Genomic DNA, 114,610 nt, shown 5'->3' with positions numbered 1-114,610 from the left:
ACCAGGTGGTCGGCGACGGCGTACGCGTCGAGGTGGTCGCGGACCTTCTCGTACACGCGGATCAGCGCGTGCGTCATGAGGGTGTCGTCGGTGACGTGCCCGTCGCCCTTGTGGTACGGGGCGATGGGCCGGGCCGTCTTCCAGTCGTCCTTGTAGAACGGCTCGACGATGCCGCGCACCCGGCCGTTGTGCCGCTCCGCGATCGCCTCGGGGGTCCAGCCCTCGACGGGGCCGCCGAGCGCGTCGCCCACGGCCGCGCCGACCAGGGCGCCGGTGGTGCGGTCTTCCAGGGAGGGGAGGGAGGGGACGTTGCTCATGCCGGGGTTCCTTCTGCGGTGAGGGAGGTGGAGTGATGCGCGGGAGGCACGGTGTCGGCCAGGCGGGCGGCCAGGTCGGTGAGGTCGGTGCCGGCCAGGTTCGGCAGGGCGCAGCCGGCGAGGGTCCGGCAGGCGTCGCGCCAGGTGTCCGGGAGTGCGGCGGCGCCGCCGACCGCGCCGGTCAGCGCGCCGGCCAGGGCGGGGGCGCTGTCCGCGACGCGGGAGAGGCAGGCCGCGGTGGGCACCGCCTCGGACACCGCGCCCGCGGCGGCCGTCGCCACGGCGAGGGCGACCGGGACGGTCTCCGCGGCCGCGATGCCGTAGCTGTAGACGTGGTCGACGATCTCGTGCTCCAGGACCGGGACCAGCGCGAACGCGTTGCCGGGCAGGCCCGGGCGGGCGGCCGCCGCGGCGCGGCCGAGCTCGACCGCCCGGTGTGCGTTGCGGTGGATCTCGGTGCCGTCGGGGAGCTGGGCGAGGGCCGCGTCCACGCAGGCGTCGACAAGGGCGCCGCCGAGCGCCGCGGAGACGGCCGCCGCCATCGCCCGGGCGCCGTGCACGCCGTCGCCGTCCTGGGTGTAGCGGGCGTCGAACTCGGCCAGATCCGCGGCCAGTTCGGGTGAGCCCGGGTGGACGACGGCGAGGACCGCCGCGCGGACGCAGGCCGCGTCGTCGAAGTAGTGCGGGTTGTCGTGGCCGGTCGCGGGCGGGCGCAGGCCCGCCGCGAGGTTGCCGAGGCCCGCCCGCACCGAGATGCGGGCACGCAGCGGGATCTTCGCCGACTCGATCTCGTCGGCGCGGGCCGCGGCCGCCGCGATCTCGTCCGCGAGGGTGTTCCAGGCCAGGGAGAGCGCGGAGCGGACGCGGTGGTCGGGGGGCAGGTCGCCCAGGCCGTCGGCGTGGGCCGCGAGGACGGCCTGGGCCGTGAACGCCGCCCATTCGGCGTCGTCGGAGGGGCCGAGGCGGAGGGGTTCGGGGGGCTGGTTCAGGGCGATCGGGACCGGGAGCGTCGTGGTGGCGTTCTGCTCCGCGAAGGTGTCCAGTTCGCGGGTGAGACGGCGGGTCCAGTCGGGGAGGCGGGCCGCGCGGTGTCGTCCCGACGGCCAGCCTGCCGCGTCGCCGGCTGCGATGCCGAGGAGGAGGCCCTCGATGCGGTCGGGGGTTGTCATGGGTGGGCCTTTCCGGTGGTGCGGGGTGAGGCGGGTGGTTCTCCGGGTGCGGGCCGGTGGCCGCTTCTCGCGCAGTTCCCCGCGCCCCTGTGGGGTTGTCGGTCGGGTGCGCGACCAGCCCCCACCGGGCGGCACCGTGGCGGACGGCGGGGCATCAGGCCACCGCCCCGGCGCGGTCGGGTGGCGGCGGAGACAGTTCGTCGGCCACGTCCAGGATGTGGCGGCCCGCCATCGACGGGAGGCAGCTGCCGCGGACGGGGCCGATCGCCGAGGACCAGGCGGCCGGGATCGAGGCCTCGCCGCGCAGGGCGCCGGCCAGCGCCCCGGCCACCGCCGCCGTGGTGTCGGCGTCGCGGCCCATGTTCACCGCGGTCAGCACCGATTCGCGGAAATCACCGCGGGCCACCGCGAACGCCCCGAAGGCGAGCCCGACGGCCTCGGGCGCGAGGTCCGTCCACGGGTAGCCGCCGATGACGACCGCCTTGCGCACGGCCCGTTCCATGGACAGCTGCGTGCCGTCGGGGTCGCGCCGGGCCCGGCGGGCCGCCTGGACCGCGCGGTGCAGGGAACGGGCGGTCCAGGAGTCGTCCGGAACCACGGAGAGCGCGGCCTGCACCACGGCGTCGGGGCTGTGGCTGACCATGGCGGCGGCCACCCCGGCCGCGACCGCCCGGCCCCCGTGGATGCCCTCGCCGTCGTGCGACACCGTGCCGTCGATCGCCACGAGCCGGGCCGCTTCGGCGGGGCGCCCGGCCGCGTACACCCCGAAGGGCGCGGCGCGCATGGCGAGGCCGTCGCTCCACGCGTGCCGGTGCTGGGCGGAGATGGGCGCGGCGAGTCCGCGGCGCAGGTTCTCCAGGGTGCCGCGCTCACTGAAGCCCGCGCCCCGGAACGGTCCCTCGTCCCGGTCCGCGATCCAGGTGTGCCAGGCCCGCTCGACGTGCTCGACGGTCAGCCGGGCGCCGTGCTCGGCGAGCAGCAGGCCGGAGAAGATCGCGTACTCGGTGTCGTCCGTGCCGGCCGGGTTCTCCGACACGAACCCCTCGATGCGGCCCCAGCGTTCGCGGATCTGGGACGGCTTCATGTTCTCCGCGGGGGCGCCGAGCGCGTCCCCGACGGCGAGTCCGAGCAGCGCGCCGCGGGCGCGGTCGCGCAGCGAGATCGGGGCCGGGGGAGGGGGCTGCGGGACCGTGCGCAGCCTGCGGGCCGACGGGTCCGGGTCGACGCTGACGCTCATGGTGTGTTCGTGCTCATTTCTGGGGTCGTGCGGGTCGTGCGGGTCTTACGTGTGGTGCGGGCCGTGCCTAGCGCTGGTAGCGGTCGAGGATGCGGTTGCCGTCCCCGGCCAGGCGCCTGCGGAGACCGGCGATGCCGATCGCGCCGTTGTAGTACTCCTGGTAGGCGGGAGTGGCGATCTTGTCCTTCCACTCGGCGTAGCCGCGCACCCCGAGGACGGGGGAGGGGCGCAGGGACGCCGCTATGTCGGCGCCGGTCCTCCAGCCGTACGCCGTCGTGGTGAGCGCGGGATCCTTGAGGGCCTCGGTGCTGGTGGGCAACAGCCAGTCACCGCGCGCCAGTTGGACCTGGTGCCGGGCCTGCGTGAGGTACGCGACGAAGGCCGCGGCCGCTTTCTTGTGCCTGCTGTCGGCGGAGACCGAGAGGGTCTGCGGCGCCGTGCCCTGGGCCAGGCCGCCGTCGCCCGCCGGCATCGGCAGCACCGTCCAGTCGAAGCCCTTCGGGGCCTGCTGCTTCACCTGCTGGCGGTAGGAGAAGTTGAGCGGCAGCATCGCGTAGCGGCCCGCGAAGAAGCCGGGCAGGGTGTCCGAGCCCGACATGCCGAGGCCCGAGCTGGGGGCCGTGCGGTCCTGGTTGACCTGGCGGTTGATCAGCTGGGCGATCGCCGAGTCGGGGCCGTCGTAGCGGATCTCGTTCTTGCCGTCCTTGTCCTTGTAGAAGATCCGGCCGTCGGTGGACAGGGACAGGTTCACCGACTGGCTGACCGGCTCCTTCATGGACCAGGCGACGCCGTAGCGGTCGCGGCCGTGGGTGAGACGCTTGGTGACGGCCTCGAACTCGTCCCAGGTCCACGGGCGGTCGGCGGTCGGGACCCGGACGCCGGACTCCTTCAGGAGCTTGGCGTTGGCGATGAGCACGCGCGGTTCCTGGAGGAACGGGACGCCGTAGATCTTGTCGTCGTACGTCGTCGTCGCCCAGGCGGCCTTCGGGATGTCCCGCTTCAGGGACTCCGGGAGGTACGGGGTCAGGTCGGCGAGGTAGCCGCCGTAGCCGAAGTCGGTGAGGTCGGAGGCGTCGTCGTGGAAGATGTCCGGCGCCTCGCCGCCCTCGAAGGAGGTGAGGAGCTGGTCGTGGATGTTGTCCCAGCTGCCCTGGACGTACTTGACCCGGGTCTTCGGGTGGGCCTTGTTCCACTGCGCGACCAGCGCCTTGTTGGCGTCGACCGACTCCTTCTGCCAGGCCAGGCTGAGGAATTCGAGGGTGACCGTGCCGTCGGCGGATTCGGAGTCCGAGCCGCCGCAGCCCGCGACGGCGGTGGTGGCCAGACCCGCGGCGGCCGCGGTGAGGAGGGTGCGCCTGCGCATCAGCCCTTCACCGCCCCGCTGAGCATGCCGCCCACGAGCCGCCGCTGGAGCAGCGCGAAGAAGACGAGGCTGGGGATGGTGGCCAGGACCGAGGCGGCGGCCAGCGGGCCGAGGTCCGCGACGCCCTCGGCACCGAGGAAGCGGGTGAGGATGACCGACATCGTCTGGTTCTCCGGGGACTTGAGGAGCACGAGGGCGAAGAAGAACTCGTTCCAGGCGGTGACGAAGGAGAACATCAGCGTCGCCACCAGGCCGGGCGCGAGGAGCGGCAGGACCACGCTGACGAGCGTGCGCAGCCGGCTGGCGCCGTCCATCGCCGCCGCCTCCTCCAGGGAGGCCGGCACCGACTTGACGTAGCCCTGGAGCATCCACAGGGAGAAGGGCAGGTTCCAGACGACGTACACGATGATCAGGCCGAAGAGGCTGTCGATCATGTGCAGGTTCTTCAGGACCAGGAACAGCGGGATGATCACCAGGACGAACGGGAACATCTGGCTGACCAGGATCCAGGCCGTGCCCGCCTGGCTCACCCGCGTCTTGTAGCGCACCATCACGTACGCCGCCGGGACCGCGATCGCGACCGAGATCAGCGAGGCGCTGACCGCGACGACCAGGCTGTTGAGCGCCGAGCGCAGCAGCGGCTGCGCGTCGAAGGCGGCCCGGTAGTTGTCGAGGCTCGGATGCTTCGGGATCCACGTGGGATCGATCGAGCCCAGTTCCTGCGCGGACTTGAAGGACGTGGAGAGCAGCCAGAGGAAGGGGAAGGCCAGGAAGACCATGTAGCAGAGCAGAGCCAGGTACTGGCCCGTGCGGCCCGTGGTCCGGCGGAGCGTGCGGGAGGTGCTCATGCCGCGTCCTCCTTCAGCTTCTTGCGCAGGAACACGGTGAGCAGCACCGCGATCACCGCGACCATGACCAGGCCCATCGCGGCGGCGTAGCCGAACTGCCCGTACTTGAAGGCCTCTTCGTACGCGAAGAGCATCGGCAGCCGGGTCTTGCCGCCCGGTCCTCCTTGCGTCAGCACGTAGACCAGGCCGAAGGAGTTGAAGTTCCAGATGAAGTTGAGCGCGGTGACGGCCAGGACGACGGGCTTCAGGGCCGGCCAGGTGACCGTGGTGAAGCGGCGCCACAGACCCGCGCCGTCGAGCTGGGCGGCCTCGCGCAGTTCGTGCGGCACGTTCTGCAACCCGGCCAGGAGCACGACCGTCGTCTGCGGCATGCCCGCCCAGACGCCCACGACGATGACCGCGGGCAGGGCGTAGGACAGGTCGGAGAGCCAGTCGACGTTCTCGTGGATGAGCCCGAACTGGGTCAGCGTCTTGTTGAGCACGCCCGCGTCCGAGTGGTAGACGAGCCGCCACATGATGCCGACGACGACCTCGGGCATCGCCCAGGGGACGAGCGCGAGGGTGCGGGCCAGCCAGCGGAACCGCAGGTTCTGGTTGAGCAGCAGCGCCAGCCCGAGGGCCAGCACGAACTGCAGCGCCGTGACGCAGACCGCCCAGGTCAGGCCGATGCGGAACGACTCCCAGAACAGCCCGTCGTGGCGCAGGTCCAGGAAGTTGTCCACGCCGACGAACTGGGTGGGCGCGGTGCGGCCCGCCTGCGAGTCCGTGAACGCGAGCGAGATGCCGTACAGAAGGGGGCCCACGCTGAGTATCAGGATCGGGATCAGCGCGGGGAGCAGCAGGAACCAGGCGCCCCGGTCCAGACCCAGCGCGCGTTTGCGCTGGTCCGGAGTGCGGGGCGGCGGTGTGCCGCGGCTGCCCGGGACGGCGCTGTCCCGGGAGGCGGTGAGACTCATGGTGCGAACCTCGTGACTCTCAACTGTCGGGCGCCGCCCGGCCCGTGGAGGCACGGACGACGAGGCGGGGCGGGGCGGTGGTGGAGCGTGGAGTGGCGGAATCGGCCACCGGCTCGGCGGTGTCGAGACGGTGGAGGAGAAGTTCGGCGGCGCGCCGGCCGCGTTCGGTGGAACCCAGGTCGACGCTGGTCAGCGGCGGCCAGCCCGCCTGCGCGAGCATGCTGTCGTCCATCCCGGCGACGGCGACGTCCTCGGGTATCCGCAGCCCGCGGGCGTGCAGGGCGCGGGCCGCGCCGAGCGCGAGCTGGTCGTTGGCGCAGAAGACCGCGTCGGGGCGGCCCTCCGCGAGCAGCCGGTCGGCGGCCTCGGCGCCCGACTCGATGCCGAAGTCCGTGTGCACGACGAGCTCCGGGTCGTATACGAGTCCGCAGTCGGCCAGCGCCGCCCGGTAGCCCTCGTCGCGGTTGCGGCCGGGGACCGTGTCCGCGGGGCCGTTGACGAAGGCGATCCGGCGGCGGCCCGTGTCGTGCAGATGGCGCACGGCGAGCGCGGCGCCCGCGACGGAGTCGGCACGCACACTGTCCACGGGCACTCCGTCGGGCAGCGAACCTATGACCACGACCGGGCCCGCGGCGGTGCGCAGCGCCTCGATGTGGGCGTCCGTGATGCGGATGGGACAGATGATGAGGCCGTCGCTGGTGCGGTCGCCGAGGCTGCGCAGCACCGCGAGCTCGTCGTCGACGACGGCGTCCGTGGAGTGCAGGAGCAGCCGGTACCCGGCGGCCTTGGCGACGGTCTGGATGGCGCGGACCATCGCCACGTACACCGGGTTGCCGATGTCGGGCATGGCGAAGGTGAGCTGGCGGGTGCGGCCGCCCTTGAGGGAGCGGGCCACCGCGTTCGGCACATAGCCCAGTTCGGCGGCGGCGCGCTCGACCTTGAGGACGGTGTCGCGGCGGGCCCCGACGCCGTTCAGGACGCGGGAGACGGAGGCGATGGAGACGCCGGCGCGCTCCGCGATCGACACGATCGTCGGCTGACCCGTGCTGGTACTCATCGCGCTACCCCCATATGCCTGCGCCGCACGTCGCTTCTGCCAGGTGTGCCCGGGAGTTCCCGGTTCCTGTAAACGTTTCCCGCATCTGGAAACGTTTACAGATGTTGCGGTGATGTTTCCCCCGCGGTCAACGGAACGATCGCGTGATCCATCTCACGGGTGAGTCCCCGACCTCGTTGCGCAGGGCGCAAAAGTGCAGGTAAGTACGGCCTTCCTTGCTAGCGGAGGCGATTTTTCGCGCGTACTTTCGAGCTCGTAGAGAGCAGTGAACGCAGGCGATACAGGGGACGGGGATCAGCGGCATGGCCATCATCGAGACCGAGGCGACGCTCCACGACGCGCACCGGGACAACCACACGCACCGCGATGTGAACGGCGGCTGGCTGCGCCCCGCGGTGTTCGGCGCGATGGACGGCCTGGTCTCCAACTTCGCGCTGATGGCCGGTGTCGCGGGCGGCGCCGTCGCGCAGCAGACGATCATCATCACCGGCCTGTCGGGCCTCGCCGCGGGCGCCTTCTCCATGGCGGCCGGCGAGTACACCTCCGTCGCCTCCCAGCGTGAGCTGGTCGAGGCCGAACTCGACGTCGAGCGGCGCGAGTTGAGGAAGCACCCGGCCGACGAGGAGCGGGAGCTGGCCGAGCTGTACATCTCGCGCGGTGTCGAGCCGGACCTCGCCCGCAAGGTCGCCGAGCAGCTGTCCAAGGACCCCGAGCAGGCCCTGGAGATCCACGCCCGCGAGGAGCTGGGCATCGACCCCGGCGATCTGCCCTCGCCGACGGTGGCCGCGGTCTCCTCCTTCGGGGCGTTCGCGCTGGGCGCCCTGATCCCCGTACTGCCCTATCTGCTCGGTGCGAGCGACCTGTGGCCGGCCGTGGTGCTCGCGCTCGTCGGGCTTTTCGCGTGCGGCGCGGTCGTGGCCAAGGTGACCGCCCGCTCGTGGTGGTTCAGCGGATTGCGGCAGTTGGCCCTGGGCGGCGCCGCGGCGGGTGTGACCTATCTCCTGGGCAGCCTTTTCGGTACGGCGATAGGTTGACGCCCGCCAGGTCACGGCCGGATGATGGCTATACAGGGCCTTGCATAAGTAGTCGTTACTGGACGGTTTCGAGTACTTGACCACGGGGCATGAGCCGTAAGCGCTGTGGGCAATGAGGCCCGCGGCGCACTGTCGGCTCTCTCGGTCATCGATCTGCCCGCCGGGCCGACTCCCGCCGCCACCCGCGGCGTCCGCATGCTGGAACGAAGTATCCACTTCTCGGGAATCGCTCCATCATGTAACCTGCACGAAATTTTGCAGCAGCATGAACTTCGCAGTACTTCAGCAGTACTCAGCAGAGGGCCAACGTCGTCCCTCGGCACTTGCAAATGCCACGACGACGACGGGAGAGCCGATGCGTACGCCGCGCCAGCCGTCCCAGCATTCCACCGGCCAGAACTGGTCGCACATGGATGCTCGCCCTGCGGCCCAGGGCATGTACGACCCGCGCAACGAGCACGACGCCTGCGGCGTCGGCTTCGTGGCCACCCTCACCGGTGAGGCGAGCCACACGCTGGTCGAGCAGGCGCTCACCGTTCTGCGCAACCTGGAGCACCGCGGTGCCACCGGCTCCGAGCCCGACTCGGGCGACGGCGCGGGCATCCTGTCCCAGGTTCCGGACGCCTTCCTGCGCGAGTCGGTCGACTTCGACCTGCCCGAGGCCGGAGCGTACGCCGTAGGTATCGCCTTCCTGCCGGAGACCGACACCGACTCCTTCGTCTCGCAGATCGAGACGATCGCCGCCGAAGAGGGCCTGAACGTCCTCGGCTGGCGCGAGGTCCCGGTCGCCCCGCAGCTGCTCGGCTCCATGGCCCGCTCGACGATGCCCGCCTTCCGTCAGGTGTTCGTCGCGGACGGCTCTTCTGCCGCTGTTCGGGGCATCGCGCTCGACCGCAAGGCCTTCGTCCTGCGCAAGCGCGCCGAGCGCGAGGCCGGTGTCTACTTCCCGTCGCTCTCCGCCCGGACCATCGTCTACAAGGGCATGCTGACCACCGGCCAGCTGGAGCCCTTCTTCCCCGACCTGTCCGACCGCCGCTTCGCATCGGCGATCGCCCTGGTCCACTCGCGCTTCTCGACGAACACCTTCCCGTCGTGGCCGCTCGCGCACCCGTACCGGTTCGTCGCCCACAACGGTGAGATCAACACCGTCAAGGGCAACCGCAACTGGATGCGCGCCCGTGAGTCGCAGCTCGCCTCGGAGCTGTTCGGCTCCTCGCAGGCGACGCTGGACCGGATCTTCCCGATCTGTACGCCGGACGCGTCGGACTCGGCGTCGTTCGACGAGGTCCTGGAGCTGCTGCACCTCGGCGGCCGTTCGCTTCCGCACAGCGTCCTGATGATGATCCCGGAGGCGTGGGAGAACCACGACTCCATGGACCCGGCCCGGCGCGCCTTCTACCAGTACCACTCCACGATGATGGAGCCCTGGGACGGCCCGGCCTGTGTCACCTTCACCGACGGCGTCCAGGTCGGTGCCGTTCTCGACCGCAACGGTCTGCGTCCCGGCCGCTACTGGGTGACCGACGACGGCCTCGTCGTCCTCGGCTCCGAGGTCGGCGTCCTCGACATCGACCCGGCGAAGGTCGTCCGCAAGGGCCGCCTCCAGCCCGGCCGCATGTTCCTCGTGGACACCGCCGAGCACCGCATCATCGAGGACGACGAGATCAAGGCCGGCCTCGCCGCCGAGCAGCCCTACGCGGAGTGGCTGGAGGCCGGCGAGATCGAGCTCTCCGATCTGCCCGAGCGCGAGCACATCGTGCACACGCACGCCTCCGTCACGCGCCGCCAGCAGACCTTCGGCTACACCGAGGAAGAGCTGCGCATCCTCCTCGCGCCGATGGCCAAGGCCGCCGCCGAGCCGATCGGCTCGATGGGCACGGACACCCCGATCGCGGCCCTCTCGTCGCGCCCGCGGCTGCTCTTCGACTACTTCACCCAGCTCTTCGCGCAGGTCACGAACCCGCCGCTGGACGCCATCCGCGAGGAGCTCGTCACCTCGCTGCGCTCCTCCCTCGGCCCGGGCAGCAACCTCCTGGAGCCCACGGCCGCCTCCTGCCGCTCGGTCACCCTGCCCTTCCCGGTGATCGACAACGACGAGCTGGCCAAGCTCATCCACATCAACGCCGACGGCGACATGCCCGGCATGAAGGCCGCGACGCTCTCCGGCCTCTACCGGGTCTCCGGCGGCGGCGACGCGCTGGCCGCCCGCCTCGACGAGATCTGCACCGAGGCCGACGCCGCCCTCGAGGCCGGCGCCCGCCTGATCGTGCTCTCCGACCGGCACTCCGACGCCGAGCACGCGCCGATCCCGTCGCTGCTGCTCACCGCCGCCGTCCACCACCACCTCATCCGCACCAAGCAGCGCACCCAGGTGGGTCTGCTGGTCGAGGCCGGTGACGTCCGCGAGGTCCACCACGTCGCCCTGCTCATCGGCTTCGGCGCCGCGGCGGTCAACCCGTACCTGGCGATGGAGTCGGTCGAGGACCTGGTCCGCGCCGGCACCTTCCTCAACGGCATAGAGGCCGAGCAGGCCATCCGGAACCTGATCTACGCGCTCGGCAAGGGCGTCCTCAAGGTCATGTCCAAGATGGGCATCTCCACCGTCGCCTCCTACCGCGGCGCCCAGGTCTTCGAGGCCGTCGGTCTCGACGAGGCCTTCGTGGAGAAGTACTTCAGCGGCACGACCACCAAGATCGGCGGCGCCGGTCTCGACGTCGTCGCCGGTGAGGTCGCCGCCCGCCACTCCAAGGCGTACCCGGCCTCCGGTATCGCCCCGGCGCACCGCGCCCTGGAGATCGGCGGCGAGTACCAGTGGCGCCGCGAGGGCGAGCCGCACCTGTTCGACCCCGAGACTGTCTTCCGCCTCCAGCACGCGACCCGCTCGCGCCGCTACGACATCTTCAAGAAGTACACGGGCCGGGTGAACGAGCAGTCGGAGCGCCTGATGACGCTGCGCGGCCTGTTCGGCTTCAAGGGCGACGACCGGCAGCCGATCTCCATCGACGAGGTCGAGCCGGCCTCCGAGATCGTCAAGCGGTTCTCGACCGGTGCCATGTCCTACGGCTCCATCTCGCGCGAGGCCCACGAGACCCTCGCCATCGCGATGAACCAGCTGGGCGGCAAGTCCAACACCGGTGAGGGCGGCGAGGACGCCGACCGCCTGTACGACCCGGCGCGCCGCTCGTCGATCAAGCAGGTCGCCTCCGGCCGCTTCGGTGTGACCTCGGAGTACCTGGTCAACGCCGACGACATCCAGATCAAGATGGCCCAGGGCGCCAAGCCCGGCGAGGGCGGCCAGCTGCCCGGCCACAAGGTCTACCCGTGGGTCGCCAAGACGCGTCACTCGACGCCGGGCGTGGGCCTCATCTCCCCGCCGCCGCACCACGACATCTACTCCATCGAGGACCTGGCTCAGCTGATCCACGACCTCAAGAACGCCAACCCGCAGGCCCGCATCCACGTGAAGCTGGTCTCCGAGGTCGGCGTCGGCACGGTCGCCGCGGGTGTCTCCAAGGCGCACGCGGACGTGGTCCTGATCTCCGGCCACGACGGCGGCACCGGCGCCTCGCCGCTGACCTCCCTGAAGCACGCGGGCGGTCCCTGGGAGCTCGGCCTCGCCGAGACCCAGCAGACGCTGCTGCTCAACGGCCTGCGCGACCGCATCGTCGTCCAGACCGACGGCCAGCTGAAGACCGGCCGCGACGTCGTCATCGCCGCGCTGCTCGGCGCCGAGGAGTTCGGTTTCGCGACCGCGCCGCTCGTCGTCTCCGGCTGCGTCATGATGCGCGTCTGCCACCTGGACACCTGCCCGGTCGGCATCGCCACCCAGAACCCGACGCTGCGCGAGCGGTTCTCCGGCAAGGCCGAGTACATCGTCAACTTCTTCGAGTTCATCGCCGAAGAGGTCCGCGAGATCCTCGCCGAGCTGGGCTTCCGCACCATCGAGGAGGCCGTCGGCCACGCCGAACTCCTCGACACCGAGCGGGCCGTGAACCACTGGAAGGCGCAGGGTCTCGACCTGGAGCCGCTCTTCTACGTGCCCGAGCTGCCGGACGGCGCCGTCCGCCACCAGCTGATCACGCAGGACCACGGCCTGGAGAAGGCGCTCGACAACGAGCTGATCAAGCTCGCCGCCGACGCCCTCGCGGCGAACGACCAGACCGACGCCCAGCCGGTGCGCGCCCAGGTCGCCATCCGCAACATCAACCGGACGGTCGGCACCATGCTCGGCCACGAGGTGACGAAGAAGTTCGGCGGCGCGGGCCTGCCCGACGACACCATCGACATCACCTTCACCGGCTCCGCCGGCCAGTCCTTCGGCGCCTTCGTCCCGCGCGGTGTCACGCTGCGCCTGGAGGGCGACGCCAACGACTACGTCGGCAAGGGCCTCTCCGGCGGCCGCATCGTGGTCCGCCCGGACCGCGGCGCCGACCACCTCGCCGAGTACTCGACGATCGCCGGCAACACCATCGCGTACGGCGCGACGGGCGGCGAGCTGTTCCTGCGCGGCCGCACCGGCGAGCGCTTCTGCGTCCGCAACTCGGGTGCCACGGTCGTCTCGGAGGGCGTGGGCGACCACGGCTGCGAGTACATGACCGGCGGCCACGCGGTCGTCCTCGGCGAGACGGGCCGCAACTTCGCGGCCGGCATGTCGGGCGGCATCGCCTACGTCATCGACCTGGACACCGACAACGTGAACGCCGCGAGCGTCTCCGCCGTCGAGGCCCTGGACGACACCGACAAGCAGTGGCTGCACGACGTGGTGCGCCGCCACCAGGAGGAGACCGGGTCCACGGTCGCCGAGAAGCTGCTCGCCGAGTGGCCCGCCACCGTGGAGCGCTTCAGCAAGATCATCCCCAGCACGTACAAGGCAGTGCTCGCCGCCAAGGACGCCGCCGAGCGAGACGGTCTGACGGAGACCGAGATCACCGAGAAGATGATGGAGGCGGCGACCAATGGCTGATCCCAAGGGCTTTCTCAACCACGGGCGCGAGGTCGCCAAGACCCGCCCCGTCGGCGAGCGCGTGCAGGACTGGAACGAGGTCTACGTTCCCGGCTCCCTGCTCCCCATCATCAGCAAGCAGGCCTCGCGCTGCATGGACTGCGGCATCCCGTTCTGCCACAACGGCTGCCCGCTGGGGAACCTGATCCCCGAGTGGAACGACTACGCGTACCGCGAGGACTGGTCGGCCGCGCAGGAGCGCCTGCACGCGACGAACAACTTCCCGGAGTTCACCGGCCGCCTGTGCCCGGCCCCGTGTGAGTCGGCGTGCGTGCTCGGCATCAACCAGCCGGCCGTCACCATCAAGAACGTCGAGGTGTCGATCATCGACCAGGCGTGGGACCGGGGCGACGTCGCCCCGCAGATCCCCGAGCGCCTGTCGGGCAAGACCGTCGCCGTCATCGGCTCGGGCCCGGCGGGTCTCGCCGCCGCCCAGCAGCTGACGCGGGCCGGTCACACGGTCGTCGTCTACGAGCGCGCCGACCGCATCGGCGGCCTGCTCCGCTACGGCATCCCCGAGTTCAAGATGGAGAAGCGCCACATCAACCGCCGCATCGAGCAGATGCGCGCGGAGGGCACCAAGTTCCGTACGGGCGTGGAGATCGGCCGCGACATAGACGCCGCCAAGCTCCGCAAGCGCCACGACGCCGTCGTGATCGCCGCGGGTGCCACGATCTCCCGCGACCTGCCGGTCCCGGGCCGTGAGCTGAACGGCATCCACTTCGCGATGGAGTACCTGCCGCTCTCCAACAAGGTGCAGGAGGGCGACTTCGTGGCGCCCCCGATCACCGCCGAGGGCAAGCACGTCGTCGTCATCGGCGGCGGCGACACCGGCGCCGACTGCGTGGGCACCGCCCACCGTCAGGGCGCCGCCTCGGTCACGCAGCTGGAGATCATGCCGCGCCCGAACGACGACCGGAACCCGGTCTCGCAGCCGTGGCCGACCTTCCCCATGCTCTACAAGGTCACCTCGGCCCACGAGGAGGGCGGCGAGCGGGTCTACTCCGTCTCGACGACCCACTTCGAGGGCGACGAGGACGGCAACGTCCAGTCGCTGCACCTCACCGAGGTCGAGTTCATCGACGGCAAGCTGACCCCGAAGCCGGGCACGGAGCGCACGATCCCCGCCCAGCTGGTCACCCTCGCCATGGGCTTCACCGGCACCGACCAGGAGAACGGCCTCACCTCGCAGTTCGGCCTGGACCTCGACGAGCGCGGCAACATCGCCCGCGACGCCGACTTCCAGACGAACGTGCCGGGCGTGTACGTGGCCGGTGACGCCGGCCGCGGCCAGTCGCTCATCGTGTGGGCCATCGCGGAGGGCCGCTCGGCCGCCCGCGGCGTGGACCGCTTCCTGACTGGCGCCTCGGACCTCCCGGCCCCGATCAAGCCGACGGACCGCGCCCTGATGGTGTGACGCTCCGCCCGGCCTGACCCAAGAACGTCCCGTACAACGGCGTACGGAACAGAGCGCGACGCTCGCCCCACTGTCCCCGACCGGACGACTGGGCGGGCGTCGCGGTGCGTTCGGGCCCCGGGCGACCGGGGCCCGCCCCGCTCAGCTGTGGAAGCTGATGTACCCGTTCCCGTCACGGTCGTTCGACGACTTCGTGTACGCGTGGGTGTCCGCGTGCGCGCCCGACGGCTTGTACAGGTAGATCGTGTCCTTGTCGTTGTTCCACATGAAGTTGCAGTTGTTGCGGTAGACGACGTTCTTCGCGTCCGAGTCCGTGCCCTTGCCGCCGCGCAGCCGGACGTAGTCGCCGGGCTGGAGGGAGTGGCTCTTGGTGAACGTGAACCTGTTGCCGGTCTTGTCCTTGACCACGTACCCCTTGAGGTTCACCGTCGCGGTCCTGGAGTAGTTCTTGATGGTCACGTACTCCTGGGACGTGTTGCCGCCGGAGCAGCGGTTGTCGTCCCTGCCCGGGGCGTCGTACTGCACCCCGCGCACCTTCAGCGCCGAGCTGTACTCGGTCGCGTACGCGGGAGCCGCGGTCAGCAGCGCGACGGCCGCCACCGCGGAGACGGAGAGGGCGGAGGTGGCGGCCAGGGTCGTGCGTATCTGCATGTGTGTTCCTTAACGGGCTTACGTGGAGACGGCGTTGAGCACGATGTGTGCGTGTGCTTCACGGGTTAGACACGCCTTCTTCACGTTTGGTTGCACGAGTGCGCCGCCGAAACCCCCGCCTCACCGCACCCGGTACGTCTCCCCGTACACCTGCCACGTCAGCGGCGTCCTGAGAGAAAGGTTTCCGTCGTACAGGAACTGCCGCTGGGCCGTGTCCACGCGGCTGGTGTCGATGCCCGCCTTCTTCGTCCGCATCGCCTTGCGGCGCAGGTCGAGGAAGATGTCGAGGTACGCCGCCTCCCTGCCGCCCTGCGACGGGGTGTCCGCCTCCTTGAGCGTCGCCTCGCGCAGGCCGTAGAAGCCGGTGGGGCCGGTGCCGGGGCCGTGGAAGACCATCGCGTCGTAGTAGATGAACTGGCCCAGCGTGCCGAGGCCGTCCAGCTTGGCGAGGCGGACCGCGGGGTCGAAGTAGACGCGGTCCCGTTCGCCGTCCTGCGCGTCGCGGAAGGCCCGGTGGGTCGCCTCGTTCTTCCAGGCGGCGGTGAAGCCGGGGTCCAGGCCCTCGTGCGAGTCCGTGCCGTCGACCTCGCGCAGGGCGGGCAGATAGCGCGCGAGGCCGTTGTCCGGATGGGCCTTCGTGTAGCGCTCGACCAGCGTCAGGAGATCGTGGGTGCCGCTGCAGAAGCCGATGATGCCGGCCGTGTAGCCCTGTCCGTCGCCGATGTCCTCTATGTAGCCGTACGCGCTGCGCCAGTCCAGCGTGGAGTTCTCGGCGCTGGCGACGATCTGCTGGGCCAGCTCCTTCTTCGCCGGTGCGGCCAGGCCCGCCGGCAGGCTCGCGATCGTCTTGTCGTCGGCCCGGCGCTCCGCGGCCGACCTGTCCTGCTCGGGGGAGTGCGCGGACGCGGATGCCGAGGGGCGGGCGGAGCCGTCGTCCTCGCCGCCGGGGGACAGGAAGTAGAACGCCGCCGTGGCGGCGGGAGCCACGGCGATGAAGGAGAGGAACAGGCATCCGGCGCGTTTCATGCGGCACACAGTAAAGCCACGACACCTCCACCCCGGAGCGGGGTGGACGGCCGCCGCCCCGGACCACCATTGACTCGACGTCAGCAGAGGGTCAGGCTCGGGCGGAGCCGCCCTTCCCGCACAGAAGGTCACGGAGGTCCTGTGAGCACCGAAGCGTTGGCGCGACTGGGGGAGCTGGGTGAGGAGCTGGGCGCCCGGCCCCCCGCCACCTTCGCCGACCTCGCCGCCGAGCAACTCGCCGTGCTGAGCGACGCGCTGCGCCGCGAACGCGAGAGCCGCGCCGCCGGGTTGAACGAGGCCGCGGAGAAGGCGCTCACGGTGGTGCCCGCGCCGGCCAGGGGGCCCGTCCGCAGGATCCTGTTCCGCCCGGCCACCGGCCCCTCGGCCCGCCGGCCGGACCGCACGTCGGGAGGCGTACGCCCGTGAACGGCTCCGACCGGCTGCAGTGCCGGGCCGAAGTGCTCAAGATCGAGCGGGTGCTCGCCGTCGCCCCGGGCGGGCTCTCCTTCCTCGACGGGCGCTCCGCCGCCGACCTGCGGCGCTTTCGCGAACAGGCCGTCGCCGCGCTCTTCGACCGGGCCCCCGACATGATCGACCGGATCGCCGCCGCCACCAGGCTGGTGCCCGCGTCCGTCTCCGCCGCCATCGCGCAGAAGGCGCTCGGGCCGCGGCTCGCCGGTGCCGTCGCGGGCCGCATGGAACCCGCGCGGGCCGCCGCCGTCATCGACCGGCTCCCGGTCGCCTTCACCGCGGAGGCCTGCGCCCATCTCGACCCGCGCCGCATCCCCGACATCGTCGACCGGCTCGACGAAGACCTCCTCGTACGCATCGCGGTGGCCCTCGCGGGACGCGGCGACCACCTCACGATGGGGCGGTTCGTCGGACACGTACGGGACTCCGCGCTGCTCCGGATCATCCCGCGGGTCGACGACACGGCCGTGCTGCGGACCGGCTTCCTCATCGACCGGCGCGACCGGCTCGGCCAGGTCGTCGAACTGATGGGACAGGACCGGCTGGCCCGGGTCGTCGCGGCGGCCTCCGGCGCCGGGCTGTGGCCCGAGGCGCTGGCCATGGCCGGCATGGTCAACGGCGAACGGCGCATCCAGATCGCCGAACTCACCGCCGACCGGCCCCAGGAGGAGCTGGACTCCCTGGTGTCCACGGTCGCGGCCGAGGGGCTGTGGCAGGCGCTGCTGCCGCTCGTCGCGCTGCTCGACGACGACCGCCTGCGCACCGTCGCCGCACTGCCCGCGCTGCGCGATCCGGCGCTGCTCGCGGACGCGGTGCGGGCCGTGGCGGCGAGCGGACTGTGGGGCGCGCTCCTGCCGCTGGCCGACGCGCTGCCGACCGGGTCCCGCACGGTGATCGCCGCGACGGCGGCCGGGCTGCCGGAGGCCGACCTGACGGCGCTCCTCCTCGACGTGGAGCGGCGGAACCTGTGGGAACTGCTCCTGCCGCTGGTCGAGCTGATGCCCGAGGCCGGCAAGGCCCGCATGTTCGCCCTGCCCGCCTTCCGGCAGGCCGGACCGAGGGCCTGATCAGGCCCGTCGCCGCGGTCCCGTACGCTCGGGTCCCGTGATCGACACCGATGTACGGCACCTGCCCGCCGCCGACCGCACCGCCGTCCCCTGGAAGAACGGGGGCGGTGTCACCCGCGAGATCCTCTGCCACCCGCACGGCGCGGACACGGCGGACTTCGGCTGGCGGGTGAGCCTCGCGGAGGTCGCGGCCGACGGCCCGTTCTCCGCGTTCCCCGGCGTCGACCGCACCCTCACCATGGCCGACGGCGACGGCATGGAACTGACCGTCGGCGGCGAGCCCGTCCTCGTCGACAGCCCGTACGTGCCACGGGACCTGCCCGGCGACGTCCCCACCGACTGCCGGCTGCTCGGCGCCGGGAACATCGTCAACCTCAACGTCATGTGGCGGCGCGACGCCCTGACCACGGCCCCGTCCGTCGCCGTCGTGCGCGGCCGCCTCGACATCGGCCTCGCACCGGCCCTCGTCGTGGCGCTCGGCGACGAGGGCGCCGAGGTCGCGGGCCGGGTGCTCGGCCGGTACGACGCGGCGCTCGTCACAGGGGCCGCCCGACTCGGCGCCACGGGGCCCACCGCCGTCGTCACCCTCCCGGCCACCCGGAGCTGAGGCCCGGCCGCGTGCTCAGCCGGTGATCGACCCGCCGTCCACCGTGAACTCCGCCCCCGTGATGTACGACGCCGCGTCCGACGCGAGGAAGAGCACGAGCGGGCCGACCTCCTCGGGACGGCCCACCCGGCCCAGCGGCAGATGCGACCAGTCCCGCCCGGCGACCGCCGACGCCACCATCGGGGTGTCGATCGCCCCCGGGTGCACGGAGTTCACCCGGATCCCGTACGGCGCGAGGTCCAGGGCGGAGGACCGGGTGAGCCCGCGCAGGCCGAACTTCGTGGACCCGTACGCCGCGTGCCCCTTGATGCCGATGAGCCCTGCGGTCGACGAGATGTTCACGATCGAGCCGCCGCCGGTTCTGAGGGCGGGCACGACGGCCTGGATCCCCAGGAACGGGCCCAGCAGATTGACTCCGAGCAGCGTCTCGAAGTTCTCGTACGTCTCGTCCTCCACGGACGCGGTACGCCACAGCGCCGCGTTGTTCACGAGCGTGTCGAGCGGCCCGAACGTGTCGAGCGCGGCCTGCACCGCGCGCGCCCAGTCGTCGGCCGACGTCACGTCGTGCCGCACGAACAGCCCCTGCTCACCGAGCGCCCCGGCGACCTCGCGGCCTTCCTCCTCCCGTACGTCCGTCAGCACGACCCGCGCCCCGGCCTCGGCGAACAGCCGGGCCCCGGCGGCGCCCTGACCGCGCCCGGCCCCCGTGACGATCACGACCTTGCCGTCCAGCGACACCGTCATCCCCCCACCGCTTCCGGCGATGTGGCGTGCCCGGCACCCAGCACCCGCTCCCGGCACCGCGCGGGCGTCCCCCACGCATCCCGCAACGGCCGTGCCTTCCGCAGCCACAACGACAGATCCAGCTCCTCCGTGTACCCCACGGCCCCGTGCAGTTGCAGTGCCGCCCGGGCCGCCCGGTACGCGGCCTCTCCCGCCGCCACCTTGGCCGCCGCCACGTCCCTGCCCGCTCCGTCACCCGCGCCGGTGCCCCGGTCCGCCAGGGACAGCGCCGCGCCGAACACCAGCGGTCGGGCGAACTCCAGGCCGAGCAGCGCGTCCGCAAGGCGGTGCTTGACCGCCTGGAACGAGCCGATCGGCACCCCGAACTGCTCGCGCTGCCCCACGTACTCGACGGTTCTGCGCAGCAGTTCGAGGCCGACCCCGAGCGACTGCGCGGCGGTGAGCAGCGCGGCCAGATCGGCGGCCCGCGCCACGGCCGACGCCGCATCCTGCGCGACGACCTCACCGGCCTCGACCCGGAACAGCCGCCGCGCCGGATCGGCGGACGCCACACCCGCCCCCCGCACCCTGGCCCGCCGCACCTCGGAGCCCGCCGCTACGAACACCGCGTCCGCGGCATCCGCGTCCAGCACGAACGCAGCCGGCTCCGCGCCGCCCAGCGACACCACCGCCCGCCCGTCGGCGATCCTCGGCAGCCACTCCTTCGCGACCCCACCGTCCTCCGCCAGGCCGGCCAGCAGCACGGCCGCCGCCGCCGTCTCCACGACCGGACCCGGCACCGCGTGCCGCCCCAGCTCCACGAACGCCAGAGCCAGCTCGACCGGCAGCAGCCCCACGCCGTCGTGACGCTCGGGCACGGCGAGAGCGAAGACACCCGCCTCCGCGATCCGCGACCACAGCTCCCGGCCCGGACCCGGATCGCCGGCCGCCCACGCGCGGACCACCGACGGAGTGTCCGCCGCGCCCAGCATCCGGTCGAGGGTGCGGCCGAACTCGGCCTGCTCCGTGTCCAGCAGGAACCTCATCAGCGACGCCCCTTCGGCAGGCCGAGCAGCCGCTCGGCGATGATGTCGCGCTGTATCTCGTTCGTCCCCGCGTAGATCGGACCTGCGAGCGAGAAGACGTACCCCTCGGCCCACTCACCCGCGGCCCACTCGCCCTCCGCTCCCAGCAGGTCGAGCGCCGCCTCGTGCAGCGCTATGTCGTACTCCGACCAGAAGACCTTGTTCAGGCTCGACTCGGCGCCGATCTGCTCGCCCGCCGCGAACCGCGACGCGTTGGCATACGTGAACAGCTGGTACGCGCGCGCCCCGATCAGCGCGTCCGCCACCCGGTCGCGCACCGCCGGGTCAGCGCCGCGCTCCCGCCACAACCGCAGCAGCCGCCCGGCGGAGGCGAGGAAACGGCCGGGGGAGCGCAGGGTCAGCCCCCGCTCGTTCCCCGTCGTCGACATCGCGATGCGCCAGCCCCGGCCGGGCTCGCCGATCACGTCCTCGTCCGGCACGAACACGTCGTCCAGGAACAGCTCGGCGAAGGCCGGTCTGCCGTCGAGCCTGCCGATCGGGCGGACCGTGACACCGGGCGCCCGCAGATCGAACATCAGATAGGTGAGCCCCTGATGCGGCTTGGGCGCGTCCGGATCGGTGCGGAAGATGCCGAACGCCCGGTCCGCGAACGCGGCCCGCGACGACCACGTCTTCTGCCCGCGCAACAGCCAGCCGCCGTCCGTGCGCACCGCCCGCGACCGCAGCGACGCCAGATCCGAACCCGCCTCCGGCTCCGACCACGCCTGCGCCCAGATCACCTCGCCGCTCGCCATCGACGGCAGCACCCGCGCCCGCTGCTCGTCCGTTGCATGGTCGAAGAGCGTGGGGGCGAGGAGATTGATGCCGTTCTGCGAGACCCGGCCCGGGGCGCCCGCGGCGTAGTACTCCTCCTCGAAGACGAGCCACTTGAAGATGTCGACACCGCGGCCCCCGAACTCCTCGGGCCACGACACCACCGACCAGCGGTCCGCGGACAGCTCGGCCTCCCAGGCGCGGTGCGCGGCGAACCCCTCCTCCGTCTCCAGGGAGGGCAGCGGCCCGGCCGGGACGTGCGCCGCCAGCCACTCCCGCGCCTCGGCGCGGAACGCGTCCTCGTCCGGTGTGAAGTCCAGATCCATCACGCACCGCCCTCCCGACCTTCCCTAACAAGTGTTTGGTAGGTTACCGTAACGGAACGAGCGGCGTCGAGAGTCTCCCGGCGGGAATCCACTCAAAACGCCCGGCAAGTGGCCCAGTTGAGGAGGCGCGGACATGACCACCCCCGCTTACGAACCGGCGCACGGCCTGCTCACCGGCCGCACCGCCGTCATCACCGCGGCCGCCGGAGCCGGCATCGGCGGCGCCACCGCCCGCAGATTCCTGGAGGAGGGCGCCCGCGTCCTCATCAGTGACGCCCACGCCCGCCGCCTCAAGGAGTCCGAGCGGGTACTCGCCGAGGAGTTCGGCGCCTCGCAGGTGGCGGCACTGCCCTGCGACGTCACCGACGAAGAACAGGTCACCGCCCTCTTCGCCCGCGCCCACGAGCTGCACGACGGACTCGACATCGTCGTCAACAACGCCGGCCTCGGCGGCACTTCGGCCCTCGTCGACATGACCGACGAACAGTGGAGCAAGGTCCTGGACGTGACGCTGAACGGCACGTTCCGCTGCACCAGAGCCGCCCTGCGCGCCTACCGCGACACCGGACGCACGGGCGTCGTCGTCAACAACGCCTCGGTGGTGGGCTGGCGCGCCCAGGAAGGCCAGGCTCACTACGCGGCGGCCAAGGCGGGCGTCATGGCGCTCACCCGCTGCGCCGCCGCCGAAGCGGCCGCGTACGGAGTCCGGGTGAACGCGGTGTCGCCCAGCCTCGCCATGCACCCCCACCTCGTGAAGGTCACCTCGGCCGAACTCCTCGCGGACCTGACGCGCAAGGAGGCCTTCGGCAGATACGCCGAGCCGTGGGAGGTCGCCAATGTGATCGTCTTCCTCGCCTCCGGCTACTCCTCGTACATGACGGGCGAGACCGTCTCGGTGAGCAGCCAGCACCCATGACCGATCCGACGAGGACCACAATGGTCGCGTGCCTACGAAGAAGAAGCCCCAGGTGACCGCATCGCCCGAGCGGCGCCGAGAACTCCTCGACACCGCCGCCGAGGTCTTCGCGGCCCAGGGCTACAACGCCACCACCGTCCGCAAGATCGCCGACCACGCGGGCATGCTCGCCGGCAGCCTCTACTACCACTTCGACTCCAAGGAATCGATGCTCGAGGAGATCCTGCGGTCCTTCCTCGACGAGCTGTGGTCGGGCTACGACGCCGTGCTCGAAGCCGAACAGGGGCCCAGGGAAACCCTGGAGGCCCTCGTCACCGAATCCTTCCGGGAGATCGACCGGCACCGCGCCGCCGTCGCCATCTACCAGAAAGAGGCCAAACACCTCGCCGTGCAGGAGCGATTCGAATTCCTCGCGGCATCCCAGCGCAAGTTCGAAAAGGCGTGGCTGACGACCCTGGAGCGCGGGGTCGAGAACAACAGCTTCCGCGCCGATCTCGACATCCGCCTCACCTACCGGTTCGTCCGCGACACCGTATGGGTCGCCGCGTCCTGGTACCGGCCCGGCGGACAGCACAGCCCCGAGGAGATCGCCCGCCAGTACCTCTCGATGGTGCTGGACGGCATCGCCGTACGGCCCGCATAGCCGTACGCGTCCACCGACACGGAAGGGTTCCGTCATGGCCGAGGCCTACATCGTCGAAGCGGTCCGCACACCCGTCGGACGCCGCAAGGGAGGCCTCTCGGGTGTCCACCCGGCCGACCTCGGCGCCCACGTCCTCAAGGAACTCGTCACCCGTACCGGCGTCGACCCGGCCGCCGTCGAGGACGTCGTCTTCGGCTGCCTCGACACCGTGGGCCCGCAGGCCGGCGACATCGCCCGGACGAGCTGGCTGGCGGCCGGCCTCCCCGAAGAGGTGCCGGGCGTGACGATCGACCGGCAGTGCGGCTCCTCCCAGCAGGCCCTGCACTTCGCCGCCCAGGGCGTGCTCTCCGGCACCCAGGACCTCGTCGTCGCGGGCGGCGTGCAGAACATGACGATGATCCCCATCGCCTTCGCCTCCCGGCAGGCCGCCGAACCCCTCGGCCTCTCCGACGGCCCCTACCTCGGCAGCGAAGGCTGGCGCGCCCGCTACGGAAACCAGCCGGTGAACCAGTTCCACGGCGCCGAGCTGATCGCCCAGAAATGGGGGATCACCCGCCGCGACCAGGAAGAATGGGCCCTCCAGTCCCACCAGCGGGCGCTGCGCGCCATCGACGAGGGCCGCTTCGAGCGCGAGACCGTCGCCCATGGCGACGTGACCGTCGACGAGGGACCGCGCCGCGACACCACCCTGGAGAAGATGGCCGGACTGAAGCCCGTCGTCGACGGCGGCACCATCACCGCCGCCTGCTCCTCCCAGGTCTCCGACGGTGCCGCCGCCCTCCTCATCGCCTCCGAGCGCGCGGTCCGTGAGCACGGCCTGACTCCCCGTGCCCGTGTCCACCATCTCTCCGTACGCGGCGAGGACCCCATCCGCATGCTGTCCGCGCCGATCCCCGCGACCGCGTACGCCCTGAAGAAGACCGGCATGAGCATCGCCGACATGGACCTGGTCGAGATCAACGAGGCGTTCGCGCCCGTCGTCCTCGCCTGGCTGAAGGAGACCGGCGCCGACCCGGCGAAGGTGAACGTGAACGGCGGGGCGATCGCCCTCGGCCACCCCCTCGGGGCGACCGGCGTGAAGCTGATGACCACCCTGCTCCACGAGCTGGAGCGCACCGGCGGGCGCTACGGCCTGCAGACCATGTGCGAGGGCGGCGGCCAGGCCAACGTGACGATCATCGAGCGACTGTGAAGATCCACGTCCGCCGTGCTAAGGTCTCAGTGTTGCAGTTTTGGTACCCATAGACTTTATGTGCGCCTGACGGGAATGTTCCTCAGGCGCATTATTGTTTTCCGGGGTGTGTTCCCGGAATCGGGCGTTCTCATGAGCGTTCTCGGAATGGGGGCTGCTACCTGTTCAAGGAGAATGACATGGCCACCGGTACCGTGAAGTGGTTCAACTCGGAAAAGGGCTTCGGCTTCATCGAGCAGGACGGCGGCGGCGCCGACGTCTTCGCCCACTACTCGAACATCGCCACCTCGGGCTTCCGTGAGCTCCAGGAGGGCCAGAAGGTGACCTTCGACGTCACCCAGGGTCAGAAGGGCCCCCAGGCGGAGAACATCCTCCCCGCCTGATCTCGCCTGATCGAGCATTTCCGGGCCGGGGTCCGCACCGCTGTCGGTGCGGGCCCCGGCTCATGCTGTCCCCGTCCCCGGAAGGCCTGCCGCATGACCAGCTCTGCCCGTCCGTCCCGCCGCCGCACCTCTCGTCCCGCGGCGGGCAAGCGTCGCGCCCCCGAGCAGCAGCGCAGGCAACAGCCCACGCCGCCGCGCGAGTTCACCATGCCGGAGAACACCACTCCGGCACTGCCGCCGGTCGCGGACTTCGCCGACCTCGACATGCCCGCCGCCCTGCTGAAGACGCTGAGCGCGCAGGGCGTCACCGCGCCGTTCCCCATCCAGGCCGCGACGCTCCCCAACTCCCTCGCCGGACGCGACCTGCTCGGCCGCGGCCGCACCGGCTCCGGCAAGACCCTCGCCTTCGGACTCCCGCTGCTCGCCCGCACCGCCGGCACCAAGGCAGAGCCGAAGACGCCGCTCGCCCTGGTCCTCGTCCCCACGCGTGAGCTCGCCCAGCAGGTCACCGACGCCCTCACCCCGTACGCGACCGCGCTCCACCTGCGGATGGCGACCGTCGTCGGTGGCATGTCGATCTCCCGGCAGGCGGGCACGCTGCGCCGCGGCGCCGAGGTCGTCGTCGCCACCCCGGGACGCCTCAAGGACCTCATCGAGCGCGGCGACGTGGCGCTCGGCCGGGTAGGCATCACGGTCCTCGACGAGGCAGACCAGATGGCCGACATGGGCTTCATGCCCCAGGTCACCGCGCTCCTCAAGCAGGTCGCGCCCGGCGGACAGACGATGCTGTTCTCGGCGACGCTCGACCGCAACGTGGACCGGCTCGTCAAGCAGTTCCTCACCGACCCCGTCGTGCACTCGGTGGACCCGTCGGCCGGCGCCGTCACCACCATGGAGCACCACGTCCTGCACGTGCAGGACGAGACCGACAAGAAGGCCGTCACTGCCCGGATCGCCGCCCGCGACGGGCGCGTCATCCTCTTCGTCGACACCAAGCGCTCCGCCGACCGGCTCGCCAAGCGGCTGCTCGCCAGCGGCGTCCTCGCCGCGCCGCTGCACGGAGGCCGCAGCCAGCCGCAGCGCAACCGCACCCTGGAGCAGTTCAAGGACGGCCGCGTCACCGCGCTCGTCGCCACGAACGTCGCCGCGCGAGGCATCCACGTCGACGACCTCGACCTCGTGGTCAACGTCGACCCGCCCACCGAGCACAAGGACTACCTGCACCGCGGCGGCCGCACCGCGCGCGCCGGCGAGTCCGGCAGCGTCGTCACGCTCGTGCTCCCCGAGCAGAAGCGCGAGATGCAGCGCCTGATGCAGCACGCGGGGATCCGGCCGACCACCACCCAGGTCCGCTCCACGGACGAGGAGCTGGTGAAGATCACCGGTGCCCGTGAGCCGTCCGGTGTCGCCGTGACCATCGCCGTGCCCGAGCCCGTCGCCCCGGCGGGCGACGCCTCGAAGCCGCGCCGGTCGCGCCGCTCGCGCGGATCGCGCGCCGGTGGCACCGGCAAGCCGGCCGCCGAGGGACAGCAGCGCCAGCCGCAGCAGCGCCAGCGCTCCGCGGGCGGCACGAAGGCCGCCGGGACCGGTACGGGCGGCGCGCGACGTCGCTCGGGCGGCGGCGCGGCCGGTGCCGCGAAGGCGGCCTCCGGGTCGGGCACGGGCGGCAACCGCCGCGGACGCGGCCCGCGCCAGGCCGCCGCGTAACCAGGCATTCAGCAGTCCGGCACTGCGCTCATCACCCCGGCGTCGGCAGGGTGGTGAGCGTCTGCCGGGCCTCGGCCATCACCCGGGTCACCAGCTCGGCGCAGCTCGGCAGGTCCTCGATCACCCCGGCGACCTGACCCGACGCCATCACACCGAGGTCGGTGCGGCCCTCGACCATGGACGCCTTCAAAAGCATCGGGGTGTTCGCGGCGAGCAGGACCTGGCTCCAGCCGAGGTCCTTGCCGTGCTTCATGGCGAGCCCGTCCCGCACCATCTGCGACCAGGTCAGACCGTACAGCTTCCGGAAGGCGGCGGCACGCCGGACGGCGTGCAGCAGCGCGCGTGAACGTCCCCTGTTCTCCAGGGAGTCGACCAGCTCGGTACGGAGCATGCGGTGCGGCAGCCCGTCCACGGCCGTCGTCACCGTCACGTCCTTGACGCCCGCCGCCAGATATCTCGCCTTCACCGCGTCCGGCACGGTGGAGTCGGAGGTGAGCAGGAACCGCGTGCCCATCGCGATCCCCGCCGCCCCGTAGGCGAGCGCGGCGACCAGCCCCCGCCCGTCGTGGAAACCGCCCGCGCCGACCACCGGTATGTCGACCGCGTCCACGACCTGCGACAGCAGCACCGATGTCGCCACGTCCCCGGTGTGCCCGCCGCCCTCACCGCCCTGCACGATCACCGCGTCCGCACCCCACGCGGCGACCTTCTCGGCGTGCCGGCGCGCCCCGATGGAGGGGATCACGACGACTCCCGCGTCCTTCAGCTCAGCGATCAGCTCACGGGACGGCGCGAGCGCGAACGAGGCCACCTTCACCCCTTCGGCCACGATCACCGCGACCCGCTCACGTGCGTCTCCCGCGTCGGCCCGCAGGTTGACCCCGAAGGGCCGGTCGGTGCGGGACTTCACCTCCTTTACAGCGGAACGGAGTTGGTCCAGCGTCATGGTCGCGGAGGCGAGGATGCCGAGCGCGCCCGCGTTCGCCGCCGCGGACACCAGGCGGGGGCCCGCCACCCAGCCCATCCCGGTCTGGACGAGGGGATGACGGACACCAGTGAGCTTCGTGAAAGCCGTAGGGATCGTGAACTCGGCCGCTGCGGACCCGACGTCGCTCATCCGGACCCGACCTCGCGCTCACGCGTGTTCTTCGGGTCGATGACCTCACGGATCAGCCGCAGCTCCGCGGCGGTCGGCTCCCGGGTGAACGGCACCTCGCCGCCCTCCGGCACGGCGAGCGCGAACCCCGTGGCCTCCCGCACCTCCTCGACCGTGACGCCCGGGTGCACGGACGCCAGCCGCATCGCGTGGTCCGGCGTCGCGAAGTCGAGGACCGCCAGATTCGTGACCACGCGCGGCAGACGGTGGTAGCGAGTCGCCGAGGGGCCCGCGGCGGCCGCGCTGTCGTAACCCACCCCGCTGATCATGTCGACCTTCTCGACGAACACACGCGGGCTGTGCTTCGCCACCCAGTAACTCACCGGATTGTTCAGCGTGTTGACGGGCGCTCCGCGCACCCCGAGCAACTGCCGGTCGGGACGGCTCCAGTCGCCGATGCACGAGATGTTCTGATTGCCGAACCGGTCCAGCTGGCTCGCGCCCATCATGACGTGCCGGTCGCCGCCGGTGACCATCGCCAGATGCTGGCGGTAGGGGAGCCAGCCCTCCGGCGAGCCGTCGAGACCGACCAGCATCGCCTCACCGTCGGTGAGCATCAGCTCGGGCGAGAAGGTCCGTTTGGCCAGCCGGGCGCCGATCGACGGGATCAGGCCCATGGGGCTGGCCAGCACCTCCCCGTTGTCCCGCCAGGCCTCGGCGCAGGCGATCACGCAGTACTCGGCCCGGGTGACGACAGCTGCGGATGTGGCTGCGGACGTGGTCACTTCTGCTCCTCGTGCCAGGCCTGAACGGCGGACCAGTACTGCTTCTCGTCGCCGTCCCGCGGCAGGAAACGGGCGGCGAATTCGGGCCAGGGCGTCGTCGCGTACAGCTTCTGGAACGCCTCGTCGCGGTCGTGGTCGGGGGCGCAGGACGTGAAGTGCGCACCGTTCGGCGCCTCGACGACACCGGTCACCGCATGCCGCTTCACCAGCAACGACTGCGGTACGACGTCCTTGCCGAAGCCGTCCCCGGGGTCGACGATCCGCTCGCACGAGACGTACGCCGTGTCGGCCGCCTCGCAGAAGAGGTCGTCGAAGTACGGGTCGGGGCCCAGGTACTGGCCGTTTCCCGCACGGTCCGCGCGGTTCACGTGGACCAGCGCCGCGTCCAGGCGCAGCGCGGGCATCGCGACGAACGTCTCTCCGTCCTCGTACGGTGAAGTGACCGTTCTCAGCGCCGGATTGACCCGCATGACGTCCGAGCCGAGGCCCGCGCGGACCGGCAGGAACGGCAGCCGGTTCGCCGCCGCGTGCAGCCCCCACATGAACATCGCCTCGTCGACCTCCATCAGCTCGAACGCACCCCGCTGGCGCGCCGCCCGGAAGTGGGGCTCCAGCGGGACGGAGTCGAGCGTGACGAACGCGGCGATCACCTTGCGGATCCGGCCCGCCGCGGCGAGCATCCCGACATCGGGGCCGCCGTACGAGACGACGGTCAGATCCGTGAGGTCGCTGCGCAGCAGGGCGCGCACCAGCGCCATGGGCTTGCGGCGCGAGCCCCAGCCGCCGATGCCGATCGTCATGCCGCTGCGCAGCCGGGCGACGACCTCCTCGGGCGACATCCTCTTGTCCGGACCGGGCGCCGCGTCCGGTGCCTGTCCTGTACTTGGTGTGTCGGGCATGGTCAGTCGCTCTCCTGTCCGGCCTGTCCGAACGTGTCGCGTACGCGGTCGGCGACCCCGCTGAGATTCGCCTCGAAGGTGAAGCCCTGCTCGAAGCGGTAGCTGCGGTGGACGTCGACGGGGTCGATGCCGTTGAGCGCGGCCTTCGCGAGCCGGATGAGACAGCCGTCCTTGCGGGCTATCTCACGGGCCAGCTCCATCGCCGCCCGGTGGAGGCCGGCTCTGGGCACCACCTTCCACACCGAGCCGTGGGCGTGCAGTTCGGCCGCGGTGACGGTGCGCGAGGTGTAGAAGAGCGCGCGCATCAAGTGCTGGGGGACCAGGCGGGAGAGATGGGTGGCGGCGCCGAGCGCGCCGCGGTCCAGCTCGGGGAGGCCGAAGGTGGCGTCGTCGCCGGCCACGATCGCGTCCGCGTTCCCCACCAGTCCGATGCCGCCGCCCAGGCAGAACCCGGCGACCGCCGCGATCACCGGGACCTCGCACCGGTACACCGCCGAGAACGCCTCGTAGCAGCCGCGGTTCGCACCGATCAGCGCGGTGTGGCCCCCCGGCCCGCCGGACGCGGCGGCCGTCTCGCGCTGCATCTCCTTGATGTCCACGCCCGCGCTGAACCCACGGCTGTGCTCCGCGGCGGTGAGCACCACGCAGTTGATGCCCGGGTCGCGGCCCGCGGCGGTCACCGCGTCCGCCAGGTCGTACCAACCGCGCACCGGCAGCGCGTTGACCGGAGGGAAGTCGACCGTGACGACCGCGATCCCCTTTTCGGGTGAGGAGGTGGAGACACCCATGGCGCTCAGCTCGCTTTCCACCTAACGTTTGTTTGGTACGAGGATGACGGTAGCAGCCGGCGGGAGTCCAGGGAATGGGTGCGGGGATGAGCGGGACGGATCTGAGCGGGCGGACAGCGGTCGTGACGGGCGGCACGAGGGGAGTGGGTGCCGGGATCGCGGCGGCCTTCGCGCGGGCCGGAGCGCGCGTCGTGGTCTGTGCCAGAAGACCACCCGAAGCACCCCTGGACGGCTGCGAGTTCATGCCCGTCGACCTGCGGGACGGCACGGCCGTGCACGAGATGTTCGCCCGGCTCGACCGGGTGGACGTCCTGGTCAACAACGCGGGCGGGACCCCGTACCGCCTGCTCGGCGAAAGCGACGCCGAGCGGCACGTGCGGGTGATCGAGCTGAACCTGACGGCACCGCTGACCGTCTCGCTGGCGGCCCGCGAGCAGCTCGCGGCCGCGCGCGGATCCATCGTGATGATCGGCAGCGTCAGCGGCACCCGCCCGTCGCCCGGCACAGCGGCCTACGGCGCCGCGAAGGCCGGCCTGGACAACCTGGCGCGGACCATGGCCGTGGAATGGGCCCCGCGGATACGGGTGAACACGCTGGTGCTCGGCATGGTGCGCACCGAACTCTCCGCGCTGCACTACGGAGACGAGGACGGCATCGCCGCCGTCGGCGCCACCGTGCCGCTCGGCCGGCTCGCCGAGCCGAGCGAGATAGGGGAGGCGGCCGTGTTCCTCGCGTCGGACGCGGCCTCGTACATCACCGGTTCGAGCCTGCTCGTGCACGGTGGCGGGGAACGCCCCGCGTTTCTGGATGCCGCAACGGTCAACAAGGAGGCCTGAGATGACGGACACGGGTGACGGCGCGGGGCTGTGCGCGGGACGAGTGGTCGCGGTGACCGGAGCGGGGCGGGGCCTCGGCCGCGCACACGCCCTCGCCTTCGCGGCGGAGGGGGCGAAGGTCGTCGTGAACGACCTGGGCGTGGGACTCGACGGAGCCCCCGCGTCCGACAGCCCCGCCGTCCAGGTCGTCGAGGAGATACGGGCCGCGGGCGGCCAGGCGCTGGCGCACGGCGGCGACATAGCGACATCGGAGGGTGCCGCCTCCCTGGTCGCGGCGGCCGTCGACGGGTTCGGACGCCTGGACACCCTGGTGAACAATGCCGGGTTCCTGCGGGACCGGATGCTGGTGAACCTCGCGGAGGACGACTGGGACGCCGTGATGCGGGTCCATCTCAAGGGGCACTTCCTGCCGCTCCAGCACGCCGCCGCCCACTGGAGGGCGGAGGCGAAGGCGGGCCGGACCCCGGCGGCACGCGTCGTCAACACCTCTTCCGGAGCGGGCCTGTTGGGCTCGGTGGGGCAGGGCAACTACAGCGCGGCCAAGGCGGGGATCCTGGGACTGACCCTCGTCGCCGCCGCGGAGATGGGGCGCTACGGCGTGCAGGTCAACGCGATAGCGCCGGCCGCGCGGACCCGGATGACGGAGGCCACGTTCGCCGAGACGATGGCCGCGCCCGGCGAAGGGGCGTTCGACGCGATGGCCCCGGAGAACGTGTCACCGCTCGTGGTGTGGCTCGGTTCCGGAGCGGCCTGCGACGGGGTGACGGGGCGGGTCTTCGAGGTGGAGGCCGGACGCATCACCGTCATGGAGGGCTGGCGGCCCGGGCCGACGATCGACAAGGGGGAGCGATGGACACCGACGGACGCGGGGGAGGCGGCACGTGAGCTGCTGGGGCGAGCCGGTGCACCAGGGGCGGTGTACGGGGCCTGAGAATCGAGCGCCGCGTTCACCCCGTCCGTCACGTGTCGCACTCCAGGACCGTCCGGCACAGACCGCACCGGGCCCGGACGCGGCCCCGGACCGGGACCCGGATCCGCTGATGACAGGTCGGGCACGGGAACGCCACCCGCAGCCCGTCGCGGCCCCGCGACCCGTCCGCCGAGAACACGTAGGGGCCCGCGGGCGCCGGACCCCGCGCCCCGTGGTCCTGTGCGTAGCGGCGGTCCTTGGCGTACCGTCGCCGGCCCGCCCAGCCCGCGGCCGTCAGCGGTGGCTGCTGCTCGTCGAGGCGGGCCTGCGCCAGACCCTTGGTGTACGCCGTGTACGCCTGCGGGCTGGTGAACCAGGTCTCCGGGGCCTCGCCGAACGCCAGCGACCGCTTCGCCAGCACGTACCCGAACTCCTCCGGCGTCAGGTAACCCAGCTTCTGCGACGACGCCGCGTCCTCCCGGTAGGCGTCGAGCAGCAGCCAGCCCGCGCCCAGATAGGTCGCGGCGACGTCGGTGAGGATCTCGTTGTCCCGCGTCCCCGGGAACGACAGGTCCAGCCGGTGCAGATACACATGCATGATCTCGTGCGCCAGCGCCGCTCCGATGTCCCTGCGGTGCGTGCGGAAGCGGTCGTTCAGCTCGATGAAGTACTCCGGGCCCGCGGCCAGTTCCACACTCGCCGCGTGCTCCATCTCGCGGAAGCTCACGATCATCCGGGCGTCCGGCAGGTGGTAGTGCCGCACCAGTTCGTGCGCCACCCGCTGCGCGCCCATGTGCAGATCGTCCTGGTCGCAGAAGGCCACGTCCGCCGGGGCGATGCTCGTCCCGAAGGTGTGCACGGTGTCGTAGGAGAGGCGCTTGTACAGGGCGGTGATCGCCGACCGTACGGTCTCCAGGTGCGGGTAGCCGTGAATCACCGGGCCGCCGTTCGCCACGTGAGCACCCCCTGGCGCCTCCGGGGCCCGTGCCCGGGCCCGGCATTCTCAGGGTACGGCGGCGCGCGCCTCTTCGTCTGCCGGGTTCCATGGGTGTGCGGCCGCGGGCCGGTGGGGCTTCTCGCACAGCTCCCCGGGCCCCTGGAACGAGCTCCGCTCGTCCAGGGGCAGCCGCTACGCCAAGCGGACCCGGGCCTCGTCGGCGGACCGGTCCAGTTCCAGGAGCCACACCTCGTTCGGGCCCTCGCGGAGCACCGGGCCGGGAACGTACAGCGACTTCTGCGGGCCCGCCGACCAGTACCGGCCGAGGCAGAAGCCGTTCACCCACACGAACCCCCGCGTCCATCCGGGCAGTTCGAGCGCGGCGTCCCCGGCGCCGGACACCTCGAACACACCCCGGTACAGACCCCGCGCACCGGCCTCCGGCACCGAGTCCGGCAACCCCGCCACCGCGCCCGCGGTGAACGCGTCGAGCCGCAGCCCCCGCGCCCGCACCCCGTGCAGGAACTGCCGTTCGTGCATCAGGCCGCCCGTGACGCCCTTCGGCTCACCCAGGCGCGGCCCGTAGTTGACCCGGCCCAGCGACTCCGCCCACAGCTCCACGCGCGCGTCCCCGGACACCGGCGCGGCGAGCACCGGCTCCTCCTCGGTGAGAACACCGGCCCGCTCCCCGTCCACGTACACGACCGCGAGATCGCGCAGCCCCCGCGCCCGCAGCTCGTACGCCCCGCGCCGCCCCGGCACCGTCACCGCGTACCGCACCAGCCCGCGATCCACGTCCAGTTCCTCGAACGACGGGGGCACGGCGTGCTCCGCCTCCGGCCCGCCCAGCGCGTCCAGCACCCCGTCGAGCGGCGTGAACGACGACAGCTCGGCCGAGACGGGCGCCGCCAGCACGGCCGGCTGCTCCGGCACCTCGGGCAGCGGCCCGTCCGCGAACCGGCCGAGGATCTCCCGGAACAGCCAGAACTTCTCGGTCGGGCGGCCGAACTCGTCGATCGGGGCGTCATAGTCGTACGACGTGACATCGGCCTCCAGCGGGCCGACGTGCAGGGCGCCACCACCCCGGTTCGACCCCGCCCAGCCGCCGAAACTCGTCCCGCCGTGCGCCATGTACAGGTTCACCGACGCTCCGCACGCCAGGATCTCCTCCAGCGTCCGCGCCGCGTCCCGCGCGTCCCGCGTCGTGTGCTCCGCGCCCCAGTGGTCGAACCACCCGCACCAGAACTCCGCACACATCAACGGCCCCTTCGGCCGGTGCCTGCGCAGCGTCGCGAAACCCTCCCGCGCACGCGAGCCGAAATTCGCCGTCGCCAGAATGCCCGGAATCGAACCACCCGACTGCATGTGCTCGTCCGGCCCGTCCGACGTGAACAGCGGCACGCCCACCCCCAGCTCGACCAGAAGGTCGGCGAGAGAGCGCAGGTAGGAGGCGTCGGAACCGTAGCTGCCGTACTCGTTCTCCACCTGCACCATGATCACCGGCCCGCCCCGGTCGACCTGCCGCTCCACCACCAACGGCAGCAGCACCCGGAACCAGCGCTCCACAGCCGCCAGGAACTCCGCATCCCGCGTCCGGATCCGCGAACCGAGCGGCCCGGTCAGCCAGTGCGGCAACCCACCGTTCTCCCACTCGGCACAGATGTACGGACCGGGCCGGACGATCACCCACAGACCCGCCTCCCGCGCCGCGTCCAGGAACCGCCCCACCGCCGCCACATCGTCGAACCCACCCGGACGCGGCTCGTGCAGATTCCACGGGACATACGTCTCCACACAGTTCAGGCCCAGCGCCCGCAGCATCCCCAGCCGGTGCGCCCACTGCTCCTCGTGCACCCGGAAGTAGTGCAGCGCGCCCGACAGCAGACGCACCGGCCGGCCGTCCACCTCGAAATCGTCCTCGCCCACCCTGAACTCGGCCATCACGTGCTCCCTCTCCGCCTGCGGGCGTCTCACCCACCGGCCGTCACTGTCACCTCTGGCGGACCACCGGGTCCATGGACAAAGATCGGCTGTTGTTGGACCGCCGAAAGCACGGACGGGCACGCACGGGACGGGAAGCCGCGCACACCGCAGAACACCACAGGAGGGGCACATGTCCGCCTACCACACCTGGATGCGCTACTTCACGCCCAGCCCCGTCCACCACCGCCTCGGCCTCGTCTGCCTCGGCGTCGGACTCCAGCACGGCCTGCTGCCCAGCGTCGGCCCCCGCACCCTCGACCACCACGTCGCCGTCGTCGTCACCGCCGGCAGCGGCTGGCTCCAGGACCCCGACGGCCGCCGCACCCCCCTCACCGCACCCGCCCTCATCTGGCTCACCCCCGGCCGCCCCCACCACTACGGCGCCGACCCCGGCACCGGCTGGGACGAGTGCTTCGTCGATTTCACCGGACCCGCCACGGCCACATACACCGAACTCGGCTACATCGAACCCGACCGGCCCCTCGTCCCCCTCTCCGACGCCGCCCCGGCCCGCGCCGCCGTCGGCCGCATCGCCCGCGCAGCCCGCCGCGGCAACCCCCTCCTGGAGGTCGAGACCGGCGCCGCCGTCCACGAACTCCTCGTCGCCCTGCGCCGCGCCCGCGCCGACACGGCCCCCGACGGCGACCCCGTCCTCCAGGCACTCGCCCGCGACGCCTTCCAGCCCCTGTCCGTCGCCGAACACGCCGCCCGGCACGGCATGACCCCCGCCGAACTGCGCACCGCCGTCCGCAGAGGCGCCGGCTGCAGCCCCAAGGACTACCTCCTCGGCATCCGCCTCGGCCGCGCCAAGGAACTCCTCGCCGCCACCGAACTCCCCGTCGCCGCCGTCGCCCGCCGCGTCGGCTACGACGACCCCGCCTACTTCTCCCGCCTCTTCACCCGCCGCGTCGGCACCGCCCCCGTCCGCTTCCGCGAACAGCAGGGCCGCGCCGTCCCCGGCGGCTGGTCGGACAAGATCCCCGACCCCGACGACCCGCCCATGCTCCACGTAGGCTGATCCGTCATGACCACCAGCACCCCCCAGCCGGACCCGGCTCAGCCCGCAGTCGACCCCGCCGTCCGCGCCGAACTCGGCCGGCTCCGCGACAGCATCGACAACATCGACGCCGCCGTCGTCCACATGCTCGCCGAGCGCTTCAAATGCACCCAGCAGGTCGGCCACCTCAAGGCCGAGCACGCGCTGCCGCCCGCCGACCCCTCCCGCGAGGCCCGCCAGATCGAACGGCTCCGCCAGCTCGCCGAGAACGCCAAGCTCGACCCCGCCTTCGCCGAGAAGTTCCTCAACTTCATCATCAGCGAGGTCATCCGCCACCACGAGCAGATCGCCGCCGAGAACCTGAGCCCCGATCCGCACAGCTGAGGGGCCCGAGGCAGCGCCCCGCGCCCCTACGGGGCGCACCGCCGGAGGCGTACGGCAGCATGGCCCCCATGCCCGTACTGACGCGCGACGAAGCGCAGACCCGAGCCCGGCTCATCGACGTCCACCACTACACCGTGGACCTCGACCTGACCCGCGGCCCCGACACCTTCGACTCCCGCACCGCGATCCGCTTCACCGCACGCACCGCGGGAGACACCTTCGTCGAGGTCAAGCCGGCCGAGCTGCGCACCGTCACCCTCGACGGGCAGCCGCTCGACCCCGCCGCCCTCGACGACAACCGGCTGCCACTGACCGGCCTCACCGAGGGCGAGCACGAAATCGTCCTCGACACCGCCATGCGCTACTCGCACACCGGCGAGGGCATGCACCGCTTCACCGACCCCACCGACGGCGAGACGTACCTCTACACGCAGATGTTCATGGACGACGTCCAGCGCGTCTTCGCCGCCTTCGACCAGCCCGACCTCAAGGCCGTCTTCGACCTCACCGTCACCGCCCCCGACGGCTGGACCGTCCTCGCCAACGGCGTCACCGAACACCTCGGCGACGGCACCTGGCGCGCCACCACCACCCCGCTCCTGTCGACCTACCTCGTCGCCGTCGCCGCGGGCCCCTGGCACTCCATCCGCACCGAACACCGCGGACTCCCCTTCGGCCTGCACTGCCGCCGCTCGCTCGCGCCCCACCTCGACGCCGACGCCGACGAGATCCTCGACGTCACGCGCGCCTGCTACGACCGCTACCACGAGAAGTTCGACGAGCCCTACCCCTTCGACTCCTACGACCAGGCATTCGTCCCCGAGTTCAACGCCGGCGCGATGGAGAACCCCGGACTCGTCACCTTCCGCGACGAGTTCGTCTACCGCTCCGCCGTCACCGACACCGAACGCCAGCTGCGCGCCATGGTGATCGCCCACGAGATGGCCCACATGTGGTTCGGCGACCTCGTCACCCTGAAGTGGTGGGACGACATCTGGCTGAACGAGTCGTTCGCCGAGTACATGGGCTACCAGACCCTCACCGAGGCCACCCGCTTCAAGGACACCTGGGTCGACTTCGGCATCTCCCGCAAAGCCTGGGGCTACGACGCCGACCAGCGCCCCTCCACCCACCCCGTCGCCCCCGAGGACGTACCCGACACCGCCTCCGCCCTCCTCAACTTCGACGGCATCTCCTACGCCAAGGGCGCCTCCGCACTGCGCCAGCTCGTCAACTGGCTCGGCGAGAAGGACTTCCTCGCCGGCATCAACACCCACTTCGAACGCCACAAGTTCGGCAACGCCACCCTCGCCGACTTCATCGAGTCCCTCTCCTCGGGAGCCTCCGGCACCGACCGCGACGTCCACGCCTGGGCCGACACCTGGCTGCGCACCACCGGCGTCGACACCCTCACCGGCCACGTCGCAACCGGCGCCGACGACAGCGACGGCTGGACCCTCACCGTCGACCAGCAGGGCAACCGCCCGCACCGCATCGCCGTCGGCCTCTACGACCGTGATCCCGAAGCCGGCCGCGCCTTCACCCTGCGCGACCGCGTCGACATCGACGTACCCGGCGCACCCCACACCTTCCCCGGCACCCGCCCCGCCCTGATCGTCCCCAACGACCAGGACCTCACCTACGCCAAGGTCCGCCTCGACCCCGCCTCCCAGGAAGCCGCCCTGCGCGGCCTGTCCGGCATCCCCGACCCCCTCACCCGCGCCGTCGTCTGGAACACCCTGCGCGACATGGTCCGCGACGGCCAACTGGCCCCCGCCGCCTACCTGGCAGCCGCCAAGAACCACCTGCCGACCGAGACCGACCTCGCCGTCGTCCAGGGCGTCCTCACCTTCGCCCACACCCAGGTCGCCGACCGCTGCACCGCCCCCGCCGACCGCCCCGCCGCCCTCACCCTCATCACCACCCTGTGCGAGGACCTCATCCGCCGCACCGAGGACGGCAGCCACCCCGGCCTGCGCCTCACCGCCGTCCGCCACCTCATCGACGCCGCCCAGTACGCCGACGTCATCCGCGACTGGTACGACTCCGGCGCCGTCCCCGGCGGACCCGAACTCGACCCCGAACTGCGCTGGCGCATCCTCGGCCGGCTCAGCGTCCTCGGCGCCGTCGACGACGCCGTCATCGAGGCCGAACTCGCCCACGACCCCAGCGCCGTCGGCCAGGAGGGCGCCGCCCGCTGCCACGCCGCCCTGCCCGACCCGCAGGCCAAGGCCGCCGCCTGGGACGCCCTCTTCACCACCGACCCCGACCGCGACCTCTCCAACTACCTGTTCACCGCCACCGCCCAGGGCTTCTGGCAACCCGAACAGGCCGACCTGCTGCGCTCCTACGTCCCCCGCTACTTCACCGAAGCCGTCCCCCTCGCCGACCGCCGCGGCCCCGCCATCGCCGCCGCCATCGGCCGCTACGCCTTCCCCGACCACGCCATCGACACCGACACCCTCCGCCTCGGCGAACAGTGCCTCGCCGACGGCAACCCCAACCCGTCCCTGCGCCGCGGCCTCGCCGACAAGCTCGACGACCTCGCACGCGTCCTGAAGGCCCGCGACACCCAGGAGCCCCAGATCTCCTAGGCACACACCGCCTTCAACACAACTCCACGACCACGCCCCCGGCCCGCCACGAGCGGAAACCCGGGGGCGCGGCCGTTCCCGCACCCGGATTCACGTCCCCGACCCGCCCCGCGCGGCCGTACCACATCTACTCTCCAACGCCATAGACCCCATCCCTCGTTAGGGTGCCCTTCCTTCGTACCAGGGACGCCGCAGGACCCAGCGCGCCACGCTGACATCGACCACGGCCACTCGGCCGTCCCGCACACACATCCGTGCGCGCACCTGTTCACCGACGCAGCGAAGGACCCGCATGAGCAGCATCCCGCCCCTCGCCGGCGGCCCCCACGGCCCCGCCGCCCTGCGGCCCCTGCTCAGCACCGTCCTCGACGCCCTCCACGAAGGCGCCACCCACCGGGCAGGCCCCCTCCCCGCCGGCGGACCCGACCACGTCACCGCCCAACTCCTCGCCGCCACCGGCGACCCCCTGCCCCACGACGGCACCGGAGCCGAAGCAGCCCTGCGCACCCTCGTCACCGCCCTCGCCGCAGGCGCCGCCGACCCCGCCGACCCGCTCTGCGCCGCCCACCTGCACTGCCCACCGCTCGCCGTCGCCGCAGCCGCCGACCTCGCCGCCAGCGCCCTCAACCCCTCCATGGACTCCTGGGACCAGGCACCCGCCGCCTCCGCCCTCGAAGCCACCCTCACCACCGCCCTCGCCCGCGAGACCTACCCCGACGCCCCCCACCCCGACGCCCTCGTCACCACCGGCGGCACCGAAGCCAACCAACTCGCCGTCCTCCTCGCCCGCGAGACCAACCCCCACCCCGAACCCGTCCAACTCCTCGTCGGACAGAACGCCCACCACAGCCTCGCCCGCGCCACCTGGCTCCTCGGCCTGCCCGAACCCGTCGTCCTGCCCGCCCCCACCGGCACCCTCGACCCCGCCGCCCTCGACGAAGCCCTCACCGACCTCCCCGGCCCCAAACTCGTCGCCGCCACCGCAGGCACCACCGACGCCGGCCTCATCGACCCCCTCACCGACATCGCCGACCTCTGCGACCACCACGGCGCCCGCCTCCACATCGACGCCGCCTACGGAGCAGGACTCCTCTTCAGCACCCGCCACGCCCCCCTCCTCCACGGCCTCGACCGCGCCCACACCACCACCCTCGACCTGCACAAACTCGGCTGGCAACCCGTCGCCGCAGGACTCCTCGCCGTCCGCGACGCCGACGACCTGCGCGCCCTCACCCACACCGCCGACTACCTCAACGCCGACGACGACACCGAAGCCGGACTGCCCGACCTCCTCGGCCGCTCCCTGCGCACCACCCGCCGCCCCGACATCCTCAAAACGGCCGTCACCCTCAAAGCCCTCGGCCGCACCGGCATCGGCGCCCTCGTCGACCACGTCATCACCCTCGCCCACCACCTGGCGCACCTCGTCGACACCCACCCCGACCTGGAGCTCTACGACACCCCCACCCTCTCCACCGTCCTCTTCCGCCCCACCGGCGCCACCGACGAACAACTCGCCACCACCCGCCGCACCCTCCTCACCGAAGGCCGCGCCGTCCTCGGCCGCGCCCGCATGGACGGACAGCTCTACCTCAAAGCCACCCTGCTCAACCCGCACACCACCCCCGACGACCTCACCGCACTGCTGAAACTGGTGGAAGGACACACCCCCCGATGAGCGCCGAGCCCACCCCGCACCCCGCCCCGCCCACCGAAGCACCCCGCGACATCGTCGGCATCGGCATCGGCCCCTTCAACCTCTCCCTCGCCGCCCTCGCCAACCCCCTCACCGAACTCGACACCGCCTTCTTCGAACAACGCCCCGCCTTCCACTGGCACCCCGGCCTCCTCATCGACGGCGCCACCCTCCAAGTCCCCTTCCTCGCCGACCTGGTGACCCTCGCCGACCCCACCAGCCAGTGGACGTTCCTCAACTACCTCAAGACCCGCGAGCGCCTGTTCCCCTTCTACTTCGCCGAGCGCTTCCACATCCAGCGCGCCGAATACGACGCCTACTGCCGCTGGGTCAGCGAGAACCTCCCCGGACTGCACTTCTCCCACCAGGTCGACGCCGTCCGCTGGAACCCCGAACGCAACCTCTTCGAAGTCGACTTCACCCAGCTCGACGCCGACGGAGAAGCCGAAGCCCTCGGCCGCACCTACACCAAGAACGTCGCCCTCGGCGTCGGCACCGAGCCCTACGTCCCCGAACCCCTCAAACCCCTCACCGAAGCCCCCGGCGTCCCCGTCATCCACTCCGCCGACTACCTCACCCACCGCGACAGCCTCCTCGCCGCCGACCACATCACCGTCATCGGCAGCGGCCAGTCAGGCGCCGAGATCTTCCTCGACCTCCTCAGGAACCGCCCCGCCGGCCACGAGAAGATCCACTGGCTCGCCCGCACCGAAGCCTTCGCGCCCATGGAATACAGCAAACTCGGCCTCGAACACTTCACCCCCGACTACTCCCGCTACTTCCACGCCCTCCCCGAACGCGAACGCGACCGCCTCGTCCCCGACCAATGGCAGCTCCACAAGGGCATCGACGCCGACACCATCGCCGCCATCCACGAAGAGCTCTACCAGCGCACCCTCCACGGCGGCTGGCCCGACGCCACCCTCACCCCCGGCGTCAGCGTCCGCACCGCAGGACGCGTCGCCACCACCAAGGTCGAACTCCACCTCGAACACCGCCAACAGGGCACCCGCTCCCGCCTCACCACCGACGCCGTCGTCCTCGCCACCGGCTACCAGGAACGCCCCCTCGGCCAACTCCTCGCCGGACTCGACCCCTACATCCGCCGCGACTCCGCCGAACGCCCCCGCATCGACGAAAGCTTCCGCCTCGTCCTCGACGACTCCGTCACCTCCACCGGCTGCCACGTCTACGTACAGAACGCCGAACGCCACACCCACGGCGTCGGCGCCCCCGACCTCGGCCTCGCCGCCTGGCGCAGCGCCACCATCCTCAACACCCTCACCGGCAAGGACCCCTACCCGCAGCCGCAGCGCACCGCCTTCACCAGCTTCGGCCTCCTCGCCCACGACACCCGCGACCCCCGCGCCCCCCGGCCCGTACCGAACCAGGCAGGAGAGCGCGGCACCATGGTCAAACTCCAGGGCTAGGGCCTGTCTACGAGAACACCGGCGTCCCGTCCCGCGTCAACCTCCAGTCCACCGAAGCGAACTCGGCCGGGTCGAGGACGCCCTTCGCCGTCACCCACTCCGCGATCCGCGTACGGATCTCGATCGACTCCGACCACACCTCCTGCGCCGTCGCCACCCCCGGGAACGCCCCACCACCGTTCGCCCGGTAGTTGTTCACCGCGAACACGAACTGCGCCGAGTCATCCAGATCCGCGCCGTTGAACTTCAGGTTCTTGATCCGCGAACCGGCCGCCTGCGCGATGTCGATGTCGTACGAAACCCCCGACACATAGTCGTAGTTGTAGTCCGGCCGGTTGTTCGCGTTCGTCAGCTTCTCCACATCGACCGCGGCACCCGCCGCCGTCTGCACGAAATACTCCGCCGAGTACTCCAGGTACGCCCGCACCTGCGCACCCGTCATCAACTTCGCCACCAGCGTGTTGTCGTACACATACAGGCTCGACAGATCCCGGATCGTCACATCCCCGGCCGGGATCTCCGACGTACGCGAGAACGGCGACGCCTGCGACAGCACCGGCAGCGACGCGTAACTCGTCGACTTCAGCGCCTCCGTCACCACATCGGCCTGCACCTTGTTGATCAGATCGATGATCGGCGCGTCCTTGTACCGCGCGTCCTCCGTCGTCAGCGTCGTCGTCGCCTGCCCCACCACCTGGTTCACATACTTCACCACCAGGTCGTGGTCCGCCTTCAGCAGCTTCGTGATCTTCGGATCGTCCGCCACCGCGTTCGAGTTCAGCAGCTTCGACGACACCGACTCGACCGACCAGCCGCCCTTCTCCCACACCAGCTCGAAATCGAACTGCGCCAGCCGCTCCGCATAACACAGCGGCTCCGCCAGAACGACCGTCTTCCCCGTCTTCTCGTTCGTCACCAACTGCTGCGCGATCTCCACATGCGCGTGCCCCACCAGAATCGCGTCGATCCCCGGCACCTTCGCCGCCACACTCGCCGCCGCGTTCTCCACGTACGGCAACTGGTCACCCCACGACGACGTGCCCGACGCACCCGAGTGCGCCGAGATGATCACGACGTCCGCACCCATCGACCGCAGCTTCGGCACCCACTTCGCCGCCTGCTCCTCAAGCCCCGGGAACTTCAGCACACCCTGCACATACGCCTTGTCCCAGATCGCGATACCCGGGTTCGTCAGCCCCAGGATCGCCACCTTCACATCCCGGCCGTGCGGAGTACGCATCCTCTTGATCACGTACGGCTGGAAGGCCGGCTTCTCCGTCTTCGCGTCCACCGCGTTCGCACCCAGCAGCGGGAAGTGGAGCTGCGACTCGAACTTGCGCAGCGTGTCGATGCCGTAGTTGAACTCGTGATTGCCGAGCGCCGCCGCGTCATACCCGATCGCGTTCATCGCCTGCGCCATCGGGTGCACCGGACCGTGCTTCGCCGTGATCGGATCGACCCGCGCGAAGTAGTACGTCAGCGGCGTGCCCTGGATCGTGTCACCGGCGTCGATCAGCAGCGTGTTGTGCCGGCCCTTCTCCTCACGGATCCGCTTCACCAGCGTCGAGATCCGCGACAGACCCTGCGCGTTGCCCGCCGCGTCCGTGTACGCGGCGTCCTTGTAGTAGTCCCAGTTGAAGACGTGACCGTGCAGGTCCGTCGTACCCAGCACCGTGAACGCGTACCGCTTCTGCTTCTTGGGCGGCCGGTGGGAAGGGGCCGAGTGGGCCTCCGCCGACGGCGCGGCCACCGCGCCGACCAGCGCCGCACCGGCACCCGTCGCGGCGGTCCTGCCCAGGAAAGATCTGCGGTTCAACGGCATGGAAAGCTCCTGTACCTACACGGACGTTCAGTGGCAACGCGCGTAGATTCTGGCCCAGACGGGCCCCTCCGCAACAGCCCCCGCAGGTTTCTATCTGGTGACCTGCCGCCGAACACGACCACCCGCCACGAACAGTGCCAAAGTGACACCCATGACCCACAACCACCGGCGGCCCGACGCTCCCCACGGCACACCCGAAGCCCCCCACCTCACCGTCCGCGGCGAAGCCCACCTCGAAACCGACCCCGAACTCGCCCGCATCACCATCACCGTCACCGCCCGCGGCACCGACCGCCGCACCACCGTCGACGACCTCACCCGCCGCAACACCACCACCCTCGACCTCATCAAGACCTACGGAGAAGCCGTCGAAAAACTCGACACCGGCGCCTTCACCCTCACCCCCGAATTCACCAAACACGGCCGCGGCGAACGCATCCGCACCCACCACGGCAGCGTCCACCTCACCGCCCACCTCAACGACTTCACCGCACTCGGCGAACTCACCACCCGACTCGCCGACCAGGAACTCACCCGCGTCGACGGCCCCTGGTGGTCCCTGCGCCCCACCTCGCCGATCCACGCCACCGCACGCCAGCAAGCCGTCCGCGAAGCCGTCCAGCGCGCCCGCGAATACGCCGAAGCACTCGGCACCACCCTCGCCGCCCTCGTCGAACTCGCCGACACCGGCACCGAGGACACCCACCACCCCATGTCCTACGGCATGCCCCGCGCCGCCATGGCCCGCGGCCCCGTCGACGACACCCCCGCACCCGCCCTCGACCTCGAACCCGAGCGCCAGCACATCCACGCCACCGTCAACGCCCGCTTCACCCTTCACCCGCCCCACCTGCAATGAGCCGCCGAAATGCTCATCAGAGCAGCACGCCGCCCAAATTCAAAACATAATGACGCTTGTCAATAGCCCTTCACGCAAAAGACGTTGAGTAGTCATACCCATCCAATTACCTACCCACCGGTAGGGCCTAGGCTCGAATCATGCGCCGAGCAAAGATCGTCTGTACCTTGGGCCCCGCCACCGACTCGTACGAGCAGATCAAAGCACTCGTAGAAGCCGGAATGGACGTAGCCCGCCTCAACCTCAGCCACGGCACCTACGCCGAACACGAGGAGCGCTACCAGCGCGTGCGAAAGGCCTCCGACGAGACCGGCCGCAGCGTCGGCGTCCTCGCCGACCTTCAAGGCCCGAAGATCCGCCTCGGCCGCTTCCACGAAGGACCCGTACTCCTTGAACGCGGAGACGAGTTCACCATCACCGTCGAACACGACACCCAAGGCGACCGCCAGATCTGCGGCACCACCTACAGCGGCCTCGCCGACGACGTCACCCCCGGCGAACGCATCCTCGTCGACGACGGCAAAGTCAGCCTCGAAGTCACCCGCGTCGACGGCCCCCGCGTCCACACCACCGTCGTCGAAGGCGGCATGGTCTCCGACCACAAGGGCCTCAACCTCCCCGGCGTCGCCGTCTCCGTCCCCGCCCTCAGCGACAAGGACGAAGCAGACCTCCGCTGGGCCCTGCGCACCGGCGCCGACATCATCGCCCTCTCCTTCGTCCGCAGCGGCCGCGACATCGAGGACGTCCACCGCATCATGACCGAGGAAGGCCGCCACCTCCCCGTCATCGCCAAGGTCGAAAAACCCCAGGCCGTCGAGAACATCGAGGACATCGTCGCCGCCTTCGACGGCATCATGGTCGCCCGCGGCGACCTCGGCGTCGAAATGCCCCTCGAACAGGTCCCGATCGTCCAGAAGCGCGCCATCAAGCTCGCCAAGCGCAACGCCAAGCCGGTCATCGTCGCCACCCAGATGCTCGACTCGATGATCGACAACTCCCGCCCCACCCGCGCCGAAGCCAGCGACGTCGCCAACGCCGTCATCGACGGCACCGACGCCGTCATGCTCTCCGGCGAGACCAGCGTCGGCAAATACGCCATCGAGACCGTCAAGACCATGGCCCGCATCGTCGAAGCGGCCGAGGAAGACATCCTCGCCAAGGGCCTCCCGCCCCTCACCGACCGCAACAAACCCCGCACCCAGGGCGGCGCCGTCGCCCGCGCCGCCGCCGAGATGGGCGACTTCCTCGGCGCCAAGTTCCTCGTCGCCTTCACCCAGTCCGGCGACACCGTCAAGCGCCTCTCCCGCTACCGCTCACCGATCCCGCTCCTCGCCTTCACCCCGGTCCCGGCGACCCGCTCCCAGCTCAACCTCACCTGGGGCGTCGAAACCTTCCTCGGCCCCCACGTCGACTCCACCGACGCCATGGTCGCCCAGGTCGACGACCAACTCCTCAGGATCGGACGCTGCCAGAAGGGCGACATCGTCGTCATCACCGCCGGCTCCCCGCCCGGCGTCTCCGGCTCCACCAACATGGTCCGCGTCCACCACATCGGCGAGGACGACAGCCCCAAGTAGGCAGAAGGCTGTACGTGGTTGAGGGCCGCCCCCGGAAAACACCAGGGGGCGGCCCTCCGCCTGTGTCGCACTGCCCCGCTACGGCGTCACGATCGCGAAACTCGGATCCGGCTTCTCCACGACCGCCAGCACCTTCTGCAAGAGCGACGCGTCCCCCGACACCTCGATGTCACCGAGCCCCTTGCCACCCAGCAACCCGAGCAACTGCACCTTGGTCATCGACAGCGCCACACCGGCATCCGCATCAGCCTTCTCATCGCTCCGGTACGTCAACACCCCGTTCCGCACCGTCAGGTGATACACCACACCGAGCGACGGAAAACTCCAGTCCATCCGGACCCTCAGATCCCACGCCTTCGGACCATTGATCCGAATCGCCACCGAGTCGATCAACTGGTCGATACTCAACGCCATCATCATCGTCGGCCCCACCGTCGACGACTCACCGGTCCGCACACCCTCCGTCAATTCCAGGGCCCCGGTCAGATAGAAATTCCGCCACACCGCGTTCTCGGTCGCATAACCCAACCGCGTATAAATCCGCGCCAGTTCCCTCCTCGCCACCCTGCTGCCCGGATCCGCGAACACCACATGGTTCAACAACGTCGCCGCGAACCGCAGATCCCCGTCCCGCTCGAACCCCTTCGCCTTCGCGATCGCCGCCGAACGACCCCCCAACGCCTTCACATACCGCTTCGCCTCATCGACCGGCGGATGCTCCCAGAGATGCGCCGGGTTCGCGTCGAACCAGCCCATGTACCGCTGATAGATGCCCTTCACGTTGTGCGAGAGCGACCCGTAGTAACCGCGGTTCGCCCACACATCCAGCGCCGGCGGCAACTCGATCGCCTCCGCGATCTCCCTGCCCGTCATCCCCACATTGATCATCCGCAACGTCTGATCATGCATGTACGCATACAAGTCCCGCTGCGACGCCAGCAGTTCACCGATCTCCTCACCACCCCACGTCGGCCAGTGATGCGACGCGAACGCCACATCCACCCGCCCCGCGAACAACTCGACCGACTCGTTCAGATACCGCGCCCACTCCCGCGCGTCCCGCACCTGCGCACCCCGCAGCGTGATGATGTTGTGCATCGTGTGCGTCGCGTTCTCCGCCATGCACACCGCCCGCAGACCGGGGAAGACGAAGTTCATCTCCGCCGGAGCCTCCGTCCCCGGCGTCATCTGAAACTCCACCGCCACCCCGTCGAACGTCTCCACCTGCCCCGTCCGCGCGATGCTCTTCGTCGGCGGAATCAACCCCACCGTCCCCAACGACACGCTCTGCCCGAGCCCGCACCCGATCTGCCCCTTCGCCGACCTCGGCAGATGCGCGCCGTACATGTACGCCGAACGACGGTTCATCGCCGTCCCCGCGTACACGTTCTCCGACACGGCGTGCTCCAGGAACCCTTCCGGCGCCACCACGGGAACATCCCCGGCCCCCTCCGGCAGCACCCCGTACGCACCACCGAAATGATCGACATGGGGATGGGTGTAGATGAGAGCGGTCACCTTCCGCTCACCCCGATGGGCCCGATAGAGCTTCAGCGCCGCTGCTGCCGTCTCCGCCGAGATCAGCGGATCGATCACGATGATCCCGGTGTCACCCTCCACGATCGTCATGTTGGAGAGATCGAGCCCGCGCACCTGATAGATCCGGTCCGTCACCTTGTACAGGCCCTGCCTGCTCGCCAGTTGGGACTGCCGCCACAGACTCTTGTTCGCGGTCTCCGGCGCCTCCTTCTTCAGGAAGGCGTAGGCGTCGTTGTCCCACACCACTTTGCCGTCCGCGTTCTTCACGACCCCCGGCTTCAGCGCCGCGATGAATCCTTTGTCGGCGGCCTCGAAGTCGCCGGTGTCGTTTTGTGTGCGGTGCTGCGCGGCGACGGCCGACTCGGGGTTCACGGCCATGGCAGCAGCGGCGGCGCCTGCCGCTGCCGCGACGAAACGGCGCCGGTTGATCGGGCTCATACGTACCTCTTCGGACGGCGGGGCTGACTGTGGTCCCGAAGATCGTCGGAGGGTCTGGCGCCGGTCAAGGTCTCAGCGGGATGTTGGGGCGGGTCCCAGGGGGTGGTCGGGGGTGGTGTGACGCGTCCTATTGCGGGTCAGTACTTCGGGCCTACGTGGAGGTCGAGGAGGGCCACGGCTTCTTTGCGGGCGATCGAGATGTTGCGGCTGCCTGCTGGCTTCCAGGCGACACCGACCGCATCGAGGGTGTCGGTGAAGAGGCGCGTGATGTCGGTGGACAGGTTGGTGAAGAAATAGCGGGGGTACTCATAGCGCTTCGGTTTGCCGCCGATGATGCGCGTCGTCCAGTTGGTGATGCGACACCCGTCGGAGTGGATCAGTCCTCGGACGAAATCCCAGGGATACGCGTCGACGATCTCCTGCTGCCAGGAGGCGAGGGCGATCTTGCGGTCGTGCTTCTTGCCGGGGCCGTGCTGCGGGAACAGACAGGGCCAGTGGTTGCTGTAGCAGGTGACGTACTGGCAGCCCTGCCGCTGGACACGGAAGACCTTGTTGGCCGGTCGTGCGGCTTGGACGGCTTCGACGCACAGATCGATGAGGCCGGGCCATGCGTCGGCGCAGGCGATGCGCAGGAAGTACGTGCCACGCCGGAAGTGGCTGATGCAGCCGTCGCCGAGGTAGAGACCGAGGAGGTAGGAGTACGCCGCCGGGTTCTCGGGAGCCTGAGGTGTTCCGTCGCATCTCGGACAGAGCGCTGACCGGCTGTAGCCGAGCGGTTCAAGGCGCTCCTGCCAGGAGCGGATGGCAGCTCGTGAGACACCGGTGTCCTTGCTGACCGAATTCAGGCTCCGGCCCTGCGCCACCAGCGCCAGCGCCTGCTTGCGCGTGCTCATGTCGTACATGCGGGCAGCGTGTGAGAGCGGGCCGCGCGACACGCAGCAAAAAGCGGATGTTCACGAGAACGTGAGCATCCGCTTGGTGAAGGTGACCTTCGAATCGAAGGAAAAGTGCTCCGGGTGGGACTTGAACCCACACTGGATCGTGTTTGAGACGATGGCCTCTGCCGATTGGGCTACCGGAGCTCCTGCGAATCAAAGGAATTCCTTGACCCGCTGCTGCACCACTTTACAACAGCTAGGTAGGCTCTTGGGAGCAGTACTCAGCCCTGCATACAAGGAGCGCCCCCGTGACCGGCCCCGAGTCGACCCAGCCCGCCGACGACGACAAGTCGCACGTCCCGCCGCTGACGACCCGTGTCGTCATCGCCGAGGACGAGGCCCTGATCCGCCTCGACCTCAAGGAGATGCTTGAGGAAGAGGGCTACACCGTCGTGGGCGAGGCCGGCGACGGGGAGCAGGCCATCGAGCTGGCCCGTGAGCACAAGCCCGACCTGGTGATCCTCGACGTGAAGATGCCGAAGATGGACGGCATCAGCGCGGCGGAGAAGATCGCCGAGGAGTCGATCGCTCCGGTGCTGATGCTGACGGCGTTCTCCCAGCGGGATCTCGTCGAGCGGGCGCGGGACGCGGGTGCGATGGCGTACCTGGTGAAGCCGTTCAGCAAGAGTGATGTGGTTCCGGCGATCGAGATGGCCGTCTCGCGGTTCACGGAGCTGAAGACGCTGGAGAAGGAGGTCGCGGACCTCACCCAGCGTCTGGAGACGCGGAAGCTGGTGGACCGGGCGAAGTCGGTGCTTCAGACGGAGTACGGGCTGACGGAGCCGGCGGCGTTCCGTTGGATTCAGAAGACGTCGATGGACCGTCGTCTTTCGATGCAGCAGGTGGCCGAGGCGGTCATCGAGGACGCTGCGGAGAAGAAGGCGGCGAAGGGCTGAGACGCCCGCCCCGAGGACATGTGTGAGGCCCGCACCCGAAAGGGGCGCGGGCCTCACGCACGTACGGGAGGAGTCAGTCCTCGCCGAGGTACGCCTTGCGGACGGATTCGTCGTGGAGGAGTTCCTGGCCGCTGCCGGACAGGACGATGGAGCCGATCTCCATGACGTGGCCCTGGTCGGCGAGGGAGAGGGCGGCCTGGGCGTTCTGTTCGACCAGGAGGATGGTCGTGCCCTGGGCCTTCAGTTCGGCGATGGTGGACATGATCTTCTGCATCATGATCGGGGAGAGGCCCATGGAGGGCTCGTCGAGCATGAGGAGTTTGGGCTGGGACATGAGGGCCCGGCCCATGGCGAGCATCTGCTGTTCGCCGCCGGAGAGGGTGCCCGCGGCCTGCTTGCGGCGTTCCCCGAGGATGGGGAAGAGGTCGTAGGCGCGCTGGATGTCCTTCTGGATGCCCGCGGTGTCCTTGCGGAGGAAGGCGCCGAGCTGGAGGTTCTCCGCGATGGTGAGGCGGGGGAAGATGCGGCGGCCTTCGGGGGAGTGGGCGAGGCCCATGGAGACGATCTTGTGGGCCGGGACCGTGTTGAGCGGGGTGCCGGCGAACGTGATCTTGCCGCTGAGGGGCTTGAGCAGGCCGGAGAGGGTGCGCAGGGTGGTGGTCTTGCCGGCGCCGTTGGTGCCGATCAGGGTGACGACCTGGCCCTCCTCGACGGTGAAGGAGATGCCCTTGACGGCCTGGATCTTGCCGTAGGCGACCTTGAGGTCCTCGACCTCCAGGAGTGCGGTCACTGGTCGTTCCCTTCGGCTGCGCCCGCTGCGTCTGCGGCTTCGGCTGCTTGTACTTCTTCGATGGCGGAGTCCTCGGGGGCGCCTTCGAAGGGGGTGCCGAGGTAGGCGGCGATGACGCGTTCGTCTCCCTGGACGACGTCGCTGGTGCCCTCGACGAGTTTTTCGCCCTGGACGAGGACGGAGACGCGGTCGCAGAGGTTGAAGATGAAGCGCATGTCGTGCTCGATGACGAGGACGGCGATGCCCTGGTCGCGGATGGCGAAGACCAGTTCTTCGGTGGCGCGGGTCTCCTGGGGGTTCATGCCGGCGGTGGGCTCGTCGAGGAGGAGGAGTCCGGGGTCGCTGGCGAGGGCGCGCGCGATTTCGAGCTTGCGCTGTTCTCCGTAGGGGAGGTTGCGGGCGAGGTGGTCGCGCTTCTTGGCGAGGCCGGTGAACTCCAGGAGTTCCATGGCGCGTTCCTCGGAGGCACGTTCCGCCTTCTTGAAGCCGGGGCCGCGCAGGAGGGCCGACCAGAGGCCTTCCTTGGTTCTGGTGTGGCGTCCGACGAGGACGTTCTCCAGGACGGTCATGTTGGCGAAGAGGCGGATGTTCTGGAAGGTGCGGGCGATGCCTGCCTGGGTGACGAGGTGGGGCTGGGGCGGCAGGACGGTGCCCTTGTAGGAGACCTTGCCCTCGGTGGGGACGTAGAGGCCGGTGAGGCAGTTGAAGAAGGTGGTCTTGCCGGCGCCGTTGGGGCCGATGAGGCCGACGATCTCGCCTTCGCCGACGGTGAGGCTGACGTCGCGGACGGCGGTGAGGCCGCCGAAGCGCATGGTGACGCCGGTGGCTTCGAGAACGGTCTGCGTGGTGGTCGTGGGTGTGGTCATGGTGGTCACGCCCCCGCCTTGGTGACGGCCGGTTCTTCGGGCAGTCGTTGTTCCGGCACGTCGAGTTGGTCGGTCTCGTGGAATTCGAGCTGCTTGCGGCGGTCGGCGATGAGGCCTTCGGGGCGGAAGCGCATGAGCAGGATGAGGGCGACGCCGAAGAGGAGGAGCTGGTACTCGCCGATGAACTGGAGCTTGGCGGGGATCAGGTAGAGCAGGGCGGCGCCGACGAGGGGTCCGCTGACGGTGCCCATGCCGCCGAGGATGACGGCGGCGAGGAGGAAGGCGGAGTTGGGTGGTGCGTTCTCCACGAACTTGTACTGGTCGGGGGTGACGGAGTACTGGACGTGGGCCTGGACGGTTCCTGCCATGCCGGCGAGGGAGGCGCCGAGGGCGAAGGCGAGGAGCTTGAGGCGGAAGGTGTTGATGCCCATGGCCTGGGCGGCGGTCTCGTCCTCGCGGATGGCGACCCAGGCGCGGCCGATGCGGCTGGTGCCGGCGCGGCGGAAGACGGTCACGACGATGATCGTGAAGAAGAGCATCAGGAGGTAGTAGTTGGCGAAGCGGCCGAGGTCCACGCCGAAGACGGTGTGGGTCTCGCCGAGGTCGATCCCGAAGATCTTGAGGTCGGGGATGTTCGGGATGCCGTTGGGGCCGTTGGTGACGTCGGGCCCGGAGTCGCCGTCGAGGTTGTTCATGGTGATGCGGAAGATCTCACCGAAGCCGAGGGTGACGATGGCGAGGTAGTCGCCGCGCAGCCGCAGGGTCGGGGCGCCGATGGCGATGCCGAAGACCAGGGAGGCGCCCGCGCCGGTGAGGACGGCGGCCCAGAAGGGGAAGTGGACGCCGATGGTGGAGTCGGGGGAGCCGGAGACGAGGGCCGCCGCGTAGGCGCCGACGCCGAGGAAGGCGACGTAGCCGAGGTCGAGGAGTCCGGCGAGGCCGACGACGACGTTGAGGCCGAGGGCGACGGTGGCGAAGACCAGGATGTTCGCGGCGACGTTGGTGTACGTGTCGTTGGTCTGGGTGAAGGGGAACGCGGCGGCGGCGACGAAGGCCGCGGTGAGCGCGATGGTGCGGTGCTTGGCGGTGAGTGCCGTGAGCCGCGAGGGCAGTCCGGTCTTGGTCAGGGCGACGCCGCCGAAGAGGACCAGGATCAGGTAGCCGGTGAAGAGTTCGACGTATTCGGTGTCGATGCCGTACGTGAAGACGTAGAGGCCGATGCCGAACGCGACGGCGATGATCAGGATCTCGGCCCAGGAGGGCAGGGTGATCGTGGCGGGGCGGGCCGGGGGCGCTTTGAGGGTGTTGCGGAAGCGGGCCCAGGCGTCGGTGGCGTCGGGGTCGGGCTGGTCGGCGGGGAGGCCGAGGGCGCATACGGCGGTGAGGAGTGCGGCGATGCCGGCGACCCAGGCTCCGGGTTCGAGGTTGACGACGCCGCCGAGGCGGTAGCTGATGGCGCCCATGGTGTAGCCGGTGGTGCCGAGGGTGCCGAGGGCGAAGAGCAGGGTGGGGGCGGTGTGGCCGCCCGGGGTGAGCCAGCGCAGTCCGCGGATGCCGAGGGCGGACAGGGCGAGCAGCAGGGTGATGAGTGCGCCGATGAGGGTGAGGACCTGGAGTCCGCCGGGGTAGCCGGTGACGGTGAGGTCGCCGGGGAATTCGGCGGTCCAGGTCCATGCCATGAAGGTGGCGGCCGCGGTGAGGACGGCGCCGCCGACGGTGCCGTAGCGGGCGGCGTTTTCGGGCAGCGGCAGGAGGGCGCTGTGCGGGGCCGTCTTCGCCGCGGTGTCGGTGGTGGTCGTGGTGTCGGTCATCGTGATCACGCCCTGTCCGCGACGCGCTCGCCGAGCAGGCCCTGGGGGCGCAGCAGGAGCACGAGGATGAGGAGGACGAAGGCCCAGACGTCTTTCCAGGCTCCGCCGCCGAGGAGTTCCATGCCGGGGATGTCCTGGATGTAGGCGGTGGCGAGGGCTTCGGCGAGGCCGAGGGCGAGGCCGCCGATCATGGCGCCGTAGATGTTGCCGATGCCGCCGAGGACGGCTGCGGTGAAGGCTTTGAGGCCGGCGATGAAGCCCATTTTGAAGCCGACCTGGCCGTATTTGAGGCCGTAGGCCATGGCGGCGACGGCGGCGAAGGCGCCGCCGATGGCGAAGGCGGTGACGACGATCCGGTCGGTGTTGATGCCCATGAGCTGGGCGGTGTCCGGGTCCTGGGAGGTGGCCTGCATGGCGCGGCCGGTGCGGGTCTTGGCGACGAAGTAGGCGAGGAAGCCCATGCACACGGGGGCGGCGATGATGAGGAAGAGGTCGCCGCGCTGGATGGTGAAGGCGCCGAGGTCGATGGGTCCGCCGGAGAACTGGGGGAAGGGCCGGTCTGCCTTGGCGTCGGGGTAGAAGGCCCAGACGACCTGCTGGAGCGCGATGGAGAGGCCGATCGCGGTGATGAGCGGGGCGAGGCGTGGGGCGTTGCGCAGCGGGCGGTAGGCGAAGCGTTCGGCGCCGACGGCTACGGCGACGGAGCAGGCGATGCCCATCAGGAGCATGAGGGGCATGGCGATGGCGAGGGATGTGCCGCCCGGGAGCCAGAGATACATGGTGAGGGCGCCGAAGCCGCCGATCATGTAGATCTCGCCGTGGGCGAAGTTGATGAGCTGGATGATGCCGTAGACCATGGTGTAGCCGACGGCTATGAGGCCGTACAGGGCTCCGAGGATCAGGCCGTTGACCAGCTGCTGCGGCAGATCGTGCACCGCTGGGCCTCCGAGGTTGTCTCAAGTGCGAAGGCGCGGGGGGCTGTTGTGGTGCCCCCCGCGCCGTGTGGGCTGGTGCGGTGGGATCCCGGAGAGGGGTACCGCGGGGTGGGTGCGGTGGTTACTTCTCCAGCTCGCCGGTCTTGACCGGGGTGTGCTTGCCGTCCTTGACCTGGTAGACGGTCAGGGTGCGGTTGGTGGTGTCGCCGTATTCGTCGAAGGCGACCTGGCCGGTGACGCCGTTGAAGGAGACCTTCTGGGTGGCCTCGGTGATCTTGGCGCGGGCGTCGGCGGGGAGCTTGCCGTCGTTGTCGTTCACGACGCTCTTGACGGCCTGGATGATGGCCCAGGCGGCGTCGTAGGAGAGGGCGCCGTAGGTCTCGTAGGGCTCGCTGTAGCCGCCGGCCTGGTAGTCGGCGATGAACTTCTTGGCGGTGTCGAGCTGCTCGGGCGGGGCGCCGACGGAGGTGGCGAAGTCGCCTTCGGCGTTCTTGCCGGCGAGCTTGACGTAGTCGGCGCTCTGGAGGGCGTCGCCGCCGATGACGGGGATCTTGGCTCCGGCGTCCTTGATCTGCTTGGAGAGCGGGGCGCCGGCGGGGTATTCGCCGCCGTAGTAGACGAAGTCGGCCTTGGAGTTCTTGATCTTGGTGGCGATGGCGCCGAAGTCGCGGTCGTCGGGGTTGATGTGGTCGGTGGCGACGACCTTGCCGCCGAGTTTGGCGAATTCCGTGCGGAAGGTGCGGGCCAGACCGGCGCCGTAGGTCTTCTTGTCGTCGACGGAGTAGACCGTCTTGAGCTTCAGGGTGTTGTACGCGTACTGGGCGGCGTACGGGCCCTGGAGGGCGTCGGTGGTGGCGGTGCGGAAGTACGACTTGAACTGGCGGGACTTCGACTTCAGGTAGTTGGCGCCCTGGGTCAGTTCGGGGGCCGTGTTCGCGGGCGAGATCTCCACCAGGTTCGCGGAGTTGAAGGTCTTCTGCATCGACTGGGCGACGCTGGAGTTCAGCGGGCCGACGACGCCGAGGACGTCCTTGTTGCCGACGAGGGTGGTGGCGTTCTGGCCGCCGGTGGAGGGGTTCGCGACGTCGTCCAGGGCCTTGATCTGGAAGGTGACGCCGGGGACTTCCTTGTTCTTGTTGGCGGTCTTGGCGGCCAGGTCGACGGAGTTCTTGATGCCGATGCCGATGGCCGACAGGTCGCCGCTGAGGGGGGCGTCGACGCCGATGACGACGGTGGTGTTGCTCTTGTCGCCGGACTTGTCTCCGCTGTCGTCGCGCGATCCGCAGGCGCTGAGCGTGAGTGCTCCGGTCGTGAGCACTGCGGTGAGTATGAGCTGAGAACGGTGTCGCACGATCAATCCTCTCCCTGGCGCGGCCCTTTGGTCGGGGGCCGTGTGTCTCGCCGGGCCGTACGGGTGGTACAGGGCCGTGCAAGTGACGCGCCCGGCGGCGCGGTGACTGGCCGTGACTATAAGCGCAGGTGGGGGAGTGCAGCGTGGGTGCGGGAGAGGCTGTGACGCTCTTGTTATGCCGGGGCGGTTTCGGTGAGGTGCGGTGTGGGCGATTGGGGCGGATGTTCCGGTGGCGGAAAAGATCGCTTGACGAGAACGCCCTGTTCTTGCATGGGACTTGAGGTGATCTTGGTCGGGTGGGTGGTGGGCGGTTCGGGGGGTTGTGTCCGTCGGGGGCGGGGCGCGCGGGGCATGGTGGCGGCGCGTGACCTTCTCATTGCTTCGTTGCGGCAGAGGTAACTGGCTGTTACCGCTGTGTGAGTTCGTGCCGCGGGCGTCATGGGGCCGGGAGGTGTTTCGCGGGCGCGGCGGACGGGGTGGGAGTGGTGGAGGAGGGCGTGCGGGTGGCGGTCGGCGAGGAGGAATCTGTGGCGCCGTCGGTCGCGTCGGTTGGGCGGGGTGGCGTCGAGGTGGGTCTTGTCGAGGGCGCGGGGGAGTGCGGCGCAGGAGCGGACGGTGATGCGTGCGCGGAGGGCGCGGGGAGCTTGTGCGGCTGCTGTGAAAGGTGTGGCCGGAGTGACGTGGGCCGCCAACTGTGCAGTTCCGGACCGTATGTGACTGGGTGTCATGCCACAGCCGCGGGCGACGCGGACGGTGAACGGGAAGGTGCCGCGGGTGGCCGCGGGGCCGTCGTGGCGCAGATGGGTCGCCGGGGCGGGCCACGGGCCGAGGGTGGGGGTGCGGGGGTTCGCCGGGAGGAGCGGGGTGGCGGTCGCCGGGCCGGCGGTGAGGTCGGCGGCGCCGAGGGCGAGGAGCCGGCGGCGGCGTGCGGGGAGCGTGGCCCAGCGGTTCGGCAGGCGTGGGGAGTCGCTACCGAGGGTGTCGGTTCCGGCTCCGGGTGGCGAGGGTGTGGCGGGTGTCCGGGGGCGGGGTGCGTCGTCGGGGTCGTACGGCTCCACGGGCCCGATGCCGGTCATGTCCGGAAGGAGGCCGGAGTGAGTGCTTCCGCCCGTGGCGGTGCGGATCGGGTCAGGGGCGCGGGGCCCTCTGGCGGGCGGCCGGGCGGCGCGGTGGAATGACAGGCGTCCCGTGAGTGAACTCCCTTACCGCGCCCAGGAGGCACGATGGTGAGATCCGCACGTACCACCGGCAGACGCAGATCGCGTGGCGCATCCACGTTGGCCGTGGCGGGCGCGCTGGTCCTCGGCCTGGCGGCGCCGGCCGCGCACGCCGTCCAGGAGGCGCCCGGCAGGGCGGAGTTGAAGATCTCGGGGCAGGAGACGCAGCCCGTCTTCTCCCGGGCCGACGCCGTCTACCAGGAGGTCGACGTCCGGACGGAGGTCGACAGCGACGGCGACGGCAGGCGGGACACCGTGAGGATGCGGATCCTGCGGCCCAAGGAGACCGGCGCGGCGGGGCTGAAGGTCGCCACGATCATCGAGGCGAGCCCGTACTGGGCCGGTGGCAACGATGTCCCGAACCACGAGGTGGATCTCGACGAGGACGGGCTGCCGGTGGCGGGCGCGGCGGCGCGGCGCACGGCGGGGAAGCCGGGACCGACCGGTCCCGCGGTCGCGTACTCCGGCTACTACGACAACTACTTCCTGCCGCGCGGATACGCGGTCGCGCAGGTCGACAGTCTCGGTACGGGCGGCTCCACCGGCTGCCCGACCTCGGGCGGCCGCAACGAGACGCTGGGCGCGAAGGCGGCCGTCGACTGGCTGGGCGGCCGGGCCAAGGGCTGGGACCCCGACGGGCGCGAGGTCCGTGCGGACTGGTCGACGGGGAACGCCGCGATGATGGGGATCTCCTACAACGGCACGCTGCCGACGGCCGTCGCGACCACGGGCGTCAAGGGCCTCAAGGCGATCGTGCCGATCTCCGGGATCTCGTCCTGGTACGACTACTACCGGGCGAACGGCGGGGTCGTGGCACCCGGCACCTACCAGGGCGAGGACACCGACGTCCTCGCCCGCTACGTGTACTCGCGCGCCGACCAGGAGATCTGCAAGCCGGTGCTGGACGCGCTCGAACGCGACCAGGACCGGGTGAGCGGCGACTGGTCGCCGTACTGGGACGAACGCGACTACATCAAGGACGTCGGGAGGATCAGGGCGGGCGTCTTCGTCGTGCACGGGCTCAACGACTGGAACGTGAAGACCAAGAACGCGGGCGCGCTGTGGGACGCCCTGAAGAGGAACCACGTGCCGCGCAAGCTGTGGCTGCACCAGGCGGGGCACGCCAATCCGATGCCGCTGCGCACGGAGGAGTGGCTGCGTCAGGTCCACCACTGGTTCGACCACTGGCTCTACGGCATCCGCAACGGCGTCCTGGACGAGCCGCGGGTCGATGTGGAACAGGCGGACTTCGGCTGGCGGCAGCAGGCGGACTGGCCGGAGCCCGGTACGCGTGACACGACGCTGCGGCTGCGCGCCGACGGCACGCTCGGCAGGTCCGCGGGTCCGTCGGTGGTGCGGTCGCTGACCGACGCGGGCCGTACCGTCCCCGCCGAGCAGCTGGTGACGTCGCCCGACGCGGCGAACACGAACCGGCTCGCGTACACGACGGACGCCCTGGACCGCGACGTCCGGCTCAACGGGGTGCCCGCGATCGACATCCGCGCCTCGCTGTCGGGCACCTCGCCGTACGTGACCGCGCTGCTGGTCGACTACGGCCGGGACACCCGCGCCACCGCCGGCACGGTCACCGACACCTCGCGGCAGGTCTGCTACGGCGAGGGGGTGCCGGGGCTGCCCGCCGAGACGGGCTGCGCGTACCGCGCGAAACACGCCACCGAGACCGCCGACTACAAGATCGTGACGCGGGGCTGGCTGGACGCGCGCAACCGGAAATCGGCCGCGCGCCAGTCCGAGGTCGTGGAGGGCCGCGAGTACCGGCTGCGGTGGGATCTGCAGCCGGAGGACTACGTGTTCAAGGCCGGGCACCGGCTCGGCGTGGTCCTGATCTCGACCGACCACGACTACACCCTTCGCTACCCGGCGGGCACGACGATGACCGTGCGCGCCGGGGCCGGGTCGCTCACGCTGCCGGTGGCGCCGAGTCGGTCAGAGGGGCGTCCTTGAGCAGGCAGGTCAGGCGGGCCGAGCAGACCCGCCTGTCCTGCTCGTCGGTGATCACGATGTCGTACGTGGCCGTGGTGCGGCCGCGGTGCACGGGCGTGGCCACACCGGTGACGTGGCCGGAGCGGGCGCTGCGGTGGTGCGTGCAGTTCAGGTCGACGCCGACGGCGAGCCGGCCGATGCCGCCGTGCAGCATCGCGCCGACCGAGCCGATGGTCTCGGCGAGCACGGCGGAGGCGCCGCCGTGCAGCAGGCCGTAGGGCTGGGTGTTGCCCTCGACGGGCATGGTGGCGACGACACGGTCCGCGGACGCCTCCTTGATCTCGATGCCCATGCGGGTGCCGAGATGCCCTGCGGAGAACAGCGCGGGCAGGTCGATGCCGTAGTCCTTGTACTCGTCGAGGACTTCCTGCGGGAACTTCACCTGGTTCTGCTCGCCCATGGGGCCCTGCTCCGTCCGTCGTGCCGGCATGTCCTTGGCTGAGCGAACGCTCAGTCGGTGCGGGATTGTTCCAGGCGTACCACGACGGACTTGCTGGCGGGGGTGTTGCTGGTGTCCGCGGTGGCGTCCAGCGGCACCAGGACATTGGTCTCCGGGTAGTACGCGGCCGCGCAGCCGCGGGCCGTCGGGTAGTGCACGACGCGGAAGCCGGGGGCGCGCCGCTCCACGCCGTCGCTCCACTCGCCGACGAGGTCGACGTACGCGCCCTCGGCGAGGTCGAGGTCCTTGGCGTCCTCGGCGTTGACCAGGACGACCCGGCGGCCGTTCCTGATCCCGCGGTAGCGGTCGTCGAGGCCGTAGATGGTGGTGTTGTACTGGTCGTGGGAGCGCAGCGTCTGGAGCAGCAGCCGGCCCTTCGGCAGGTGCGGGTACTCGACGGGCGCGGCCGTGAAGTTGGCCTTGCCGGTGGCGGTGGGGAAGCGGCGCTCGTCGCGCGGGGCGTGCGGGAGCGCGAAGCCGGCCGGGTCGGCGACCCGTGCGTTGAAGTCGTCGAAGCCGGGGATCACCTGGGCTATGCGGTCGCGGATCGTGGCGTAGTCCTTCTCGAACTCGGCCCAGGGCAGCGCCGATCCGGGCAGGACGCGGCGGGCGAGGCGGGTCACGATGGCCGGCTCGGACAGCAGGTGGCGGCTCGCGGGCTCCAGGCGGCCGCGGGAGGCGTGCACCATGCCCATGGAGTCCTCGACGGTGACGAACTGCTCGCCGCTGCCCTGGAGGTCGCGCTCGGTGCGGCCGAGGGTGGGCAGGATCAGGGCGCGGGCGCCGGTGACGGTGTGCGAGCGGTTCAGCTTCGTCGACACGTGGACGGTCAGCCGGGCGCGGCGCATGGCCGCCTCCGTGACGTCGGTGTCGGGGGACGCGGAGACGAAGTTGCCGCCCATCGCGAAGAAGACCTTCGCCTCGCCGTCGCGCAGCGCGCGGATGGCCCGTACGACGTCGTAGCCGTGCTCGCGCGGGGGCGCGAAGCCGAACTCCTTCTCCAGGGCGTCCAGGAAGGCGGGCGCGGGGCGCTCGAAGATGCCCATGGTGCGGTCGCCCTGCACGTTGCTGTGTCCGCGGACCGGGCACACCCCGGCGCCGGGGCGGCCGATGTTGCCGCGCAGCAGCAGGAAGTTGACCACTTCGCGGATGGTCGGCACGGAGTGCTTGTGCTGGGTGAGGCCCATCGCCCAGCAGACGACGGTGCGGCGGGAGGCGAGGACCATTTCCAGGGTGCGCTCGATGTCGGCGCGGGACAGGCCGGTCGCCTTCAGCGTCTCGTCCCAGTCGGCGGCGCGGGCGGCCTCGGCGAACGCCTCGAAGCCGTGGGTGTGCTCGGCGACGAACGCCTCGTCGGTGGCGCCGTCGGTGGCGAGGATCAGCTTGTTCAGGAGGCGGAAGAGGGCCTGGTCGCCGCCGAGCCGGATCTGGAGGAACAGGTCGGTGAGGGTGGCGCCCTTGGTGAGGCCCTTGGGGGTCTGCGGGTTCTTGAACTTCTCCAGGCCCGCTTCCGGCAGCGGATTCACGGAGATGATCTTCGCGCCGCCGGCCTTGGCCTTCTCCAGGGCGGAGAGCATCCGCGGGTGGTTCGTGCCCGGGTTCTGCCCGGCCACGATGATCAGGTCCGCCTTGTAGAGGTCTTCGAGCAGGACGCTGCCCTTGCCGACGCCGATGGTCTCGGTGAGCGCCGAGCCGGACGACTCGTGGCACATGTTCGAACAGTCGGGCAGGTTGTTCGTGCCGAACTCGCGGGCGAAGAGCTGGTAGAGGAACGCCGCCTCGTTGCTTGTCCGCCCCGATGTGTAGAACACCGCCTCGTCGGGGGAGGCGAGCGCGGTCAGCTCCTCGCCGATGATGTCGAAGGCCCGCTCCCAGGTCACCGGCTCGTACCGGTCGGCGCCCTCGGCGAGGTACATGGGGTGGGTGAGGCGGCCCTGCTGGCCCAGCCAGTACCCCGAGCGGCCGGCCAGGTCGGTGACCGGGTGCGCGGCGAAGAACTCGGGCGTCACCCGGCGCAGGGTGGCCTCCTCGGCGACCGCCTTCGCGCCGTTCTCGCAGAACTCCGCCGCGTGCCGGTGCTCGGGCTCGGGCCAGGCGCAGCCCGGGCAGTCGAAGCCGTCCTTCTGGTTGACGCGCAGCAGGGTGAGGGCGGTGCGCTTCACGCCCATCTGCTCGCGGGCCATCTTCAGCGTGTGCTTGACGGCGGGCAGGCCGGCCGCGTGGTGCTGTGGCGCCACGACCTGCGGCGCGTCCTGAACCGGATCGGATGCGGGCGGCTTGGCGGCCATGTCGGGCTCCCCTTCGAGCGGTCCTGCGAGGTCGTGCGGGCGTGCTGTGAGCTACCTCTCCGATCCTCGCACGGAGGTCCGACAGCGCCGCCGTCCGGGCGGGGTGGACCGGACTGTCAGTGGGGTCTGGCAGGATCGGGGACGTGGCAGAAAAAGCAGCGAAGACGGCGAAGAAGACGGCGGCTCCCGCGACGAAGGCGGCGGACAGCGGTGCTGGTGGGAAGCCCCGGCTGATGCTCATGGACGGGCATTCGCTGGCCTACCGCGCGTTCTTCGCGCTGCCCGCGGAGAACTTCACGACGGCGTCGGGCCAGCCGACGAACGCGATCTACGGCTTCGCGTCGATGCTGGCGAACACGCTGCGCGACGAGGCGCCCACGCACTTCGCGGTGGCGTTCGACGTGTCCCGCAAGACGTGGCGGTCCGAGGAGTTCACCGAGTACAAGGCGAACCGGTCGAAGACCCCGGACGAGTTCAAGGGCCAGGTCGAGCTGATCGGCGAGCTTCTCGACGCGATGCACACCCCGCGCTTCGCCGTCGACGGCTTCGAGGCCGACGACATCATCGCCACGCTCGCCACGCAGGCCGAGGCGGCGGGCTTCGAGGTCCTCATCGTCACCGGCGACCGCGACTCCTTCCAGCTCGTCTCGGAGAACGTGACGGTGCTGTACCCGACGAAGGGTGTCTCCGAGCTGACCCGGTTCACGCCGGAGAAGGTCGAGGAGAAGTACGGCCTCACCCCGTCCCAGTACCCGGACTTCGCGGCGCTGCGCGGCGACCCGTCGGACAACCTGCCGGGCATCCCCGGCGTCGGGGAGAAGACGGCGGCGAAGTGGATCAACCAGTTCGGTTCGTTCGCCGAGCTGGTCGAGCGCGCCGAGGAGGTCAAGGGCAAGGCCGGGCAGAACTTCCGGGACCACATCGAGGCCGTGAAGCTCAACCGCCGCCTGACCGAGATGGTCCGCGACGTCGAGCTGCCGAAGACCGTCGCCGATCTGGAGCGCGTCGCCTACGACCGCACGTCGATCGCGATGATCCTGGACACCCTGGAGATCCGGAACCCGTCGCTGCGCGAGCGCCTGTTCGCCGTCGACCCGGGCGCCGCCGAGGCCGAGGAGGCCCCGGCCGAGCCCGGCGTCGAGCTGGACGGCACGGTTCTGGCCACCGGCGAGGTCGCGCCGTGGCTCGCCGAGCACGGCAAGGCCGTCCTCGGGCTCGCCTCCGTCGACACCTGGTCGCTCGGCACCGGCTCGGTCACCGAGGTCGCGCTCGCCGCCGCCGGTGGCGAGGCCGCCTGGTTCGACCCGGCCACGCTCGACGAGACCGACGAGAAGGCGTTCGCCGCCTGGCTCGCCGACGCGGCGAAGCCGAAGGTGCTGCACAACGCCAAGAGCGTGATGCGGGTCTTCGCCGAGCACGGCTGGAGCGTCGACGGCGTCACCATGGACACGGCGCTCGCCGCGTACCTGGTCAAGCCGGGCCGCCGCTCCTTCGCGCTCGACGCGCTGTCCCTGGAGTACCTGGGCCGCGAGCTGGCCCCGGCCGGCGCCGCCGACGGGCAGCTCGCCTTCGGCTCCGAGGAGGACGAGCAGGCCGAGGCCGACGCGCTCATGGTGCAGGCCCGCGCCATCCTCGACCTCGGCGAGGCCTTCGGCGAGAAGCTGAAGGAGGTCGGTGCCGCCGAGCTGCTCACCGACATCGAACTGCCCACCTCCGCGCTCCTCGCCCGCCTGGAGCGGTACGGCATCGCCGCCGACCGCGCCCACCTGGAGGCCATGGAGCAGATGTTCGCCGGCGCCGTCCAGCAGGCGGTCAAGGAGGCCCACGCCTCGGTCGGGCACGAGTTCAACCTCGGCTCGCCCAAGCAGCTCCAGGAAGTCTTCTTCGGCGAGCTGGACCTGCCCAAGACGAAGAAGACCAAGACCGGTTACACGACGGACGCGGACGCCCTGGCATGGCTGGCCACGCAGACCGACCACGAGCTGCCCGTGATCATGCTGCGCCACCGTGAGCAGGCCAAGCTCCGCGTCACCGTCGAGGGCCTGATCAAGACGATCGCCGCAGACGGCCGCATCCACACCACGTTCAACCAGACGGTCGCCGCGACCGGCCGCCTGTCGTCGACCGACCCGAACCTGCAGAACATCCCGGTCCGCACCGACGAGGGCCGTGCGATCCGCCGCGGGTTCGTCGTGGGCGAGGGCTTCGAGTCGCTGATGACCGCCGACTACAGCCAGATCGAGCTGCGCGTCATGGCCCACCTCTCCGAGGACGAGGGACTCCTCGAAGCCTTCGCGTCCGGCGAGGACCTGCACACCACGGTCGGCGCGCAGGTCTTCGGCGTGGCGCGGGACCAGGTCGACGCCGAGATGCGGCGCAAGATCAAGGCGATGTCGTACGGCCTTGCCTACGGGCTCTCCGCGTTCGGGCTCTCGCAGCAGCTGAACATCGAGGCCGGTGAGGCCCGCGCCCTGATGGACACGTACTTCGAGCGGTTCGGCGGGGTCCGTGACTATCTGCGGCGCGTGGTCGACGAGGCACGCGCCACCGGCTACACGGAGACCGTGCTCGGGCGGCGCCGCTATCTGCCCGACCTGAACTCGGACAACCGGCAGCGCCGTGAGATGGCCGAGCGCATGGCGCTCAACGCGCCGATCCAGGGCACCGCCGCCGACATCGTGAAGATCGCGATGCTGAACGTCGACAAGGCGCTCACCGAGGCCGGGCTCTCTTCGCGGATGCTGCTTCAGGTCCACGACGAAATCGTGCTGGAGATCGCGGCGGGGGAGGCCGCCGTCGCCGAGCAGCTGGTCCGGCGCGAAATGGCCAACGCCGTGACGCTCCGCGCACCGCTGGATGTCTCGGTGGGCCTGGGCAACGACTGGGAGTCCGCAGCGCACTAGCCTCCGGCGACCGGGACCTTTTGGCGGGGCGGCACCTACGGGTGCCACCCCGCTTCCGCGAGCACGCTCTCGACTGCGAGCGCGCCGTGGCCGGTCGCGCAGTTCCCCGCGCCCCTGGGCAGTTCTCCGAGCGCGACCCGGTGGCCGCTTCTCGCGCAGTTCCCCGCGCCCCTGAGATGCGCACTTCGTGCGCCATCTCATCAGAGAGGCGCGCGACACCGCAGCCTCCGGGGGAGAGGCGCGCGGAGCGCTGCCTCTGGGGGAGGCTGCGCGCAGCGCATGCCTCAGGGGCGCGGGGAACTGCGCGCCCAGCCACGACGGTGGCGCGCCTGAGCGACGGCCCATCAGGGGCGCGGGGAACTGCGCGAGCAACCCCCACCGGCCGTCAGCTGAACGGGGGCCCCGGCGACCGGGGCTGAACGGGCACCCCCGTTCAGCCCCCACGCCGCGCCCCCAGCGGAGCGCCCCCGCAGGATGAGCCAATGCCCCGCACCCTCCTCCTGACCACCCTCACCCTCACCCTGGCGGCCCTCCTCAACACCACCCCCACCGCACAGGCGGCAGCGGCGACCCCCACCTGCCGCGCCGCCAAACACCCCGCCCTCGCCCGACAGCTCACCCGGGACCTGAAGACGGCGCTGGCCGGGCGCCGCGGAAGCGTGTCGCTCGCCGTGCACGACGACCGCACCAAGCTCGACTGCACCCTCACCCCGCGCACCCGCTACGACGCGGCGTCCCTCGTGAAGGTCCTGATGATGGAGGCCACCCTGCGCCGGGCCCAGAGCCGCGGCCGCGGCCCGACCGCCTGGGAGCGCGGCAACCTCGCCCCCATGATCCGCAAGTCGGACAACACCGCCGCCAGCCGCCTGTGGAACGACCTCGGCCGCACCCGCCTCGGCACCACCCTGACCCAGGCCGGCGCCACCCGCACCGTCCTCGGCCCGCGCGGCTACTGGGGCCTGACCCGCACCACGGCCGCCGACCAGCTGCGACTCCTCGACAAGCTCACCGCCCGGCGCTCGTTCCTGTCGGCGACCTCACGCGCGTACGGGCTGAAGCTGATGAGCGAGGTGCGCAAGAACCAGCGCTGGGGCGTGCCCGCCGGGATGCCGCGCGGTGTGCGCGCCCACCTCAAGAACGGCTGGCTGCCGCGGGCCACGCACGGCTGGCGCGTCCACAGCATCGGCGTGTTCACCGGTCAGGGCCGCACGTACCGCATCGCCGTGCTCAGCCACGACAATCCGTCGATGGCCTACGGCGTGCGCACCGTCGAGCGCGTGGCGCAGGCCGTGCACCGCACCCTCAACAAGGGGCGGGCCGCCGGGATCGGCCTCACTCCGCCGGACGAGATCAGCGAGCAGTCGGACGGCTCGGTTCCGCAGGATGCCCCGGACGCTCCGGAACGGCCGGCCTGGTTCGCGCCCGGAGTGCCCGGAGCAGCAGCGCGTACAGCACGAGCCCGATGACGAGCCCGGCGCCCGCGCCGAAGCACACGGTCGGCACGATCTCCCACGGCTTCCAGTCGAGCCCCTCCTCGTCCACGTACGACAGCCAGCGCACCACCCGCGCCGCCCCGCAGCCGCACGCGCACCCGCCGATCACGACGAGCGCGAGCCACCGCTGCCGGGCGTGCGGCGCGGCCAGGCCCCGCGTGGGGGCGGCGCCGCGCACCGCCCACCACACGAACACCCCGATCACGCCGAGGGCCAGCGCCGAACTGCCGTACTGCACGTACCAGTAGACCGGTGACCCGGCGACCGTCTCGCCGAGCACGGGCAGCAGCCGCGTGCCCCACCGGTCCTGATGCGTGAAGGCGTCCCACACCACGTGGGTGAGCGAGCCGGTCACCGCGGAGACGTACCACCACAGCCACCACCCCCGGTCCCGCCCGGAACGGCCCCGCGCCACGGTCCACACCCGCGCCCGCACCCTGCCCGGCAGCAGCGCGAGCAACGGTTCGCGCACCAGTAGCCACAGCGCCAGCAGCCCCGCCGCGAACAGCGCGTCCACCGTGAGCACCCCGGTGAACGAGTGCGTGAACGCGCCGAATTCCATGGCGCCCGGCACCGCGCTCGCCGCGAAATAGGTGAGGTCAGGCGCGAACGAACCGGCCACGAGCAGCGACGGCACGAGCCGCCCCCGCCCCGACCCGTCGCGCCGCACGAACGGCAGCACGGCGGCGGCATGGCTGATGGTGAACGGCACGGTTCTCCCCGGATCGGCTCGGCATTGACGCGGCGGCGCGTGGTGAGCGAGCGTCGAAGCGTACGACAACACTCCGCGTCGCCTGCCTGATGAGACGGTGAACAGCGGTCCGGGGGCACCTCCCCCCGCCTTCGGGGCCAGGAGAGAGGGTGTCCGCGGGAAAGAAGTTGACGTAGTGTCGGCGAGGTCGTGCGCTGGGGAGCGTGCGGCGGCGCCGCGCTGCTCCGCAACCCGGGGCGAACCCGGTGCCCAGGCCGGTAGGGGCGATTGCGGGAGGGGTTCGCGGTATGGCGGCGGTTTTCGGCAGGAGGCTGCGCAGGAGCGTGATGACGACCGCGATCGCCGCCGCGGCGGTGGCGGCGCTCTCCGCGTCGCAGGCACCGGGCGTGACCCCGCACCACGTGGACAGCGGCAGTTCGGCGGCCGACCGCTCCGACGACGACGTCCCCGACACGGCTTCGGGCCCCGACTACTACACCGATCTCCCGCCGCTCGACAGCCCCACCGACACCGCGAGCCCGTCGCCCGGCTCCGGCACCGGTGGTGGCGGCGCGGCCGAGGCGGGCATCCCAGCCACCGTCTTGGACGCCTACAAGAAGGCCGAGGCCGAGCTGGCCTCGTCCAAGCCCGGCTGCAATCTGCGCTGGCAGCTGCTCGCCGCGATCGGCAAGGTCGAGTCGGGCCAGGCGAGCGGCGGCAACGTCGACGCGAACGGCACGATGAAGAACGCGCTCAAGGGCCCGCCCCTCGACGGCAACGGCTTCGCGAAGATCACCGACACCGACGGCGGCCTCTACGACGGCGACACGGTCCACGACCGGGCCGTCGGCCCCATGCAGTTCATCCCCTCCACCTGGGAGTGGGCGGGCCGCGACGGCAACGGCGACGGCAAGAAGGACCCCTTCAACGTCTACGACGCGGCCCTCGCCGCCGGGCACTACCTGTGCCGCAACGACTGGGACCTGTCGAACGCCAACGACCTGAACAGGGCGATCCTCAGCTACAACAACTCCTCGGACTACCTCGCCAAGGTCCTGTCCTGGATGGAGTACTACCGCAAGGGCACGTACGAGGTCCCCGACGGCACCGGCGTGCTGCCCACGTCCCCGAGCGGTGGCGGCACGGGCGGCACCGGTGGCTCGACGGCGTCGCCGACCCCGTCCCCGACGCCCCCCGCTCCGGGCGGCAGCCCGTCGCCCAAGCCGGGCTCCGGCGGTTCGGCGAACCCCAGTCCGAAGCCGACCGACCCCACCACTCCGGCGGACCCGAAGCCGACGCCCACGCCCACGCCGACGCCCACCGACTCCGTCACCAAGCTGGCCGACGCGGACACCGGCACGCTCGGGGCGATGGCGGGCGACGCGTTCGCCGAGCGGGTGCAGGTGCGCGCCAAGGACAAGGCGGGCAAGGGCGTCGCCAAGGTGAAGGTGCGCTTCCGGATCATCGGCAGCACGGACGCCCGGTTCGCCGGTGACGCCACGAGCGCCGTCGTCACCACGACCGCCGCCGGTACGGCCACCGCGCCGAAGCTGACCGCGGGCGAGAAGACCGGCGCCTTCACCGTCCGCGCCACCGTCGTCGGCAGCTCCGTGACCGGCCTCGACTACACCGCGAAGGTCACCGAGCGCGTCGCCGACACCCTGGCCCGCACCAGCGACAAGGAACTCACCTGCGTCGCGGGCGGCACCTTCGACGACGGCGCCGTGACGCTGAAGGCCACGTACAAGGACGCCGTCGCCGACGGCGTCGTGGCCACCGCCACCCTCGTCAAGGCCGAGGACGATCCGTCCGAGGCGACGACGGGCCCCTCCTTCAAGGACGCGGACGGCAAGACCGTGCGCACCCTCAAGGGCCTCAAGACCGACAAGGACGGCCTGCTCGCCCTCCCGAAGCTGTACGCGGACGACGCCACCGGCACGTTCCTGCTGCGCGTCACCACGGCGGGCGGCGCGACGGTCACCGTCGAACTGAAGGTGACGGCCGCCCCCACGGACACTCCGAGCGACGGCGCCTCCGGGTCTCCCGCCGCCTCCGAGTCGCCCTCGGCGTCCGCGAGCCCGTCCGCGTAACTCCTGGCGCGCACCGCCCACTTGAGCCCCCGGCCGACGATCGGCCGGGGGCTCGCGCGTGCCCGGCGTCAGGTCGCGTCGAACGTGTTCTCATCTCCGTCCGGCGTTGCTACGGTGCACCGACCCAAGACCCTGACGGTCCATCAGATCCAGACTCGGGAGGCCGGACATGCGTGCCCTCATCGCGGCGGCGATCGGCCTCACCGCCGCCCTCGCCCTCGTCCTCACCATCTCGGCGGTCGGCGCCCCCGCGGGCGAGACCTCCCCGAAACCCCTGCTCACCACCGTCCCCAAGCACCCTTAGCCGAGGAGGGCCGCCGAGATGCGCCGCAAGGCAAGCCTGATCCTGCTCGCCTTCGCCGTGTTCTTCACGGCGATGTCCCCGCTGATGCGCTGGTACGCGTTCCCCCGCCTGGCGAAGATCCCCGCGAACCAGTACCAGACGATGGTCCTGGAGGCGAAGAACGCCACCCTCGTCGACTACGGCACCATGCAGGCCAAGAAGGTCCCCAAGCTCACCGTCGTACAGACCCTCAAGGGCAACGTCGAGGAGTCCGACAAGATCGAGAAGAGCGCCGGCCGTGACGTCGTCGTCTGGGACGGCCTCAGCTACATCGTGGGCCCCGACGGCAAGTTCGTCTCCCAGATCCCCGAGCGCTACATCTTCGACGCGCACAGCCAGGAACCGGTGCACGCGACCGGCGAATCCGTCGACGGCGACCCGGTCAAGCGCGAGGGCATCGAGTTCAAGTGGCCGTTCCTGACCGAGAAGCGGGACTACGAGTACTTCGACGCGCGCGCCCGCATCACCCGCCCCATCCACTACAAGGGCACCGAGGACTTCCGCGGCGTCACCGTCTACCGCTTCGAGCAGACCATCCCCTGGACCAAGGTGCCCTTCCCCAAGAAGATGCCGGTCAAGGGCATCACGGCGGAATCCGTCGCCAAGACCGGCACCGAGATGTGGTACACGACCGTGCGCACCTTCCTGGTCGACCCCACCACCGGCGCCCCCGTCTACGGCGCGGAGAAGCACAAGGAGGAGATGCGCGGCGGCACCCTGGTCGGCGGCGACGGCAAGAAGATCACCGCGTTCGCCGGCGACGTGAAGATGCGCGAGGACTACATCGAGGACACCGTCGACCTGGTCAAGTCCCAGCGCACCCTGGTCCTGCTGCTCACCTCGTACCTCCCCTGGGGCTTCCTGGTCCTCGGCGTCCTGCTGCTCGCCCTGGCCCTGTGGCTGGAGGCGCGCAGCCGCCGCCCCGGCAACCCGGAACCCGAGGCGCTGGACGAGCCGGAGCCGGTCAGCGTCTGAGCCGCGCGTTCGTGTGCCGGGTCGGCTCCGCCGTGGCCGGGTCCTCCGGCCACGGGTGCTTCGGGTACCGGCCGCGCAGATCGGCCCGCACCGACCGGTAGCCGTCCCGCCAGAACGAGGCCAGGTCGGCGGTGACGGCCGCGGGCCGCCCGGCGGGGGACAGCAGATGCACGAGGACCGGCACCCCCGCCACGGCCGGCGTCTCCTGAAGGCCGAACATCTCCTGCAACTTCACCGCGAGCACCGGCTGTTCGGGGTTCGCGTAGTCCACCCGCACCGACGATCCGCTGGGCACCGAGATCCGCTCCGGGGCCAGCTCGTCGAAGCGCGCCGCGTCCCCGCTCGCCCACGGCAGCAACCGCCGCAGCCCCGCCCCGGCGTCGATCCGGGCCAGATCCGCCCGGCGCCGGGCCCGCCCCAGCTCCGGCTCCAGCCAGTCGTCCACGCGCGCGTACAGGGCCTCGTCGCTCACGTCCGGCCACGGCTCCCCGACGTGCCGACGCAGGAAGGCGAGCCGCTGCCGCAGCGCGTCCGCCTCCCGGCCCCAGCGCAGCAGCCCCAGCCCCTCCCGCCGCAGGCCGTCCAGCAGACCTTCCCGTACGAGGGCGGGGGACGGGTTCCTCAGCGGCCGCACCGTCAGTTCGACCGCCCCGAGCCGGGTGACGTGCCGGGCCACCAGCTCGCCGTCCGCCCAGGCGACTTCGTCGCCCTCCGACGCCAGCGGCGCGGCGGCCCACCGGGCGGTCTCCTCGTCGACCACGGCCCCGAGCCGCACGCGCGCGTGCCCGGCGCCGACGGGCCGGTCGGCCACGGCGACGGCCACCCACGGCGCGTCCCGCAGCGCGGACCCGTCCCCGACGTCCGCGCGCGTGCCCGACGCCATCAGGAAGGACCCGCCCGAGCGGTGCGCCACCCGCTCGGGGAACGCCAGGGCGGCGACGAGCCCGGCGGCCCGCTCGTCGGACAGGGCGGCGCCGCTCCCGCCGGGCTCGTCGGACGCCATCCGGGAGAGCCGCCGCACCTCCGCGGCCCACCGCCCGGCATACGCGTCACCCCCGCGCCGGGCGGTACGCAGCGCCTGCCCGAGATCGTCCCCGTACGCGCGCGGCGGCTCCTCGCTCAGCAGCGCCACGACCTCCGCGGCCCGCCGCGCGGACACCACCGGCGCCGCGTCGACCAGCGCACGCCCGAGCCGCGGATGCAGCCCGAGACGCGCGAGCCGCTGCCCGCGCGCCGTCACCCGCCCGGAACCGGCCCCGTCGACCGCCCCGACCGCCACCAGCACCTCGCGCGCCGCCGCCATCGCCCCGCCGGGCGGCGCGTCGAGCAGCGCGAGACCGGACGCCTCGGGATCGCCCCAGCAGGCCGCCTGGAGCGCGAACGCCGTGAGGTCCGCCACCTTGATCTCGGGGGAGGGGAACCGCGGCAGCCGCCCGTCCTCCGCCTGGGCCCAGCATCGGTAGACCGTCCCGGGAGCCTCCCGCCCGGCGCGGCCCGCGCGCTGCGTCCCGGCCGCGCGGGACGCCCGTACCGTCGTGAGCGCGCTCAGCCCGCGCGCGTGATCGACGCGGGGCTCCCGCGCGAGCCCCGCGTCCACGACGATCCGCACGCCCGGCACCGTCAGCGAGGACTCCGCGACGGCCGTCGCCAGCACCACCCGGCGCCGCGCGCCCGGCGAGAGCACCGCGTCCTGCACGGCGGCGGGCGCCCGCCCGTGCACCTGGAGCACCTCGACATCCCCGCCGAGACTCCCCAGCTGACCGGCCACCCGCGCGATCTCCCCGACGCCCGGCAGGAAACACAGCACGTCGCCCGGCCGCTCGGCCAGCGCCCGCCGCACCACCGACGCCACATGCGTGAGCAGCGCCGGGTCCACCCGCATCCCGTGCGGCGGCCGCACCGGCGCGGTGGGCGGCGCCCACACCACCTCCACCGGGTGCGCGACGCCCTCGGCCTCGACGACCGGCGCGTCCCCCAGCAGCCGCGCCCAGCCCTGCGCGTCCGTGGTCGCCGACGCGGCGACCAGTTCGAGCTCCGGCCGCAGCGTCTCCCGTACGTCGCACAGGAAGGCGGCCACGGTGTCCGCGTCGAGATGCCGCTCGTGCACCTCGTCGAGCATCACCACGTCGACACCGGCCAGCTCCTGGTCGCGCTGGAGCCGCTGGAGCAGCACCCCGGTGGTGACGACCTCGACACAGGTGCGCGGGCCGACGGTCCGCTCGCCGCGCACCGTGAAACCGACGCGCTCACCGACCTTCTCGCCCAGCAGCCACGCCATCCGCCGCGCGGCGGCCCGCGCCGCGATCCGCCGGGGCTCGGCCACCACGACCCGGCGCACCGGGGCGCCCTCGTCGAGCAGGCCCGCGAGGACCAGCGGTACGAGCGTGGTCTTGCCGGTGCCGGGCGGCGCGACGAGCACGGCGACCCCGGCCCCGTCGAGCGCGCGCCGCAGCGCGGGCACGGCGGAGCGGATGGGCAGGGCGGAGAGGGCATCGCTGCGGATCACGCAGCCAGTCTCCAGCACGCCCGTACGAGAGGTCCTACGCCCGGTCGTCCCGCTCGCAGACGAGGATCGCCGAGCCCGGGATAAGGTTCCCGCGCAGCGGCGACCAGCCGCCCCACTCCTGGGTGTTCCACGCGGGCCACTCCGGCTCGACCAGGTCCACCAGGCGGAAGCCGCCGGCCACCACGTCGCGGACCCGGTCCCCGACGGTGCGGTGGTGCTCGACGTAGACCGCGCGGCCCTCGTCGTCCTGCTCCACATAAGGGGTGCGGTCGAAGTAGGAGGCCGAGACGGTCAGGCCCTCGGGGCCCGGCTCGTCGGGGAACGCCCAGCGGATCGGGTGCGTGACGGAGAAGACGAAACGGCCGCCGGGCCGCAGCACCCGGTGCACCTCGCGCAGCACCTGCACCTGGTCCGCGATGAAGGGGAGCGCCCCGTACGCGGAGCAGGCCAGGTCGAAGGAGCCGTCCCGGAACGGGAGCACGCCCGCGTCCGCCTCCACCAGCGGCACCCGGATCGCGGCGCCGTCCTGGATGCGCTGCGCGTGCTGGAGCTGGCGGTGCGAGAGGTCGAGGGCGACGGGTCGGGCGCCCTGGGCGGCCAGCCAGCGCGAGCACTGGGCGGCGCCCGCGCCGATCTCCAGGACGTCCTTGCCGGCGAGCTCCTCGGGCGGGCCGAGCAGCTCGGCCTCCACCTCGTCGAGCCCCTCGGGGCCCCAGACGAAACGGTCGTCGCCGAGGAACGTGCCGTGCTCGATCTGGTAGTCGTCCGCGTTCCGGTCCCACCAGCCGCGGTTGGCCCGCGAACTCTCCGTGGTGTCCGCGTCACGCCGGGTGGCCGTGGAATCCTCGTCGACCGAATTCGCGGGGGACGACGGCTCGTACGCTTCGATTGGTCCGGACTCTTGGATGATCGGCTCCCTGGTACTAATCTGCGGGCACTGCGGACCTCATGGCCTCGTGGGACGCGATGTGTGCCGGGTATGCGGCGATCCGCCCCGGGTGTGCGCCTTCGCGCATTGACCGTGTCCGGCTGCCCCCGTATGCTACAAGTTGCGCTGCGGGCCTGCGTTCCTCAGACATAGCAGGCTGCGCTCGCATCTGTCGTATGTCCCCTCGGTTGTCGAGGCGCCTCCCGGAAGCTCGGGATTCGGCGCTTCCTAGGCTGTCCGGCTTCTTCGGTGCGAAACAGGTCCCGGCGTAGCAGTACCCACCGACTTTCAATGTCCGCCGGAGCCCTTTCCCACATGACGAGCAGCACCGAGACCACCGCCACCACCCCGCAGGTTGCGGTCAACGACATCGGTAACGAGGAAGCTTTCCTCGCCGCCATCGACGAGACGATCAAGTACTTCAACGATGGCGACATCGTCGACGGCGTCATCGTCAAGGTTGACCGGGACGAGGTTCTCCTCGACATCGGTTACAAGACCGAAGGTGTCATCCCGAGCCGCGAGCTCTCGATCAAGCACGACGTCGACCCCAATGAGGTCGTCAAGGTCGGCGACGAGATCGAGGCCCTGGTTCTCCAGAAGGAGGACAAGGAAGGCCGCCTGATCCTCTCGAAGAAGCGCGCGCAGTACGAGCGTGCGTGGGGCACCATCGAGAAGATCAAGGAAGAGGACGGCATCGTCACCGGTACCGTCATCGAGGTCGTCAAGGGTGGTCTCATCCTCGACATCGGCCTCCGTGGCTTCCTGCCGGCCTCCCTCGTCGAGATGCGTCGCGTTCGCGACCTCCAGCCTTACGTGGGCAAGGAGCTCGAGGCGAAGATCATCGAGCTGGACAAGAACCGCAACAACGTGGTCCTGTCCCGCCGTGCCTGGCTCGAGCAGACCCAGTCCGAGGTGCGCCAGACGTTCCTCACCACCCTGCAGAAGGGTCAGGTCCGCTCCGGCGTCGTCTCCTCGATCGTCAACTTCGGTGCCTTCGTGGACCTGGGTGGCGTCGACGGTCTCGTCCACGTCTCCGAGCTCTCCTGGAAGCACATCGACCACCCGTCCGAGGTTGTCGAGGTCGGCCAGGAAGTCACCGTCGAGGTTCTCGACGTCGACATGGACCGCGAGCGTGTCTCCCTGTCGCTGAAGGCGACGCAGGAGGACCCGTGGCAGCAGTTCGCCCGCACGCACCAGATCGGTCAGGTCGTCCCGGGTAAGGTCACGAAGCTCGTTCCGTTCGGTGCGTTCGTCCGCGTCGACGAGGGCATCGAGGGTCTGGTCCACATCTCCGAGCTGGCCGAGCGCCACGTGGAGATCCCGGAGCAGGTCGTCCAGGTCAACGACGAGATCTTCGTCAAGGTCATCGACATCGACCTCGAGCGCCGCCGCATCAGCCTCTCGCTGAAGCAGGCCAACGAGGCCTTCGGCGCCGACCCGTCGGCCGTCGAGTTCGACCCGACCCTGTACGGCATGGCCGCGTCCTACGACGACCAGGGCAACTACATCTACCCCGAGGGCTTCGACCCCGAGACCAACGACTGGCTCGAGGGCTTCGAGACCCAGCGCGAGGCCTGGGAGACCCAGTACGCCGAGGCGCAGCAGCGCTTCGAGCAGCACCAGGCTCAGGTCATCAAGTCCCGCGAGGCCGACGCCCAGGCCGAGGCCGAGGGTGCTGTCGCCGGCGCCGGCGCGGCCCCGGCTGCCTCCGGTGGCGGCGGCGGTTCGTACTCCTCGGAGTCGGACGACAACTCCGGTGCGCTTGCTTCGGACGAGGCGCTCGCCGCGCTGCGTGAGAAGCTGGCCGGTGGTCAGAGCTGAGCTGAACCTTCGGGTTCCGCCAGGTAGTTGACAGTGGGCCCGCACCCTTCGGGGTGCGGGCCCACTGTTGTTCTCGTCCGCGAGCCGTGGGTGGCTGCTCGCGCCCCTCACAGGGCGCCGCATGTCGCACCTCGAAATGTGTGCGATACAGCAGTTGCAGCCGTGCCGTAACAGCTCCTTGTCAGGATCCCCGGGTCGTGCAAGATCACCCAGGGTTTTCGAGGGGAGCCGGGCACATGGCAGTGGTACAGGGGATGGCAGGTACGGGGAACAGCCGGCGGGCGTTCCTGCGCAACGTCGGACTCACCGGTGGCGCGGGCGCCATGTTCGCCACCATGGGCGCCCTCGGGCTCGCCCCCACGGCACAGGCCGCGCAGCGTGAACTCCCTTATCGCGCACCGCGACCCGGGGACTTCACGCTCGGCGGGCGGGGCGCCGCGAAGGTGGTGATCGTCGGTGGCGGCATCGCCGGGCTCGCCACCGCCTACGAGCTGGGCAAGGCGGGCTACGACTGTACGGTCCTGGAGGCCAGGGAGCGTACGGGCGGCCGCAACTTCACGGTGCGGGGCGGCGACACGACCGTAGACCTGTACGGCAACAAACAGACCGCGCGCTTCAGCGACGGCCAGTACATGAACGCCGGGCCCGCGCGGCTCCCGCAGTGGATGGTCACCCTCGACTACTGCCGTGAACTCGGCGTCCCCATCGAGGTGTTCACCAACACCAACGCCGACGCCTACCTCTTCAACGAGTCGGCCGGCATGACGAAGCCCGTGCGCTACCGCACCGCCAAGGCCGACGTGTACGGCTATCTGTCCGAGCTGCTCGCGAAGGCGACGAACAAGGGGGCGCTCGACAAGGAGCTGACCGCCACCGACCAGGAACGACTCGTCGACTTCCTGGCCGACTTCGGTGAGCTGGGCGACAAGCTGACCTACGACGGCGGCGAGCGGCGCGGCTACACCACCGTGCCCGCGGCCACCGGGACGCCCGGGGTGCCGCTCGGCGACGTACCGTCCGCGTCCGAGGTGTTCGCGAGCGGCGTCGGACGGTACTTCTCCTTCGAGTTCGGCTTCGACCAGGCCATGCTGATGTTCCAGCCCGTGGGCGGCATGGATCAGATACCGAAGGCGCTGACCAAGGCCATCGGCGCCCGCAGGGTGCACACCGGGGCGGCCGTCGGCAACATCACGGACAAGGGCGACCGGGTCGTCGTCACCTACACGCAGGGCGGACGCACCAGAACCGTCGAGGCGGACTTCTGCGTCGGCGCGCTGCCGCCCAACATCCTCGCCAAGATCCCGCACAACCTCGGCTCGGGCGTGCAGAGCGCCCTGGAGGCGATCACCCCGCAGTCCGCCGGAAAGATCGGCCTGGAGTACCGGTCCCGCTGGTGGGAGCTCGACCACCGGATCTACGGCGGCATCACCGAGACCGACATGGACCTCAGCCACATCTGGCACCCGTCGTACGGGTTTCACGGCGAGCGCGGCGTCATGATCGGGTACTACAACTACGGCGACGACGCGGACGCGTACGCGAAGCTGAGCCCGGCGGCGCGGGAGGCGCGGGCCGTCGCGCAGGGCGTGAAGATCTACGGCGAGAAGTACCGCACCGAACTCGCCACGTCGTTCTCCCACCACTGGCGGCAGACCCCGCACCTGGAAGGCGCCTGGCACAACACCCCCGGCGGCCCCGACGATCCGCGCTACAAGGCGCTCAACGAGCCGTCGGGCCGCGTCTACTTCGCCGGTGACTGGCTCAGCTACACCGACGCCTGGCAGCACGGCGCGTTCACGTCGGCGCGGCGGGCGGTGACCAGGCTGCACGCGCGCGTGATGGCGAGCTGACCGGCTGTCGGACATGTAAGAGGCTGCTGAGAAAGGGCGCGGGCGGGAATGCTCGCGCCCTTCGCGCGCGTTCCCCCTGAAGAACACGAGGAGGAGCGGTCACTGTGCTTGATCCGCAGGATTTGTACACATGGGAGCCGAAGGGCCTGGCCACGGTCGACATGGCACTCGCCCAGGAGTCCGCCGGCCTTGTCATGCTCTATCACTTCGACGGTTACATCGACGCGGGAGAGACCGGCGACCAGATCGTCGAGCGTCTTCTCGACGCGCTGCCGCACCAGCTCGTGGCGCGCTTCGACCACGACCGGCTCGTCGACTACCGGGCCCGCCGTCCGCTGCTGACGTTCAAGCGCGACAGCTGGACCGACTACGAGGTCCCCTCGATCGAGGTGCGGCTCGTCCAGGACGCCACCGGGGCGCCCTTCCTGCTGCTGTCCGGTCCCGAGCCGGACGTGGAGTGGGAGCGGTTCGCGGCGGCCGTCCAGGAGATCGTGGAGCGGCTCGGCGTCCGTCTCGCGGTGAACTTCCACGGCATCCCGATGGGCGTGCCGCACACCCGCCCGGTCGGCCTCACCCCGCACGGGAACCGCGCGGACCTGGTGCCCGGGCACCGCAGCCCGTTCGAGGAGGCGCAGGTGCCGGGCAGCGCCGAGGCGCTGATCGAGTACCGGCTGACGCAGGCCGGGTTCGACGTGCTCGGCGTCGCCGCGCACGTCCCGCACTACATCGCGCGCTCCGCGTATCCGGACGCCGCGCTCACCGCCCTGGAGGCGGTCACCGCCGCCACCGGCCTCGTCCTGCCCGGCATCGCGCACGGGCTGCGCACCGAGGCGCACCGCACGCAGACGGAGATCGACCGGCAGATCCAGGAGGGCGACGAGGAGCTCGTCGCGCTCGTCCAGGGCCTTGAGCACCAGTACGACGCGGCGGCCGGCGCCGAGTCGCGGGGCAACATGCTGGCCGAGTCGATGGAGATCCCGTCTGCGGACGAGATCGGCCTGGAGTTCGAGAGGTTCCTGGCGGAGCGGGAAGGCGACTAGGCTCGGCGCAAAGACGCTCCCCGCGGGCCGGGGTGCCGAGGCGAGTGGGAGGCGCGGACTTGTTGTCTGTGGGCTTGACCGGGGGAATCGGTTCCGGCAAGAGCGAAGTGTCGAGACTCCTGGTGGAGCGCGGCGCGCTCCTCATCGACGCCGACCGCATCGCCCGTGAGGTCGTCGAGCCCGGCACACCGGGGCTCGCGGCCGTCGTCGACGCGTTCGGCGAGGACATCCTCACGGCCGACGGCACGCTCGACCGCCCCAAGCTGGGATCGATCGTCTTCGCCGACTCCGACAAACTGGCCACGCTCAACAAGATCGTGCACCCGCTGGTCGGCGCGCGCTCCGCGGAGCTGGCCGCGTCGGCGGGACCGGACTCGGTCGTCGTCCACGACGTGCCCCTGCTCGCGGAGAACGGCCTGGCGCCCCTCTACGACCTGGTCGTCGTGGTTGACGCGAGCGCCGGGACCCAGCTCGACCGGCTGACGCGGCTGCGCGGCATGAGCGAGGAGGACGCGCGGGCCCGGATGGCCGCGCAGGCCACCCGCGAGAAGCGGCTCGCCGTCGCCGACGTCGTGATCGACAACGACGTGTCCCTCGACCGGCTCAGAGAGCAGGTCGACGCGGTCTGGGCCGACCTGGTGCGCCGGGCGCGCACCGCCTCGCAATGATCGTTCTGGCGGCGTTCACCGCGATGGGCGGTCTCGTCGCCCTCCTCGCGGGCGCCTACGGGCTTCAGCGCACCCGGCGCGTCCGGGTCGCCGGGAACGTGGTCGAGGCGCTGGTCAAGCCGCCGCAGCCCGGGTCCGACCGGCCGCTGCTGCAGTTCGCGACCGGCGACGGCCAGGTCATAGAGGTCGTCTCGCCGGTGCCGGCCAGCAAGCGGCTGCCCCTGCCCGCGGGCGGTGTCGTCAGCGTCGCGTACGACACCGACGACCCGCGCGAGACCGTGCTGCTCGGCGGGGAACGGCCCGGTGTGGACCGGATTTTCATGATGGCGGGAGCCGTCCTCGTGCTGACCGGGATGGTGCTCGCCGTGTCGCTCGGCTGAGTGTCCTGCGGGTGCGCGGCGGGCAGGAATAGCCCCCATGGGCCACGGCGTTGACGTGGTCGACACCGGAAGGGAGCACACCGTGTCCGACGCCACCCCGGAGACGCACGTCATCGACTACCGCGCTGCCGAGCAGCTGCTCGCCGCGCGGGATCCTCGTGGTGCGGTGAAGCTGCTCGACGACGTGATCGCCGCGCATCCGGAGAACACCGCCGCGCGGCTGCTGCGGGCTCGTGCCTTCTTCGCCGCCGCGCAGTTGCGCGCCGCCGAGCTGGAGTTCTCCATCGTTCTCGAGCGGGAGCCGGACAATGCGTTCGCGCACTTCGCGCTGGCCCGGACCTATGAGCGGTGGGCTCGGCCGCAGCAGGCCCGGCGGCATTTCCGGCTGGCCGCCGCGCTGGATCCGCAGCCTGAGTATGTGGCGGCGGCGCGGTTCGACGATTGAGCCGTCGCGCCGTGGGGGTCGGCCTTTCGCCGGCTCGCTCAGGTCGGCGGTGGTTGCTCGCGCCGTTCCCCGCGCCCCTTCGGGGCGCCTTCTCGTCTGTCGGGTGCGGGTTGTCGCCGCTTCTCGCGCCGTTCCCCGCGCCCCTTACGGGGCGCTTTTTTTGTACGGGGGGATGTCTCGGCCCGGTTGGTAGTGGGGGCCCTGGCGAATGTGGCGGGTGATCATGAGGAGGTCGATCGTCGTGATCAGCCAGAGGGCGCCGCAGGCCAGGGCCCAGGCGGGGCGGTGGGCGAGGAGGAAGGCCACGGTGCCGGCCGTCGTCCACAGCAGGCCGAACAGGGCCAGGCCCAGGCGCAGCCGCAGGGGGCTGCGGGCGGTGACCGGTTCGTCACCGGTCCGGATCAGACGCATGGCCGCCACCTCCGCGTGGTGAAGAGGGTGAAGAGGCACTCCCCTCCAGAGTGCCTCTTCACGTCACGGCGTGGGAAGCGAGCGGCAGGGCGCCCGGTCGCACACGTCGATGACGGTCCCGGTGCGCAGGAACGTCGCCTTCTGCTGCCGGGCCGCCGCCGTGGCGCGCGGATCGGAGTGCGGGTCCTTGCCGTACGCCGGTTCCGTGGGCGGGGTGTTCGTCAGCGGCGGTGTCGGCGTGCCGCTGTCCCAGACGACCATCGCGGAGCCCTCGCGCAGGGGCGGCTTCCCGGCCCGGCGGATGCCCCAGTAAGGGACCTTGTCCGGGCTGCGGCCCGGGGCCAGCGCCGGGGTGAGCAGGCGGGCACCGAGGGTGCGGGCCTCCACGTCGGCCGCCGCGTTCGCGACCTGGTGGTCCCCGTACGCGAGGTGCATCAGGACGCGGTCGCCGTTCCCGGCGAGGGTCTGCGCGTAGCCGTTCGTCTCGCCGCGGTCCCAGACCATCTGGTAGAGCTGGAGGACGATCTGCTGGCGCAGCCGGTCCGGGTAGGCGGCGTCGAGGACCTGCTGGAACGGTGCGAAGTCCGCACTGCGGTTGAGCAGCAGACCGTAGTTCATGCCGGTCACGCCCAGCACCCCGCGCCGCACGTCCTTCGCGGCCGCCACCAGGGCGCCGCCCAGGATGCCGCCCTGGCTGTTGCCGTCGTAGGAGAGGCCGTGCGCGGTGTCGATCAGCGGGCTGCCGTCCGCGGTGCGGAACGCCGGGTCGCCCGGCAAGCCGTTCCGGTGGATCAGGGCGCGGCCCAGGAACATGGCGTTCAGCATGCCCTGTTCGCTGCGCTCGGGGACCGCGGGGAAGCGGCTCAGGTCGGCGAGCGCGCCGAGCACGACGGGGATGTCGGCCTGCGCCATGCCGATCCAGTCGGTCGCGCAGAAGGTGAAGTCGTGCTCGGCCGCCATGGCCTTGACGTTGCCCGCGCCGACCTCGTTCGCGCCGCCGAGCAGACCGTGTCCGTACAGGGCCGGGCGGGACGGTTCTCCGGTGAAGGCCGTACGGGGTATCTCGCAGCGGAACGCGGCCAGTTGGACGTTGCCGGGCAGGCGGGTCGGGGTGCCGTCGCGGCCCCGGTGGAAGGCGGATCCGGGCGGGCCGCCCGGCAGGGAGAGATAGCTGGGGACCGTCACCGTGCCCGTGACCTCGCGGGCGATCCGGGCGTCCTGGTCGGGCGTGAGGTCCTTGACGCCGGTGACCGCGAACTGCGGTGACGCGGAGCCCAGTCGGCGGAAGGCGTCGTCCCGGATCGAGAACAGGTCGCCGGTCAGGCCGCGGGCGCTGGCGACGGTGAAGTCCCAGGCCAGATAGAGGTCGGCGGTGCTGGTCCCGTGGTTCCTCAAGGTCCGCAGCGCGGGCTGGAGCTGGCGTTGGCGGGCGGCCAGGGCGTCGCGGCGCGGGAGCTGCCTGCCCGCCACCTTCGCGAACGTGTCCGGCGTCGGCAGCCGGTGGCCGGTGGCGTCCCTGAGGTCGCGCAGCGCCACGGCGTAGTGATGGCCCTCGCTGAAGTTCCTCGCCGGGTGGATCAGCAGCGCCTGACGGTCCTGGCCCGTCGCGTTGGCGTCCAGCTCGGCCCAGTACGGCCACCGTTCACCGGTCGTCGTGTCCAGCAGGACGATCGGTGCGTCCCGGTCGAGGGAGCTGCCGATGTCGGTCAGCGGGGCGGCGCCGGTGGTGGTGAGGTCGAGGCCCGGCACCTGGACGAGGAGGGCCGAGCCGGGCGAGAAGCCGTCCGAACGGTTCCAGGCCGTCGGGTCCACGGCAGGTGCGGCGGCCCCGCGCGGCAGCATGTCCGAGGTGAAGGCGACCCGGCGGCCGGTCGGCATACCGGCGTCCGTGCGGGTGTACCAGTCGTTGGGGAAGGGCAGCAGGCAGTCGCCGCCTGAGGCCGTCAGCGGATCGCAGCCGCCCCGCGGTGCGGGCGGGTGCGCGGACGCGGACGGGGCGAGCAGCGTGGCGGCGCCGAGCAGCGCCGCCACGAGCGTCAGGGCGAAGGAGCGGGAGCGCACGGTGGCGTCAGCCTCCGATGTGCGCGCCGATGAAGCGGGCGTACGCGGCCTCGCCGAGGGCGTTGGGGTGCAGCGGCGCCGCCGGGGCCGTCGGCACGAAACCCTCCACCCACTTGGTGCCGACCGCGCGGCAGGCGTCGTGGCCCGCGCTCGGGGTGCGCACGTCCACGTACTCGGCGCCGTGCGCGGCGGACTGCGCGGAGATCACCGAGTTGAGGTGGTCGACGCTGCCCTGGAGCCAGTCGGCGTCCTTGCCGAGAACCGGGACGATCGGCCAGCAGCCGCCCTTCTTGATGTAGTCGCCGTAGCCGGTGACCAGCACCCGGGCCTGCGGGGAGCGCTGGTGGACGGTGTCGAGGACGGCCGCCAGCTTCGGGCCGAACGCCTCGATCTTCTGCGAGACCTTGTCGACGCCGTCGACGACGAACTTCTTCTGGCAGCTGTCCGCCGTCGGGTCGAGTTGCATACAGTCCTGCGCGACACCGACGAGCCCGGCGTCGTTGCCGCCGATGGTGAGCGTGACCAGGGTGGTGTCGGCGCTGAGCGCGTCGAACTGGGGCGCCGCCGTCCCCATGTCCACCCCGAGCAGCGACAGCTTCTGCGGGTTGGCCATGTCGTCGGTGTCCGCGCCGGAACAGGTCACGTCGCGGAAGGTCGTCACCTTCAGCTGGTCGGCCAGCAGGTGCGCGTAGTTGCGGGTGGAGCGGCCGCAGGCCAGTGGGCCCGTGATCGGCGGCACCAGCGGGCCCGACGCCATCGAGTCGCCGAGCGCCACGTACACCTGGGGCGCGGCGGCCTCGGCCTGCGCGGTGCCCGCGCCGAGCGTCGCCAGGGCGGCCACCGCGACCAGCGCGGCTCCCAGACCTCTGCGGGTCTTCGCGGATCTGCTCGAACGTCCCTTGCTGCGCGAAGAGTTCACGGTGCGGCTCCCTGAATCTCACGGTGGGGCATGGATGGGGTCGCCGCACATGATGCAGACTCGTGGGGCAGCGCTTAACTGGTCGGTAACGCAGACTTACCGGGGGAAAGTTGTGACGCGTGACAAGACCGGGGCCATGGGCCCACTGATCGTCGCGGGCGTCCCGGCCGCCGCGCGGCTGCGGGCCCGCGTCCCCGCGCTCACCCGGCGGGTCGTGACCCGGCTGCGCAGCGAACTCCCCGTCTACGCCGAGCTGCCCGGCGAGGAGATCGCCGGGGACATCGCCGACATCGTCCAGTACACGCTGCGGCTCCTCGCCGACGTCATCGAGCACCGCAGGCCCGCCACCGACGCCGAACTCGCCCAGCAGCGCGACTCCGCGGCCCAGCGCGCCGAGGAGGGCGTCCCGCTGGACGCGATCCTCACCGCCTACCAGATCGGTACGGCGATGTGCTGGGCCGAACTGTCGCAGGACGCCCGCCCCGCCGAACTGCCCGACCTCAAAGAGGCCGTCGACCGGATCATGGTGCTCCAGCAGCAGGTGACCTCCGCCGTCAGCCGCGCCTACCTCCAGACCCGCGCCATCCTCGACAGCCAGGAGCACGGCGGCCGGCACGCCCTGCTGGCCGCGCTGCTCGCCGGTGAGCCCGACGAGCGGCCCGGCGTCCAGCGGCCCGCCGCCCTCTACGCCGCGCTGACCCTGCGCCTGGGCACCCACCCCGACGAGACGCTGCCGGGCCCCGGCGCGGGCGTCGCCGCCCGCCGCAAGATCCGCCGGGTCCGCGCCACCCTCGACGCGTTCGGCGCGGGCACCGGCGAACCCGCCCTGACCTCGCTCGACAGCTCCGGCGGCACCGCGCTGCTGCCGCTCGCCGAGGCGCCGCCCTGGCCCGGGCTGTGCGCCCTGACCGACGCGGCGGCGGACGCGGCCGGGGTCCCGGTGACCGCCGCCGCGGCCGTCGTCGAGCCCGCCGGGGTGGCCGCCGCCGTCGCCGAGAACACCGAGATCGTCGACCTGGTGGAGCGCACCGGCCGCGGCCCGGGCCTGTACCGGCTCGCCGACGTCCTCCTCGACTACCAGCTCAGCCGCCCCAGCGTCGCCCTCGAAGGGCTCGCCCGGCTCCTGCAACCCCTCGACAGCAAGCCCGAGTTGCTGCACACCCTGGAGACGTATCTGCGGCACGGCCTGGACCGGCGCGGCTGCGCCGCCGCCCTGCACATCCACCCCAACACCGTGGACTACCGCATCCGCCGCATCGCCCGCCTGACCGGACTGTCGCCCGGCCGGCCCGCCGATCTCCAGCATCTGACGGCGGCGCTGGTGGCACGGCGTGCACGTACGTTGAGTCCATGACCAGGCTCGACGAGGGAGACGGTGTGGCGGACCTGCTGGAGACGATCGCGGGCGACCAGGGGTGCGCCGACTGGCTCGCCGCGCTGGACGACCCCCGGATACCCCGCCTCGCGGCGGCCCTGCCGTCCGACCTGGACCTCCCCGACGTCCTGCTCGATCTGGCCGTCCCGCACGAGGACATTGCCCAACTGCTCGCCCTGCACAGCGAGATGACGGCCTCCGCCGAACTGGCCGAACTGCTCGCGCGGGCCGTCAGCGGGCTGCTGTGGCGGCTCGGTGAACCGGGGGAGGGGACGGGCCTGCCGGACGTCCCGGCCGCGGCGGGCGCGCTCGGCCGCTGCTTCGCCGTGTTCGTCTTCGTGGCCGCGCTGCCGTACGTGCGCGCCCTGCACCGCGAGCACGGCGTCCCCGACGACGTCTCCCGGCACACGCTCGCCGATCTCGGCCGCAATCTCGCCGTGCACCGCCGCCGGTTCGGCACGACCGGACTGCTCGTGCCGTGGTGGCCGACCCGGCACTTCCGCGGCGAGCTCTACCAGTTGGGGCGGCTTCAGTTCGAGCGGCATCGGCTCGGGAAGCGGACGGGCGCTGCGGTCGCGGCCGCCGGGGTCGGCGCGGGCCCCGGCGATCCGTGCCTGAGCGTCCACATCCCCGACTTCCGCGGCCCCTTCACCCCGCGCGCCTGCGACGACTCGATCGCCCGCGCCCGGGACTTCTTCGCCCGGCACTTCCCCCGGGAACCCGCGCGGGCCGCCGTCTGCCACTCCTGGCTCCTGGACGGGCAACTGCGGCAGTACCTGCCGGCCGACTCCAACATCGTCCGCTTCCAGGAGCGGTTCACCCTTCTCCCCGCGCGGCCCGGCACCGCGCCCGAGCCCTCGGACGACACCCCGGTCGCCTTCGTCTTCGGCGGCACCGAGACCCCGCGCGCCGAGCTGCCCCGCCGCACGAGCCTTCAGCGCGCCGTGCTCGGCCACCTCGACGCGGGCGGCCACTGGTACCCCGGGAGCGGCTGGTTCGCGCTGTGAGGAACCGCCGGTGCGGGCCGGGCGTTCCCTGTGCATGAGCCTTGAGACGCGTACGGGATACGAGGGGACGGGACCGGGCGCCATCACGCCCGACGGCTGCGCGGTGGAGCTCTATTCCAGACTGCCTGTCGAGGACGAGCCGGACATCGTCGCGGGCGCCGTACCCGCGGGCGCCCGCGTGCTCGAACTGGGCTGCGGCGTCGGCAGAGTGACGCACGCGCTGATCGAGCGCGGCTTCGAGGTCACGGCGGTGGACGAGTCGCCGGAAATGCTGGAGCGGGTCCGCGGCGCCCGCACGGTCCGCTCCACCATCGAGGGCCTGGACCTCGGCGGGGAGAGGTTCGACGTCGTGCTGCTCGCCTCGCTCCTGGTCAACACCGGGGACGCGGCGGTCCGGCGCGGCATGCTCGACACGGTCCGGCGGCACGTCGCCGACGACGGCTGCGTGCTGATCCAGCGGGTCCGCGACGGCGCGTACGAGGACCTGCCGCGCGAGCGCCACTTCGCGGAGACCGGGTTGACCATCCGCATGGTGTCGTCGGAGCCGATCGGCGGCGGGGTGCGCTCGGCGAAGGTGGAGTACCTGTTCCCGGACGCCGAGTGGACCCAGACGTACCGGGTGCTGCCGATGACCTTGGAGGAGTTCGAACAGGCCCTGGCGGAAGCCGGCTTGAAGGTGGACCGCTGTCTCACCGACGACCGGGTGTGGGTCCGGGCGGTGCCCGCCTGACCGAGGGCGCCGGGGGCGATGAGTTCCGGGCGCGGCCCCGGTCTTCATGGGTGACAGCGACCGGCTCCCGGCCGCTCGCCCGTACCGCTCAGGAGACCGCCATGACGCACCTCGCCGCCGCCCCGACCGCCGCTCCCGTCCGCTCGCGCCGCGCCCGGATCGCGCTCACCACGACCACGGTCGTGCTCGCCGCGTTCTTCGCCGTCGCGAGTGCCCTGCCCAAGCTCTTCGCGGCCTCCGCCGCGGTCGAGTCCTTCGACACGATCGGCTGGGGCGCCACCGGCATGTACGTCATCGGCGCGCTCGAACTCGCGGGTGCCGTCGCGCTGTTGGTGCCCGTCCTGTCGGGCGTGGCGCCGATCGCGCTGAGCGCCCTGATGGTCGGCGCGTGCGTCACCCAGATCGTCGCCTTCGACGGGGAGAACGCGGCGACGCCGCTGATCCTGATGGTGCCCCTCGGCGTCCTTGCGTGGGCGCGGCGGGAGAAGAACCGGGAGCTGGTGGCGCTGGTGCGCCGTGTCCTCTGACGAGCCGCAGCAGCGCAGAACCGGGGTCCACCGTGCGTGGGCCCCGGTTCGCTGCTGCTGCGGCCGAGCCGCGCCGGGGTGCAGCGCGGCTCGACCACCGCTCAGTGCTGCTCCGGACCGGTTTCCTCGCCCGGGCCCTGGCCGAAGACGCCGCGCAGCCGTTCCAGTTCGCGGCGGTCGCGCTTGGTGGGGCGGCCCGTGCCGCGGTCGCGGATGCCGACCGGGGCCACGACCTCGCGCGGGGGAGGCGGCGGGCTGTTGTCGACGTACGCCTCGACGGCGACCGGCGCCCCGACCCGCTTGCGGAGCAGCCGCTTCACCACGACCACCCGCTCCCGCTGACCGGGCTGGCGCAGCCGCACCTCGTCGCCGACGCGCAGCGCGTAGGCGGGCTTCGCACTCGTCCCGTTGACCTTGACGTGCCCGCCCCGGCAGGCCGAGGCGCCCGCCGAGCGCGTCTTGACCAGCCGCACGGACCAGATCCAGCTGTCGACGCGCACGCTCTCGCCGCCGGGCGACCCCGGTTCCTTCGGTTCCTTCGGGGCCTCCGGCGTCTGCGGTGTCTTCGCTGCCATGCGTCGACCTTAATGCGGTTGCCGCCCCCGTCGGCGAGCCACGGACGAACCGCCCCGCCCTCACCCGGATAATCCGGACGAACCACGCATACAACACAGTGAGGGGCGTGTACGTCATGGCAGATCCGCAGGACCCCCAGGACCCCCGGGCAGCGGCCGACCGGCTGATGGACGGGCTGCGGGCCGACCTGGAGCGGCTCGCAGCCATCCCGTCGATCGCCTTCCCGGGCTTCCCGGCCGAACCGGTCCGGGAGGCCCACGACCTCCTCGTCGGCCTGCTCCGCGACGCCGGTGTCGAGCACATCGAGACCATCGAGCTGCCCGACACCGCCCCGGTGATCTTCGGCGAGATCCCGCCGCCGACCCCGGACGCGCCGACCGTCCTGCTCTACTCGCACTACGACGTCCAGCCGCCCGGCGACGAGAGCCTGTGGGAGTCCCCGCCGTTCGAGCCCACCCCGGTCCGGGAGGGCGGCGAGGAGGGCCTGCGCGCCCGCGGCATCGCCGACGACAAGTCGAACGTCATCGCGCACCTCGGAATGCTCCGCGCCTTCGGCGGCCGCCCGCCGGTCGGCGTCAAGATCGTCTTCGAGGGGCAGGAGGAGTACGGCAGCCCCTTCGACACGTACCCGCCCACCGACCCGGAGCGGTTCGCCTGCGACGCCATGGTCATCGCCGACCTCGGCAACGTCCGCCCCGGCACCCCCACCCTCACCACCGGCCTGCGCGGCGCGGCCGAGGTGATCGTCGAGGCCCGCACGCTGAAGGAGCCGCGCCACAGCGGCGAGTTCGGCGGCGCGGCCCCCGACGCGCTGCTCGTCCTGCTCAAGGCCCTCGCCACCCTGCACGACGTGCACGGCGACGTCGCCGTCGAGGGCCTGCGCCGCGACGAGTGGACCGGCGCCGGGTTCACCGAGGACGAGTTCCGCGATCTCGCCGGCGTCGAGGCGGACCTCCCGCTGCTCGGCAGCGGCACCCTCGGCGAGCGCCTGTGGAGCGGCCCCGCGATCACGGTCATCGGCATCGACGCGCCCAGCGTGGACCACGCCGCGTCCGCCGTGGTCCCGTACGCCCGTGCCAAGCTCAACCTCCGCTTCCACCCCCAGCAGGACCCGAACGAGGCCCAGGCCGCGCTGGCCGACCACCTCGGCGGGCTCAAGCCGTTCGGCGTCCCGCTCACCGTCACCCCCGGCGACACCGGACCCGGCTACGAGGCGGCCACCGAAGGACCCGCCTACCGCGCCGCCCGCGCAGCGCTCGCCACGGCCTGGGGCACCGAAGCCTCGTACATCGCGACGGGCGGCTCCATCCCGCTGGTCAACGGGCTCGCCCAGGCCGCCCCGCAGGCCGAGGTGCTGCTCTTCGGCGCCCAGGACAACCAGTGCAATCTGCACGCCCCGAACGAGCGCGTCCTCCTCTCCGAACTGCGCAACACGGTCGTCGCGATGTGCGCGTTCGTCACCGGGTACGCGGCGGACTTCACCCGTGAGGGCCGCGCATGAGCACCGAGACGGCCCCGCCGCCGGAGACCTCACAGCCGGACAAGAAGCGGAAGTTCACCTTCCCCAGCGCCCTCACCGTGCTCGCCGTCGTCACGATCGCGGTCTGGCTGCTGGCCTTCCTGATCCCCTCGGGCCAGTACGACCGCAACGACGCGGGCGCCCCGGTCGAGGGCACCTACCACCGCGTCCCCTCCGGCCAGTCCTTCGTCGACCGCCTCAACGATCTCTTCCTCTCCCCGGTCAACGGCCTCTACGGCATCCAGGACGCCAAGACCTCGCTCGTCGGCCCGGACAACTCCGGTGATCTGTACGGCAGCGCCGGAGTCTTCCTGTTCGTGCTGGCCATCGGCGCGTTCATCACCGTCGTCTTCGCGACCGGCGCCCTGGACCGCGGCATCGGGCTGCTCGCCCACCGGCTGCGCTCGCGCGGGGCGCTGCTCATCGCCGGTGTCATGGTGGTCTTCTCGGTGCTCGGCACCGTCGAGGGCTTCGCCGAGGAGACCCTCGGGTTCTACGGCCTGATCGTGCCGCTGATGCTCGCCCTCGGCTACGACCGGATGACGGCCGTCGGCGCGATCATCCTCGGCGCCGGGGTCGGCGTGCTGTGCTCCACGGTCAACCCGTTCGCGACCGGCGTCGCCTCGTCGGCCGCCGACATCTCCCTCGGCGACGGCATCGTGCTCCGCTTCGTGATGTGGGTGGTGCTCACCGCGGTGACGGTCGCCTACGTCATCCGGTACGCGCGGCGCGTCCAGAAGAACCCCGAGCGCTCGCTCTCCGGGTTCCTGCCGGGGGACCGCGAGACCTCGGCCGCCGCCGAGGCCGAGGTGCCCGAGCTGACCCGGCTGCACCAGGCCGTCCTCGTCGTCACGGCCCTCGTCTTCGCCTTCATGATCTTCTCCGTCGTGCCCTGGGCGAGCGCCCTGACCGGCGACGCCGACGCGACCCCGTACGGATTCGAGCTCGGCTGGTCCTTCCCGCAGCTCGCCGCGCTGTTCCTGTGCGCGGCCGTGCTCGTCGGGCTCGTCGCGCGGATGGGGGAGCAGAAGATCAGCTCCACGATCATCCAGGGCGCAGCCGACTTCGTCTCGCCCGCGCTGGTCATCCTGCTGGCCCGCGGCGTCACCGTGATCATGAACAACTCGAAGATCACCGACACCGTCCTGCACGCCATCGAGGGCGTCGTGAAGGGCACCTCGTCCGGCATCTTCGCGATCATCGTCTTCGTCGTGAACCTGCCGCTGGCCTTCCTCATCCCGTCCACGTCCGGGCACGCCACCCTCGCCATGCCGATCCTCGCCCCGCTCGCCGACTTCGCCGGCGTCTCGCGCGCCGTCGTCGTCACCGCCTGGGAGGCGGCCAGCGGCTGGATGAACCTGTGGGTGCCGACCACCGCCGTCACCATCGGCGGTGTGGCCCTCGCCAAGGTCGGCTACGACCGCTATCTGCGCTTCGTATGGCCGCTGCTCGCCCTCCTCTTCATCCTGATCTGCGCGTTCGTGGCGCTGGGAGCCGCGTTCACGTAGGCCTATCGTCGGATGCATGAACGACGCCCTGGGGGAGCTCGACGCGCGGATCACCCACTGCCGGGCCTGCCCCCGGCTCGTCGCCTGGCGCGAGGAGGTCGCCCGCGAGAAGCGGGCGGCCTTCGCCGACGAGACGTACTGGGGCAGGCCGGTCCCCGGATTCGGCCCGCCCGACGCGTCGCTGCTCATCGTGGGCCTGGCACCGGCCGCGCACGGCGCCAACCGCACCGGCCGGATGTTCACCGGCGACCGCTCCGGAGACGTCCTCTACCAGGCCCTGTACGACCTCGGGCTCGCCTCACGGCCGGACGCGGTCGCCGCCGACGACGGCCTGACCCTGCACGGCGTCCGCATCACGTCCCCCGTGCACTGCGCCCCGCCCGCCAACAAGCCCACCCCGGCCGAGCGCGACACCTGCCGTCCCTGGCTGGTGCGCGAGCTGGAACTGCTGCGGCCCGCCCTGCGCGCCGTCGTCGTGCTCGGCGCGTTCGGCTGGCAGGCGGCGTGGCCCGCGTTCGCCTCGGCCGGCTGGAACCTGCCCCGGCCCCGCCCGGCTTTCGGCCACGGCGTCCGCGTCGACCTCGACGGGCTCGTTCTGTTCGGCTGCTTCCACGTCAGCCAGCGCAACACCTTCACGGGACGGCTCACGCCCGGGATGCTGCGGGAGGTGCTCGGCGGGGCCGCGGCCGCGGCGGGCCTTCCGGTGCGCCCGCCCGCCGACCCGCCCTCTGAGCCGCCCGCCGAGCCGTCCGTCACCGAACGGAGCAACAGATCAGGTGCGGACAGGTGACCCTTCCTAGCGTGAAAGGGTGACGCCAACGGAGACTCCGCAGCACCTCAAGCCCCCGGCCGCCGCCTACCGCAACCTGGTCGTGGCTACGGTGGGCTTCGCGCTCACCTTCTGGGCCTGGAACCTGATCGCGCCGCTCGCCGGCGTCTTCGGCTCGGACCTGGGCCTCAGCTCGTTTGCCCAGTCCTTCCTCGTCGCGGTGCCCGTGCTCGTCGGCTCGCTCGGCCGCATCCCGGTCGGCGCGCTCACCGACCGCTACGGCGCCAAGCTGCTGTTCCCGCTGATCTCGGCGCTCACCATCATCCCCGTGCTGCTGGTGATCCCGGCCCGGCACAACTTCCTCGCGATGATCGTCGTCGGCTTTCTGCTGGGCCTCGGCGGCACCACCTTCGCCATCGGCATCCCGCTGGTGAACTCCTGGTTCCCGCCCGCCCACCGCGGCCTCGCGCTCGGCATCTTCGGCATGGGCATGGGCGGCGTCGCCCTGTCCGGCTACTTCACGCCGCGCATGGCCAAGCACGGCGAGAACCTGCCGTTCATCGTCGTCGCCATCGCCCTGGCCGCGTACGCGATCCTGGCGGCCGCCCTGATCACCGACCACCCCGACCGCAAGATCCCCACGACCTCCCTCGGCAAGCGGCTCGGCAGCGCCGGGAAGCTCCGCGTCACCTGGGAACTCTCCGCCCTCTACGCGATCGGCTTCGGCGGCATCGTCGCCTTCGGCGTGTACCTGCCGACGTACCTGAAGACCTGGTACGAACTCAGCCCCACCGACGCGGGCACCAAGGCCGCCGGCTTCGCCCTGGTCACCGTCATCTTCCGCCCGATCGGCGGCTGGCTCTCCGACCGCATCCACCCGGCGGTCGTCACCTCGTGCGCCCTCGCCGTCGTCGCCCTCTTTGCGATCATGCAGGCGTTCGACCCGCAGCTGAACCCGATGGGCACCATCTGCTTCCTGCTGATGGCAGCGGGCCTCGGCACCGCGAGCGGCTCCGTCTTCGCCCTGGTCTCCCAGGTCACCCCGCAGCCCCAGGTCGGCTCCGTCACCGGCATCGTCGGTGCGATGGGCGGCCTCGGCGGCTTCGTCCCGCCGCTGGTGATGGGCGCCATCTACAGCGCCAAGGACTCGTACTCCATCGGCTTCATGCTCCTGTCCGACCTGGCGCTCGCCGGGTGCGTGTACGCGTACGGGCGGATGCGGACCATCAAGGCGGAGTGACTCACGGCAGGTCCGGCGGCGTCTCCGCCTCGTCGAAGAGATGGCGCACGGTGGAGCGGTAGTTGGTCCGTACGTGGGCCAGTGCCACGGAGCGTGCCCGCTCCGCGTCCCCCGCTGCCACGGCCGCGTACAGCTCGTGGTGTTCGGCCAGTTGCTGCGGCCATTCCTCGTTGCGGCGGGTCAGCCAGCGCAGGCGGCCCGCGACCGGCTGCATGACGGTGACCAGGAGGGTGTTGCCGGCCAGGGCGAGCAGGTCGTCGTGGAAGCGGGAGTTGACGTCGGTCAGGGTCTCGGCGTCGTCCGCGCGGGTCGCCTCGGCGGCGCGGTCGAGGAGGAGGGCGAGCCGCGCGAGGTCGGCCTCCGTCGCCCGCTCGGCGGCGAGCCCGGCTGCGTAGACCTCCAACGCCTCCCGCAGTTGGAAGAGTTCGGTGACATCGGCGCGGGTGAGCGTGCGCACGACCGCGCGCCGGGGCGTCTCGAAGGTGACGAAGCCCTCGGTGACCAGCGCCCGTACGGCCTCGCGCACCGGCACCCGTGACACCCCGAACCGCTCGGCGAGCTCCCGCTCGACCAGCCGGTCGCCGGGCCGCAGCCGCCCCGCGACGATGTCCGCCCGCAACGCCCCCAGGACGCGCTCGCGCACCGCGCCCAGCGGTTCAGCCGTCGTCATGCGCCCATCCTCGCCGATTCGGGCCGGGGCGATTTACCGAGACGTAACTGCGCGGTTATTGCCGGGAGTTGCCGGGAGCGGGACCATGGCGGCGCTTTGGTATACCAAAGGGGTGTCCCAGGGCCCAGGACCCAGGAGGCTCCCATGTCCGTGGCCGAACCGGTGAAGACGTCCTCGTGGGGCGGCGGTGACTTCGTCCCCGACCCCCGTCTGGTCAACGAGGACCTGGCGCCCGCGGGCGACAAGGAACGCACCTGGAAGGTCTACGACCTCTTCGCCCTGTGGATGTCCGACGTCCACAACCTCGGCAACTACACCTTCGCGGCCGGCCTGTTGGTGCTCGGCCTCAACGCCTGGCAGATCTTCACGGCCCTGCTCATCGGCTTCGTCATCATCTACGCGGGCTGCAACGCGATGGGCCGCATAGGCCAGCGCCACGGCGTGCCGTTCCCGGTCGTCAGCCGGATCGGTTTCGGCGTCTGGGGCGCCAACATCCCGGCGCTGGTCCGGGCCGTGATCGCCATCATGTGGTACGGCATCCAGACCTATCTGGCGTCGGTCGCGGTGAACGTGATGGTGCTGGCGGCCTTCCCCGGCGTGGAGTCCTGGACCCGCCACTCGTTCCTCGGCCTGCACGCGCTGGGCTGGGCGTCCTTCCTGACGCTGTGGCTGGTGCAGTTCCTGATCATCACGCAGGGCATGGAGTCGGTCCGCAAGTTCCAGGACTTCTGCGGCCCGGCGATCTGGGTCGTGATGCTCGCTCTCGCGGTCTGGATCTGGGCGAAGGCGGGCTGGACGATCTCGCTCACCACCACTCCGCACCCGGTCTCGACGGGCGAGCAGTTCCGGCAGTGGTTCGGCGCGATCGGCCTGATCCTCGCGACGTACGGCACGCTCATGCTCAACTTCTGCGACTTCTCGCGCTTCGCCCCCGACTACACGACGGTCCGGCGCGGAAACTTCTGGGGCCTGCCCGTCAACTCCACCGCGTTCGTGGTCCTTTCGGTGGTCGTGACGGCGGGCAGCGTCGAGGTGTTCGGCGAGGCGATCACCGACCCGGCGATGCTGGTCGCCCGGATCGGCAACACCTGGGTCCTGATCTTCGGCGCGCTGACCTTCGCCATCGCCACCATGGGCGTGAACATCGTCGCCAACTTCGTCTCCCCGGCCTACGACTTGGCGAACGTCTGGCCGCAGAAGATCACGTTCAAGATCGGCGGAGCGATATCGACCGTGGCCGCGCTCGTGGTCACGCCGTGGAACCTGTACTCGAACCCGAACGTCGTGAACTACTTCCTCGGCGGCCTGGGCGCCTTCCTGGGCCCGCTGTTCGGCGTCATCATGCTCGACTACTTCTGGGTCAAGCGCGGCAGGATCGACACCGCCGCCCTCTTCGACGCGACGCCCGGCTCCCGCTACTACTACCGCCGGGGCGTGAACCCGAAGGCGCTCGCGGCCTTCGTCCCGTCGGCTGCGCTCGCCGTCGTCCTGGCCCTGGTGCCGTACTTCGACCAGGTCGCCGCGTACTCGTGGTTCATCGGAACCGCGGTGGCCGCCGGCCTGTACGGGCTGATCTGCCGCACCGAGCGGGCCGCCGCCTGACCCACGGCGCGGGGCGCGGCCGAACGAGTGCATTCGGGGGCAACCCGGCCCGTCGCGGGGCCCGTTGGGCCGGGCCCCCGACGATCATCCGGCCATGTTCACGTCTCCGCGCCCCGTCCTGGGCGCCCTGCTGGCCGCGTTCCTCACCCTGACCCCGGCGTCGGCCGCGCACCCCGCGGCGGGCCCGGCCGCCACCTTCTGGGTCGACCCGGACACCGCGGCGGCCCGTCAGGCGGCGGCCTACCGCGCCCAGGGCCGGCCGGCCGAGGCCCGGCTCATCGACCGCATCGCGACCCGCCCCCAGGCGACCTGGCTCAACGGCGCGAACCCCGGCCCGGCGGTCCGCTCCGTCACCCTGGCCGCGACCCGCACCGGCCGCACCCCGGTCCTGGTCGCCTACCACATCCCGCACCGCGACTGCGGCCTGCACTCGGCGGGCGGCGCCGGTGACGCGGCGGCCTACCGCGCGTACGTCAACTCCTTCGCCTCCGGCATCGGTTCACGCTCCGCGTACGTGATCGTCGAGCCCGACGCGGTGGCCTCGACGGTGGCGGGGTGCGCCGGCGCCGACACCAAGGAGCGGAACGGACTGCTGGCCTACGCGGTGAACCGGCTCTCGGCGCTGCCGCGCACCCGCGTGTACCTCGACGCGGGGAACGCGAGCTGGATCCCGGACGTGTGGCAGCTGGCGGCGGCGCTCCGTGCGGCGGGCGTGGGCAAGGCCGACGGAGTGGCGCTGAACGTATCCAACTACCGTACGAATGGGGAGAGTTCGGCCTACGGGCGCCGACTGCTGACGGCCCTCGGCGGTGGCAAGCGCCTCGTCGTCGACACCAGCCGGAACGGCAACGGCCCGTACAGCGGCACGGACGCGTGGTGCAACCCGCCCGGCCGCGCCCTGGGCGTCGCCCCGACCACGCGGACCGGTGACCCGCTGATCGACGCGTACCTCTGGGTGAAGCGGCCGGGGGAGTCGGACGGGACGTGCCGGGGCGGTCCGGTGGCGGGCGCCTGGTGGGCGGCCAAGGGGCTGGAGTTGGCTCGAAACGCGCGCGGCTGACGGAAACCACACTGTTTTGGGCAGTTTTTTGCGGAATGCAGACGTCCGGGTGTTTCCGTGATCGCGTGGGGTAACCGGGCGTTTCTCCATCCTGAACTCTCGGTGAGCGGGGGCGGAAGCACCCGCGGAAAGGCGGTCCGATGCGCATCGCGCGGACAGTCGCAGCGTGCATGGTCGCAGGCATATCCGTCACCGGCCTCGCCGCGTGCGGCGGCGGGGACGACGGCGACGACGCGTTCAAGGGGGACAGCGCGGACCAGATCGCCGACAAGGCGGTGGCCGCCACGCGCAAGGCCGAGTCCCTGCACATGAAGGGCAAGGTGAGCCAGAGCGGCGGCGAGTCGATGGTCATCGACCTCGCGGTCGACCAGGAGAAGAACTGCCAGGGCACGGTGACCATGTCGGGCGCGAAGGCCGAGGTCAGGCACGTGAAGGCGGTGTTCTACCTGAAGGGCGACGAGCAGTACTGGCGCACCAGCCTCAAGCAGCAGCCCGGCGCCGACAAGATCGTGCCGAAGGTCGCCGACAAGTGGGTCAAGGTCCCCGCCCAGGACAACCAGATCACCGGCCTGTGCGACAAGCAGGGCCTGCTCGCCGCGATGGACGAGGACAAGTCCGAGCGCAAGGGCATGAAGAAGGGCGACACGAGCACCGTCGACGGGACGAAGGCGCTGGCCCTGCACAAGAGCAAGGGGGACGAGAAGTCGACCCTCTACGTCGCCGCCGAGGGCGAGCCCTACATCCTCAAGGTGACCACCACCGGCGGCAGCGAGCCGGAGACGACCACGTTCTCCGACTTCGGCAAGCCGGTGAAGCCGGAGCAGCCCGCGGCCGGGGACACGGTCGACCTGAAGCAGCTCGCGGCCCAGTAGTCACCGGTGTGTCGGCGCGTCGGGTCGCCGGGTTTAGGGGCATCGGCCCCGGTTATCCGGAAGTTCGCTGCCAAGCGCTTCCCCGATTCCCCGACGACTGCGAGATGCCGACGTGACCGACACACCGGATGTGACCGACACACCGACCGATACACCGAGCGACGCACCGACCGACACATCGGCCGACACATCGTCCGAGCCGGAGGGCGCCGCCCAGGGCCCGTCGGAGGACCGGAAGACCCGGTTCACCGTGCTGGTGGCACTCGGCGCGAATCTGCTGATCGCCGTCGCCAAGGCGGTCGGCGGACTCTTCGCCGGGTCCCCCGCGCTGCTGTCCGAGGCGGCCCACTCGGTCGCCGACAGCCTCAACGAGGTGTTCCTGCTCGCCGCGCTGCGCCGCAGCCGGCGCCCCGCGGACCGCCAACACCCCTTCGGCTACGGCAAGGAGCGGTTCTTCTGGTCGCTCCTCGCCGCCGTCGGAATCTTCGTCATGGGCGGCTGCTTCTCCTTCTTCCAGGCGTACGAGGCGTTCACCCAAGGCGGCGCCGAGGAGTCGAAGAGCGGGTTCGTCGTCGGGCTCGTGGTGCTGGGCGTCGCCTTCCTCGCGGAGGGCACCTCGCTGGCCCGCGCCGTGCACCAGGTCCGCAAGCAGCCCGGCGAGGGCATCGGCGAGGACCCGACGCTGCGCACGGTGCTCGCCGAGGACGCCACCGCCGTCATCGGCGTCGTCCTCGCGGCCGCGGGTCTGGTGCTGCACAGGACGACGGGCCACATCGAGTGGGAGGCGACCGCGTCCCTGATCATCGGCGTGCTGCTGGTGTTCGTCGCCTACCGCCTCGGGACCAGCGCGCGCGACCAGCTGATCGGCGAGGGCGACCCGAAGCTGCACCACGCCATTTATGAACTGCTCGACGACCAGCCGGAGATCGAGGCCGTTGCGGCCCTGCACATCATGCGCCTCGGGATGGACTCGACGCTGGTCGCGGCCCGCGTGGACCTGGTGCCCGGCCTGGAGAGCGAGCAGCTGGAGCTGGTCAGCGAGCGCATCAAGCGCACGGTGCACGAGCGCTGGCCGGAGGCCGACCAGATGTTCCTCGACGTGGTCGAGGCGCCGACGGGGGAGTGGCGGAGCCCGGCGGAGAGCGCCCGCGCGAACTGACCGCACGGACGTCGGCCCGCACCGAAAAGGCTCTGCGCCGCCCGTTCGAACGGGCGGCGCAGAGCCTTGGGAGGAGAAGGCGCGCGGGGTATTACTCGGCGGCCATCAGGCCGGCACGGAGCTTGCCCACCACCTTGGTGATCAGGCGGGAGACGTGCATCTGCGAGTAGCCGAGCTCGTCCGCGATGTCCTGCTGCGTGCGCTCCTCGACGAAGCGCAGGTGGATCAGGCGACGGTCACGCTCGTCCAGATCGGCGACCAGCGGCGCCAGGGAGTGGAAGTTCTCGACGAGTTCGAAGCGGTCCTCGTCGACGCCGATGAAGTCGGCGAGCATGGTGTCGGACTCGTCGTCCGACCCGTTGACCGCCGCGTCGAGGGAGACGCTGTTGTAGCCGTTGGACGCCTTCTGCGCCTCGGCGACCTCCGACACGTCGAGCTGCATCAGCTCGGCCAGCTCGGCCGTCGAGGGCGAGCGGCCCAGCCGGGTGTGCAGCTCCTCCGTGGCCTTGGAGAGCTCTATCCGCGCCTCCTGGAGCCGGCGCGGCACGTGCACGGCCCACGAGGTGTCGCGGAAGAAGCGCTTGATCTCGCCGACGATGTAAGGAACGGCGAAGGAGGTGAACTCGACCTCGCGGGTCAGCTCGAACCGGTCGATCGCCTTGATCAGGCCGATCGTGCCGACCTGGACGATGTCCTCCATCTCCTCCTGGCCGCGGTGCTTGAAGCGCGAGGCCGCGTACCGCACCAGGGAGAGGTTCATCTCGATGAGCACATTGCGCACGTAGCTGTACTCGTGCGTGCCCTCTTCGAGCTGGGTGAGCCGGTCGAAGAAGTGCTTGCCCAGCTCGCGGGCGTCCTTCGGCCGCACGGAGGCGGGATCGGCGTAGGCGCGCTCGATCAGACTCGCCTCGACCTGATCGGCCGTGATGTGCGCCTGTTCGTGAACTGCCACGGTACTCATTGCCGCCAGTCCTGCCTCTCGTCGTGTGAACAAATCTCCCCGCACGCCTGCGGTTACCCCCGTCTCTTGCGTACATACATACGATACGGCGAGTCTTGTGGCGGCCTTCCACGGCGTGCGCCGCCTGCGCGGGCGCGGGCGGCGGCCGGTCCCTGCTGGTCCGACCCCATCTCCTTCGCCAACGCCACGGTTTCTGGATGCGGTTGATGGTCCCGCGATCGAAGTGTGTGGATTTTGTGTGCAGGGCGGCCCGAAGTCGCGTGCGGCGGTGTGCCGGTGAGCTGAGCCCGGCGCCCGGAAAATCGGGCGGCAAGGGCGGAGGCCGACGGTTACGGTGCCTCCATGCCCGTACCGACCGACGACAAGGCCGCCGCCGACCCCGCCTTCCTCGACCGTCTCGCCGACATCCTGGCCGCCCTCCCCGGAGTCCACGCCGTCGCCCTCGGCGGCTCCCGCGCCCAGGGCACCCACACGCCCGACAGCGACTGGGACACCGCCGTCTACTACAGGGGGAGCGAGGGGCTGTTCGCGCCGCGGCATCTGCGAGCGGCCGGCTGGGAGGGGGAGGCGACCGAGATCGGCGGCTGGGGCGGCGGGGTCTTCAACGGCGGGGGCTGGTTCGACGTCGAGGGGCGCCGCGTCGACGTGCACTACCGGGACCTCGACGACATCGAGCGGATCCTGGCCGACGCCGAGGAGGGGCGGTTCCGGGTGGAGTCGCTGATGTTCCACCTCGCGGGAATCCCGAGCTACCTCGTCGTCGCCGAGCTTGCCGTCAACCGCGTCCTGCGCGGCACGGCGCCGCGACCCGACGGCTACCCGGACGCGCTGCGCCGCACCGCGCCCGAGGAGTGGTGGGGGCGCGCCCGGATCACCCTGCACTACGCGCGCGTCGGGAACGCGCCGAAGGGTGGGCGGACCGAGGTCGTCGGGGCCGTCGCCGTCGCCGCGATGTCGGCCGCGCACGCGGTGCTCGCCGCGCGCGGGGAGTGGGTGACCAACGAGAAGCGGCTGCTGGAGCGGGCCGGGCTGCGCGCCGTCGACGCCATCGTCACCGACCCCGGCCTCGGGCTCGTCGAACTCGTCGACCGGGCCGAGGAGCTGCTGGCCGCCGCCGTCGCCGAAGCCCTTCAGACGGTGCCCGAAGCTCCCAAGGGATAGGCGCGCACGTCCCGCCACGGGGTTCCGGCGCCGTCCGACACGATCAGCCGCACCTCGGTGACCGCCGCCCGGAGCGGGAGACGCGGAGTGAAGTCGGCGTCGGGGAGGCCGTCGGTGCCGTCGCCGCTCGCCAGGGTCAGATGCGGGTCGAGCCCGTCGTCGCCGAAGACCCCGCGATAGGGGACCGCTTCCGGCCACTTCTGCCGCAGGGCCTTCGTGAGCGCGCGCAGCGGGTCGGCGGGGGACGGCGCCATATAGAGGACGCCCGGCCAGCGGGACAGCCCGTCGAACGTGAGGGTGAAGGCCGGGACCGCCGAGAACAGACCACGCAGCGCCCCGTCCGTCTCCCCGGTGATCCGTGGCAGCGGCAGGAACGGATAGAGGACCGTCACATGCGCCCGCGCCGGGGTGCGGACCAGGTGGTCGGCCTCGGGGACGTGGATCGTGAGCGCCGTGTCGCCGGGCGCGTCCGGCCAGCCGTCGGCGGATTCGTCAGGGGGCGGTGTGGGCACGGTCAAGTGTCACATTGCGGAAATGCGGGCGTTCCTTCCCCTCCATGAACTGCCGTTACCGTAGAAGGACCAGTTCAGGTCTGGCCGATGTCGTCCGGTACCCCCGTGTACGACAGGAGCCCGTCTTGCCCCGCCGCCCGCTTCCCCCGTGGCTCGGCCACGCCCTGCGCGCCCAGCACGCCCCGGTCCCGTGGCCCGCCGTCGTGCGCGGCGCGCTCGCCGCGGGTCCGCTGCTGCTGGCCGGTGTCCTCGCCGGAAGCCCGTCCAGCGGCGTCCTCCTCGCCCTCGGCGCCATGCTCGCCGGAGTCAACGACCGGCCGGGACCCCGGCTCGCCGCCCTCACCCGGCTCGGCGGGCCCGCGCTCGCCGGCGGCGCGGGCATGGTCGTCGGAACGGCCCTCAGCACCTTCGCGGGAGGCGGCGCCGGGTTCGGGTACGGGGTGGTGATCGTCGCCGCGTTCACCCTGCTCGGACTCGTCGGCGGGGCGTTCAGCGCCGTCGGACCCGTCGCGTCCGCCGCCGGTACGCAACTCCTGGTGACCGTCGCCATCGGCGCCGGGATGCCGCTGCCGGAGGCCGGATGGCAGCGGGCGCTGCTCTTCGTGGGCGGCGCCGCGTGGCTGATCGCCCTGCGCGTCGCCCTGCCCTCGCCTGCCGTACGCCGGAGCCCCGGCCTCGGATACCTCTACGACGGTGAGCGCTTCGCCGTCGCCGCCGTGTACGACGCCGTGGCCCAGCTCATCGAGGCTGCCGGCACGACCGACGCCCGGGCCCGCCGCGCCGCCCTGACCGCCGCGCTCGACCAGGCGCAGGACGCCCTGCGCGGCGACGGCGCCGCGGCCCGGCGGCTGCGGGCGCAGTACGTCGCCGCGCTGCCGCTCGCCGAGGCCGCCACCGCGCTGGCCTGGGCCGGGAACACCGTGCCCGAGCGGGCCGCGGAAGGGCCGCGCCGGCTCGCCGCCGCCGTGCGGACCGGGTCCGCGGTGGGGCCGCTGCCCGCGCCCACCCGCTGCGAGGCGGGGCTGCGCGCGCTCGACGAGGCGCTGCTGCGGGCCGCCGAGGTGTTCGACGGTGGCCGGGCACCCGCCCAGCCGCGCCGTGGGAACAGCCCGCGAACGGTGCTCGGCAGGGCGGCCGGGCCCGGCGGGCGCGAGTACGGGGTCCGCGTCGGGCTCTCCTTCGGGGCCAGCGCCGCCGTCGCCCAGGCCCTGCACCCGCTGCACTGGTACTGGCTGCCCGCCACCGCCGTCTTCCTCGTCAAGCCCGACCTGGGGCCGCTCGCCTCGCGCGCCCTGTGCCGGGCCGCCGGAACCGTCGCGGGCGCCGCCGCGTTCGCCGGACTCGCCGCGCTGCTGCCCCACCCGGGCGGGCTCGTCGCGCTCGTGGCGCTGTGCGGGGCGCTGATCCCCGTGGCCACCCGGCACTTCGCCGCGCAGACCGCGGTCGTCACCGTGCTCGTGCTGTCCCTCGTGATGGCGGGCGGGGAGCCGCAGGCGTCGGTGGGCCGGATCACCGAGACGCTGCTCGCCTGCGCCATCGTGCTGGTCGCCGGGCACCTTCCGGGGCCCGGCGCCCACCGCGGCGGCGGCGTACGGGTGCGGGTCGCCGTCGCGCGCGAGGCCGCCCAGGCCTACGTACGGCACGTTCTGAGCGAGGACTCCGGGCGGCCGCAGGACCGGGCCAGGCGGTGGGCGCTGCGCCGCGAGGCGTACCGGACGCTGGCCCAGGCCCGGGCCGCCGTCGAGCTCGCCGCCGCGGAACTGCCCGTCGTGGCCCGGCACTCGGACGGGGCGCACCGGGTGACCGTCGTCCTGGAACGGCTCGTCGACACCACCACCGCGTGCGCGGTCCAGGTCGACGACACCGGACGCGTCCCGCCGCAGTGCGCCGAACGGATCGACGGGATCCTCGCGGAACTGGCCGCCTGACCGCCGGGAGCCGGGCGTCCTCCGGAAGGAGAGCGCCCGGCCGCGTGCGTCACGGCTTGGGGAGCGCACACCCCGGTGCCGACAGGTCGATCTTGTTGCCCGCGACGACGCACGGCACGATCCCGTACGTCTCCTGCGCGTAGTTGATGCCCTGGCGCACCGTCACCTTGCCGCTCTCGTCCACCTCGCACGGGTTGTTGTCCGTGCACTGCTGGCCGTCCTCGTTACCGGTGTTGTTCACCGCGACGACCTTGCCCGTCGCCTGGTCGAGGACAGGGGAGCCGGACGTGCCGCCGATCGTCTGGCAGGCAGAGGTGTAGCGGACCGAGTCCTTCCAGGTCCACGAGCCCTCCTTCAGACGGTAGACGAAGCCGTCGATCGAGCAGTTGTACTTCTTCTTCCAGTAACCGGAGACCACGCTGATCGCCGTGCCCTGCGTCGGGTGCGCCGCCGACAGTTCCAGGGCCTTGATCCCGTACGAGCTCTCGATCTGCGCGTACGTGGAGGTGAGCTGGTAGAGCGAGACGTCCGTGTCCGTCATCGTGCCGTACGCCACCTTGCTCGCGCGCAGCGTGGCGACCTTGCTGCCGGCGGAGTTCAGGAGGCTGAACGTCCGGGACGACGCCTTGTTGACCAGGACCTCGCCCGGACCCGGGAAGCCGGACTCCAGGCAGTGGCCGTTCGACATCACCAGAGCCGGGTCCGACGCCTTGGAGTTGGGGACGCGGACGACGGAGCCGGAACAGTTGCTGAGTGCGACGGTGCCCGCGAAGGAGACCGCCGTGACTCCGGGGGCGGCGGCCGACGCGTCGTCAGCGGCCATGGCCGGAGCGGCCGTTGCGCCGATCAGTGCGACGCCGAAGACCGCGGCGGCGAGTGGCTTCTTCATGTGGGGGGTCCTCTCCCGTGCCGAGAGTGGTGCATGGGTGGGGTGTACCTCTGCCGTGTTGGCATGAGCATTGTGATGGCGTACGGCTCAGCGGACAACAGTGCGTTCTCAGCGGACGCGGTTTCCGAGGGCCCCGGGACTCCTCGAAGATTTTCCTTGCGGGACCGATGAGTTCCGCGTGCCCGCCCGGTCACCCCCACGAGAGACCCGATCCGAGGAGGAACCATGGGGCTGCCGAAGGTGGTCACCCGCGAGGAGTGGCAGGCGGCGCGCGACGAGCTGCTCGTCCTGGAGAAGGCGGCGACCCGGGCGCGCGACGCGCTGAACACCCGGCGGCGCGAGCTGCCCATGGTGGAGATCGACAAGGCGTACGTCCTCGAAGGCCCGGACGGCAAGGCCGAACTCCTCGACCTGTTCGAGGGGCGGTCCCAACTCGTCGTCTACCACTTCATGTTCGCGCCGGAGTGGGACGCGGGCTGCGCCAGCTGCTCCGGATTCCTCGACCAGATCGGCCACCTGGCCCATCTGCGGGCCCGCGGCACGGCGTTCGCGGCGGTCTCCCGGGCCCCGTTCACCAAGATCCTGCCGTTCAAGGCACGCCTCGGCTGGACCCTGCCCTGGTACTCCTCCCATCTGAGCGACTTCAACCAGGACTTCGGCGCCACCGTCCAGGGCGAGCGGGACGGGGCGAGCGGGGACGGCGGCCTTCAGGAGCGGCCCGGGCTGAGCTGTTTCCTGCGCACGGGCGAGCGGATCTTCCACACGTACTCGGCCTTCGACCGCGGCCTGGACAACATCGGCTTCACCTCGAACCTCCTGGATCTCACCGCCCTCGGCCGGCAGGAGGCGTGGGAGAAACCGGAGGGGCGGGCGACGTCCCTCGGGGCGCCCGCGGGCAGTGCACGCGTGCGGTATCACGACGAGTACGTCGACTGACGGCCGTCCCGTACGACCTGACCTCGTCTCAACTCGGTGTCATTCTCGTCACGTTGCGAGTCCTCACCGGCCCTGTCAGCGTTCTCCTTCACACAGGGCGCCGGGACCGTACCGGAGCCCGGGCTTCAGGTACGACACGGGGGACAGGGAAGAGCGATGATCAACGGACGAGTGGTGCTGCAGCGTTTCCCGGCCGGAGGGCCCCGCGGCTCCTGGCCCGCCGAGGAGTTCGCGAACCGGTGCCGACTGGAGGGCAGGCCGGCCGAGGTGGTCATGGATCTGGCGACCGACGCGTTCCTCGTGATCGTACGAGAGGCGGCGCCGCAGCCGGTGGCCTGAGCATGGCCGGATGGTGACCTGTGCACGTCACCAACGGCGCCCGGAGCAGAGACGCGGCGCCGGTGCGCGGCTACGGTGGTGGCACCACCGGTCGTTCACGTCCTTCACGAAAAATTCGATCGGGGCCGTCCGGGCCGACAGGGCCGAACCTCGCGGACGGGGGACTCGGCGCGGGACGCCGGGAGCGGGAGCCCCGACGTCCTCGCCGGCGTGCAGCCGTCACCCGCCTGGTCCCGGTCGGCGGGCACTCCTCAGGCGCCGCTCACGACGTGCCCACCGACCGGGACCAGGCGGGTGTCGTCCCCGTCACCCGGCACAGCGCCAGATACAGCGGAATCGGCGGGGTGTAGGGCACCGCGCTCTCGGGGCAGTGGATGAGGTCCGGGACCCGCGCCGCGTCCGGCACCACGGCGCCCGCCGTGTAGCGCGCCGGAGCCGGCCATTCGAGCGCCACGTCCGAGTCCGACGGCACGAGCCACCACCAGTGCCCCTCGGCCGCGTACACACACCCCATCCGGGGCAGCCGCCGCGTCATCGCGCGGGCGAAACTCTCGGGCACGGCCACCGCGTCGCAGCCGAGCGGCGCGGTCATGCCGTCCGGCACGGTCAGACGCACGGGTGCGGGTGGATGCGGATGCGGAGTACGCCGTCGCCGGGTGAGTCCGACCAGCGAGTCCAGCTGCATCGTCCGCAAAGTGCCCGTCGTCACCACGCCCATCCGTTCCCGTTCAGCACGCTTGTCGATCGTCACCCGGCCGGTCCGGGCGGTGGTTCACACCGGCGTCAGGCCGAGGCGTCCGGTCTGTGTCGAGGCGTCGGCCTCACCAGGCCCACCCGCCTGCGCCGGGCGCGTCCGGCACGGGTCCGGGGTCCGTGCCCCCGGCGCCGGCCTGCCGCGGCAGCTCCGCCCAGACCAGCAGGCCGGGGCCGGTCTCCTGGGCGCCCCACGCCGTGGAGACCGCGGCGACCAGGAGCAGCCCTCTGCCGTGCTCCTCCTCGGGCGCGATCCGGCCGGCGGGGCTGGTGTCGCCCGGCATCCGTCCTTCGTCACGCACGCTTATACGCACGCGCTCCCCGTCTCCGTCGCCGCGCAGATCGTGCAGCTCACAGTGGATGCGGCGGCTGGCGGTGTGCACGATGGCGTTCGTGACCAGCTCCGACACGACGAGGGCCGCCGCGTCACAGGTGTCCTCGCACGCGCCCCACCCGGTCAGCTGGGTGCGCGTCATGCGCCGGGCCTGTGCGGCGGAGCCCGGGTGGGGGGCCAGCTCGAAGCTGCTGCGGCGGACCGAGAACAAGGGCGACGTACCCAAACGGTCACCGAGCGTAGCTTCGTCGGCTGCTGTTCCTAAGGGCGCGGACGGAATCACGCTTGCCACTATCGCCCCGTCGTGAACACTTGGCAAGAGCCACTCTGAAAAGTGCAGAGTGCAGTGTGCCTGGCGGAGCGGGCATGGCAGACTGCTGGCAACAGCCCGCCGCACGGCGGCTCCTGGATGCGAACCGTGTGGGAACGAACCGGTGATCGGCCTCTGAACGGCCGGTTTTCGGCTTTCCCGCACGGTCGTGCGCGTCTGGGCGCGGCTGACTTCAGACACGGGACAACGGGTCGGACGACGGGTCGGACTGCTGGGAGGGATGCGGCGTGAGTGAACCGCGGTCCGCGCCGACGGTCGGCCAGGTCGTTCTCGGGCGCCGTCTCCAGGACCTGCGCGAGGCCGCGGGCCTCAAGCGCGAGGACGCGGCGAAGGTACTCCGTGTAACCGCCGCGACGGTCCGCCGCATGGAGACCGCCGAGGTCGCGCTCAAGATTCCGTACCTCCAGATGCTCCTGAAGTCCTACGGCGTCACCGACACCGAGGCCGACGCCTTCGTGCAGCTCGCCGAGGACGCGAACAAGCCGGGCTGGTGGCAGAGGTTCCACGACATCCTGCCCGGCTGGTTCTCGATGTACGTGAGCCTGGAGGGCGCCGCGTCCCTCATCAGGTCGTACGAACCGCACTTCGTGCCCGGACTGCTGCAGACCGAGGAGTACGCGCGCGGAGTGCTGAAGTCCGGAGCGATCGGCCGCGCACTGGTCGACGACCCGGGCCTCGTCGAGCGGCACGTCGCCCTGCGCATGCAGCGCCAGGCCCTGCTCACCCGGGAGGACGCGCCGCGTCTGTGGATGGTCATGGACGAGACGGCGCTGCGCCGCCCGGTCGGCGACGCGGCGGTGATGCGCGGCCAGCTCGACCGGCTGCTCGACGTCACCGAGCTGCCGAACGTGACGCTCCAGGTCGCCCAGTTCGCGTCCGGGCCGCACCCGGGCACCTACGGACCCTTCGTGCTGTTCCGGTTCGCCGTGCCGGAACTGCCCGACATGGTCTACAGCGAGTACCTGACCGGCGCCGTCTATCTCGACGCGCGCCCCGAGGTGGCCACCCACCTGGAGGTCATGGACCGCATGGCGGCACATGCCGCAACCGCACCACGCACAAAGGAGATCCTCAGCGATCTCCGCAAGGAGCTGTGAATGGACCAGATCAAGGACCGGATACGAGGAGTCGACGGAGAGCCGGTCTACAACGGCATGCCCGCGCGTGACCTCGGCGGCGAAGGCTGGCACAAGCCCTGGAGCGGTGGCAACGGCGGCAACTGCCTCGAAGCGATGAAGCTGGCCGACGGCCGGGTCGCCGTCCGCCAGTCCTCCGACCCGGACGGTCCGGCACTGATCTACACGCTCAGCGAGATCTCCGCGTTCATCGAGGGGGCCAAGGCCGGGGCCGCGGACTTTCTGCTGTCCTGAACCGGGCTCCCTCCGCTGCCGCGCCGAGTGGACCGGTGCCGATCGCCGGGTTCGCTCGGTGCGTCGGCTCCCGGGGTTCGCTTCCCGGGTCGGTGCCGCTCGCCGAGTCGGGCTCCGCGGGTCGGCTCAGCCCACTCGCTCCAGCACTTCGCACAACGCCTCGACGGCCGCTCCGTAGGCCCGCTCGGCCGCCGCCGCACAGCCGACGACCAGGCCGTCGCCGCCCGGATCGTGGCCCGTGTCCCCGTCCCCGCCCGTGGCCTCCGGGTGCCGGAACGCCGTCAGCCCCTCCACCGCGATGCCCCGCGCCCGCGCGGCGAGGAGCACCTCCCGCTCCCGCCCGGAGGGCAACCGCACCACGGCGTGCAGCCCCGCCGCGACCCCGCCCACCTCGGCCCACGGCGCCCGCTCGGCCAGCGCCCTCACCAGCAGATCCCGGCGCGCCCGGTAACGCTGCCGCATCCTCCGTACATGCCGGTCGTACGCCCCTGACGCCAGGAACTCGGCGAGCGCCAACTGGTCGAGCGCGCTCGCCCATTGCTCCCGCTCGCCCTTGGCCGCGACGACATCCCGCACCAGATGTCCCGGCAGCACCATCCACCCCAGCCGCAGCGCGGGGGAGAGGCTCTTGCTCACCGACCCGACGTACACGACGTGCTCGGGATCGAGGCCCTGCACCGCCCCGACGGGCTTGCGGTCGTAGCGGAACTCCCCGTCGTAGTCGTCCTCCAGCACAAGACCGCCGCGCCCGCGCGCCCAGTCCACCACGGCGGCCCGCCGCTCCGGGTGCAACGGCCCGCCGGTGGGGAACTGGTGCGCCGGGGTGAGCAGCACCCCGCGCACACCACTCCCGAGCGCGCTCAACTCCGCCACCCGCGCCCCGTGTTCGTCGACCGTGAGCGGAACCGTCCGCACCCCCGCCCCGTGCAGCAGCTCACGGTGGAACGACAGCCCGTACTCCTCCACCGCGAGCGGCCCGCGCAGCACCTTCTCGCCGTGGAGCAGCCGCAGCGCGTGCGCGAACCCGGAGCAGACGACGATGCGTCCGGGATCGGCGCGTACTCCGCGCGAGCGGGCCAGGTACTCGGTGAGAGCGGTGCGCAGCTCGATCCGGCCCTGCGGGTCGCCGGGCCCGAAAGCGGCGGCGGGCGCGGCGTTCAGGGCCCGCCGGTACGCCGCCGCCCACGCCGCCCGGGGGAACGCCGACGCGTCCGGCGCTCCCTGCCGCAGATCGTGCGCCGGCCCCGGATCCCGTACCGGCGCATCCTCCGGCGCCCGCCCGGCCCCGCCCAGCGGCCGGGCCCGCTCCGCGACCCGTGTCCCCGAACCCTGGCGCGCGGTGAGCCAGCCCTCCGCGACGAGCTCGGCATAGGCGTCGGCGACCGTGTTGCGGGCGACCCCGAGGTCGGCGGCGAGCGCGCGGTACGGCGGCAGCCGGGTCCCGGGCGACAGCCGCCCGGACCGCACGGAGTCCCGCAACGCGTCCGCCAGCGCACCCCGCCGGCTCCCCGAACCCGGCAACTCCAGGTGCAGATCGACCCCGACGCGCTCCGCCGTGTCGACCCACGAGCCCGCCGTCGGCCCCCGCTCCGGGCCCTGCCCCGCCCCCGATCCCGTCATGAAGCCGCACCCTACAGACGGTCACTGACAACGCCCGGCCGCCGGCGTTCTCCTCATACGCCCATGGGCCGGTCGTGCGCCCCGATCGGCACCGGCAGCCGCGTCGACCCCGTCAGCCACCGGTCGACCGCCGCGGCGGCGGCCCGCCCCTCCGCGATGGCCCACACCACGAGCGACTGCCCCCGCCCCGCGTCCCCGGCGACGAACACCCCCGGCACCTCGGTCGCGAACGCGGCGTCCCGCGCGAACCCGCCCCGCTCGCCGATCCCCAGCCCCAACTGGTCCCCGAGCCCGCCGGCCCGGCGCTCCGGACCGTGGAACCCGAGCGCGATCAGCACCAGATCGGCGGGCAGCCCGCGCTCCGTCCCGACCCGCGGCCTGCGCCCCGCGTCCACCTCGACCAGATGCACCTGGCGCACATGCCCGTCCGCGTCGCCGGTGAAGCGGAGCGTCGACGCCGCGAAGAGCCGCGCGTCCGCGTCGGCGGCCGGGGCGGTCCGCAGCTCACCCGCCTCCTCGTGGGCGGCCGAAAGGCGGTACAGCTTCGGATACGTCGGCCAGGGCTCGGCCTCCTCGTCGCGCACGTCACCGGGCTGGGCGTAGATGTCCAACTGCGAGACGGACGCCGCCCGTTCCCGCACCGCCGTGCCCAGGCAGTCCGCCCCGGTGTCCCCGCCGCCGACGATGACGACGTGCTTCCCCTCCGCGGTGAGCGGCGACACCGCCAGATCGCCCTCGCCGACCCGGTTGGCGAGCGGCAGGTACTCCATCGCCTGATGAACCCCGGCCAACTCACGCCCCAGTACGTCCAGTTCACGCCAGGCCGTCGCCCCGGTGGCGACGACCACGGCGTCGTACCGGGCCCGCAGCCGGTCGGCGCCGAGATCCCGCCCGATCTCCACGGACGTACGGAACCGAACGCCCTCGGCCACCAACTGCGCCACCCTGCGATCCAGTTGGCGCTTCTCCATCTTGAAGGACGGGATCCCGTACCGCAGCAGCCCGCCCACCCGGTCGTCCCGCTCGTACACGGCGACGGTGTGCCCCGCACGCGTCAACTGCTGCGCCGCCGCGAGCCCGGCGGGCCCCGAACCGATGACGGCGACGGTCCGCCCGCTCAGCCGCTCCGGCGGCCGCGCGGCGACGAAGCCCTCGTCCCAGGCCCGGTCGGCGATCGCCACCTCCACGTTCTTGATGGTCACCGCGGGCTGGTTGATGGCGAGGACGCAGCCCGCCTCGCAGGGCGCGGGACACAGCCGCCCGGTGAACTCGGGGAAGTTGTTGGTGGCGTGCAGCCGCTCGCTCGCGGCGCGCCAGTCGTCCCGCGCGACCAACTCGTTCCACTCCGGGATCAGATTCCCCAGGGGGCACGCCTCGTGGCAGAACGGGATCCCGCAGTCCATGCACCGGTCCGCCTGCGCGCCGACGATCGGCAGCAGCCCGCCGGGGACGTAGACCTCGTCCCAGTCGCGCACCCGCTCCTCGACCGGGCGGCGCGGTGCTTCCCGGCGCGGTGTGGTGAGAAAGCCCTTGGGGTCGGCCATGGCCCTCTCCCTGCGCTGTGACCCCTTTGCGCCACGATACGTCGGGTCGGCGCGCCCTGCCCGTTCCGCCGGGCCGGGACGTCCGGGCCGCGCGCGGGCCGCGTCTCAGGTCAGAGCGAGGACGAACGCGGCCGACGCGGCGAGCGCGGCGCCGCCCCGCACGTGGTTCCACAGGGTCCACTCGCTCAGGTACCGGCGCCAGTACGCCGCGCTGCTCTCGGACTCCTCGTCACCGGCCAGCTCGGCGAGCGCGTCGTTGCGCGGGATGTTCGCCACGATGGTCACCCCGAACGATCCCGCCAGATACAGCGCACAGCCCAGCAGCAGCGCGGCCGTCCCCGGGTCCGGCCAGAGCACGAACGTCACGACCGCGATCACCGCGCACAGCAGGGCCGCACCCATGAAGACGACCATGAAGGCGGGGGTCATCGCGGCCACATTGATCGCGTTCATCGCGGCGATCCCGCGCGCGGCCGGCAACGCGCCGAGTCCGCGCATCACCAGGGTCGAGAACGCGATGAACACCCCGGCCGCGACCCCGCACCACAACGCCCCGAGCACCACCAGAACGAAGTACGGCCCCTCGATCATCCTCTGCCCCCTGGTCCGTCCCCCTGACTGTTATGTGTAGGGATCATGCCGCACATGTGCATGTAGGGGGAGCGGTTTCCGTTCATGTATGCACAGCTTCCGTATACCGAAACCATCACGTTCGATCACGCGATCATGTCGTCCGGCCCGGATCGCCGGAATCGCCGGAGTCCGTCACCTCGCCCGACCTCGCTGGATCGCACGACCCCGCTGGGTCGGCCGAGTCCATCGGGGCACCCGCACCCGCCGCCTCACCCATCGCCTCACCCGCACCCGCCGCTTCACCCGCCGTCCACCCGTCGAGCACCGCCCGCACCGTCCCGCCGACCCGACTCCGTGCCTCCCTCCGTGCCACCCCCGCCATCAGCAACCGGTCGTACGGCGTGTCCCCGTGCCGCACCGCGGCCCGCACGGCCGCCGTCACCGCACCCTCGGACAGCGCCCGCCCCGCCGCGCTCCGCCCGACCCGTCCGCTGCCGCGCAACCCGGCATGCCCGGCGATGGCCCGGGCCCGCACCTCGGGGCACCCGGGGAACAGCCGCCGGATCTCCGCCGCGAACGCCGCCACGAACCGCACGTCCTCCACCGCCCGGCGCGCCGCATCCCGCTCCCGGCGCCGCGACCGCGCCTCCGCGTCGGCCAGACATCGCGCCTCGGCCCGCGCGAGCCCGCCCTCCTCGACCAGCACCCCCTGCCGCTCGTAACGCCCCCGCCGCCGGTGGAACCGCACCACGACCGCCGAAAGCCCGCTCTCCTCCCTCGCCCGCCTGGTCAGTGCGCTGTCGCCGCGCGGCAGAAACACCAGATGACCCAGGTCCGCGCAGTCCAGACAGCGCGGCTGCCCGTCCTCGAGCACCAGCAGCGCGAGCGGCCCGCTCCGGCACGCGCCGCACCGCCGCCGCTTGACCGGCTGGAAGACAAGGGGGCCGCGCGTGACGGGAAAGGGAGGATCGACGCCGCTCATACCGACGTCATGCCCACCCCGGCCACCCGGCGACCGCTCTCGTGCCGCCCGGCATCATGGACCCTGTGCGACTCGAAGCGATCACCTGGGAACGGCTCGGCGACGCCCTCGCCGAGCGCCTGCTCGACCTGAAACCGTCAGACGGCAGCCCTTGGCCGAAGGTCGCCTTCGACGGCGCCCCGGCCGCCCGCCCCGGCGATCTCGCGGCCCGGGTCCACGAGGCGCTGCGCGTGCGCGGCCGGTCTTCGCTGGCCGTCGCGACGGACGGCTTCCTGCGTCCTGCCTCCCTCCGCTACGAGTACGGGCACGAGGACGTGGAGGCGTACTACTCCAGCTGGTTCGACACCGGCGCGCTGTGGCGCGAGGTCTTCGGTCCCCTCGAACCGGACGGCACGGGCTGCGTCCTGCCCGACCTGTGGGACCCGGCCACCGACCGCGCCACCCGCAGCGCCCCGGTCCGACTCGCGCCGGGCGGCGCCCTGTTGCTCCATGGCCCCCTCCTCCTGAACCACTGGTTCCCCTTCGACCTGACGGTCCACGTGAGCCTGTCGCCCGGCGCCCTGCGCCGCCGCACCCCCGAGCCCGACCACTGGACACTCCCGGCGTTCGCCCGCTACGACACCGAGACCGCGCCCGCCGAGAACGCCGACGTCGTCATCCGCGCCGACGACCCCCGCCACCCCGCGTGGAACGGCGGCTGACCGGCGGCCGGCCCGAGGAGCGCCCCGCCCTCACAACCACCCGTTGCGCTTGAAGCCCCGGTACACCACGAAACAGATCGCGGCGATGACGGACAGCATGAGCGGATAGCCGAACCGCCAGTGCAGCTCCGGCATGTGATCGAAGTTCATGCCGTAGATCCCGCAGCCCATCGTCGGCACCGCGACGATCGCCGCCCACGCCGTGATCTTGCGCATGTCCTCGTTCTGCGCGACCGTCACCTGCGCGAGATGGGCCTGGAGAATCGAGTTGAGCAGTTCGTCGAACGCCGCTATCTGCTCCACCGCCCGCAGCAGGTGGTCGGACACATCGCGGAAGTACGCCTGTATCTCGGGCGGCACGGCCGGGAAAGGCCGGCTCGCCAGCTCGAGCACCGGCCGGGACAGCGGCGCCACCGCCCGCTTCAACTCCAGCAGCTCCCGCTTGAGCTGGTAGATCCGGCCGGGGTCGGCCCGTGCCCCGTTCCGCGCGAAGACCTCCGTCTCGACCTCGTCGATGTCCGCCTGGACCTCGTCGATCACCGTCAGATAGTCGTCGACCACGCTGTCCCCGATGGCGTGCAGCACCGCGGCGGGGCCCTTCGCGAGCTGCTCCGGATTCGCCTCCAGCGACTCCCGCACGGGCCCGAGCGAACCGTGCCGTCCGTGCCGCACCGTGATGACGAAGTCATGGCCGACGAACACCATGATCTCGCCGGTGTCGACGACCTCGCTGGTGGCCGTCAACTCCGCGTGCTCGACGTAGCAGACCGTCTTCAGGACGGCGAACAGTGTCGTCCCGTACCGCTCGACCTTCGGCCGCTGATGCGCGTGGACCGCGTCCTCCACGGCGAGCGGGTGCAGATCGAACAGCTCCGCGATGTCGGCGAACTCCAGCTCCGACGGTTCGTGCAGACCGAGCCACACGAACCCGTCGTCGGCCTTGCGCACCGCGCGCACCGCCTCGACGAGGTCCCGCCCGCCCGTCTCCCGCCGCCCGTCGCGGTACGTCACGCAGTTGACCACCGCCGACCCGAGAGGGGAGCGCGCCGGGTGACTCAGGTCGACCCGAGGCCGTCTGCGTGCCAGACGCGCGACTCTCCGCAGACCGCCCACCCTGCGCAGGCTGCCGACCCTTCGCAGATTGCCCGCCATCGACATGCTCGGCTCCTTGCGCCGCTGTTCGTACGTGCTGGTACCTGGCCGCCGTCCTGTCGTGAGGACGACCTGGCGAGCCAGTCTGCCAGCGATCGCCGACGTCGTGTCGAGCCCTGTGGGAACGGAGCATTCCGCTCCGGTGGATCTCTGTGGAGACGTCCGCGGCCAGGTCAAATGCCCGGTATACGGAGTGAGGCTGGGATGATCGGGACATGACTCCAACCGGCGGCCACGCATACCTTCTCGACAATCAGCAGCCCGAGGCGGGCCAGCGGTTCGACGCGCTGTCGACGCTGTTCGACCCCACGACGTTCCGCCACATCGAGCGGCTCGGCATCGGATCCGGCTGGCGCTGCTGGGAGGTCGGCGCCGGCGGCACCTCGGTGGTGTCCTGGCTCGCCCGGCAGGTCGGTCCGACCGGCCGCGTGCTCGCCACCGACATCGACACGTCCTGGCAGACCAGTTCACCCCGTTCACCGGTCGAGGTGCGCCGCCACGACGTCGGCGTCGACGCCCCGCCGGCGGAGAGCTTCGACCTGATCCACGCCCGGCTCGTCCTGGTCCATGTCCCGGACCGGGAGCGGGCGCTCCAGTCGATGATCCAGGCGTTGCGTCCCGGCGGCCGTCTCCTGATCGAGGACGCCGACCCCGCACTCCAGCCACTGCTCTGCCCCGACGAGAGCGGCCCCGAACAGCAGCTGGCCAACCGCCTGCGCCACGGCTTCCGTTCCCTCCTCGCCGAGCGCGGCGCCGACCTCGGCTACGGCCGCAAACTCCCGGGCCTCCTGCGCGCGGCCGGCCTGCACCAGGTGGAGGCCGACGCGTACTTCCCCCTGACGTCCCCCGCCTGCACGGCCCTGGAAGCGGCAACCGTCGAACAGATCCGCGCCGACCTGGTCTCCGCGAACCTGGCCACGGACCCCGAGATCGACCGCCACCTGGCCAACGTGCGAGAAGGCTCGATGGACCTGGCGACGGCCCCCTTGATCTCGGCGTGGGGCAGAAAGCCGCTGTAGCACCGGGCGGGCCAATTCCGGACGGGCTCCCGGCGCCTTGAAGGGGCGCGGGGAACTGCGCGCTTAGCCGTCCACGGGCCGCGGGCGGGCGGCGTCCGGATGGGGTTCATGGTGGCAGCGCTGGCTTTCAGGGGTGCCTTGAAGGGGGCGCGGGGAACTGCGCGCCCAGCCCGCCACCACCCGCACGCGCAACACTCGCTCAGCCCCTCAACACCTGCGCCCCGCCCGCCCCAGGAAGGGGTCCAGGGGCGCAGCCCCGGTTTCGGGAAGGGGCGGGCCGGGGGACTC

The 114,610-nt window shown here is 71.5% G+C and carries 99 protein-coding genes and 1 tRNA gene (1 of these 100 cut by a window edge); 53 read left to right on the top strand and 47 right to left on the bottom strand.

The genetic code is table 11. From position 1 onward, the window contains the following. From K377_RS04055 to K377_RS04025, 7 genes are all read right to left on the bottom strand, one after another. Positions 1 to 317: the start of an ADP-ribosylglycohydrolase family protein gene (locus tag K377_RS04055; protein ID WP_111661735.1), read on the bottom strand. The gene continues 844 nt to the left of window position 1, outside the view; only the first 317 of its 1,161 coding nucleotides appear in the window; the start codon lies at positions 315 to 317; its stop codon lies off the left edge, out of view. Beyond that, on the bottom strand, positions 314 to 1,486 hold the full coding sequence (locus K377_RS04050; protein ID WP_111661734.1) for an ADP-ribosylglycohydrolase family protein: 1,173 nt from the start codon (positions 1,484 to 1,486) through the stop codon (positions 314 to 316). The genes K377_RS04055 and K377_RS04050 overlap by 4 nt, the downstream gene beginning before the upstream one ends. A gap of 154 nt (positions 1,487 to 1,640) precedes the next feature. Continuing rightward, a complete protein-coding gene (locus K377_RS04045) occupies positions 1,641 to 2,723 on the bottom strand; it encodes an ADP-ribosylglycohydrolase family protein (RefSeq protein WP_237551511.1) in 1,083 nt (360 codons plus the stop codon). A gap of 67 nt (positions 2,724 to 2,790) precedes the next feature. Further along, entirely contained in the window at positions 2,791 to 4,086 is a 1,296-nt protein-coding gene (locus tag K377_RS04040; protein WP_111661733.1) for an ABC transporter substrate-binding protein, read from the bottom strand. Continuing rightward, positions 4,086 to 4,934 carry a carbohydrate ABC transporter permease gene (locus tag K377_RS04035; protein WP_111661732.1) on the bottom strand — a complete coding sequence of 283 codons (849 nt, stop codon included), beginning with the start codon at positions 4,932 to 4,934 and terminating at the stop codon, positions 4,086 to 4,088. Before K377_RS04035 ends, K377_RS04040 begins: the two co-directional genes overlap by 1 nt. Beyond that, the gene (locus K377_RS04030) at positions 4,931 to 5,890 is read right to left on the bottom strand and encodes a carbohydrate ABC transporter permease (RefSeq protein WP_111661731.1); all 960 of its coding nucleotides are present in this window, start codon (positions 5,888 to 5,890) and stop codon (positions 4,931 to 4,933) included. Before K377_RS04030 ends, K377_RS04035 begins: the two co-directional genes overlap by 4 nt. 19 nt (positions 5,891 to 5,909) lie before the next feature. After that, complete coding sequence (locus K377_RS04025) at positions 5,910 to 6,947, bottom strand: LacI family DNA-binding transcriptional regulator (RefSeq protein WP_111661730.1); 1,038 nt, start codon at positions 6,945 to 6,947, stop codon at positions 5,910 to 5,912. Positions 6,948 to 7,249: 302 nt separating this feature from the next. Here K377_RS04025 and K377_RS04020 point away from each other — a divergent pair, with 302 nt between their 5' ends. The 3 genes from K377_RS04020 to K377_RS04010 all read left to right on the top strand — a co-directional run bounded on the left by K377_RS04020 (position 7,250) and on the right by K377_RS04010 (position 14,400). Next, positions 7,250 to 7,981 carry a VIT1/CCC1 transporter family protein gene (locus K377_RS04020; protein WP_111661729.1) on the top strand — a complete coding sequence of 244 codons (732 nt, stop codon included), beginning with the start codon at positions 7,250 to 7,252 and terminating at the stop codon, positions 7,979 to 7,981. A 355-nt stretch (positions 7,982 to 8,336) separates the two neighbouring features. Then, positions 8,337 to 12,944 (top strand): glutamate synthase large subunit, encoded by a 4,608-nt coding sequence (gltB, locus tag K377_RS04015; RefSeq protein ID WP_111661728.1) that lies wholly within the window; start codon positions 8,337 to 8,339, stop codon positions 12,942 to 12,944. Then, entirely contained in the window at positions 12,937 to 14,400 is a 1,464-nt protein-coding gene (locus tag K377_RS04010) for a glutamate synthase subunit beta (protein ID WP_111661727.1), read from the top strand. Before gltB ends, K377_RS04010 begins: the two co-directional genes overlap by 8 nt. A gap of 141 nt (positions 14,401 to 14,541) precedes the next feature. On the opposite strand, the gene K377_RS04005 is transcribed toward K377_RS04010, so the two are convergent. Together K377_RS04005 and K377_RS04000 are read right to left on the bottom strand one after the other, a co-directional pair. Then, positions 14,542 to 15,051 (bottom strand): lamin tail domain-containing protein, encoded by a 510-nt coding sequence (locus K377_RS04005; RefSeq protein WP_111661726.1) that lies wholly within the window; start codon positions 15,049 to 15,051, stop codon positions 14,542 to 14,544. A gap of 120 nt (positions 15,052 to 15,171) precedes the next feature. Beyond that, positions 15,172 to 16,077, bottom strand: a complete 906-nt coding sequence (locus K377_RS04000) for a chitosanase (protein WP_111661725.1) — start codon at positions 16,075 to 16,077, stop codon at positions 15,172 to 15,174. A 141-nt stretch (positions 16,078 to 16,218) separates the two neighbouring features. Here K377_RS04000 and K377_RS03995 point away from each other — a divergent pair, with 141 nt between their 5' ends. Genes K377_RS03995 through K377_RS03985 form a run of 3 tightly spaced genes read left to right on the top strand, consistent with a single transcriptional unit; the run spans position 16,219 to position 18,222 of the window. Further along, positions 16,219 to 16,503: a hypothetical protein gene (locus K377_RS03995; protein ID WP_111661724.1), complete on the top strand. Its 285-nt coding sequence runs from the start codon at positions 16,219 to 16,221 to the stop codon at positions 16,501 to 16,503. Further along, on the top strand, positions 16,500 to 17,615 hold the full coding sequence (locus K377_RS03990; RefSeq protein ID WP_111661723.1) for a hypothetical protein: 1,116 nt from the start codon (positions 16,500 to 16,502) through the stop codon (positions 17,613 to 17,615). Before K377_RS03995 ends, K377_RS03990 begins: the two co-directional genes overlap by 4 nt. Before the next feature lie 37 nt (positions 17,616 to 17,652). Next, a complete protein-coding gene (locus tag K377_RS03985; RefSeq protein WP_111661722.1) occupies positions 17,653 to 18,222 on the top strand; it encodes a HutD family protein in 570 nt (189 codons plus the stop codon). 15 nt (positions 18,223 to 18,237) lie between these two features. Here K377_RS03985 and K377_RS03980 read toward each other — a convergent pair whose 3' ends face one another. The 3 genes from K377_RS03980 to K377_RS03970 are packed head-to-tail and all read right to left on the bottom strand — an operon-like array spanning position 18,238 to position 21,130. Further along, on the bottom strand, positions 18,238 to 18,966 hold the full coding sequence (locus tag K377_RS03980) for a glucose 1-dehydrogenase (protein WP_111661721.1): 729 nt from the start codon (positions 18,964 to 18,966) through the stop codon (positions 18,238 to 18,240). After that, positions 18,963 to 19,991 (bottom strand): acyl-CoA dehydrogenase family protein, encoded by a 1,029-nt coding sequence (locus K377_RS03975; RefSeq protein WP_111661720.1) that lies wholly within the window; start codon positions 19,989 to 19,991, stop codon positions 18,963 to 18,965. Before K377_RS03975 ends, K377_RS03980 begins: the two co-directional genes overlap by 4 nt. Beyond that, positions 19,991 to 21,130 (bottom strand): acyl-CoA dehydrogenase family protein, encoded by a 1,140-nt coding sequence (locus tag K377_RS03970; RefSeq protein ID WP_111661719.1) that lies wholly within the window; start codon positions 21,128 to 21,130, stop codon positions 19,991 to 19,993. The genes K377_RS03975 and K377_RS03970 overlap by 1 nt, the downstream gene beginning before the upstream one ends. A gap of 133 nt (positions 21,131 to 21,263) precedes the next feature. On the opposite strand from K377_RS03970, the gene K377_RS03965 reads away from it, so the two are divergent. From K377_RS03965 to K377_RS03945, 5 genes are all read left to right on the top strand, one after another. Beyond that, complete coding sequence (locus K377_RS03965; protein ID WP_111661718.1) at positions 21,264 to 22,046, top strand: SDR family oxidoreductase; 783 nt, start codon at positions 21,264 to 21,266, stop codon at positions 22,044 to 22,046. Between the two features lie 28 nt (positions 22,047 to 22,074). Further along, a complete protein-coding gene (locus tag K377_RS03960) occupies positions 22,075 to 22,689 on the top strand; it encodes a TetR/AcrR family transcriptional regulator (RefSeq protein WP_111661717.1) in 615 nt (204 codons plus the stop codon). 34 nt (positions 22,690 to 22,723) lie between these two features. Further along, a complete protein-coding gene (locus tag K377_RS03955; protein ID WP_111661716.1) occupies positions 22,724 to 23,881 on the top strand; it encodes an acetyl-CoA C-acetyltransferase in 1,158 nt (385 codons plus the stop codon). A 179-nt stretch (positions 23,882 to 24,060) separates the two neighbouring features. Then, the gene (locus K377_RS03950; RefSeq protein ID WP_005318814.1) at positions 24,061 to 24,264 is read left to right on the top strand and encodes a cold-shock protein; all 204 of its coding nucleotides are present in this window, start codon (positions 24,061 to 24,063) and stop codon (positions 24,262 to 24,264) included. Positions 24,265 to 24,357: 93 nt separating this feature from the next. Continuing rightward, on the top strand, positions 24,358 to 25,971 hold the full coding sequence (locus tag K377_RS03945; protein ID WP_111661715.1) for a DEAD/DEAH box helicase: 1,614 nt from the start codon (positions 24,358 to 24,360) through the stop codon (positions 25,969 to 25,971). 31 nt (positions 25,972 to 26,002) lie between these two features. On the opposite strand, the gene K377_RS03940 is transcribed toward K377_RS03945, so the two are convergent. The 4 genes from K377_RS03940 to K377_RS03925 are packed head-to-tail and all read right to left on the bottom strand — an operon-like array spanning position 26,003 to position 29,539. Beyond that, positions 26,003 to 27,088 (bottom strand): nitronate monooxygenase family protein, encoded by a 1,086-nt coding sequence (locus tag K377_RS03940; protein WP_202454999.1) that lies wholly within the window; start codon positions 27,086 to 27,088, stop codon positions 26,003 to 26,005. Next, entirely contained in the window at positions 27,085 to 27,852 is a 768-nt protein-coding gene (locus K377_RS03935; RefSeq protein WP_111661714.1) for a CoA-transferase subunit beta, read from the bottom strand. Before K377_RS03935 ends, K377_RS03940 begins: the two co-directional genes overlap by 4 nt. Then, positions 27,849 to 28,751 (bottom strand): CoA transferase subunit A, encoded by a 903-nt coding sequence (locus K377_RS03930; protein WP_111661713.1) that lies wholly within the window; start codon positions 28,749 to 28,751, stop codon positions 27,849 to 27,851. The genes K377_RS03935 and K377_RS03930 overlap by 4 nt, the downstream gene beginning before the upstream one ends. Positions 28,752 to 28,753: 2 nt before the next feature. Then, the gene (locus K377_RS03925; RefSeq protein ID WP_111661712.1) at positions 28,754 to 29,539 is read right to left on the bottom strand and encodes an enoyl-CoA hydratase family protein; all 786 of its coding nucleotides are present in this window, start codon (positions 29,537 to 29,539) and stop codon (positions 28,754 to 28,756) included. 86 nt (positions 29,540 to 29,625) lie between these two features. On the opposite strand from K377_RS03925, the gene K377_RS03920 reads away from it, so the two are divergent. Continuing rightward, positions 29,626 to 30,375, top strand: coding sequence for an SDR family oxidoreductase (locus K377_RS03920; RefSeq protein ID WP_111661711.1), 750 nt, complete (start codon positions 29,626 to 29,628; stop codon positions 30,373 to 30,375). 1 nt (position 30,376) lies between these two features. Next, on the top strand, positions 30,377 to 31,306 hold the full coding sequence (locus tag K377_RS03915; RefSeq protein WP_111661710.1) for an SDR family oxidoreductase: 930 nt from the start codon (positions 30,377 to 30,379) through the stop codon (positions 31,304 to 31,306). Between the two features lie 28 nt (positions 31,307 to 31,334). On the opposite strand, the gene K377_RS03910 is transcribed toward K377_RS03915, so the two are convergent. Continuing rightward, entirely contained in the window at positions 31,335 to 32,240 is a 906-nt protein-coding gene (locus K377_RS03910; protein WP_111661709.1) for a hypothetical protein, read from the bottom strand. 174 nt (positions 32,241 to 32,414) lie between these two features. Further along, positions 32,415 to 34,163, bottom strand: coding sequence for a beta-galactosidase (locus tag K377_RS03905; RefSeq protein ID WP_111661708.1), 1,749 nt, complete (start codon positions 34,161 to 34,163; stop codon positions 32,415 to 32,417). Positions 34,164 to 34,335: 172 nt separating this feature from the next. On the opposite strand from K377_RS03905, the gene K377_RS03900 reads away from it, so the two are divergent. The 5 genes from K377_RS03900 (at position 34,336) to K377_RS03880 (ending at position 41,306) form a co-directional block, all read left to right on the top strand. Then, entirely contained in the window at positions 34,336 to 35,223 is an 888-nt protein-coding gene (locus K377_RS03900; protein WP_111661707.1) for an AraC family transcriptional regulator, read from the top strand. 6 nt (positions 35,224 to 35,229) lie between these two features. Continuing rightward, on the top strand, positions 35,230 to 35,586 hold the full coding sequence (locus K377_RS03895; RefSeq protein ID WP_111661706.1) for a chorismate mutase: 357 nt from the start codon (positions 35,230 to 35,232) through the stop codon (positions 35,584 to 35,586). A gap of 68 nt (positions 35,587 to 35,654) precedes the next feature. Continuing rightward, positions 35,655 to 38,180: an aminopeptidase N gene (pepN, locus tag K377_RS03890; RefSeq protein ID WP_111662166.1), complete on the top strand. Its 2,526-nt coding sequence runs from the start codon at positions 35,655 to 35,657 to the stop codon at positions 38,178 to 38,180. Between the two features lie 292 nt (positions 38,181 to 38,472). Continuing rightward, a complete protein-coding gene (locus tag K377_RS03885) occupies positions 38,473 to 39,858 on the top strand; it encodes an aminotransferase class V-fold PLP-dependent enzyme (protein ID WP_111661705.1) in 1,386 nt (461 codons plus the stop codon). Beyond that, on the top strand, positions 39,855 to 41,306 hold the full coding sequence (locus K377_RS03880) for a lysine N(6)-hydroxylase/L-ornithine N(5)-oxygenase family protein (RefSeq protein WP_111661704.1): 1,452 nt from the start codon (positions 39,855 to 39,857) through the stop codon (positions 41,304 to 41,306). The genes K377_RS03885 and K377_RS03880 overlap by 4 nt, the downstream gene beginning before the upstream one ends. Positions 41,307 to 41,313: 7 nt before the next feature. Here the strand turns inward: K377_RS03880 and K377_RS03875 are convergent, their stop codons facing one another. Next, the gene (locus K377_RS03875; protein WP_111661703.1) at positions 41,314 to 43,128 is read right to left on the bottom strand and encodes a bifunctional UDP-sugar hydrolase/5'-nucleotidase; all 1,815 of its coding nucleotides are present in this window, start codon (positions 43,126 to 43,128) and stop codon (positions 41,314 to 41,316) included. A gap of 151 nt (positions 43,129 to 43,279) precedes the next feature. On the opposite strand from K377_RS03875, the gene K377_RS03870 reads away from it, so the two are divergent. Next, the gene (locus K377_RS03870) at positions 43,280 to 43,987 is read left to right on the top strand and encodes an SIMPL domain-containing protein (RefSeq protein WP_111661702.1); all 708 of its coding nucleotides are present in this window, start codon (positions 43,280 to 43,282) and stop codon (positions 43,985 to 43,987) included. A 140-nt stretch (positions 43,988 to 44,127) separates the two neighbouring features. Then, positions 44,128 to 45,564 carry a pyruvate kinase gene (pyk, locus tag K377_RS03865; RefSeq protein WP_111661701.1) on the top strand — a complete coding sequence of 479 codons (1,437 nt, stop codon included), beginning with the start codon at positions 44,128 to 44,130 and terminating at the stop codon, positions 45,562 to 45,564. Positions 45,565 to 45,642: 78 nt separating this feature from the next. Here pyk and K377_RS03860 read toward each other — a convergent pair whose 3' ends face one another. The 3 genes from K377_RS03860 to K377_RS03850 all read right to left on the bottom strand — a co-directional run bounded on the left by K377_RS03860 (position 45,643) and on the right by K377_RS03850 (position 48,623). Next, positions 45,643 to 47,541, bottom strand: coding sequence for an alkyl/aryl-sulfatase (locus K377_RS03860; RefSeq protein ID WP_111661700.1), 1,899 nt, complete (start codon positions 47,539 to 47,541; stop codon positions 45,643 to 45,645). 137 nt (positions 47,542 to 47,678) lie between these two features. Next, the gene (locus K377_RS03855; protein WP_111661699.1) at positions 47,679 to 48,443 is read right to left on the bottom strand and encodes a helix-turn-helix domain-containing protein; all 765 of its coding nucleotides are present in this window, start codon (positions 48,441 to 48,443) and stop codon (positions 47,679 to 47,681) included. 106 nt (positions 48,444 to 48,549) lie between these two features. Then, a tRNA-Leu gene (locus K377_RS03850) sits at positions 48,550 to 48,623 on the bottom strand. Positions 48,624 to 48,727: 104 nt separating this feature from the next. Here K377_RS03850 and K377_RS03845 point away from each other — a divergent pair. Next, positions 48,728 to 49,375 (top strand): ANTAR domain-containing response regulator, encoded by a 648-nt coding sequence (locus K377_RS03845; RefSeq protein WP_111661698.1) that lies wholly within the window; start codon positions 48,728 to 48,730, stop codon positions 49,373 to 49,375. Positions 49,376 to 49,448: 73 nt separating this feature from the next. Here K377_RS03845 and K377_RS03840 read toward each other — a convergent pair whose 3' ends face one another. The 5 genes from K377_RS03840 to K377_RS03820 all read right to left on the bottom strand — a co-directional run bounded on the left by K377_RS03840 (position 49,449) and on the right by K377_RS03820 (position 55,128). After that, positions 49,449 to 50,165, bottom strand: coding sequence for an ABC transporter ATP-binding protein (locus K377_RS03840; RefSeq protein ID WP_111661697.1), 717 nt, complete (start codon positions 50,163 to 50,165; stop codon positions 49,449 to 49,451). Further along, positions 50,162 to 51,031 carry an ABC transporter ATP-binding protein gene (locus K377_RS03835; protein WP_181512491.1) on the bottom strand — a complete coding sequence of 290 codons (870 nt, stop codon included), beginning with the start codon at positions 51,029 to 51,031 and terminating at the stop codon, positions 50,162 to 50,164. The genes K377_RS03840 and K377_RS03835 overlap by 4 nt, the downstream gene beginning before the upstream one ends. 5 nt (positions 51,032 to 51,036) lie before the next feature. Next, positions 51,037 to 52,842: a branched-chain amino acid ABC transporter permease gene (locus tag K377_RS03830; protein WP_111662165.1), complete on the bottom strand. Its 1,806-nt coding sequence runs from the start codon at positions 52,840 to 52,842 to the stop codon at positions 51,037 to 51,039. Between the two features lie 5 nt (positions 52,843 to 52,847). Then, complete coding sequence (locus tag K377_RS03825) at positions 52,848 to 53,777, bottom strand: branched-chain amino acid ABC transporter permease (RefSeq protein ID WP_111661695.1); 930 nt, start codon at positions 53,775 to 53,777, stop codon at positions 52,848 to 52,850. Positions 53,778 to 53,898: 121 nt separating this feature from the next. After that, complete coding sequence (locus K377_RS03820; protein ID WP_111662164.1) at positions 53,899 to 55,128, bottom strand: branched-chain amino acid ABC transporter substrate-binding protein; 1,230 nt, start codon at positions 55,126 to 55,128, stop codon at positions 53,899 to 53,901. A gap of 1,283 nt (positions 55,129 to 56,411) precedes the next feature. Here K377_RS03820 and K377_RS03815 point away from each other — a divergent pair. Next, positions 56,412 to 58,310, top strand: a complete 1,899-nt coding sequence (locus K377_RS03815; protein ID WP_258394968.1) for a Xaa-Pro dipeptidyl-peptidase — start codon at positions 56,412 to 56,414, stop codon at positions 58,308 to 58,310. Here the strand turns inward: K377_RS03815 and K377_RS03810 are convergent. Together K377_RS03810 and K377_RS03805 are read right to left on the bottom strand one after the other, a co-directional pair. Then, positions 58,267 to 58,749, bottom strand: coding sequence for a PaaI family thioesterase (locus tag K377_RS03810; RefSeq protein ID WP_111661693.1), 483 nt, complete (start codon positions 58,747 to 58,749; stop codon positions 58,267 to 58,269). The two genes, K377_RS03815 and K377_RS03810, sit on opposite strands and share 44 nt — an antisense overlap. Before the next feature lie 50 nt (positions 58,750 to 58,799). Next, the gene (locus K377_RS03805) at positions 58,800 to 61,076 is read right to left on the bottom strand and encodes an FdhF/YdeP family oxidoreductase (RefSeq protein ID WP_111661692.1); all 2,277 of its coding nucleotides are present in this window, start codon (positions 61,074 to 61,076) and stop codon (positions 58,800 to 58,802) included. 233 nt (positions 61,077 to 61,309) lie between these two features. On the opposite strand from K377_RS03805, the gene polA reads away from it, so the two are divergent. Both polA and K377_RS03790 read left to right on the top strand, forming a co-directional pair. Further along, complete coding sequence (gene polA / locus K377_RS03800; RefSeq protein ID WP_111661691.1) at positions 61,310 to 63,979, top strand: DNA polymerase I; 2,670 nt, start codon at positions 61,310 to 61,312, stop codon at positions 63,977 to 63,979. A 482-nt stretch (positions 63,980 to 64,461) separates the two neighbouring features. Further along, positions 64,462 to 65,445 carry a serine hydrolase gene (locus K377_RS03790; RefSeq protein ID WP_111661689.1) on the top strand — a complete coding sequence of 328 codons (984 nt, stop codon included), beginning with the start codon at positions 64,462 to 64,464 and terminating at the stop codon, positions 65,443 to 65,445. Here K377_RS03790 and K377_RS03785 read toward each other — a convergent pair. Continuing rightward, on the bottom strand, positions 65,330 to 66,184 hold the full coding sequence (locus tag K377_RS03785) for a DUF4184 family protein (RefSeq protein ID WP_111661688.1): 855 nt from the start codon (positions 66,182 to 66,184) through the stop codon (positions 65,330 to 65,332). The two genes, K377_RS03790 and K377_RS03785, sit on opposite strands and share 116 nt — an antisense overlap. A gap of 287 nt (positions 66,185 to 66,471) precedes the next feature. Here K377_RS03785 and K377_RS03780 point away from each other — a divergent pair, with 287 nt between their 5' ends. The 3 genes from K377_RS03780 to K377_RS03770 all read left to right on the top strand — a co-directional run bounded on the left by K377_RS03780 (position 66,472) and on the right by K377_RS03770 (position 69,571). Continuing rightward, positions 66,472 to 68,253: a lytic transglycosylase domain-containing protein gene (locus K377_RS03780; RefSeq protein ID WP_111661687.1), complete on the top strand. Its 1,782-nt coding sequence runs from the start codon at positions 66,472 to 66,474 to the stop codon at positions 68,251 to 68,253. Positions 68,254 to 68,422: 169 nt separating this feature from the next. Beyond that, positions 68,423 to 68,557, top strand: coding sequence for an SPW_0924 family protein (locus K377_RS03775; RefSeq protein ID WP_111661686.1), 135 nt, complete (start codon positions 68,423 to 68,425; stop codon positions 68,555 to 68,557). An 18-nt stretch (positions 68,558 to 68,575) separates the two neighbouring features. Beyond that, on the top strand, positions 68,576 to 69,571 hold the full coding sequence (locus tag K377_RS03770; protein ID WP_111661685.1) for a DUF3068 domain-containing protein: 996 nt from the start codon (positions 68,576 to 68,578) through the stop codon (positions 69,569 to 69,571). Here the strand turns inward: K377_RS03770 and hrpB are convergent. Beyond that, entirely contained in the window at positions 69,561 to 72,077 is a 2,517-nt protein-coding gene (gene hrpB / locus K377_RS03765; RefSeq protein ID WP_111661684.1) for an ATP-dependent helicase HrpB, read from the bottom strand. The genes K377_RS03770 and hrpB overlap by 11 nt on opposite strands. 34 nt (positions 72,078 to 72,111) lie before the next feature. Then, on the bottom strand, positions 72,112 to 72,966 hold the full coding sequence (locus K377_RS03760; RefSeq protein ID WP_258394978.1) for a class I SAM-dependent methyltransferase: 855 nt from the start codon (positions 72,964 to 72,966) through the stop codon (positions 72,112 to 72,114). Between the two features lie 354 nt (positions 72,967 to 73,320). On the opposite strand from K377_RS03760, the gene rpsA reads away from it, so the two are divergent. The 6 genes from rpsA to K377_RS03730 all read left to right on the top strand — a co-directional run bounded on the left by rpsA (position 73,321) and on the right by K377_RS03730 (position 79,212). Next, positions 73,321 to 74,829, top strand: coding sequence for a 30S ribosomal protein S1 (gene rpsA / locus K377_RS03755; protein WP_111661682.1), 1,509 nt, complete (start codon positions 73,321 to 73,323; stop codon positions 74,827 to 74,829). A 323-nt stretch (positions 74,830 to 75,152) separates the two neighbouring features. Beyond that, on the top strand, positions 75,153 to 76,679 hold the full coding sequence (locus tag K377_RS03750) for a flavin monoamine oxidase family protein (RefSeq protein ID WP_237551523.1): 1,527 nt from the start codon (positions 75,153 to 75,155) through the stop codon (positions 76,677 to 76,679). 104 nt (positions 76,680 to 76,783) lie between these two features. Further along, complete coding sequence (locus K377_RS03745) at positions 76,784 to 77,719, top strand: PAC2 family protein (protein ID WP_111661680.1); 936 nt, start codon at positions 76,784 to 76,786, stop codon at positions 77,717 to 77,719. Positions 77,720 to 77,778: 59 nt separating this feature from the next. Beyond that, entirely contained in the window at positions 77,779 to 78,387 is a 609-nt protein-coding gene (gene coaE, locus K377_RS03740) for a dephospho-CoA kinase (RefSeq protein ID WP_111661679.1), read from the top strand. Further along, the gene (locus tag K377_RS03735; protein WP_111661678.1) at positions 78,384 to 78,767 is read left to right on the top strand and encodes a DUF3592 domain-containing protein; all 384 of its coding nucleotides are present in this window, start codon (positions 78,384 to 78,386) and stop codon (positions 78,765 to 78,767) included. Before coaE ends, K377_RS03735 begins: the two co-directional genes overlap by 4 nt. Before the next feature lie 37 nt (positions 78,768 to 78,804). Beyond that, entirely contained in the window at positions 78,805 to 79,212 is a 408-nt protein-coding gene (locus K377_RS03730; RefSeq protein WP_111661677.1) for a tetratricopeptide repeat protein, read from the top strand. A 144-nt stretch (positions 79,213 to 79,356) separates the two neighbouring features. On the opposite strand, the gene K377_RS03725 is transcribed toward K377_RS03730, so the two are convergent. The 3 genes from K377_RS03725 to K377_RS03715 all read right to left on the bottom strand — a co-directional run bounded on the left by K377_RS03725 (position 79,357) and on the right by K377_RS03715 (position 82,603). Beyond that, on the bottom strand, positions 79,357 to 79,623 hold the full coding sequence (locus K377_RS03725; RefSeq protein WP_111661676.1) for a DUF6343 family protein: 267 nt from the start codon (positions 79,621 to 79,623) through the stop codon (positions 79,357 to 79,359). Between the two features lie 63 nt (positions 79,624 to 79,686). Next, complete coding sequence (locus K377_RS03720) at positions 79,687 to 81,684, bottom strand: hypothetical protein (RefSeq protein ID WP_111661675.1); 1,998 nt, start codon at positions 81,682 to 81,684, stop codon at positions 79,687 to 79,689. A 7-nt stretch (positions 81,685 to 81,691) separates the two neighbouring features. Next, positions 81,692 to 82,603: an SGNH/GDSL hydrolase family protein gene (locus K377_RS03715; protein ID WP_111661674.1), complete on the bottom strand. Its 912-nt coding sequence runs from the start codon at positions 82,601 to 82,603 to the stop codon at positions 81,692 to 81,694. Between the two features lie 112 nt (positions 82,604 to 82,715). On the opposite strand from K377_RS03715, the gene K377_RS03710 reads away from it, so the two are divergent. The 4 genes from K377_RS03710 (at position 82,716) to K377_RS03695 (ending at position 86,242) form a co-directional block, all read left to right on the top strand. Further along, positions 82,716 to 83,957, top strand: coding sequence for a CdaR family transcriptional regulator (locus tag K377_RS03710; RefSeq protein ID WP_375605901.1), 1,242 nt, complete (start codon positions 82,716 to 82,718; stop codon positions 83,955 to 83,957). Continuing rightward, entirely contained in the window at positions 83,954 to 84,985 is a 1,032-nt protein-coding gene (locus K377_RS03705) for an acyltransferase domain-containing protein (RefSeq protein WP_161195037.1), read from the top strand. Before K377_RS03710 ends, K377_RS03705 begins: the two co-directional genes overlap by 4 nt. Positions 84,986 to 85,019: 34 nt before the next feature. Further along, positions 85,020 to 85,715, top strand: a complete 696-nt coding sequence (locus tag K377_RS03700) for a bifunctional 2-polyprenyl-6-hydroxyphenol methylase/3-demethylubiquinol 3-O-methyltransferase UbiG (RefSeq protein ID WP_111661673.1) — start codon at positions 85,020 to 85,022, stop codon at positions 85,713 to 85,715. Positions 85,716 to 85,816: 101 nt separating this feature from the next. Further along, positions 85,817 to 86,242: a DoxX family protein gene (locus K377_RS03695; protein WP_111661672.1), complete on the top strand. Its 426-nt coding sequence runs from the start codon at positions 85,817 to 85,819 to the stop codon at positions 86,240 to 86,242. 101 nt (positions 86,243 to 86,343) lie between these two features. On the opposite strand, the gene K377_RS03690 is transcribed toward K377_RS03695, so the two are convergent. Next, positions 86,344 to 86,817 carry an RNA-binding S4 domain-containing protein gene (locus K377_RS03690; RefSeq protein ID WP_111661671.1) on the bottom strand — a complete coding sequence of 158 codons (474 nt, stop codon included), beginning with the start codon at positions 86,815 to 86,817 and terminating at the stop codon, positions 86,344 to 86,346. A 116-nt stretch (positions 86,818 to 86,933) separates the two neighbouring features. Here K377_RS03690 and K377_RS03685 point away from each other — a divergent pair, with 116 nt between their 5' ends. The 4 genes from K377_RS03685 to K377_RS03670 are packed head-to-tail and all read left to right on the top strand — an operon-like array spanning position 86,934 to position 91,854. Further along, complete coding sequence (locus K377_RS03685; protein ID WP_111662161.1) at positions 86,934 to 88,319, top strand: M20/M25/M40 family metallo-hydrolase; 1,386 nt, start codon at positions 86,934 to 86,936, stop codon at positions 88,317 to 88,319. Next, the gene (locus K377_RS03680) at positions 88,316 to 89,845 is read left to right on the top strand and encodes a YfcC family protein (RefSeq protein WP_111661670.1); all 1,530 of its coding nucleotides are present in this window, start codon (positions 88,316 to 88,318) and stop codon (positions 89,843 to 89,845) included. The genes K377_RS03685 and K377_RS03680 overlap by 4 nt, the downstream gene beginning before the upstream one ends. Positions 89,846 to 89,861: 16 nt before the next feature. Next, positions 89,862 to 90,635, top strand: coding sequence for a uracil-DNA glycosylase (locus tag K377_RS03675; protein WP_111661669.1), 774 nt, complete (start codon positions 89,862 to 89,864; stop codon positions 90,633 to 90,635). Between the two features lie 19 nt (positions 90,636 to 90,654). Next, positions 90,655 to 91,854 carry a NarK/NasA family nitrate transporter gene (locus K377_RS03670; RefSeq protein WP_111661668.1) on the top strand — a complete coding sequence of 400 codons (1,200 nt, stop codon included), beginning with the start codon at positions 90,655 to 90,657 and terminating at the stop codon, positions 91,852 to 91,854. A 1-nt stretch (position 91,855) separates the two neighbouring features. Here the strand turns inward: K377_RS03670 and K377_RS03665 are convergent, their stop codons facing one another. Beyond that, the gene (locus K377_RS03665; protein WP_111661667.1) at positions 91,856 to 92,524 is read right to left on the bottom strand and encodes a GntR family transcriptional regulator; all 669 of its coding nucleotides are present in this window, start codon (positions 92,522 to 92,524) and stop codon (positions 91,856 to 91,858) included. Positions 92,525 to 92,668: 144 nt separating this feature from the next. Here K377_RS03665 and K377_RS03660 point away from each other — a divergent pair, with 144 nt between their 5' ends. The 4 genes from K377_RS03660 to K377_RS03645 all read left to right on the top strand — a co-directional run bounded on the left by K377_RS03660 (position 92,669) and on the right by K377_RS03645 (position 97,217). Next, positions 92,669 to 94,126, top strand: a complete 1,458-nt coding sequence (locus K377_RS03660; protein WP_111661666.1) for an NCS1 family nucleobase:cation symporter-1 — start codon at positions 92,669 to 92,671, stop codon at positions 94,124 to 94,126. Positions 94,127 to 94,220: 94 nt separating this feature from the next. Beyond that, positions 94,221 to 95,186, top strand: coding sequence for a glycoside hydrolase family 6 protein (locus K377_RS03655; RefSeq protein WP_111661665.1), 966 nt, complete (start codon positions 94,221 to 94,223; stop codon positions 95,184 to 95,186). A gap of 170 nt (positions 95,187 to 95,356) precedes the next feature. Further along, positions 95,357 to 96,058 carry a hypothetical protein gene (locus K377_RS03650; RefSeq protein WP_111661664.1) on the top strand — a complete coding sequence of 234 codons (702 nt, stop codon included), beginning with the start codon at positions 95,357 to 95,359 and terminating at the stop codon, positions 96,056 to 96,058. A 130-nt stretch (positions 96,059 to 96,188) separates the two neighbouring features. Then, complete coding sequence (locus tag K377_RS03645; protein WP_181512489.1) at positions 96,189 to 97,217, top strand: cation diffusion facilitator family transporter; 1,029 nt, start codon at positions 96,189 to 96,191, stop codon at positions 97,215 to 97,217. 91 nt (positions 97,218 to 97,308) lie between these two features. Here the strand turns inward: K377_RS03645 and K377_RS03640 are convergent, their stop codons facing one another. Continuing rightward, on the bottom strand, positions 97,309 to 98,178 hold the full coding sequence (locus K377_RS03640; RefSeq protein WP_111661662.1) for a SigB/SigF/SigG family RNA polymerase sigma factor: 870 nt from the start codon (positions 98,176 to 98,178) through the stop codon (positions 97,309 to 97,311). Between the two features lie 342 nt (positions 98,179 to 98,520). Between K377_RS03640 and K377_RS03635 the strand changes: the two genes are divergently transcribed. Beyond that, on the top strand, positions 98,521 to 99,339 hold the full coding sequence (locus K377_RS03635) for a nucleotidyltransferase domain-containing protein (RefSeq protein WP_111661661.1): 819 nt from the start codon (positions 98,521 to 98,523) through the stop codon (positions 99,337 to 99,339). Here K377_RS03635 and K377_RS03630 read toward each other — a convergent pair. Further along, a complete protein-coding gene (locus K377_RS03630) occupies positions 99,309 to 99,851 on the bottom strand; it encodes a 2'-5' RNA ligase family protein (RefSeq protein ID WP_111662160.1) in 543 nt (180 codons plus the stop codon). The genes K377_RS03635 and K377_RS03630 overlap by 31 nt on opposite strands. 125 nt (positions 99,852 to 99,976) lie before the next feature. On the opposite strand from K377_RS03630, the gene K377_RS03625 reads away from it, so the two are divergent. Beyond that, on the top strand, positions 99,977 to 101,779 hold the full coding sequence (locus K377_RS03625) for an FUSC family protein (protein ID WP_237551510.1): 1,803 nt from the start codon (positions 99,977 to 99,979) through the stop codon (positions 101,777 to 101,779). A gap of 49 nt (positions 101,780 to 101,828) precedes the next feature. Here the strand turns inward: K377_RS03625 and K377_RS03620 are convergent, their stop codons facing one another. After that, positions 101,829 to 102,668 carry a serine protease gene (locus tag K377_RS03620; RefSeq protein ID WP_111661659.1) on the bottom strand — a complete coding sequence of 280 codons (840 nt, stop codon included), beginning with the start codon at positions 102,666 to 102,668 and terminating at the stop codon, positions 101,829 to 101,831. A 225-nt stretch (positions 102,669 to 102,893) separates the two neighbouring features. Here K377_RS03620 and K377_RS03615 point away from each other — a divergent pair, with 225 nt between their 5' ends. Next, a complete protein-coding gene (locus K377_RS03615; protein ID WP_111661658.1) occupies positions 102,894 to 103,604 on the top strand; it encodes a DUF899 domain-containing protein in 711 nt (236 codons plus the stop codon). 156 nt (positions 103,605 to 103,760) lie between these two features. Next, on the top strand, positions 103,761 to 103,943 hold the full coding sequence (locus K377_RS03610) for a hypothetical protein (RefSeq protein WP_111661657.1): 183 nt from the start codon (positions 103,761 to 103,763) through the stop codon (positions 103,941 to 103,943). Positions 103,944 to 104,205: 262 nt separating this feature from the next. Here the strand turns inward: K377_RS03610 and K377_RS03605 are convergent, their stop codons facing one another. Together K377_RS03605 and K377_RS03600 are read right to left on the bottom strand one after the other, a co-directional pair. Further along, complete coding sequence (locus tag K377_RS03605) at positions 104,206 to 104,661, bottom strand: hypothetical protein (RefSeq protein WP_111662159.1); 456 nt, start codon at positions 104,659 to 104,661, stop codon at positions 104,206 to 104,208. A gap of 103 nt (positions 104,662 to 104,764) precedes the next feature. After that, complete coding sequence (locus K377_RS03600; RefSeq protein ID WP_309252208.1) at positions 104,765 to 105,256, bottom strand: ATP-binding protein; 492 nt, start codon at positions 105,254 to 105,256, stop codon at positions 104,765 to 104,767. Between the two features lie 332 nt (positions 105,257 to 105,588). On the opposite strand from K377_RS03600, the gene K377_RS03595 reads away from it, so the two are divergent. Both K377_RS03595 and K377_RS03590 read left to right on the top strand, forming a co-directional pair. Then, a complete protein-coding gene (locus K377_RS03595; protein WP_111661656.1) occupies positions 105,589 to 106,458 on the top strand; it encodes a helix-turn-helix transcriptional regulator in 870 nt (289 codons plus the stop codon). Continuing rightward, entirely contained in the window at positions 106,459 to 106,731 is a 273-nt protein-coding gene (locus tag K377_RS03590) for a DUF397 domain-containing protein (RefSeq protein ID WP_111661655.1), read from the top strand. Between the two features lie 126 nt (positions 106,732 to 106,857). Here the strand turns inward: K377_RS03590 and K377_RS03585 are convergent, their stop codons facing one another. The 4 genes from K377_RS03585 to K377_RS03570 all read right to left on the bottom strand — a co-directional run bounded on the left by K377_RS03585 (position 106,858) and on the right by K377_RS03570 (position 111,450). Then, positions 106,858 to 108,351 (bottom strand): PLP-dependent aminotransferase family protein, encoded by a 1,494-nt coding sequence (locus K377_RS03585; RefSeq protein WP_111661654.1) that lies wholly within the window; start codon positions 108,349 to 108,351, stop codon positions 106,858 to 106,860. Between the two features lie 53 nt (positions 108,352 to 108,404). Then, positions 108,405 to 109,895, bottom strand: a complete 1,491-nt coding sequence (locus K377_RS03580; protein ID WP_111661653.1) for a glutamate synthase subunit beta — start codon at positions 109,893 to 109,895, stop codon at positions 108,405 to 108,407. A gap of 105 nt (positions 109,896 to 110,000) precedes the next feature. Further along, positions 110,001 to 110,486 (bottom strand): DUF1772 domain-containing protein, encoded by a 486-nt coding sequence (locus K377_RS03575; protein ID WP_111661652.1) that lies wholly within the window; start codon positions 110,484 to 110,486, stop codon positions 110,001 to 110,003. A 133-nt stretch (positions 110,487 to 110,619) separates the two neighbouring features. Then, positions 110,620 to 111,450 carry a DUF2293 domain-containing protein gene (locus K377_RS03570; protein ID WP_111661651.1) on the bottom strand — a complete coding sequence of 277 codons (831 nt, stop codon included), beginning with the start codon at positions 111,448 to 111,450 and terminating at the stop codon, positions 110,620 to 110,622. A 56-nt stretch (positions 111,451 to 111,506) separates the two neighbouring features. Here K377_RS03570 and K377_RS03565 point away from each other — a divergent pair, with 56 nt between their 5' ends. Then, on the top strand, positions 111,507 to 112,151 hold the full coding sequence (locus K377_RS03565) for a uridine kinase (RefSeq protein WP_111662157.1): 645 nt from the start codon (positions 111,507 to 111,509) through the stop codon (positions 112,149 to 112,151). 30 nt (positions 112,152 to 112,181) lie between these two features. Here K377_RS03565 and K377_RS03560 read toward each other — a convergent pair whose 3' ends face one another. Further along, the gene (locus K377_RS03560; RefSeq protein ID WP_111661650.1) at positions 112,182 to 113,309 is read right to left on the bottom strand and encodes a magnesium and cobalt transport protein CorA; all 1,128 of its coding nucleotides are present in this window, start codon (positions 113,307 to 113,309) and stop codon (positions 112,182 to 112,184) included. 209 nt (positions 113,310 to 113,518) lie between these two features. Between K377_RS03560 and K377_RS03555 the strand changes: the two genes are divergently transcribed. Continuing rightward, positions 113,519 to 114,322, top strand: coding sequence for a class I SAM-dependent methyltransferase (locus K377_RS03555; protein WP_111661649.1), 804 nt, complete (start codon positions 113,519 to 113,521; stop codon positions 114,320 to 114,322). The last annotated feature ends 288 nt before the right edge of the window (positions 114,323 to 114,610 follow it).

It is taken from the genome of Streptomyces sp. PsTaAH-137, assembly GCF_003259365.1.
In the GTDB taxonomy this organism is placed as follows: Bacteria; Actinomycetota; Actinomycetes; order Streptomycetales; family Streptomycetaceae; genus Streptomyces.
The sequence above is the reverse complement of the archived record's forward strand: the minus strand, read 5'-3'. Positions and strand labels throughout refer to the sequence as shown.

Bases quoted from the DNA above. Each gene is read 5' to 3' on its own strand.
- K377_RS03725 (WP_111661676.1), bottom strand. From the start codon at position 79,623: ATGCGTCTGATCCGGACCGGTGACGAACCGGTCACCGCCCGCAGCCCC.
- K377_RS04035 (WP_111661732.1), bottom strand. From the start codon at position 4,934: ATGAGCACCTCCCGCACGCTCCGCCGGACCACGGGCCGCACGGGCCAG.
- K377_RS03635 (WP_111661661.1), top strand. From the start codon at position 98,521: ATGCCCGTACCGACCGACGACAAGGCCGCCGCCGACCCCGCCTTCCTC.
- K377_RS03560 (WP_111661650.1), bottom strand. From the start codon at position 113,309: ATGTCGATGGCGGGCAATCTGCGAAGGGTCGGCAGCCTGCGCAGGGTG.
- K377_RS03900 (WP_111661707.1), top strand. From the start codon at position 34,336: ATGTCCGCCTACCACACCTGGATGCGCTACTTCACGCCCAGCCCCGTC.
- K377_RS04005 (WP_111661726.1), bottom strand. From the start codon at position 15,051: ATGCAGATACGCACGACCCTGGCCGCCACCTCCGCCCTCTCCGTCTCC.
- K377_RS03580 (WP_111661653.1), bottom strand. From the start codon at position 109,895: ATGGCCGACCCCAAGGGCTTTCTCACCACACCGCGCCGGGAAGCACCG.
- K377_RS04010 (WP_111661727.1), top strand. From the start codon at position 12,937: ATGGCTGATCCCAAGGGCTTTCTCAACCACGGGCGCGAGGTCGCCAAG.
- K377_RS04040 (WP_111661733.1), bottom strand. From the start codon at position 4,086: ATGCGCAGGCGCACCCTCCTCACCGCGGCCGCCGCGGGTCTGGCCACC.
- K377_RS03805 (WP_111661692.1), bottom strand. From the start codon at position 61,076: ATGGCCGCCAAGCCGCCCGCATCCGATCCGGTTCAGGACGCGCCGCAG.
- K377_RS03605 (WP_111662159.1), bottom strand. From the start codon at position 104,661: ATGGGCGTGGTGACGACGGGCACTTTGCGGACGATGCAGCTGGACTCG.
- K377_RS03915 (WP_111661710.1), top strand. From the start codon at position 30,377: ATGACGGACACGGGTGACGGCGCGGGGCTGTGCGCGGGACGAGTGGTC.
- K377_RS04050 (WP_111661734.1), bottom strand. From the start codon at position 1,486: ATGACAACCCCCGACCGCATCGAGGGCCTCCTCCTCGGCATCGCAGCC.
- K377_RS03950 (WP_005318814.1), top strand. From the start codon at position 24,061: ATGGCCACCGGTACCGTGAAGTGGTTCAACTCGGAAAAGGGCTTCGGC.
- K377_RS03620 (WP_111661659.1), bottom strand. From the start codon at position 102,668: ATGAAGAAGCCACTCGCCGCCGCGGTCTTCGGCGTCGCACTGATCGGC.
- K377_RS03810 (WP_111661693.1), bottom strand. From the start codon at position 58,749: ATGGGCGAGCAGAACCAGGTGAAGTTCCCGCAGGAAGTCCTCGACGAG.
- K377_RS03870 (WP_111661702.1), top strand. From the start codon at position 43,280: ATGACCCACAACCACCGGCGGCCCGACGCTCCCCACGGCACACCCGAA.
- K377_RS03565 (WP_111662157.1), top strand. From the start codon at position 111,507: ATGGACCCTGTGCGACTCGAAGCGATCACCTGGGAACGGCTCGGCGAC.
- gltB (WP_111661728.1), top strand. From the start codon at position 8,337: ATGCGTACGCCGCGCCAGCCGTCCCAGCATTCCACCGGCCAGAACTGG.
- K377_RS03590 (WP_111661655.1), top strand. From the start codon at position 106,459: ATGGACCAGATCAAGGACCGGATACGAGGAGTCGACGGAGAGCCGGTC.
- K377_RS03690 (WP_111661671.1), bottom strand. From the start codon at position 86,817: ATGGCAGCGAAGACACCGCAGACGCCGGAGGCCCCGAAGGAACCGAAG.
- K377_RS03640 (WP_111661662.1), bottom strand. From the start codon at position 98,178: ATGAGTACCGTGGCAGTTCACGAACAGGCGCACATCACGGCCGATCAG.
- K377_RS03660 (WP_111661666.1), top strand. From the start codon at position 92,669: ATGTCCGTGGCCGAACCGGTGAAGACGTCCTCGTGGGGCGGCGGTGAC.
- K377_RS03895 (WP_111661706.1), top strand. From the start codon at position 35,230: ATGACCACCAGCACCCCCCAGCCGGACCCGGCTCAGCCCGCAGTCGAC.
- K377_RS03655 (WP_111661665.1), top strand. From the start codon at position 94,221: ATGTTCACGTCTCCGCGCCCCGTCCTGGGCGCCCTGCTGGCCGCGTTC.
- K377_RS03855 (WP_111661699.1), bottom strand. From the start codon at position 48,443: ATGTACGACATGAGCACGCGCAAGCAGGCGCTGGCGCTGGTGGCGCAG.
- K377_RS03930 (WP_111661713.1), bottom strand. From the start codon at position 28,751: ATGCCCGACACACCAAGTACAGGACAGGCACCGGACGCGGCGCCCGGT.
- K377_RS03575 (WP_111661652.1), bottom strand. From the start codon at position 110,486: ATGATCGAGGGGCCGTACTTCGTTCTGGTGGTGCTCGGGGCGTTGTGG.
- K377_RS03790 (WP_111661689.1), top strand. From the start codon at position 64,462: ATGCCCCGCACCCTCCTCCTGACCACCCTCACCCTCACCCTGGCGGCC.
- K377_RS03675 (WP_111661669.1), top strand. From the start codon at position 89,862: ATGAACGACGCCCTGGGGGAGCTCGACGCGCGGATCACCCACTGCCGG.
- K377_RS03735 (WP_111661678.1), top strand. From the start codon at position 78,384: ATGATCGTTCTGGCGGCGTTCACCGCGATGGGCGGTCTCGTCGCCCTC.
- K377_RS03570 (WP_111661651.1), bottom strand. From the start codon at position 111,450: ATGAGCGGCGTCGATCCTCCCTTTCCCGTCACGCGCGGCCCCCTTGTC.
- K377_RS03695 (WP_111661672.1), top strand. From the start codon at position 85,817: ATGACGCACCTCGCCGCCGCCCCGACCGCCGCTCCCGTCCGCTCGCGC.
- K377_RS03585 (WP_111661654.1), bottom strand. From the start codon at position 108,351: ATGACGGGATCGGGGGCGGGGCAGGGCCCGGAGCGGGGGCCGACGGCG.
- K377_RS03775 (WP_111661686.1), top strand. From the start codon at position 68,423: ATGCGTGCCCTCATCGCGGCGGCGATCGGCCTCACCGCCGCCCTCGCC.
- polA (WP_111661691.1), top strand. From the start codon at position 61,310: ATGCTCATGGACGGGCATTCGCTGGCCTACCGCGCGTTCTTCGCGCTG.
- K377_RS03615 (WP_111661658.1), top strand. From the start codon at position 102,894: ATGGGGCTGCCGAAGGTGGTCACCCGCGAGGAGTGGCAGGCGGCGCGC.
- K377_RS03885 (WP_111661705.1), top strand. From the start codon at position 38,473: ATGAGCAGCATCCCGCCCCTCGCCGGCGGCCCCCACGGCCCCGCCGCC.
- K377_RS03730 (WP_111661677.1), top strand. From the start codon at position 78,805: ATGGGCCACGGCGTTGACGTGGTCGACACCGGAAGGGAGCACACCGTG.
- K377_RS03665 (WP_111661667.1), bottom strand. From the start codon at position 92,524: ATGACGACGGCTGAACCGCTGGGCGCGGTGCGCGAGCGCGTCCTGGGG.
- K377_RS03750 (WP_237551523.1), top strand. From the start codon at position 75,153: ATGTTCGCCACCATGGGCGCCCTCGGGCTCGCCCCCACGGCACAGGCC.
- K377_RS03875 (WP_111661703.1), bottom strand. From the start codon at position 43,128: ATGCCGTTGAACCGCAGATCTTTCCTGGGCAGGACCGCCGCGACGGGT.
- K377_RS04045 (WP_237551511.1), bottom strand. From the start codon at position 2,723: ATGAGCGTCAGCGTCGACCCGGACCCGTCGGCCCGCAGGCTGCGCACG.
- K377_RS03980 (WP_111661721.1), bottom strand. From the start codon at position 18,966: ATGACGGTGTCGCTGGACGGCAAGGTCGTGATCGTCACGGGGGCCGGG.
- rpsA (WP_111661682.1), top strand. From the start codon at position 73,321: ATGACGAGCAGCACCGAGACCACCGCCACCACCCCGCAGGTTGCGGTC.
- K377_RS03650 (WP_111661664.1), top strand. From the start codon at position 95,357: ATGGTCGCAGGCATATCCGTCACCGGCCTCGCCGCGTGCGGCGGCGGG.
- K377_RS03700 (WP_111661673.1), top strand. From the start codon at position 85,020: ATGAGCCTTGAGACGCGTACGGGATACGAGGGGACGGGACCGGGCGCC.
- K377_RS03685 (WP_111662161.1), top strand. From the start codon at position 86,934: ATGGCAGATCCGCAGGACCCCCAGGACCCCCGGGCAGCGGCCGACCGG.
- K377_RS03970 (WP_111661719.1), bottom strand. From the start codon at position 21,130: ATGGATCTGGACTTCACACCGGACGAGGACGCGTTCCGCGCCGAGGCG.
- pepN (WP_111662166.1), top strand. From the start codon at position 35,655: ATGCCCGTACTGACGCGCGACGAAGCGCAGACCCGAGCCCGGCTCATC.
- K377_RS03780 (WP_111661687.1), top strand. From the start codon at position 66,472: ATGGCGGCGGTTTTCGGCAGGAGGCTGCGCAGGAGCGTGATGACGACC.
- K377_RS03905 (WP_111661708.1), bottom strand. From the start codon at position 34,163: ATGGCCGAGTTCAGGGTGGGCGAGGACGATTTCGAGGTGGACGGCCGG.
- K377_RS03965 (WP_111661718.1), top strand. From the start codon at position 21,264: ATGACCACCCCCGCTTACGAACCGGCGCACGGCCTGCTCACCGGCCGC.
- K377_RS03940 (WP_202454999.1), bottom strand. From the start codon at position 27,088: ATGAGCGACGTCGGGTCCGCAGCGGCCGAGTTCACGATCCCTACGGCT.
- K377_RS03975 (WP_111661720.1), bottom strand. From the start codon at position 19,991: ATGAGGTTCCTGCTGGACACGGAGCAGGCCGAGTTCGGCCGCACCCTC.
- K377_RS03610 (WP_111661657.1), top strand. From the start codon at position 103,761: ATGATCAACGGACGAGTGGTGCTGCAGCGTTTCCCGGCCGGAGGGCCC.
- K377_RS04000 (WP_111661725.1), bottom strand. From the start codon at position 16,077: ATGAAACGCGCCGGATGCCTGTTCCTCTCCTTCATCGCCGTGGCTCCC.
- K377_RS03880 (WP_111661704.1), top strand. From the start codon at position 39,855: ATGAGCGCCGAGCCCACCCCGCACCCCGCCCCGCCCACCGAAGCACCC.
- K377_RS03555 (WP_111661649.1), top strand. From the start codon at position 113,519: ATGACTCCAACCGGCGGCCACGCATACCTTCTCGACAATCAGCAGCCC.
- K377_RS04030 (WP_111661731.1), bottom strand. From the start codon at position 5,890: ATGAGTCTCACCGCCTCCCGGGACAGCGCCGTCCCGGGCAGCCGCGGC.
- pyk (WP_111661701.1), top strand. From the start codon at position 44,128: ATGCGCCGAGCAAAGATCGTCTGTACCTTGGGCCCCGCCACCGACTCG.
- K377_RS03770 (WP_111661685.1), top strand. From the start codon at position 68,576: ATGCGCCGCAAGGCAAGCCTGATCCTGCTCGCCTTCGCCGTGTTCTTC.
- K377_RS03680 (WP_111661670.1), top strand. From the start codon at position 88,316: ATGAGCACCGAGACGGCCCCGCCGCCGGAGACCTCACAGCCGGACAAG.
- K377_RS03945 (WP_111661715.1), top strand. From the start codon at position 24,358: ATGACCAGCTCTGCCCGTCCGTCCCGCCGCCGCACCTCTCGTCCCGCG.
- K377_RS03925 (WP_111661712.1), bottom strand. From the start codon at position 29,539: ATGGGTGTCTCCACCTCCTCACCCGAAAAGGGGATCGCGGTCGTCACG.
- K377_RS03705 (WP_161195037.1), top strand. From the start codon at position 83,954: ATGACCAGGCTCGACGAGGGAGACGGTGTGGCGGACCTGCTGGAGACG.
- K377_RS04020 (WP_111661729.1), top strand. From the start codon at position 7,250: ATGGCCATCATCGAGACCGAGGCGACGCTCCACGACGCGCACCGGGAC.
- K377_RS03955 (WP_111661716.1), top strand. From the start codon at position 22,724: ATGGCCGAGGCCTACATCGTCGAAGCGGTCCGCACACCCGTCGGACGC.
- K377_RS03830 (WP_111662165.1), bottom strand. From the start codon at position 52,842: ATGACCGACACCACGACCACCACCGACACCGCGGCGAAGACGGCCCCG.
- K377_RS03920 (WP_111661711.1), top strand. From the start codon at position 29,626: ATGAGCGGGACGGATCTGAGCGGGCGGACAGCGGTCGTGACGGGCGGC.
- K377_RS03860 (WP_111661700.1), bottom strand. From the start codon at position 47,541: ATGAGCCCGATCAACCGGCGCCGTTTCGTCGCGGCAGCGGCAGGCGCC.
- K377_RS04025 (WP_111661730.1), bottom strand. From the start codon at position 6,947: ATGAGTACCAGCACGGGTCAGCCGACGATCGTGTCGATCGCGGAGCGC.
- K377_RS03835 (WP_181512491.1), bottom strand. From the start codon at position 51,031: ATGACCACACCCACGACCACCACGCAGACCGTTCTCGAAGCCACCGGC.